We start from the raw sequence: 111452 nt of genomic DNA on the forward strand, positions 1-111452 counted from the left end.
CCTTCCCGGCGTCCAGGCTTCTTCTGAGGCTGTCGGAGCCCCACAGGTGGTCCATGAACAGGTCGGGACCCCACCACGCGAAATCGGGGTAGAGGGTGCGGGCGACATGCAGCATGGACAGCCCGGTGAACACCGGCCTGAAGGCGGACCCGTCCGTCACGTGCAGCTGCACCCCCCTGACCGGCACAGCGGCGTGCTTGTGGAAGGTGGGCGTGAACCACGTCTCCCTGAAGCGCACCCCGGGCAGGCCCAGCTCGTTGAGCGCGGGCGCGAACCGCTGGTCCACGTACGGCGCGCCGATCAGCTCGAACGGCCGGGTGGTGCCGCGGCCCTCGGAGAAGTTCGTCCCCTCGAACAGCCCGGTGCCCGGGTAGACCAGGGCGGTGTCGACGGTCGGCATGTTGACCGACGGCATGACCCAGGGCAGCCCGGTGTCCGCGTACGTCATGTGCCGCTGCCACCCGCGCATCTCGATCACCTCGGCGCCCAGCCCGAAGGCCAGCGCCAGCTCGCCCACGGTCCTGCCGTGCCGGACGGGCAGCGGGAAGCGGCCGACGAAGCTGGCGAAGGCGGGATCCAGCAGCGGGCCCTCGGCCACCTCACCTCCCAGCGGGTTGGGCCGGTCGAGCACGACGAAGCGGACGCCGAGCCGGGAGGCCGAGGCCATCAGGTCGTACATGGTCCACACGTAGGTGTAGAAGCGGGCGCCCACGTCGGCGATGTCGAACACCAGGGTGTCCACGCCGGAGGCGGCCACCACCTCGTCCAGGGCCGCGCCCTCGACCTTGTGGGTGTCGTAGACGGGCAGCCCGGTCGCGGGGTCGGCGCCGTCCGGCTCGCTGCCGGCGGCCTGGGCGGTGCCCCGCATCCCGTGCTCGGGCCCGAACAGCGCCGTCAGCGGCGCGCCGGCCGCCATCAGGGCCCGCGTGGTGGGCGTCAGGTCGGGCAGCACGCCCGTGGGGTTGGTGATCAGTCCAAGGCGGCGGCCACCGGCCAGTCCGGGATCCGCGGCCAGCCGTTCGGCTCCGGTTCTCACATATGACACTCGGGTATTGTCTGAAAGATATTTACAAAAGTGAAGCAGAGGGTGGAAATTAGCGTCATGATTGATCCGCTACGCGAGCCGTCCACCGAGCAGAGCGACCCGCGCTACAGCCAGATCGACCGGCTGCCGACCGACCAGATCGCCCGCTTGATGAACCAGGCCGACGCCGCGGTGCCCGCCGCGGTCGCCGTGGTCATCCCGGCCATCTCCGCGGCCATCGACGCGATCGTCGCGCGCATGGCCTCGGGCGGGCGCCTGCTCTACGTCGGCGCCGGCACGTCGGGACGGCTCGCGGTGCTCGACGCCTCGGAGTGCCCGCCCACGTTCGGCACCGACCCGTCGCTGGTGCAGGGCATCATCGCGGGCGGGCTGGACGCGCTGACCCGCTCGGTCGAGGGCGCGGAGGACGACTCCGAGGCGGGCGCGGCGGCCATCGCCGACGTGGCGGTCGGCCCGCTCGACAGCGTGGTGGGCATTTCGGCCAGCGGACGCGCCCCTTTCGTGCTGGGCGCGCTCGCCGAGGCGGCCCGGCGTGACGCGCTGACCGTTGGCCTGTCGTGCAACGAGGAGGCGCCGCTGTCGGCCGCCGCCGAGCACGGCATCGAGGTCGTGGTGGGACCCGAGGTGGTGACCGGCTCGACCAGGCTGAAAGCGGGCACCGCGCAGAAGCTGGTGCTCAACATGATCTCGACCGTCTCCATGATCAAACTTGGCCGGACCTATGGCAACAAGATGATCGAGATGTCGGCCATGAACTCCAAGCTGGCCGAGAGGGCCGTGCGCATGGTCGCCGACATCACCGGCACCGGCGCCGAGACGGCCCGCAAGGCGCTGGACGAGGCGGACGGGCAGGCGAAGGTGGCGGTGGTGATGATCGAGCACGGGGTGGCCGCGGACGCGGCACGTGCCCTGCTCGAGTCGCACGGCGAACGGCTCGGCGAAACCCTGGAGCAGGTGCAGGGTGGCTGACCGGCCTCACCAAGCTTCCCCGGCTGACCGGCCTCACCAGGCTTCCCCGGCTGACCGGCCTGACCCGGCTGACCGGGCTGATCGGCTCGGGGTGATCCTGGCGGATGCTGTGCCGCGGGTGGCCTCGGCCGCCGTCGCGCTGATCGCCGTGGACGGCGCCGTGGTGGCCGCGCAGGCCACTGGCGAGCTGGTCCGCTACACGGACACCGACTTCGCCCTGGCTGCCGAACGGCCTCCAGTCAGCCGCGACTCCGCCTTCGACCTGGCCTCCATCAGCAAGCTCTTCACCACCGCGGCCATCCTGTCCCTCGTCGAGGACGGCGTCCTGGCGCTGGACACGCCGATCGCCGAGTGGCTGCCCGGCCGCGACCCGCGCATCACGCTGCGCCGCCTGCTCACCCACACGGCGGGGCTGCAACCCACCCGCCGCATCGACCTGGAGCTGCCCAACGCCGACCCGGCCACCCGGATGGCCGCCATCGTCGACACGCCCGTCACGGGGCCGGTGGGCGGGCCGTACCTCTACACCGACGTCGGCATGGTCACCGCGGGACGCGTCGCCGAGGTCGCCGCGGGCCTGCCGCTGGAGGAACTGGTGCGCGCGCGGGTCACCGCGCCGCTCGGCCTGTCCACCACCCGCTACCGTCCAGGGCCGGACAACGTGGCCGCGACCGAGTGGAAGCCCGAGCGCGGCGGCATCGTGCGCGGCGAGGTCCACGACGAGACCGCCTACGGGCTCGGCGGGGTGGCCGGGCACGCCGGCCTGTTCTCCACCGCGGACGACGTGCTGCGCTTCGGCGAGACGCTGCGGCTGGGCGGCGGGCCGATCCTGCGTCCTGGCACGGTCGCCGAGATGCTCCGCGACCAGGGCGCCGAGGGCGCGGCCTTCCGGCACGGGCTGGGCGTGCGCATCGGCGACCCGGCCATCGTGGGGCCGCTGGACGGCGCGTTCGGCCACTCCGGCTTCACCGGCACGTCCCTGGTCGTCACCACCCGCGCCACGGTCGTCCTCCTCACCAACGCCGTCCACCCGATCCGCGGCCGCGACGGGATCCGCCCGCTGCGCCACGCCATCGCCGCAGAGGCCGCCCGCCTCTCTTGACGTACGGCGCGCCGCCGCCACCGGCCGCCCGCCACACTCCGCTGAGGGCCCGCGACCGGCGCTTCCGGCGAGTCGGGGATCGTTGCCCGCCGCCATGGCATCCGGGACCCGGCTGCCACGGTCTTCATCCTCGCCGTACAGGGCGCCGACTTTCGCCGTCCCGGTGCTCGCCGACCCGGCGCCTGACTGGGAACGCGGGAGTGAGCGTTCGCGGCGGTGGGCCCGGGGAAGCGCCGAGCCGGGCGGTTTTGACGTGGCCCAGGGCGCCGCGGGTGAGGGGGCGATCGCCCGGGTCCGCGCCGGTCTGGAGGAGCTCGGCTGCCACACTGTGCTGGGTCCGTTCGGTGAGGGACCCGGACGGGACGCTTCGCTCGCAGAGGGCGGGGCGGGAGCAGGCGGCAGTGGAGGAGCAGGCATGACGTACTCGAAGGACATCGGCGAGGTCTCGGCCGCCTTTCACCCCGTGTCGAAGGTCCGCTCGTTGACCAGCAAGGCGGGCACCGTCATGCGTTTCGTGGCGCCCGGCTCGGCCACCGAGGGCCGATACGGCCTGTTCGAGTGGAACATGCCCGCCCAGGCAGGCGGCGCGAGCCCGCACTTCCACAAGACCTTCTCCGAGGCGTTCTACGTGGTCTCCGGCACCGTCGGCTTGTATGACGGCGACTCCTGGGTGGACGCCACCCCCGGCGACTTCCTGTACGTCCCGGAGGGCGGCGTGCACGGCTTCCGTAACGACAAGGACGAGCCCGCCAAGATGCTCATCCTCTTCTCACCTGGGGCGCCCAGGGAGAAGTACTTCGAGGAGCTGGTCGAGGTGTCGCTGTCGGGGCGGACCCTGTCGGAGGAGGAGTGGCGCGAGCTGTGGGCCCGCCACGATCAGTTCCCCGCCTGAAGGTTGCGGTTGAAGCGGAACAGATTGGCCGGGTCGTGGGCGGCCTTCAGCTCGAGCAGGCGGCCGAGGGTCTCCGGCGCGTAACCGGAACGCAGGTCGGCCACGCCCTGCCCGTAGACGAAGGTCATGGCCTGCCCCAGCATCCACGGCGCGAGCGCCTGCCGGATCTCGGCCTGCCTGGCGACGTCGAGCGTGATCACCCGCACCGCGTACCCGGCGTCCCGGTGGTCGACGGCGATCTCCGCCTTGCCGCGCTCACGCAGCGCCCCGCCCAGGTGGCGAATGTCCAGCACGCACGGCTCGGCCAGCGGCAGCAGCGCCTCGAGCGCCTCGGGGGTCAGCTCGCCCAGCAGCGCGTTGGTCGCCGCGTAAGGGTGCGGGAAGTCGGGGTCGCTGTGGATGGTGTGGCTCTCGGCGTACGGCATGGCCCGCAGGTCGTCCCTGACCCGCTCCCCCACCGCGCGCAGCGGCGCCACCAGGCGCTCCCCCTCCTCGGCCGGACCGGCGTAGGCGATGCGGACGGAGGCCACGTAGCGTCCCCGCAGCGGCTCGGGCACCTGCGGGATGTCGGGGAAGCGCATGACCGTCACCGACGAGGTCAGCTCGTCCGGCACTCCGGCGGCGGTCCACGCCCGCCACGCCTCCACCGCCCGCCGCACGAGCGGCTCACCGAAGACGAGCTGCCCGCCGTACACCTGCGGGATCGGGAACAGCTCCACCTCAAGCGCGGTCACCACGCCGAAGTTGCCGCCCGTGCCCAGCACGGCGCCGAACAGCTCGTCACCCGGCTCCTGCCGCCGCAGCCGGCCGTCGGCGGTGACGATCTCGATCGCGAGCACGTGCTCGGCCGCGTAGCCGAACCGCCGCGCCAGCAACCCGAACCCGCCGCCCAGGGTGTAACCCACCACGCCCACAGATGGCGACGACCCGTTCAGTGGCGCGAGCCCGTGCGCGGCGGCCGCCTCGATCAGCGCGCCCGCCCGCACGCCCGCGGCCACCCTGGCCATCCCGGCCTCCGGGTCGACCGTCACCTCGGTCATCCCGCGGGTGCTGATCAGCAGGCCGCCGTCGGCCGCCGCCGACAGGCCGTGCCCGGTGGCCTGCACCGCCACCGGCAATCCCGCGGCGGCGGCGTACTCGACCGCCAGCCGTACGTCCTCGGCGGAAGCGGCGCCCACCACCAGGTCGGGCCTGTGCGCGTAGGCGGCTTGGAAGCCGGAGACCTCCTCGTCGTAGCCGGCGTCGCCGGGACGGAAGATCGGACCCTCGAAAACTGGCATCTCAGTCATGGACCCCAGCATGCCCAGCGGCCATCCATAAGTCCAAGACCTAGTTCGTCCGCCAGCTAGAAGCAAGCCTTATGGGGCGAGGGCTTCCAGGGCCTCCTCCGCGCGGCGCATGGCCTCCTTGGCGTCCATCGTGACGATCTCGGGGTCGAAGTTGAGGTCGTGGAAGACGTCGGTCACGCCCTGCCCGGCCAGCGTCTCGACGTCCGCCCTGATCTCCTCGTAGGAGCCGGTCAGCGGGGGCCTGTCCGGGTCGCCGGCCGGCCGCACGCGGGTGACGCCGCGGCAGACGAAGCGGAAGCCCGAGGGATCCCGCCCAGCCTCCCGGGCCGCCTCCTTTACAATGTAGATTCTTGAGGCGATGCCTGTCAGGTCCTCGCGGCTGGCACTCACCCAGCCGTCGCCGATCCTTCCCGCCCGCCGCAGCGCGCGCTCATCCATGCCGCCCAGCAGGATCGGCGGCGGCGAGTCCGGCCTGGGGTCCTGGTGGGAAGGCGGGATCTGGTAGAAGTCGCCCTGGTGCTCGACCACGTCCTGGGTCAAGCACGCGCGCAGCACCTCGACGAACTCCTCAGCGCGGCGCCCCCTGCGTTCGAAGCCCACGCCCGCCGCCTCGAACTCCTCCGGCAGCCAGCCGAGCCCCACCCCGGCCGTCAGCCTGCCGCCGGAGACGATCTGCAGCGAGGCCAGCTGCTTGGCCAGCACGACCGGCTGGACGAAGGCGTTGACCACGGCCACGCCGAGCCGGATCGTGCCGGTGATCCCGGCCACGTACGACAGCGTCACCAGCGGATCGTGGACGCTGCGGTAGGTCGGGCCCATCGGATGACCGACCGGATAGAGCACCCTCTGGAACGCCCAGAGCTCGGAATAGCCGAGTTCCTCGGCCCGCACCGCGATGCGGCGCATGTTGTCCGGCGTGGCCCACGGCCCTGACTGTGGTACGGCGAAGCCCACTCTCATGGCCCCTAGTCTGTACCAGTGACTCTCGAGGACGAGCTGGCGGGCCTTGCCGCCGCGCACGGCGGTTCTGGGCCCCCCGCCCTCCACCCCACCAGGACCGACGTGGTGGTCGTGCGCAGGGGCGAGGTCGTGGTCAAGGCCCACTCGGTCCGCGACGACCCCGCCGCGCTGGGCGTCCGGCTGCGGGGCGCCGCCTCGGCGGCACTGCACGGCCTGATGCTGGCGCCGCTGTGCCGGGAGGTCCTCACCGTCCAGGGCCGCGCCGTCACCGTGTGGCCGGCCGGCACGCCCGTCTCGCACGACGACCCCGGCTCGGCTCCCTGGGAGGAGGGCGCGCGCCTGCTCGCCAGGCTGCACGCCGTACCGCTGACTCTGCTGCCGGACCTGCCCGTGGCGGGAGGTCCCGCGCGGGCGGCGCGCGCGGTGCGGCGCATGACCGGCGACGGCCCCGTCGAGCGGCTGGTACGGCGGGCCTTCGACGAGCTGCCCGAGGCCGTGTCCGTCGCGGGGGCGGTGCCGGGGCTGCTGACCCACGGTGACTGGCACCTGGGCCAGCTCGTGCGCCGCGACAGGTGGCTGCTGATCGACGTCGACGACCTGGGCGTCGGCGACCCCGCCTGGGACCTGGCCAGGCCGGCCGCCTGGTACGCGGCGGGGCTGCTCGAGCCGGCGGTGTGGGAACGCTTCCTGGGCGCCTACCTGGCCTCCGGCGGGCCGGCGCTGGGCGCGGGCGATCCGTGGGCGCGGCTGGACGTCCCCGCCAGGGCGCTGACCGTCCAGCTGGCCGCGGTGGCCGTGGGCAACGCCGGGCGCGAGGGGCGGGAACTGGACGAGGTGGAGCGTTCGTTGGTCGAGGCGTGCGACAGAATCGTCAGAGCCTGACGATGAACCTTTAGACGGCGAGGAGAACGAGCAGATGCAGTGCCCCAAGTGCCGCGGCAAGATGCGCACCTACGAGCGCAACGGCGTCCACATCGAGCAGTGCGACAACTGCCGGGGGATCTTCCTCGACTACGGCGAGCTCGAGACGCTGACGCAGATGGAGACGCAGTGGCACGGCGGTCCCCCGCCCGCGCCGCACGGCCCGTCCTGGGGCGCGCCGCACGGCGGTCACCACGGTGGCCACTACGGCCGTCACCACCAGCGCAGCTGGATCGGGATGCTGTTCTCCAGCTGACGTCCCGCCCGAGGGCCCGCAGAGCGGGCCCTCGGCTCATTTCGGGAAGGAGTCGGGGTCGACGTCGTCGGTCTTGGCGTTGCCCCCGGTGATGGCGTGCAGCGTGACCGTCCAGTCGTGCCAGCGGATCTGCGTGGCCGTGTAGGTGGTCTTGAACTTCACCGACTCCTGGAAACGCTCGAAGCTGCACTGCCGGGTGAAGGAGCGCGTCTTGCCGTCCCAGTCCACGCCGTGCGTGAAGAAGATCTTGTACGAGCCGTCGCGCACGCCCCTGACCTTGAACTTGGACTTTCTGCGCACATAGACGGTGAAGACCTTGCTGCCGCCGCGCATCAGCGTGACGACCGAGTCCCTGCTGGCGCCGTTGTCGATCTCCAGGTAGCTGCGGCCGGTCAGGCTGCCACTCTTGATGAACGCGCCGTTCCCGAGCCGCCTGTTCTGCTTGGCGCCCGACTTCACCGTCACCACGTCGGCCGGGTAGTCCCCCGCGCCCTGCAGCGCCTGCCCGGCCGTGTCGAGTGACTTCAGCGGGGTGCCGAGGTCGGTGAGCACCGCCGAGGAGGTGCACAGGTCGCGCCCGCTCACCTTGCCCGCGGTGGAGCCCAGCCGGGCGGCCAGGTCGCGCAGGCTCGTCACGTAGCTGTCGTGCTGGGGGCGGACCTCGGCCGGCGGCGTCACGGCGGACAGTGCGTCGGCGGCCTCGTTCAGCGCCGTCTCGGCACGTTCCACGTTCTGGTTGAGCGCCTTGGGCGTGCGCGCGCCGGCCATCGCGTTGATCGCGTCGAGCACGGTCTTGCGCCTGCTGTCGAGCTCGCCGCGGTACGCCTCGGCGGTCAGCGGGCTGGCGCTCGGGCTGGCCGCGGGCTCCCCGCCGGGAGCGGAGGCTTCGGCGCTGGCGCCCGCGCCGGCGATGCCGCTGGCCGTTGGCTGGCCGCCGACCGGGCCGAGCTGCGGCGAGGTGCATCCGGCGAGCGTGAGCGTCGCCAGGGCGAGGGTGCAGGAGATCAACCGGGGGGCAGCCACCTGCCACACTATCGCCCGGTTGATCCCCACACGTCAATCATGATTCGGACAGTCCCGCCTCCGTGTTCTGTTCCAGCCAGCGGGTGATCCCCAGCGTCTCCAGGAACGGCAGGTCGTGGCTGACCACGATCAGCGCACCTCGGTAGGCCGACAGCGCCTGTGACAGCTGGCGGACGCTGGCCAGGTCCAGGTTGTTGGTCGGCTCGTCGAGCAGGAGCAGCTGCGGCGGCGGCTCGGCCGACAGCAGCGCGGCCAGCGTGGCGCGGAACCGCTCCCCGCCCGACAGCGTCGCCACCGGCCGCAGCGCGCGGTCGCCGCGGAACAGGAACTGCGCCAGGCGCCCGCGGAGCTCGGTGACCGTGGCGCCCGGCGCGTGCACGCGCACGTTGTCGACCACGCTCAGCGAGTCGTCCAGCAGGTCCAGCCGCTGCGGCAGGTACCGCACGGGCACGTGGGCGCCGTGCTCCAGGATCCGCCGCAGCAGCGTGGTCTTGCCCGAGCCGTTGCGCCCGAGCAGCGCGATCCGCTCGGGCCCCTGGATGACCAGCCGCTCCAGCGGATGCGCCCCTGCCTCCCCGGCGGGTTCGGCGTCGCCGGCCGTACCGGAGTCAAGCGGCAGGTCCAGGACCATCCGGCCGGCCGGGACGGCGGTGCCGGGCAGGGCGATGCGGATCTCCGCGTCGTCGCGCACGGCCTGTTCGGCCTCGGTCAGCCTGTCACGCGCCTCCTCCAGCTTCTCGATGTGCATGTTGCGGTATTTGCCCGCCGCGACCTGGGCCTGCCGTTTCCGCTCCTGCATGATGATCTTCGGCTCGCGCTTGCTGGCGTACATCTTCTGGCCGTAGCGCTGCCGCCTGTCCAGCTTCGTCCTGGCCTCGACCAGTTCGCGATGCTGCCGTTTGACGTCGGCCTCGGCCACGCGGAGCATGCGCTCGGCCGCCTCCTGCTCGGCGGCCAGCTGCTCCTCGTAGGCCTCGAGGTTGCCGCCGTACATGCGGACCGTGCCCTCGCGCAGGTCGGCGACCTGGTCGACGAGCTCGAGCAGCGCCCGGTCGTGGCTGACGATCACCATCACCCCCGGCCAGGCCTGCACCGCGGCGTACAGGCCGCGGCGCGCGTCCAGGTCGAGGTTGTTGGTGGGCTCGTCGAGCAGCAGCACGTCGGGCCTGGCCAGCAGCTTGGCGACGAGCGCGACCAGCACCGCCTCCCCGCCCGAGAGCGTGGCGACAGTCCTGTCGAGGCCGACGTGGTCGAGCCCGAGCCGGTCCAGCTCGGCTCGCGCCCGCTCCTCGACGTCCCAGTCGTCGCCGATGACCGTGAAGCGCTCCTCGGCGACGTCGCCGGTCTCGACGGCGTGCAGCGCCCGCCGCTTGTCGCTGATGCCCAGCAGGTCGGAGACCGTGCGGGCGGCCAGCGGCAGGTTCTGCGGCAGGTAGCCGACCTCGCCCGCGACGCTCACGGACCCGGACTGGGGCCTGAGCTCGCCGGCGATGATCCGCAGCAGCGTGGACTTGCCCGACCCGTTCATCCCGATCAGCCCGGTACGGCCGGCGGGGAAGGCGGCGTCGAGGTCCTTGAGCACAGGGGTGCCGTCGGCCCAGCCGAACGAGACCCCGTCCATGACGATAGAAAAAGACATAAGGCGGTCTCCCATCACAAAAGTCGAAATTTCGTGACTTGGCGGGAAACACCGCGAGATGACGCTATGGCGCACGCGAAAGGAGGCATGTACCGAGGTCCGAGTGCGCACGTGTCAAAGACGGCGCGGTGCCCGCGACCTCAGTTCCTCACGTCAACTGCCCCCAGGGCTCGGCGATACGTCGCCCAAAACCGTACTCGACCTAAGATTATTCCGCAACCCCGCGCGCCCGATGCGCCGCCACGTTGACCCTGTTGGCGCAGGCCAGCGAGCAGAACCGGCGCCTGCCGTTGCGCGAGGTGTCCACGTACACGGTCTCGCACCCCGGCCGGTCGCAGCGGCCCAGGCGCCTGCCGTCGGAGAAGGAGATGGCCATCGCCAGCCCGCCCGCGCTGGTGTCCTTGGCCCTGGCCACGATGTCGGCGTCGACGGAGAAGAAGTGCAGGTGCGGTTCCTTGCCGTCGTGGGCGCTGACGTAGGGCTTGGAGGCGGTGACGTCGAGCAGGTCGTTGATCAGCTGGATCTGCTTGTCCTGGTCGAGCTCGCCGAAGACGGGATCCAGCCGGCGCGCCCAGACGCGCAGTTCCTCGGCCTGGGCGGGGGTGACGGCGGGACGGAGCATGGCGTTGGCCGCCAGCACGGGCTCCAGCGCTGCCGGGCTGAAGTCGGTCAGGTTGACCAGCGCCGCCGCGAGGGCCGCCCCGTTGCCGCCGTAAGCATTGAAATGCATAAGGCCATTACATCAGGCTTGAGTCATGCACCCCAGACTTCCGCACGAGACCACCCTCGTCTCCTCCCATCCCACCTCCGACGGCCTGGTGTCCTATCTGCGCTGCGCGTGCGGTGCGTGGGAGGTGCGCACGTCCAGGATGGTCGTGAGCACCTCCCCGCGCCCTAGCTCAGCTTCGCGATGATCTCGTTGGCGGCCCGCTCGCCTTCCACGGCTCCGCCGTTCATGTAGCCCTGGAAGTCGTAGGAGGTGTGCTCGCCCGCGATGTGCACGTTGCCCTGGGCGACGCCCTCGTATCCGGCGTAGCGGTGCAGGTAGCCGACGGGCCAGTAGGAGTAGGCGCCCAGCGAGTAGGGGTTCTTGTGCCAGGCCGACAGCTGGGCGCGGCCGTTCCACTTGGCCTTGGTGCCGGGGAAGACCTTGTCCACGCCGGTGAGCACGTCGCCGGCCAGGGTGCGGACGTAGGGGTCGGTGTTGGTGGAGAACGGCCCTGCCGGGTTGAGCGCCTTGGCCAGGCTGCCGCCGCCGTACTGGAGGAGGATGCCGGTCGAGCCCGGCTGGCACTTGGTGGTGTCCCACACCTGCTGCCATGACTGGTCGGTGAAGCTGTCGCCGGCCGACACGCCCGGCCACGGGCCGGTGCCCACCCACGGGCGGCTGTCGAACTGCATGTTGAGCTTGGTGCAATACCCCATCCGGGCGTCGCGCAGCAGGTTGGTCATCAGGGGGTCGAAGCCCGCCTTGGTCAGGTCGAGCCCCTGCAGGATCGGCAGCGGCACGGTCAGGATCGTGTGGTCGGCGGTGACGGTCCTGGTGGTCCCGCCGTTGTCGAAGGTCAGCGTCTGCGTCCCGTCCGCGTTCGCCCGTACGGCCAGCAGCTTCCAGCCCATCTGGATGCTCCCGGACGGCAGCGTGGCGGCGATGGCGTTGGGCACCTGGTCGTTGCCGCCGACGACGTGGTAGCGCTCGTTCGACAGGCCCCAGACGTTGAAGTGGCCGGGATTGGGCTGGTAGCCGAGCAGCAGGACCAGCGCGAGTGACGACTGGTCCACGCTGTCGGCGCCGTACTCGACGTTGTAGGCCACATCCAGGAACTTGCCCAGGTTCGAGGAGTGGCCGCCGGGCACCCGGGACTCGATCCAGTCGTAGAGGGACATGTCGTCCAGCGCGATCCCCTCGGGCGTGGCGCTGTTCCACTTGACCTCGCCCGCGGCGACCAGGTCGGAGTGCAGACGCTGGTACATCTCCTTGAAGTCGGCGTCGGCCTGGTCGCGCGGGTAGTACCGGTTGCCGAACCAGAGGACCTCCTCGGCGCCGCTCGGCCCGGAGTGCACGAAGTCCACGATGGGCAGGTTGAAGCGGCGGCACAGCTCCAGCATCTTCTTGTGGCCGGTGTCGATCAGCTCGCCGCCGATCTCGGAGGTCTGGCCGTTCAGCCAGAGGGAGCGCTGGCTGTACATGCGCCCGCCCACCCGCGACGGGTTGGCCTCGTAGACGGTCGGGTTGCCGCCCGCGTCGCGCAGCGTGAGCGCCGCGGTCAGCCCGGCGATCCCGCCGCCGACGATGGCGATCCTGGCGGGTTTGATCGGCTTGGTCGCCACGTCGGCGCGAGCCGCACGCGGCAAGGAGACGGCGGCGGTGGCGCCGAGACCGAGTAGCGCGGCGCGCTTGAACAGCTCGCGGCGGCCGAGGCCGGTGGGGTCGGCGCGCAGGCCGCGCAACTCGGCGACGGGCATGCCGAGGCGGGCGGCGTCGTGGTGTTCCCTGGCCAGGCGCTGGAGGGCGCGCAGCGAAGAGGTACGTGGCATGGGGGGTGCCCTTTCCTGCTCGATTTCCCAACAGCTTGAAGATCGGCGGGAGACTGGGAAAGTCGGCAGGGCGTAACCGATCGGCACCATCGACTGACACTGTGCGTTCGCCTATGGTCGGCAGATCACCCCCTTCAGGAGGTCAGGATGTCGAGCATTCCCGCCCTGCTGCGCGACCGGATCGCGGCCACCCCGGACGCGGAGGCGTATCGGTTCCCCGACGGCGAGCGGTGGAGGTCGCTGACCTGGCGGGAGGTGGGCGAGCGGGTGCGGCCGCTGGCGCTGGGGCTGTCCGCACTGGGCGCGGGTCCCGGCAGGCGGGTGTCGATCCTCTGCTCGACGCGGCTGGAGTGGGTCCTGGCCGACCTGGCGGTGCTGGCGACGGGCGCCGCCACGACCACGATCTACCCGTCGAACACCGCGGCCGAGTGCGCCTTCGTGATCAACGACTCGGGCAGCACGATCGTGGTGGCCGAGGACGACGACCAGGTGGCCAAGCTCCGCTCGGTGCGCGAGGAGCTGCCCGGCGTCACCCACGTCGTGGTGATCGACGGTACGGCGGGCGACGACGGCTGGGTGGTGCCGCTGTCCGGCATCACCGGCGAGGGCGACTACGATGCCATGATCGACAAGATCGGCCCGGAGGACCTGGCCACGCTCATCTACACCTCCGGCACGACCGGGCGGCCCAAGGGCGTGGAGCTGACCCACGACAACTGGCTGTACGCGGCGGGCGCGGTGCGCGAGCTGGACCTGATCTCCGGCTCCGACCTGCACTTCCTGTGGCTGCCGCTGTCGCACTCCTTCGGCAAGCTGCTCGAGGTCGTGATGATCGGCATCGGGGTGCCGACGGCGATCGACGGGCGGCTGGACCGGATCGCCGCCAACCTGGGCGAGCTGCGGCCCACGTTCATGGCGGCCGCGCCGCGCATCTTCGAGAAGATCCACAACACGGTGGTGGCGACCGTGCGCGGCGACGGCGGCGCCAAGCTGCGCATCTTCACCTGGGCGCGGGCCACGGGCCTGCGCGTCAGCCGGGCCCGGCAGCTCGGCGCGCGGATCCCGCTGACGACCCGGCTGGAGTACGCGCTGGCCGACCGGCTCGTCTTCGCCAAGCTCCGGGCCCGCTTCGGCGGGCGGCTGCGCTTCTTCATCTCCGGCGCGGCGCCGCTCTCGCGCGACGTGGGCGAGTTCTTCGACGCGGCCGGGCTGACGATCCTCGAAGGGTACGGCCTGACCGAGTCCTCGGCGGGCAGCTGCCTCAACCGGCCCGGCTCGGTACGGCTGGGCACGGTCGGCCCTCCGCTGCCCGGCACCCAGGTCCGCATCGCCGACGACGGCGAGATCCTGCTGGGCGGCCGGGGCATCATGCGCGGCTACCACGGCCTGCCGCAGGAGACCGCGGAGGCGCTGGAGGACGGCTGGCTACGCACCGGCGACATCGGCGAGCTGGACTCCGAGGGCCGGGTGCGCATCACCGACAGGAAGAAGGAGCTCATCAAGACCTCGGGCGGCAAGTACGTGGCGCCCAGCTACCTGGAGGGCCGGATCAAGGCGGCCTGCCCGTACCTGTCGCACGTCTTCGTTCACGGCGACCTGCGCAACTACTGCACGGCGCTGGTGACCCTGGACATGGAGGTGGTCGGCCCATGGGCGCGGGCCGAGGGGCTGCCCGACGACGCCGAGGCGCTGCGCGAGCATCCGCGCATGCGCGAGGAGGTCAGCCAGGCCATCGACCAGGTCAACGCCGGCCAGGCCAGTTACGCCACGATCAAGAAGTTCGCCATCCTGGCCCACGACTTCACCGTCGAGTCAGGCGAACTCACCCCCAGCCTCAAGATCAAACGCAAGGCAGTGGAATCCCGCCACGCCGACGTCCTCGATACCTTCTACGCATGACGGTCTCCGAGATCCGGGTCAGGCCCAGGCACTGCGACGCGCAAGCCATGGTGCACGCCGCCCGTTACTACGAGTTCTTCGAGGACGCCTTCCTCGACTGGCTGGACGCCCGCGGCGGCTACCCGGCGCTTCGGGCCGGCGGCTCCGACCTGGTGGTCAAGGCGAGCGGGTGCGAGTACCACCGCCCCGCCCGCCTGGACGAGGTGCTGGCCGTCGAGACCGAGACGGCCAGGCTCGGCAGGACCTCCGTCACGATGCGCTTCACGATCCGGTGCGCAGGCGAGCTGGTGGCGGTCGGCAACGTCACGTACGTGTGCGTGCGCGACGGCGCGGCCGCCGAGCTGCCCGCGATGATCACAGGATCTTCTTCGCCCCCGGGATCGAGCGGACCAGGTAGGCCAGCCCCCAGCAGACCGGCAGCACGATGACGGCCAGGATCGCGAACTTCACCACCGCGATCATCTGCAGGTCGCGCATCGCGACCGCGACGCCCACCAGCACCAGCGGATGGATGATGTAGACGGTGTAGGCCTGCCCCGACAGGAACGCGCCGAAGCGCCCCTGGCGGTTGAACCGCTCGCGGAACAGCACCACCAGCCCGATGACGATGGCCGTGGCGAACGTCGACTCCCATGTTGCCTCGACCAGGTCGGCGAGCATCCCGCCGCTCACCGACTTCAGCGGCAGCAGGGCAGCGGTGACCACGCCTGTGACGGTGAACCCGATCCAGCCCGCCCGCCGCGGCAGCGTCGCGTACCAGCCACGCCTGACGGCCAGCACGCCCACCGCGAACATCGCGCAGTACTGCGGCAGATAGTCCGGCGTGGGCAGCCCGAGCACCGGGATCATGGTCCCGGTCGGCACCAGGAACCGCCACAGCCAGGTGGCCACCGACAACCCGAGCGCGAACAGCACGATCGTGCGCCCCCGCAGCACACTCGTCCGTTCCAGCTCGATCGGACGCGCGCGCCGGTAGAGCACGTAGAGCGCGGCGAAGACGATCAGCACCTCGACGAACCACATCGGCCCCGGATCCCACGAGCCGAGGTAGAACTGCCAGTACGGCAGGCCGGACGTCTTCGCGTAGATCGGCATCAACACCAAGGGCCGCAGGACCAGCAGATAGACCAGCAGCGGGATGCCCAGCCTGACCAGCCGGTCGCGCATGAAGGCCCGCCCGCCCTTGCGGTCGTATGAGCCGGGCGTGAAGAACCCGGAGATCATGAAGAAGAACCCCATGAAGAACGCCTGGTTGAAGGCGACCATCACATCGAGCAGCACGCCCGAGGGGTCCTTGGGCACCTCGTTGTAGTACCAGACGGGGATGTTGCCGTAGGTGACCGCGGCGTGGTGCAGTACGACCAGCACCGTTAACACGATCCGCAGGTTGTCGACCGCGTGGAGCCTGGTCGCGGCCGGAGCGCGGGTCTCGGTCTTCACTTCTTCACAGCCCTTTCGAACAGGTCGGCCAGCTCGTTGGCGTGCGCGTCCAGGTCGTGCTCGGGAAAAGCCGCCCAGTAGGCGAACATGCTGTCGATGGCCGAGGAGTGCGTGACGGCCATGACCCGGGTGTCGAACTCGCGGAACTCCCCGTTCTGCTGGCCGAGCCGGTAGATGCTCTCCATCGCCTCGTAGACCTCCTCGTTGGCCTTGACCCCGTAGCGCGGCTGACCGTCGGCGGTGCGCAGGTTGTAGAAGATCTCGCCGAGCGCCTTCAGCTGCGTGCGGTGGCCGCGCATGTGCTCGGCGACCGACAGGATGTGCCCCCTGAGCAGCCCGGTGGCCGACCCGACGCCCTCGACCTTGGCCAGCACGTACTCGGCGATGGCGTCGTAGGTCCGGATGACGACCTCCTCCATCAGCTCGTCCTTGCCGGCGAAGTGGTAGGAGATGACGCCCTTGCTGATGCCCGCGTGCTTGGCGATCTGGGCCAGGGAGGCCCGCGCGAACCCGAGCTCGGCGATCACCTCGACGGCCGAGGCGATGATCTGCGCCCGCCTGGCCTCCTCGATGAACGAGCGATCCTTCTGGCCGCTCGACTTACTTTCTGACCGCATGGCCAAAATTTAGCACATACGGCTAGACGGCGTGCGCGGGGTGGGTTCGTCAGACCCTGATCCAGCCCGCTCTGCCGTGCCAGGTGCCACCCGAGGCCAGGTGCCCGGCGATGATCCGCTCCAGGCTGGTACGGCGGGGCAGCTCGGGATCGTGGGCCCGCTCGCCGTACACGAAGGCGAGCATGTCGCTGTCGTCGAAGCGGTGCAGCAGCCGGAAGCGGCGCTGGAAGGAGATGATGTTGGAGCCGGCCGGCAGGTGGTCGGCGAGCTGGTCGTCGAGCAGCCAGGAGTGGCAGGTGAAGACCTGCGGCTTCTCCTGCGGGAAGTGCCGCGGGAAGAAGCTCCTGGCCTGCTCGAAGGACTCGTCGCACGCCTGCGGCGTCATCGGCCCGAGGAAGTCGGGGATGTGCACGGCCAGCGACGGCTCGCCGGGCGCTCCCGGGCCGCCCTCCGCCCTGATCTGCAGGCCGGTGGTCTCGCCGAGCCTGGCCCTGGCGAACTGGAGCCTGCCCAGCTGGTAGAGGCTGCCTACGGCGTGCTGCTGGAACCACCACGGCGCGTGCAGCCCGCCCGTGCCGTGCCGCTTGCGGTGCACGGCCATGTTCCGCCCCAGGTCGGCGAGCGTCGCCGCGGACACCTGCGCGGAGATCCCGCGCTCGCGGTGGAAGGCCCTGGTGTACGGCGCGGCCGCGAGGAAGACGTGGACGTAGAAGTAGGGCCCCGCCTCCGGCAACGCGGGGAACCTGGGCGGCCTGTCGATGCCGCCCATGGCGTCGACCAGGGAGTGCACGCAGCGCTCGAGCAGCCACCAGTGCGGGGTGCCCGGCTGGGGGCGGCCGGCGATGGCGGGCCCGATGTCCTCGTGCGGGACGGCGAGCCGCAGCAGCTCGCCGGCCATGGCCGTGGGTTCGGGCAGCCGGACGTCGAGGCCGCCGAGGGATTCGAGGTGGTCGAGCCAGCGGGGGTGGGAGAGCCGGAGCGCCGAGAGGTCCACCCGATCAGCGTAACCAGCCCGCGAATGCCTCAAACCGGGTCACTCCAGGCGGGCGCGGTAGACGGCTCTGGCCTGATCGAGGAGGTTCAGGTGGTCGGCGAGCCGGTCGCGGGAGTCCAGGCGGCCGTGCCGTTCGATCAGGTCCTGCAGCAGGTCGAGCCACTCCAGGCACCAGCGCACGTCCTCCTGCCTGGCCACCCGCCTGCCGCCGACGTCCACGTGGACCGGGCTGGTCAAAGCGTAGCCGGTGGCGGTCTGGGTACGCGGGTGCGGCTCGCACAGCGCTTCGGCCAGCACGTACGTGGGTTCGGAGACCTCCAGCCCGACGGTCACCGACAGCGCCTCGCCCAGGCCCGTGGCCAGGCATTCGGCGCCCGCGGTGACGCCCTCGGCGGTCCTGACGCGCACGGCCCGCACCTCGGGCCCGATCGCCGAGGCGGTCACGGTCAGCCGCTGCCCGGGGCGGGCGTCGATGACCTGGCCGGGGCCGTGCCCGTCGACCGACAGCTCCAGCCACGGGCCGGTGGTGGCGAACGTGCGGCCCGCCCTGATCGCCTCGGCGTAGGACGCGGTGCTCAGCGGGCCGTCCACCTGGGCGTAGACGCGGGCCCAGCCGGGCGGGCTTGACTGCCTGTCGGCCCGGGTGAAGGAGATCATCGTGTCGGTGCCCGCGGTGACGGCCAGCCGGTTGCCCGCGCCGACCAGGCGGCGGTAGACGGCCGCGCAGGCGGCGATGTTCGCGTGGGTGAGCACGTCCATGCCGTCGACCAGGCCGAGCGCGGCGTCGGCGACCAGCTCGCGGGAGGCGCAGACGCGCGGGACGGGCCCGATGACCGCCGCGGGCGGGGCCTGCTCGCCGATCGCCAGGTGGAAGGGGTGGCTGTAGCCGACGACCGCGCCCAGCTCGCGCAGCTCCCGCAGCGCGTCCGCGTTGGGCGGCCAGTCGGCCTCGCCGTCGAACCCGGTGTGGAAGCGGCCGGGCACCCGGCTCGGGGCGAAGGCGGAGACGTGGCCGAGCAGGTCGTTGCGGTACTCGACGCCCATCCGCGCCAGGTGGGTGGCGTCGGACCAGGGCAGGTCGCGCCCCATCCAGTGTTCGAGCGCCGCCAGGTCGTAGACGCGGGCGCCGGACACGTTCCCGGCCAGCAGGTTGAGCACGTGCAGGTCCTCGCCGTGCTGGGCGGCCGCCGCCTCGGCGGGGGCGGCCACGGTGTCACCCGCCCAGTTCAGGTGGACGTGCAGGTCTCCGCCGTACCAGCCGCGGGCCGCCGCGTCGTAGATCCGCCGCGGGGTGAGCTCGACGGTGGCGGGCGGCCGGACGGTCGCGGTGGCCTGGCCGTACTCCATGCCTCTGGTGACCGTGACGGTCAGCGGCTCGTCGGGAACCTCCAGCTCCAGGTCGTCGCCGTGGAAGTACGGCCGGCCATGGAAGTCGTGGCGGTGCGGCACGCCTGCGGGGAACCAGCCCTGCCCGTCCTGGCCTGTCACGCTCCACCGGCAGGGGAGCCCGGCCCGCACCCTCAGCCTGACCGGGCGGGCCGTTCTCTGCAGGCTGCCCAGCCGCACCCGGGTGCCGTCGACGGTGACGCGGCTGCCCGGCTCGACCTCGACCAGCCAGGCGCCGTTCCCCCGCAGCTCCCTCGACGTGCCGTCGACCTCGACCTCGGCCGGGGTGTCGCGGCGCACGTCGATGAGCAGGGGGATGCGCTCGCCCGGCGGCCTGCCCTGGAGCACCGTGCGCGCCCTGCCCGCGAGCTCGACCCCGCTTCCTGTGATCCGCAGGGCGGCCGCGTGCGCGGGGAGCGCGCCGTCGAGCGTGTCACGCAGCACCTCGTCGTAGTCGGCCTCAGGTAAGAGCGTGCCGAGCTCGTCCAGCGCCCTGCCGGGGTGGCGCCGGGCCAGCGTGCGGAAGGCCACGGTCCAGAAGCGGTCGGACAGCTCCACCGGCAGCACCCGGCGCGGCCCGAACAGCTTGACGTAGAAGCTTTCCGGCTCGCCCCAGGTGATGCCGTGCCGGCCGAGCAGGTCCTGGTACTCCCGTAACGCCCCCGCAACCGCCTCGGGCAGCATCGGATCCTGTGTCATGAGCGCCATGCTTACATGGATCATGCCGGGGCCGCCGGGGCCGGATGGGCATCTTTCCCCTGTGGGAGAGGTATTCCGCCCCGTGGGCCATGACCCTCGTCAGCGGGACCGTTTGTAGGCCTCCAGGAGGCGGTCGGCGGCCAGGGCGGGGGTGACGGTGCCTTCCTGGACCTCGCGTTCCACGTCGGCGGTGATGGCCGCGACGGCGGGTGAGGCGTGCAGCTCCGACAGCAGGCGGTTGCGCACCAGGGTCCACGTCCACTGGACCTGCTGGCGGCGGCGCTTGGCGGCCAGGTCGAGGCCGTCCTGGTGGGCCAGGACGTGGCGCCACAGGTCGTCCAGTCCCGCGCCCGTCAGGCCGCTGCAGGTCAGGACCGGGGGCGGCACGCTGTCGGAGCGGAGCATGCGCAGCGCGCCCGCCAGCTCCCTGGCCGCCTTGCGGGCGGCGGGCTCGTGCTCCCCGTCGGCCTTGTTGACCGCGATGACGTCCGCCAGCTCCAGCACGCCCTTCTTGATGCCCTGCAGCTGGTCCCCCGTCCGGGCCAGGCTGAGCAGCAGGAACGTGTCGGCCATGTCGGCGACCGCGGTCTCGGACTGCCCGACACCGACGGTCTCCACCAGCACCACGTCGAACCCGGCCGCCTCGACCACGACCATGGCCTCCCTGGTGGCCTTGGTGACGCCGCCGAGCGTGCCCGAGGTGGGCGAGGGGCGGATGAAGGCGTGCGGGTCGGTGGCCAGGCGCGCCATGCGGGTCTTGTCGCCCAGGATGCTGCCGCCGGTCCGCGTCGAGGAGGGGTCGACGGCCAGCACCGCCACCTGGTGCCCGTCGCCCGTCAGCATGGTGCCCAGGGCGTCGATGAACGTCGACTTGCCCACGCCCGGCACACCGGAGATGCCGACGCGCCTGGCGTTGCCCGACAGCGGGGTCAGCTCGACGAGCAGGCGCTGGGCCAGCGCGATGTGATCGGGCCTGGTCGACTCGACCAGGGTGATCGCGCGGGCGATCCACGTGCGGGATCCGGCCTTCACCCCGTGGACGTAGTCCTCAAGCGAGCGCGTCATCCGCCCTCCTCCAGCCCGCCCATTTCTCGCCTTTCTCCCGCTTGTCAGCCTAACTTCCGACAAATCCTTACTTTTGCCGCTAGGGTGCGGAAGGTCTGATCACGCCTGTCACAGGAGTCCCTCCCCTCATGCCCCACGTCGAACCCCTCCGCGAGGGCGATCCGGCAGCGGTGGGACCCTACCGGCTGATGGGCCGGCTGGGCGCGGGCGGCCAGGGGATCGTCTACCTAGCGCAGGGCCGCAACGGCGTGCCCGTCGCGGTCAAGGTGCTGCGCGACGGCCTGGCGGACGACCGCTTCGCCAAGGAGATCGCCGCCGCCCGGCGGGTGGAGCCGTTCTGCATCGCCCAGGTGCTCGACGCCTCGCTGGGTGGCCGGCCGTACATCGTGACCGAGTACGTGGAAGGGCCGTCGCTGCAGCAGGCCGGACGGCACCGCGGCACGGAGCTGCAGCGGCTGGCGGTGGCGACGGCGACCGCGCTGGCCGCGATCCACCAGGCGGGCGTGGTGCACCGCGACTTCAAGCCCGCCAACGTGCTGCTCGGTCCCGGCGGGCCGCGGGTGATCGACTTCGGGATCGCGCGGGCGGCGGACTCGGGGCTGACGGCGACCAGCAGCATCGTGGGCACGCCCGCGTACATGGCGCCCGAGCAGCTGGCGGGCGCGGCGGTGGGGCCTGCGGCGGACGTGTTCGCGTGGGCGTCGGTGATCGTGTTCGCGGCGAACGGGGCGCCGCCCTTCGGCGACGACTCGCTGCCGGCGGTGATCAACCGGATCCTGCACAACGAGCCGCACCTGGGTGACCTGCCGCAGCCGCTGCGCTCGACCGTGCTGGCGTGCCTGGCCAAGGACCCGGCGCGGCGGCCGCCGATGCAGGAGGTGCTGCTGCAGCTGCTGGGCGGGCAGCCGCCGCCCAGGCAGGGGCAGTCCACGGGTCCGGCCACGCTGCCGGGCCGGGCGCGCCGGGGCACCAGGACTGCGGTCATCGCCGGGTTCTCCGGGGTGTCGGCGCTCGCGCTGGCGGGTGCGATCGTCTGGCTGACGCCCACGGTCGCCACGCCGCACTCGGGCAACCCGCCGGTCGCGGGCACCTCTTCGGGCGTCGCCATCTCGCAGCACTCCTCGGTCACCACGCCGACGCGGCACCGCCGGCCCAGGCGGACCAGGACGCCGGCTCCGGACACGTCCACGGGGGCCACCGCCACGCCCACCTCCAGACCGACCAGGACCCCGACGGCCACCACCAAGCCCAGCTCGTCCAGTGGCGGGTCGCTGCGGATCCTGTGGGTGCACGTCCAGGGCGCCCGCAAGGCCAACACGCAGGACTGCGAGATCGGCGAGTCGCTCACGTCCGGCCTTGTCGAGGGCACCAAGCTGCACACGCTGTTCCGTTACTCGTGGATCATCGACGGCAGCGTGAAGGACAGCTCGGAGGCCTACATCGCCGACTCCTACACCCAGAACCTCACCGGCCCCAACATCAAGACCAACGGCCCGCACCGGGTGACCCTGCGCCTGACCTCGCCGGTGTCGATCACCAAGACGGTGTCGGTCACGGTCTGCCCCGTCGGCACCGAGTGATGGCACCGCTTCAGCCGGAGGATCCGCCCGCCGTCGGCCCCTACCGGCTGCTCGGCCGGCTCGGCGCGGGCGGCCAGGGCGTGGTCTACCTGGGTGAGGCCCCTGACGGGCGGCGGGTCGCGGTCAAGGTGCTGCGTGACGGGCTGGCCGGGGACGGCCGCTTCGCCAAGGAGATCGACGCGGCCAGGCGGGTGGAGCCGTTCTGCATCGCGCAGCTGCTCGACGCCTCGCTGGGCGGCATGCCGTACATCGTGACGGAATACGTCGAAGGGCCATCGCTGCAGGAGGCGGGACGGCACGGCGGGGCCGACCTGCAGCGGCTGGCGGTGGCGACGGCGACCGCGCTGGCGGCCATCCACCGGGCGGGCGTGGTGCACCGCGACTTCAAGCCCGGCAACGTGCTGCTGGGCAGGGACGGGCCGCGCGTCATCGACTTCGGCATCGCCCGCGCCGCCGACGCCTCGCTCACGGTGACGAGCAGCATCGTCGGCACGCCCGCCTACATGGCGCCCGAGCAGCTGGCGGGCACGGTACTGGGTCCCGAGGTGGACGTGTTCGCCTGGGCGTCGGTGATGGTCTTCGCCGCCACCGGGACGCCGCCGTTCGGCAACGACACGCTGCCCGCGGTGATCCGGCGCATCCTGCACGACGAGCCGCAGCTGGGCGACCTGCCGCAGCCGCTGCGCGCGATCGTGCTGGCGTGCCTGGCCAAGGATCCGGCCGCCCGCCCCGCCATTCAGGACGTGCTGTTCCAGCTCATCGGCGCGCAACCCCCGCCCAGGGGTACGGCGAGCAGCTCCCGGGCCCGTCGCCGCGGGAGGGCTGCACTGGTGAGCGTGGGCGCGGTCGGACTGTCGGCGGCCCTGGTGGCGGGAGCCGTGGCCTGGGGCGCGTCCCCCTCCGGCGACGGCCACCAGGCGACCGGCCAGTTCTCGGCATCTCCGGCCTCGGCCACGCCGGCCACCGGCCAGCCGGCCAGGTCGCCCGGCAGCAAGCCGCACAGTTCTCCGGGCAGCAAGCCCCACGGCTCCCCCGCCGGCAAGCCCAGCGCCACCGCGGGCGGCAGGCCCCGGAGCACCCCCACCTCCCACGGAGCCACCGCCAAGCCCACCCCCACGCAGGCGACGACCAAGCCGACGACGTCCAAGCCGACCGCCTCCCCCACCCGCGCGACCGGCACCTTCCGCGTGGTGTCACTCAGCCTGGACGGCGCGCAGGGCACCGGGAAGTCGTGCTGGACCTCCAGCGTCTACCCGGTGGCCGTGATCACCGGCCCGTCGGGCAGGCAGGTCGAGTACAGCTACCGGTGGATCATCGACGGCGAGGACTCAGGACGCAACCCCGGCTGGCTGAGCGGCGGCAGGGGCAAGGTCGAGCACGGCGTCGGCAGCTCCTTCGAGGAGGGCAGGCACACGGTCGTCTTCCGGCTGGTGTCACCGTCGGCCTCGTCGGCCCGCGTGAGCTTCACCGTGTGCCCGCCGTACACGCACTGACGCCCGCCGTACACGGACCGGTACTAGTGGCCGAGGCGGCCGCGCAGGTCGGTGAGGAGTTCCAGGGCGGCGTCGGCGATGACCGTGCCGGGCGGGAAGACCGCGGCGGCGCCCGCGGCGTGTAGCTCGTCGATGTCGCCGGGCGGGATGACGCCACCGACCACGATCATGACGTCGGACGCGTCCAGGTCCGCCAGTGCCTGCCTGAGGGCGGGCACCAGGGTGAGGTGTCCCGCCGCCAGCGAGGACACGCCGACCACGTGCACGTCGGCCTCGACGGCCTGGCGGGCGACCTCCTCGGGCGTCTGGAACAGCGGGCCGACGTCCACGTCGAACCCGAGGTCGGCGAAGGCGGTCGCGATGACCTTCTGGCCCCGGTCGTGGCCGTCCTGGCCCATCTTGGCGACCAGGATGCGCGGCCGCCGCCCCTCGGCGCGCTCGAACTCGGCGCACGCATGCCGCGCCCGATCGATGTTGGCGGACGGGCCTGCCTCGTCGCGGTACACGCCGGAAATCGTACGCACCTGCCCGGCGTGCCTGCCGAACACCTTCTCCAGCGCGTCGGAGATCTCGCCCACGGTGGCCTTGGCCCTGGCGGCGTCGATCGACAGCTTGAGCAGGTTGTGCTCCAGCCCTGGCGCCGGGTTGTCGGCGGCCTTGGTGAGCGCGTCGAGCGTCCTGGCGACCGCGTCGGGATCGCGTTCGGCGCGCAGCCTGCGCAGCTTGTCGGCCTGCTGGGCGCGGACGGCGGAATTGTCCACCTTCAGCAGCTCGGTGGCCATGTCCGCCTCGGCGCGGTACTTGTTCACGCCGATCACGGGCTGCCGGCCCGAGTCGATCCGAGCCTGGGCGCGCGCGGCCGCCTCCTCGATGCGCAGCTTGGGCAGCCCGGCGTCGATCGCGGCGGCCATCCCGCCGGCGGCCTCGACCTCCTGGATGTGCGCCCAGGCCCGTTCGGCCAGCTCGTGGGTGAGCCGTTCGACGTAGTACGAGCCGCCCCACGGGTCGACCGGCGCGGTCGTGCCCGACTCCTGCTGCAGCAGCAGCTGGGTGTTGCGGGCGATGCGCGCCGAGAAGTCGGTGGGCAGCGCGAGCGCCTCGTCCAGCGCGTTGGTGTGCAGCGACTGGGTGTGGCCCTGGGTGGCGGCCATGGCCTCGACGCAGGTGCGGGCCACATTGTTGAAGACGTCCTGCGCGGTCAGCGACCAGCCGGAGGTCTGCGAGTGCGTCCGCAGCGACAGCGATTTCGGGTTCTTCGCGCCGAAGCCGGAGACGAGCTTGGCCCACAGCAGCCGGGCGGCGCGGAGCTTGGCCACCTCCATGAAGAAGTTCATGCCGATGCACCAGAAGAACGACAGGCGCGGTGCGAACCGGTCGACGTCCATGCCCGCGGCGACGCCCGCCCGCAGGTACTCCACGCCGTCGGCCAGCGTGTAGGCCAGCTCCAGGTCGCAGGTGGCCCCGGCCTCCTGGATGTGGTAGCCGGAAATGCTGATGGAGTTGAATTTCGGCATCTTCTCGCTCGTGTACGCGAAGATGTCCGAGATGATGCGCATGGAGGGCGCGGGGGGATAGATGTAGGTGTTGCGGACCATGAACTCCTTGAGGATGTCGTTCTGGATCGTCCCCTGGAGCTGCTCCGGCTTCACCCCCTGCTCCTCGGCCGCCACGATGTACAGCGCGAGCACCGGCAGCACGGCGCCGTTCATCGTCATCGACACCGACATCCGGTCGAGCGGGATCCCGTCGAACAGCTGCCGCATGTCGTAGATCGAGTCGATCGCCACGCCCGCCATGCCCACGTCGCCGGCCACGCGCGGGTGGTCGGAGTCGTAGCCCCGGTGGGTGGCCAGGTCGAAGGCCACCGACAGGCCCTTCTGGCCGGCCGCCAGGTTGCGCCGGTAGAAGGCGTTGGAGTCCTCGGCGGTGGAGAAGCCGGCGTACTGCCTGATCGTCCACGGCTGGGTCACGTACATGCTCGGGTACGGCCCGCGCAGGAACGGCGCGATCCCCGGGTAGGTGTCCAGGAAGTCCAGCCCGTCCAGGTCCGTGTCCGTGTACAGCGGCTTGACCGTGATCCCCTCGGGCGTCTCCCAGACCTCGCCCTCAGGTACGGCGTGCTCGCCCGCGGGCCCGTCGAGCGGGACCTCGGTGAAGTCCGGGATCATCGGGCCACCTCCAGGTCGTCGAGGGTCGTGCGGAGGACGCCGAGCGCGTCGCACCCGGTGAACAGGTGGCCGTCGACGCCCCGGTAATCACCCTTCCCCGCCAGCCACACCCTTCTCGCCCCGGCCCGCCTGAGCGCGGCGGCCACGGCCTCGGCGTGCTCGCCGTACAGTCTGTCGCTCGAGCACAGGCAGGCGACGGTGGAGCCGCTGACGGCGAACGCGGTGGCGATCTGCTCGGGGTCGGTGGAGACGCCGGCCGTCTCGGTGGCCAGCCCGCCGGCGGCGAAGAGGTTGGCGGCGAAGCTCGCCCTGGCCGTGTGCTCGGCCAGCGGCCCGATCGTCGCCAGGAACACCTTGGGCCGCTCGGGCCGCGCGTCCGCCAGGTCTCTGAGCCGCTCGTACGGCTCGGCGTAGCGATACCCGCCCGGCAGGGACGGCACGGGCTCCTCGGCGGCGTCGGGGAACTCGCTCACGCCGGTGATGGGGAAGCGGCGGTGGGCGATGTCGTCGTCGCGGCGGGCCCGGGTGGCGGCGATGCGCTCGGCGGCCAGCGCGGCGGGGTCGGCGGCGGCCTCGAGCTCCTGGAACCAGGCCCAGGCCCGTTCGGCCAGGTCGGCGGTGCGCCGTTCGACGTACCATGAACCGCCCGCGGGGTCGGCGACCCGGCCCACGCCCGCCTCCTCCAGCAGCAGCAGCTGTGCGTTGCGGGCGATCCGCCGGGAGAACGCCTCGGGCCGGCGCAGGCAGGCGTCAAAGGGCTGCGTGGTGACCGTGTCGGCCCCGCCGACCCCGGCGGCGAAGGCGGCGACCGTGGTGCGCAGCATGTTCACCCACGGGTCGCGGGCGGTCATCATGGCCGAGCTGGTGACCGCGTGCTGCGCCTGGGCGGCGGCGCCCGGGGCTCCGCAGGCGGCGGCGATCCTGGCCCACATGCGGCGGGCGGCCCGCAGCTTGGCGATCGTGGCGAACTGGTCGTCGGTGGCCGCGTAGCGGAACTCCAGCTGCCCGAGCGCCTGCTCGATGCTGAGCCCGGCGGCGGTGAGCGCCCGCAGCTGGGCGACGCCCGCGGCCATGGAGCACCCCAGCTCCTGCGCGTCGCCGGCACCCGCGTCATGGTGGGGCAGCGCGTCCACGGTGATCGCCCTGAGCCCTGGATGCTCCGCGGCGCAGATCAGCGCCAGCTCGATGGCGACCTCGTCCGCGGCCGGGTCTCCGGAAACCACGGCGCCCAGGTTGCCCCGCAGGCTCAGGTCCCGGGATGCGGCGAGGCCGAACAGCGCGTTGGCCGCCTGGCCGGTCAGCGGGCCCGCGTCGAGGACGACGGGAGCGAGGTCCAGATAGACGTCCTTCAGCACCTGGCGAAGCGCGGAAACCGGGATCGCGTCGGGGCCCACCACCAGCCACAGCGAGGTGACCCCGTTCTCCAGGTCGGCGAGCACGGCCTCGGTGTCGGCCACCGTGTGCCGTTGCCTGACGTCCCAGCCCGTGCCCGCACGCACCACGCGCGGGGCGGAGGGCAGGTCGGAACGGTCGTAGAGGGGCGCGACGACCAGGTCGTCGTAGGTGGTGCGGGACAGGTCCGCCTCGGGGACCCCGACCAGCGCCCGCCACTCCTCGCGGCTCGTGGGGGGAAACTCCGCAGCCAGTTCCATGTCTGGGATAGTAAGCGGAGTCCGAACAGAAGAATGATTCGGGGGTTACGGGAGCGGGGCATCCCAGGCCAGCCGCCACGTCTGCGGACCGACGACGCCGTCGTCGGGGATGCCCTGGTTGCGCTGGAAGCGCCGGCACACGTCACGGGAGTCGGGCCCGTAGGCGCCGTCGGCCGCGATGTTCCACCCACGCTTGTGCATCTGCCGCTGCCAGGTCTTGACGTCCTCACCGGTCATGACCGGCGGGTACGTCAGCAGCCGCCCGGGGAAGGGCGGTGCGGCGGGCGGGGGATGCGGGGTGCCGCCTCCAGGGCGGGGCGCGCCCTTCTTGACCCACGCGTACAGCGGGTCGCCGGGACAGTCGGTCTGGAAGCCGTCGCGGTGCCCCTTGATCTCACGGCCGGCGTTGCCCCTGTCGCGGCAGTACTGGACCGCGTCGAGGATCCCGCTGAGCACGCCGTCGGGCGGCTGGATGAGCCCGGCGTTTCCGACGAGCCCGAGCACCGCGTAGTGGCCCGCGTTCAGCCCCGCACCATTCGCCGCGGGCAAATGGTGCAAACCCCGACCTTCAAAGACTTTTTCGTGCGGACAGGCGATAAACGAATAACCAATGTCTATCCATCCATTGCCGTCCATGTGGAAGTTCTGAATCGATTGGACGAGCTCGACGCAGCCCTTGTGATCGTGCACGATCCCGGGATCGACCTTGCCACCGGTGTAATGAACTTTCACGCCCTTGGTGGAATCGAGCTGGGTGTAGTCGCCGTGCGGGTCGCGGGCGTGCCAGTCGCGCCTTAACACGAGGTCGATGGCCACGATGATCTCCGAGGATCGGTGAATTGTGACGACCGAGCGTAACGCGCGCCACCAGGACCAGTCCGTGGAATGCCCACAATCGGTCTACGGCCGGATGACCCTCGATTCCGTGACGATCGCGGTAATCAGGTCGTGCGGTGTCACATCGAACGCCGGGTTCAATGCCTGGGTGCCCTCGGGGGCCAGCCGTACACCCCGGATCGCGACGATCTCCTCGGATCCGCGGTCCTCGATCTCGATGTGCTCGCCCGTCGGCGTGGCCGCGTCGATCGTGCTCTCGGGGGCCACGACGTAGAAGGGCACGCCGGCCCGCTCGGCGCCGAGCGCCAGCGCATACGAGCCGATCTTGTTGGCGGTGTCGCCGTTGGCGGCGATCCTGTCGGCGCCGATGAGCACCGCGTCCACGCCGCCCCTGGCCAGCAGGTACGGCCCGGCCGAGTCGGCGACCAGCCGGTGCGGAGCGCCCATCCGGCCCAGCTCCCAGGTGGTGAGCCTGGCGCCCTGCAGCAATGGGCGGGTCTCCAGCGCGAACACCTCGGCCAGGCGGCCCTGCTCGTGCAGGGTCTGGACGACGCCGAGCGCGGTGCCGCGTTCGACGGCGGCCAGGCCGCCGGTGTTGCAGACCGTCATGATGCGCAGCCGGTCGCCCTCGAGCAGGCCGGCGCCGCGCTCGCCCATCGCCCTGCAGGCGGCGATGTCCTCGTCGCGGATGCCCAGCGCGGTCGCCAGCGGGTCATGGGAGGAGGAGGCCTGGTCCACGCCCCAGGCGAGGTTGACCGCGGTGGGCCTGGCGGCGCGCAGCCGGGCGATCGCCTCCTGGTCGCCGCGGGCCAGGGCGACGCCGAGCGCGCCCGCCACGCCCAGGGCGGGCGCGCCGCGCACGGCCAGCCGCCTGATGGCCGCCACCAGCTCGTCGACGGTCTCGATGTGGAGCATGACGCACTCGTCGGGCAGGCGCGTCTGGTCGACGAGCTCGATGGCGCCGTCCACCCAGTCGATGGTCCTCACGCGACCATTCTCCGCCACGGCAACGCTCCGGTCTCCGATCCAGCGGCGGGATGCTTCACCCCCGGGGCGCTTTCCCGCGCCGGGGTCGGCGCGACGGTGTACGGGGGTCGTACGGCGCCCTGTACGGCGGGCCATGGGGACCGTGGTTCCCAGAGATCCGGACCCCCATGGTGGCGGCGCCAAGAACCGCGGTGCCCGCCTACCGAATCGCCGTGACGGCGGGCAAGGATCCCCGACTCGCCGCAAGCGCCGGTCGCAGGCCCTCAGCCGGAGTACGGCGGGCGGCCGGTGGCGGTGGCTCGCCGTACAGCCGACAAGGAAGTCACCCCTCGGACAGGACGATGACGGAGTCGCGGGCGGTGAGGGTGATCTTGGTGGATTTGGGTGGGTTGAGCACGATCCCGTAGCGGGGCGGCGTGTTCATGCCCGCCGCGTTCCGGTACCCGATCGCCGTCTCCCCGCGCCGGCGGGCCGACTCGACGACCGTCGCGAAGGTGACCGGCGTGCCGGGCGTGACGTAGTCCGACGCCGGCCGGGGGTAGATCTCCGAGCCGCTGGAGTCGAAGAGGTAGCCGAAGACGTCGGCCAGGTGCCGGTTCTCCGCCAGCTGGGCCAGCAGCAGCCCGATGACCGTGTCGCTGATCACGATGTCGTCCGCCTCGGTGACCTCGGCGAGCGTGCGGTTGTTCTCGTCGTGCATCTCGCTGACGATCGAGTAGTGCTCGCCGAGCGTGCTCTGCATGTCGCGCAGCTGCAGCAGCGTCATGAGCGTGCGCGTGTCGGCGTGGCCCGGCTTGAACCGGTCGTCCGACAGCACGATGACGTGCTGGCACAGGCCGAGCCCGAGCGACTCCAGCTCGTAGCGGTCGGTGGTGTCGCACTCCTTGACGTTCACCGTGAGGTTGCGCAGTCCGCCCAGGTTCATCCCGGCCTTGGGGTGGTCCGCGGCGACCTCGAGCACCGAGCCAGGCGCCACATACCCGTCGAGGTAGCGGATGATCTGCCCGGCGCGGCCGTTCCAGTTGAGCAGCAGCGTGCGCTCGGGCTGGAGTTTGGTACGTTCCGTGGCGGCCATCGCCGGCTCGTCCAGCGACGGCTTCCCCGTCGCCAGGCGGATCGCGGAGTCGTCCTGGGCGATCACGACGACCTGGTCCTCCGCCTCGATCACCGTGTCGGCAGGCGGGTTGAGCGCGACGCCCGACGGGCGGCGCAGGCCGAGCACGGTGGCGGTCTGGTAGGCGTGCAGCGCCTCGCCGTAGGTGCGCCCGGCCAGCTCGGCGCCGGGGCGCAGGTAGATCTCGCCGCCGTCGAAGTTGAGCAGGTCCATGCAGACCACCGACATGCCCGACTGGCGCGAGGACTGCACGATCAGCCGGGAGGCGGTGTCGTCGGAGTCGACCAGGTGCACCTCCTTGCCGCCCGCCAGCCGGGCGGCGGCCAGGTTGCGGCTGGAGGCCAGCGCGGCCACCACCGGCGGGTGCGGGCCCGTCCGCTTGTTCAGCGCCAGCAGGATCTTGATGACGTGCGCGTCCGGGTCCTCGCCCTCCGGCGACAGCACGACCACCGAGCGGGCCGAGGCCAGGTTCATCAGGCCCAGGTCGCGCGGCTCCGTCGGCCGTCCCGTCCGGCACACCAGCCGGGTCGTGCCCAGGTCGCCCGCGCGCTCGCGCAGTTCCTCCTCCATGGCCAGCTTGTCGCGCTCGGCCAGGATCGCGATGACCGAGCCCTTCTGGCTGGCGTGCGCCTTGACCAGCTCGGCGACGATCGTGAAGACCTGGTCCGACCAGCCGAGCACCACCGTGTGGCCCGACTCGACGATGCGCGAGCGGCCCCTGCGCAGCCGGTCCACGCGCAGTTTCAGCCCGTTGGACAGCAGGCCGACGAGCATGCTCACGATGAAGATGCCGCCGAGCGACCCGGCGAACATGATCGCCATGTACCCCAGCGAGCCCTTGTCGCTGGCCACCTTGGCCGGGCTCAACGCGTGCATGAGCGCGATCCACAGCACCTTGCCCGGCCCGTCCACCCCGTCCGGCTCGCCGGGGGCCAGCCAGAGCGTCAACCCGGCGACCACCACGATGAGGGCGATCGACACCATCGCCAGCCAGCCGATCAGCGAGGCGGTCCCCCGGGACATGGTGTTGTCGAACCAGTACCGGACCCGCTCACGGAACGTCACCCTCGACACCCCGAAACCTCCACTTGAGCCCCATTTGCCCCAACGCATAAAGGTACCGGGCGATCTGCCCAGGTGCATGCGGACCTGTAACGTATCCGCCATGGTGACCCCCCTGACGCCGGACGATCCGGTCGAGCTGGGCTCCTACCGGCTGGCCGGCCGGCTCGGCGAGGGTGGCCAGGGGGTCGTCTACCTGGGCTTCGACGCCACCGGCGAGCGGGTCGCGGTCAAACTCCTCAGCACCGGCGACCCGCAGACGCGCGCGCGCCTGGCCCGCGAGCTGTCCGCGCTGGAGAGCATCGCCTCGTTCTGTACGGCCCGCGTCCTGGACGCCGCCACGCAGAGTTCCCGCCCGTACGTGGTGAGCGAGTTCGTCGACGGCCCCTCGCTGTCCGAGCGGGTCCGCGAGCGGGGCCAGCTGCGCGGCGGCGAACTGGAACGGCTCGCCGTCGGCACGGCCACCGCGCTGGCGGCCATCCACGCGGCCGGGGTGGTGCACCGCGACTTCAAGCCCGCCAACGTCCTGCTGGGCCCGGACGGGCCGCGGGTCGTGGACTTCGGTATCGCCCGCGCGGAGGACGCCGCGACGCACACGTCGGGTCTCATCGGCACGCCCACGTACCTGTCGCCGGAGCAGATCGGCGGCTCGCCCGCCACGGCCACCTCGGACGTGTTCGCCTGGGGCGCCACCATCGTCTACGCGGCCACCGGCGCCAGCCCGTTCGGCGCGGACACGGTCCCCGCGGTCCTCCACCGGGTCCTGCATTTCGACCCCGACCTGTCGGCGCTCCCGCCTCGCCTGCGCCCCATCATCGCCACGGCCCTGTCCAAGGACCCCACCCGCCGCCCCACGGCCCGCGACCTCATGGTCACCCTGGTCAACCCCACCACCCCGCCGCACCCAGGGAACGCCCCACCGCCGGGCCTCACGCCACCCCAGCCATTCGAGGGCACGGAGCCCCGGGCGATCGCCACCACCGGCGTACCCCGCCGACGCGCTCCCCGCGCCCTCCTCTTCGGCACCGTGGCCGCCGTCTTAGCCCTGGCAGCCGGCGGCGCCACCCTCTGGTGGGCCAACCGCTCCCCCGCCACCACCACGACCACCACCATGTCCCCCGCCCCGTCGACGCCCCCGGACACCGAACCCGCTCAGTCCCAGCAACCCTCCACCCAGGCCCCGCAATCCAACGCCAAGATCCCCTCGGCCTTCGTGGGCACCTGGAAGGGCACAGCCAGCGGCAAGATCCTCGACCGCGAGTTCAAGAACGACCCGGTAACCCTCACGCTGCACGCCGGAAAGCCCACCGGCACCTGGGAGTCGCCGGGCGAGGACCCCGGATGCAGCAAGGGCACGCTGACTCTCACGGCCGCGACCGCGGCCAAGCTGACCTTCACGCTCGGCGGCCTCGGAGGCTCCTGTTCGGTCATCGACGAAGCGGGCGCGATCGGCGGAATCGTGGTCACCGTGGAGAAGAAGGCACCCGACAAGCTCGCCTACAAACTCACGTTCTCCATGCTCGGCGACAGCAAAGGCGACCTCAGCCGAGTCGGCCCACAATCGGTTCAGCAATGAATACGAGGTCGGGGCCATCGACGCGCAAACTTGGGATCGACGTCCGCGGCTGAATCAGCCAGGCGAACATCGACCCCAAGTCCCTGACGAAGCACACGGAAATAACGCTTCATGCAGCTAGATGCCACATGCTTGCGTGGCATGCTTGGTTGCCACATGCAGATCTCGCAGAATCGTATAGCAGGTACTTTTGTCTCCGTCTTGGCGTGCCCTGCAGGCGGCCTTCGATCCCGACCCGATCGTGTACCCATGGTGCTGAAGGATCAGCAGGCAGTACTCGTAAGCAGATGCCGCCGACGCGGGAGCGGGCGTGGCCGAGGTGTACAGGATCGGGCTGGCCAATGTCGCCGCCAGCACTCCTGCGAGCTTCACCCGGAACCTCAACGGGCCTCCTAAGATCGCGGACAAACGTCGGCCTTGACGATAATCGTGGAGCTTGGGGCCGACAAGGCCTGCTGTGACGCAATTTGATTCATGAGGACATCGGAGCAGATGGCGGCAATGAAGCTGAGGCATCAGTCAGCGAGGGCGCCGACTCGTCGACCGCCATTCGCAATTGCAAAAGAAGCCACTATGAGGAAGAGAAACAGCAGCGCCCTCAAACGCACTCTGTTTGCGAGCCCGGCAAGGCCTGCCCAGTAGAACTGCAGCTTGCCGACGGCGGCCCGCGCGGCGATGCCCTCGATGCTCAGCTTGGCGTATCCCACTTCCTGGACCAGGTCGAACGCTGCGGTGATGATGGCGCGCCTGGAGGTCCGGCGGGCCGCGCTGGCGGAGATCTTGCGCTGCGTCGTCATGCGCCCAACCCAGCAGGAAGGCGATACGAGACGAGACGGTTCGTCTTAGCGCGTCAGGCACGCATCGCATACGTTCATCGTCACGAACCGAGACGGTCCGTCTCGCGTGAAGGTCTGGGCGGGCTGGGAGCAGGTCAGCCGGGCCGCCGAGCGGGCCGTACCGGCCCCGGGATGTACCGCCTGACGAGTTCCGATTCACGTCACTTATCCAAGGAGACAGGCCATAGGACGCCTCGCATCCCCTCGCCGGCTCCGCCGTACCGCGTCGCGGGCGGTGCCCGCGGACCCGTCATCGATCCACATCGACCGGCTTGGCCGAGAACAGGGGAAGAGCCTTATGCGTACCTCACAACTCACTCTGCACGACATCACCAAGACCTACGGTGATCAGATCGTCCTCGACCGGGCTTCGTTGACGATCAAGCCCGGCGAGAAGGTCGGCGTCATCGGCGACAACGGCTCGGGCAAGTCCACGCTCCTCAGGATCGTCGCCGGACAGGAGAGCCTCGACGGTGGCGAGATGACAGTGCGCGCGCCCGGCGGCATCGGTTACCTGGCCCAGACGCTGGACCTGCTGTACGACGCCACCGTTCAGGACGCCGTCGACCTGGCCCTGACGGACCTGCGTGAGCTCGAAGCACGGATGCGCGAGGCCGAGGCACGGTTGGACACCTCCCACGCGGCCAAGACCTACGCCGCCCTGATCGAGCAGTACGAGGCGCGAGGCGGCTACGAAGCCGACACCCGCGTAGGTATCGCGCTTCACGGCCTCGGGCTTCCGTACCTGGAGCCGTCCCGGCGGCTCGGCACACTGTCCGGCGGGGAGCGCGCCCGCCTGGCGCTGGCCGCCACGCTGGCGTCGCAGCCGGAACTGCTGCTCCTGGACGAGCCGACGAACGACCTGGACGACCAGGCGGTCGGTTGGCTGGAAGCGCACCTGCGCGCGCACCGCGGAACAGTGGTCGCGGTCACCCACGACCGAGTGTTCCTGGAGCGGCTGACCACCACGATCGTCGAGGTCGAGGCCGGCCGGGTGTCCCAGTACGGCGACGGCTACGACGGCTACCTCGCCGCCAAGCTCGCCCAGCGACGACGACGGATGAAGGAGTACGACGACTGGCGCGACGAACTCGCTCGCAACAAGCGCGTCGCCGCGTCCAACGTGGCGAGGCTGGACGCCATCCCGCGCAAGGCGCCGCTGAGCGTGTTCGGTCACGGCGGGTTCCGCGCACGCGGGCGCGGGCACGGTGCGATGGTCCGCATCCGCAACGCCAAGGAGCGGGTCGAGCGGCTGACCGCCGCCCCCGTGACGCCACCGCCCGACCCGCTGGTGCTCACCGCGCGGGTCACCACCGGATCGGCCGCCCGGGGCGGCGAGCCGGCCGCCCAGCTCACCGGCGTGCATGTCGGGAACAGGCTGAACGTGCCCTTCCTGCTGATCCAGCCCACCGAGCGGCTGCTGGTGACCGGCCCCAACGGAGCCGGCAAGAGCACCCTCATGCGGGTCCTCGCCGGGGAACTGCGACCGGACGGCGGCGCCGTGCGCGTTCCCGGCCGCGTCGGACACCTGCGCCAGGAGGGGACGCATTGGGCGCCCGAGCTCACCGTCGTCCAGGCGTTCGGCCAGGGAAGGCCCGGCGACGCGGACGAGCACGCCGAGACGTTGCTCTCCCTCGGCCTGTTCAGCCCCGCCGACCTGCGCCGGCGCGTGGGTGAACTGTCCTACGGACAGCGGCGCAGGATCGAACTGGCTCGGCTGGTGAGCGAACCGGTCGATCTGCTGCTGCTGGACGAGCCCACCAACCACCTTTCCCCCGCGCTCGTCGAGGAACTGGAGGAGGCACTGATCGGATATCAGGGCGCGCTGGTGATCGTCACGCATGACCGACGGATGCGGTCGAGGTTCGCCGGCTCACACCTCGTGCTGCGCGAAGGCCGGATCGGCACCGGGGCCGCTCAGCCGAGCGTGGGCGCTGCTGGAGCCGCCTAGCGCCGGAGATCGAGGATCTGCTCGGCGAGCTCGCGAGCCAGCGCCGCGGGGCGCTGGTCGGCTTGGGTGGCACCGGCCGCCAGCGTCCCTGTGACGAGCAGAAGGTACTGGGCGGCAGCGTGCCCGGGCTGCGGATGTTCGAGCTTGACGAGTTCGTGCTCGAAGAGCCGATGCAGACGCAGGTGGTAGTCGCGGATGATGGCGTGCGCGGGGTGGTCGGGGTCGGTCAGTGTGAGATCGGCGGCCAGGTAGCGGCAGCCGCGGAAGTCGGGCTCGGCGATGATGCGGGAGAGGTTGTCGAAGATGGCCAGCAGGCGGTCGCGTGGGTCCTCGCCCGCGGCCTGCATGATCTCCATGTAGCGGGCTTCGTCCTCGGCGGTGCTTCGCCGCAGCGCCTCCGCGATCAGCCCTTCTTTCCCGCCGAAGTGGTCGTACAGCGAGCGGCGGGCCACGTTCGCGGCTTTCAGGAGAGTGTCTACGCCGACGCCCACGCCGTGGCTGTAAGTCAGCTCTTGGGCGGCGTCAAGCAGGCGTTCCCGTGGGCCGGGCGTGGCGCGTGTGCTCATGGTCTCAGCCTGCCACCACTTGACGACGAGATCAACCGGTCTATATAAATCTTTTAGACCGTACGTTCTATCTCTTAAGGATTGCCAAGTGACGCTTCGCACGACGGCCGATGTCATCGACCGCTTCAACCGCGCCTTCGTCGAGCGCGACCCTGATCTGCTCACGGATCTGGTCGCCGAGGACTGCGTGATGGAATCCGTCCAGCCGGCGCCCACCGGGGAACGCGTCGAGGGCCGCCAGGCCTGCCTGGACTGGTGGCGCGCGCTCGTCGAGGACCGCAGCAGTCAGTTCCAGCCGCAGGAGGTCGTGCTCGCGGGAGAGCGGGCGACGATCCGCTGGCATTACCGCTTCGGCCCGGGCCCCGCGGACTGGGTCAGCGGCGTGAACCTCATGCACGTGCGCGACGGCCAGATCATCGAGGCCCTCGGCTACAGCAAGACCGCCGGCGAAGTCCCGCTGGCCACCGACGCCGACTGAGCACCGCGAACCGCGTCAATGGGCTCCGCCCGGTCATTGACCGGGTGTTCTCCTTCGATGACGCACCTGACGCCTACCGTTACTACGCCTCGGGCAAGGCGTTGGGGAAGGTCGTCATCGAGCACTGATCCGGCTACCCGGACCTTGCGCCCGAACCAGGCGCAAGGTCCGGCCTCACGCCGGCTTGCGCACTCGGGCGACAGCCAGGGAGGTGAGAACGGCGAGGATCGCCCCGAACCACAGGACCCCCGCGATGGCCACGTTGTCGGCGACGATGCCTCCGAACAGGGCGCCGAGCGCGATGGCCAGGTTGAACACCGAGGTGTTCAACGCGGTGGCGGCCTCGGCCGACTGCCCCGCCGCCCGGAGGATCCAGGTCTGCACGCTCACCGGCACGCCGCCGAAGGCCAGCCCCCACATGATGAGCAGGCTCACCCCGCCGACCGTGTTGCCGCCAACGAGCGGGAAGAGCGCAAGGACCGCGGCGAGCAGGACGCTGATGGTGATGACGGTCGCGCGGAGGTTGCGCGCCGCCACGCTTCCGACGATGAAGTTGCCGACGATCCCGGCGACGCCGAAGGCCAGCAAGAGCGGCCCGATCAGGCCGCTGTCGATTCCCGCGATGGCCTGCAGGATCGGGCTGACGAAGGTGAAGGCGGCGAAATGGCCGCTGACCAGGAGGAACGTGGAGATGATGCCGACCCTGACGGCGGGGTTGCGTAGCTGCTCGGCGAGCGTGCGCAGCCGTACGGGCTGAGTGGCTGGGATGGTCGGCAAGAGGAGGAACAGGGCGATGACCACCAGCAGGCCGAGCCCGCCGACGGCCGCGAACGCGACGCGCCAGTCGGTCAGCCCGCCGATCAGCGTTCCCGCCGGAACGCCGAGCACGTTGGCGGCCGTGGCCCCGCCGAAGGTGAGCGCCGTGGCCTGGGGGACGTACTTTTCCGGCACCAGGCGTACGGCGATGCCGGCCGCGAGCGCCCAGAAGCCGCCGATGCTGATCCCCACGAGGAACCGCGCCGCCAGCAGCACGGGGAACGTCGGGGCCAGCGCGGACATCAGATTGGCCAGCACCGTCAAGACGATCAGGCCGAGCAGGACGATCCGCCGGTCCAGGCGGCCGATCGCCACCGGGAGGATGGGGGCGGTGGCCGAGGCGACCAGGCCAGGCACGGTAACCATGAGGCCCGCCGTACCCTCCGACACCTCCAGCGACCCGCCGACGGAGGTGAGCAGGCCGACGGGGAGCTGCTCGACGGTGACGACGGAGAAGGTGCCGACGGCCACCGCCACGACGCCGAGCCATCTCTTGAGCGGCACGCGATCGGGGACGGGTGGGGCAGGCAGTGCGGAATCCAGGGTGGTCATGAGGGTGCTCCTCTCCGTCGCGGTGCGCGACGGGATTGTGGGGTACGGCGGGCGGTGGTTAGCGCGTGGCGCGGATGGTCTGGCCCGTCACCCAGGCGGCCTCGTCGCTGATCAGCCAGGCGACCAGGGGCGTGGTGTCTCTCGGCAGGTTTCGCAGGCTGTCGGCCCGGTCGTCGATCGGTCCAGTGGCCACCACGTTGACGGTGACGCCCCGGCCGCCAAGTTGTATCGCGGCGGCCAGAACCAGGTGTTCGACGGCGGCCTTGGAGCCTGAGTACAGGCCGTACTCTCCGGTCATGAACGAGGCGGGGGCGGCGGACAGCACCACATAGCGCCCACCGTCTGCGAGGTGGCGGGCGGCGGCGCGCAGAGTGTTGAAGGCGCTGCGGGTGTTGTGGTCGATGAGGTGGTCGAAATCATCGTCGGCCAGGTCGGCCAGCGGCTTGCCGATGACCGCTCCGGGAGTGTGCACGACGACGTCCAGCCTGCCGTGCCGTGCCACCACGCCTTGGAACAGCGTGTTCACATCCGCCGAGACAGTGGCGTCCGACCGGCTCGCCTCGGCCGTCACCTCGTACTTCTCCAGGGCGGCCAGCGTCCGCTGGGCGGCCTCGTCATCGTTGGCATAGCTGATCACCGTGGTGGCTCCGCGCGAGGCGAGGTTCTCGGCGAACCTCGCCCCCTGGCCACGGCTGCCGCCGACGACCAACGCGACTTTGCCGTTTAGATCACGCGACATGGGGATCCTCTCAACGGGGTTCAGCGGGCGCTCCACATCCTGCATCGACCGGCCCTAGCTGCGGAAACAGAGAATTTTGTGGCCTGTCACAGTCATCGCTTGTGTCGAGCGCGGCGGCCGGACCCAGTAGCGTGAGCCTGGTGATTGACGTGGATATCCGGCATTTGGAGTCGTTTATTGCGGTTGCGCAGGAGCTGAACATCACGCGCGCCGCCGCCCGGCTCCACCTGACGCAACAGGCCGTCTCGACGCACATCCAGCAATTGGAACGCTCCCTGCAGGTGACGCTTCTTGTCCGTACGTCCAGGGGCGTGCTGCTGACTCCTGCGGGCGACGAGCTCGCGGCCGGCGGCAAAGCGGTCGTCTCGGAGCTGTCGGAGCTGGCCGAGCGGGTACGGCACACCGCCCGGCAACAGGCCGGCACCCTGCGCCTGGCCTGCTGCCCGTACTCCACGTCGCTGTTCTCCATCGAAGTCGCCGACGCGATGGAGACGGCGGTTCCCGGGCTGTCAGTCGAGCTGACCAGCGTGCGCACCCAGCAGGAGGAACTGGAACTGCTCAACGCCGGCACTGCCGACGCGGCGTTCATGTGGCTGCCGGTCAGCGAGGTCGGACTGCACCACGCTGTGATCCGCACCGACCCGCGAGCCGTGGCCCTGCCCGCGAACCACCGGCTGGCCGGGCGCGCCGCGGTCTCGCTCGCGGACCTGGCCGACGAATCCGTCATCCGCCCCGACGTCTTCATCTCCCCCGAAGCCGAGCGGCACTGGATCATCGACCCTCGTCCCGACGGTACCCCTGCTCCGCGCGGCCCCTCGGTCGCCCAGATCGAGGACTGCCTGCTCATGGTCGCCCGCGGCCGCGGGATCTGGCTGGCACCCGAACCGCTGAGCCGGTGGGCGCCGGCCGTCAACATCTGCTGGCTCCCCGTCACTGACGCCGAACCCTGCGAGCTGGCCGTCGTGTGGGCCCCGCGAGCTCCGGAATCCCTGGTGGCCCGCTTGATCGCGGAGGTGCGAAAGATCATCACCTGACCGTCCGACCCCGACACACGACGGAGCCCTGGTTCTCCAGCAGGCCGCTCCCGGTGTTGTGGTGCCGCTGGCGATGGCCATCCTGCTCAATGAATTAACGGTATACCATTGTGATTCGGGCAAATGGTTCGACAGGTGCCCGCGTTGACCAGGATCATTGACGGCATGTCTGTGATCAGGGAGGTGCCCTTCCCCAGCCCGGACTCGCCCGATCTGCCGATGAACATCTGGATCGACGACGCCGACACCACGCTCGACGTCATCGACGCGCTCGCGCTGTCGCCGTTCGCCACCGGCGTGCAGCCGTGGGCCAGGCAGGCCAACCTCGAGCGTGTCCGTCCCGATGCCCCGCTGCGTCCCGCGCACGGCCGCGTCATGCGCACCGCGCAGGTGGAGGAGGGCTCGGAGTCCCGGCTCATCTGCGGTGACGGCTGGACCCTGCGCGTGCTGCGGCACCGCAACCGCACCGCCCTGGTCGCGGTCACGGCGGTCAGCGAGGAACTGGCCCGCTCGGTGCTCAAGGAGTGCGTGGACGGCGCCGAGGAGCCGGAGCCGGAGGCCGACCACGTCGAGATGGGCTTCTGGTGGCGCGGCTCGCACGGCGGCAGCCGTTCGGAGAAGCCGATCACCGCCCAGCCGTGGGAGGAGATCAGCGGCAACTACTCGGGCAGGGTGCGCACCCAGATCGACCGCCTCATGAAGGTGACGCCTGCCGACGTCAGCGGCCGCCTCATCCTCCTGCACGGCGCCCCCGGCACGGGCAAGACGACGCTCCTGCGCTCGCTCGCCCAGCAGTGGGGCTCCTGGTGCCAGGTCGACTGCGTCCTGGACCCCGAGCGCCTGTTCGACGAGCCCGGCTACCTCATGGAAGTGGCGGTCGGCTACGACTGCGACGAGGACGAGGAGCAGCGCTGGCGCCTGCTGGTGCTGGAGGACTGCGACGAGCTCATCCGCGCCGGCGCCAAGGCCGCCGCGGGCCAGGGCCTGTCGCGCCTGCTCAACCTCACCGACGGCCTGCTCGGACAGGGCCGCGACGTGCTCGTCGCGATCACCACCAACGAGGATCTGGCGCGCCTGCACCCCGCTGTCGTACGGCCGGGCCGCTGCCTGGCCCAGCTGGAGATCGGCCCGCTCACGCGGGACGAGGCGGTCGCCTGGCTCGGCACGCCCGAGGGCGTCGGCCCTTCGGGCGCCACGCTCGCCGAGCTGTACGCGACCCGAGCCGGACGCACCGTCTCACCGACGATCTCCACGGAGTCGACGGGCCTCTACCTCTAGCGGCACATGAGGACGCCCGGGCCGGCCGGCCCGGGCGTCGTCATGATCAGGCCAGGTCGAACCGGTCCAGGTTCATCACCTTGTCCCACGCCGCGACGAAGTCCTTCACGAACTTCTCCTTCGCGTCGTCGCTCGCGTAGACCTCCGCGACCGCGCGCAGCTCGGAGTTCGAGCCGAAGACGAGGTCGGCCCGGCTGCCGGTCCACTTGACCTCGCCCGTGGCGGCGTCGCGAGCCTCGAAGGTGTTCGCGTCCTCGGACGTCGACTTCCACGTCGTGCCCAGGTCGAGCAGGTTGACGAAGAAGTCGTTGGTCAGAGTCCCGGGGCTCGTGGTGAGCACGCCGAGCGCCGACTGCTGGTGGTTGGCGCCCAGGACGCGGAGGCCACCGACCAGGGCCGTCATCTCGGGCGCGCTCAGGGTCAGCAGGTTCGCCCGGTCGAGCAGCAGGTACTCGGCCGGAAGCCGGTTGCCCTTACCGACGTAGTTGCGGAACCCGTCGGCGACCGGCTCGAGCGCGGCGAACGACTCCACGTCGGTCTGGTCCTGCGCCGCGTCGACCCGGCCCGGCCTGAAGGGCACCTGGACGTCGAAGCCGGCGTCCTTGGCGGCCTTCTCGACGGCGGCAGCGCCGGCGAGCACGATCAGGTCGGCCAGCGAGACCTGCTTGCCACCGGTCTGGGCGGCGTTGAAGGCCTGCTGGATCCCCTCCAGGGTGCGCAGCACCGTGGCCAGCTGGTCGGGGTCGTTGACCTCCCACCCGCTCTGCGGCTGGAGGCGGATGCGCGCGCCGTTGGCGCCGCCGCGCTTGTCGCTGCCGCGGAAGGACGAGGCCGAGGCCCACGCGGTGGACACGAGCTGGGACACCGACAGGCCCGAGGCCAGGATCTGGTCCTTGAGGGCGGCGATGTCGCCGGCGTCGACGAGCTCGTGCGTCACCTCGGGGAGCGGGTCCTGCCACAGCAGCGTCTCGGCCGGGACCTCCGGGCCGAGGTAGCGCACCTTCGGGCCCATGTCGCGGTGGGTCAGCTTGTACCACGCCTTGGAGAACGCCTCCGCGAGCTCCTCGGGGTGGTCGAGCCAGCGCCGCGTGATCTGCTCGTAGACCGGGTCGAATCGGAGCGAGAGGTCGGTCGTCAGCATCGTCGGGGCGTGGCTCTTCGACTTGTCGTGGGCGTCGGGGACGGTCCCCGCCCCGGCGCTCTCCTTCGGCCGCCACTGGTGCGCCCCGGCGGGGCTCTTGAACAGCTCCCACTCGTACCCGTACAGGATCTCGAGGAAGCTGTTGTCCCACGTGATCGGAGTGTTGGTCCAGATGCCCTCGAGACCGCTGGTGATCGCGTCGCCACCCTTGCCGGTGCCGAACGTGCTCTGCCAGCCGAGGCCCTGCAGCTCGAGCGGGGCGGCCTCGGGGTCCGGGCCGACGTTCTCGGCCGGGCCGGCGCCGTGGGTCTTGCCGAAGGTGTGACCACCGGCGATCAGGGCGGCGGTCTCCTCGTCGTTCATCGCCATCCGGCGGAACGTCTCACGGATGTCGCGGGCCGCGGCGATCGGGTCCGGGTTGCCGTTCGGGCCCTCCGGGTTGACGTAGATGAGGCCCATCTGGACCGCGGCGAGCGGGTTCTCCAGCTCACGGTCGCCGGTGTAACGCTCGTCGTCGAGCCAGGTGGTCTCCGGGCCCCAGTAGACGTCCTCGTCGGGCTCCCAGACGTCCTCGCGGCCGCCGGCGAAGCCGAAGGTCTTGAAGCCCATCGACTCCAGGGCGACGTTGCCGGACAGGATCATGAGGTCGGCCCACGACAGGCTCTTGCCGTACTTCTTCTTGACGGGCCACAGCAGGCGGCGGGCCTTGTCCAGGCTCGCGTTGTCCGGCCAGCTGTTGAGCGGGGCGAAGCGCTGCTGCCCGGCCCCGGCGCCGCCGCGGCCGTCGCTGATCCGGTAGGTGCCTGCGCTGTGCCACGCCATCCGGATGATGAGCGGGCCGTAGTGGCCGAAGTCGGCCGGCCACCAGTCCTGCGAGGTCGTCAGCACCTCCAGGATGTCCCGCTTCACGGCCGGGAGGTCGAGGGTGTTGAACGCCTCGGCGTAGTCGAACTCCTCGCCGAAGGGGTTGGCCACGGCGGGGTTCTTGGCGAGGATCCTCAGGTTCAGCCGGTCCGGCCACCACTGGCGGTTTCCGCCGCCCTGGGTCGGGTGGGGGGCGCGCTCGTGCGCGACCGGGCAGCCGCCTGCGCCCTCGGTCTTCGCGTCTGTGACGATCGCGTCATGGTTCTCGGACATGGGAATCCTTCCGGACTAGATCACGGTGCTCAGGAAGTGCTGGCGGTGGAACAGTCGGGGCACAGGCCCCAGTAGACGACCTCGGCCTCGTCGATCATGAAGCCGTGGCTCTCGGACGCGGTCAGGCAGGGCACCTCGCCCACCGCGCAGTCGACGTCGGCGACCACCCCGCACGACCGGCACACGACGTGGTGGTGGTTGTCGCCGATGCGCCCCTCGAACCTGGCCGGGCTGCCGGCCGGTTCGATACGGCGTACGAGTCCCGCCGCGGTGAGGGCGTAGAGGGCCTCGTACACGGCTTGAAGCGAGATGTGGCCCACACGGTCGCGCACACCGGAGTGGATCGTCTCGACGTCGAGGTGGTCGCCGTCTCTGACGGTCTCGAGCAGTGCGACGCGGGCGGCCGTCACCCGCAGGCCGGCACCACGCAGTTCCTCGGCGGTGGTCGGGGTCTGGGATGCGGTCATGGCGCAAACCTATCTGCATAAACGCGAACAGTTCAAGACAACGAATGGTCCAAGTCTAGTAACGTCTCAGGCGATTTTCCCCCTGGTCGGGGGTTACGTAAACCGTCCGATGTGAGGGGGCGGGGGCGGCACCAGAATGGGTCCGGTGCTGACCGTCGATCTGGCGCGCGTGGCGTTCGCGCGTTTCGCCGTCCCCGGACAGGCGTGGACCGGAGATGAACGCCGGATCGGCTTCGCCGCCACGCAGCTGGTCGCGTCGTGGACCGCGCACACCCCGCCCGGCACCTGGGTGGAGGTGGAGGTGCAGGCCAGGAGCGCCTCCGGGGCGCTGACCAAGTGGTACGTGATGGGGCGCTGGTCGAGCGACGACGCGTTGCGCACGTCCGTGCCCGGGCAGGGCGACGACGACGGGGACGTGGCCGTCGACACGTTCGTGGCGCGCCGGCCCGTGGTGGCCTACCGGGTGCGCGTCACGGCGTACGGCCAGGGCGCGCGGGTCGGCGAGCTGGCCGTGATGGCCTCCGCCGTCCCGCAACGGCCCGCCGTTCCGAGTCCAGCCGGTATGGCGTGCGGGGTCGAGCTCGCCGTACCGGCCAGGTCGCAGCACGCGCACGACGGCAGCCACACCGAGTGGGATGGCGGCGGCGCGAACTGGTGCAGCCCCGCCTCCGTGGCGATGGTGCTGGAGTACTGGGACCGCTCCCCCGGCCCGGCCGAGCTGGCGTGGATCCCGGCCGGCGACCCGCATCCCGGGCTGGTGCACGCCGCGCGCGGCACCTACGATCCCAGTTACCAGGGCACGGGCAACTGGCCGTTCAACGCGGCCTACGCGGGACAGTTCGGCCTGACCGGGTTCGTGACGAGGCTGCGGTCGGCCGCCGAGATGGAGCGGCTGGTCGCCGCGGGCGTCCCGGTGATCGCGTCGCTGTCGTTCAAGGAGCACGAGCTGCCCGGCGCCGGATACTCCACCGGCGGCCACATCCTGGTCGTCACCGGGTTCACCGCGGCGGGTGACGTCATCGTCAACGACCCGGCCGCGCCGGTGGACGCCGAGGTGCGCAGGGTGTATCCGCGGGCGGCCTTCGAGCACGTGTGGCTGCGGGCCTCCGGCAGCGGCGGCGTCGTCTACGTGCTGCACCCACCCGGGCACCCGCTACCCCCGTCCGACGGCAACTGGTGAGAGGTTCATGAGTATTCGTCCGATCGATGTGGCCAGAACCGACGGCGGCCCCCAGTGGGTGGAGGCGGTGGCCACACCCTCGGGAGTGGAGGTGTGGTGGGATGAGCCGCGCCCGCACGAGGGTGGCCGCCGCTGCGTGGTCCGCCGCCCGCCGGGCGGCGACCGTGCCGACGTCCTGCCCGAGGGCTGGAACGCGCGCAACAGGCTGATCGAGTACGGCGGGCGTTCCTGGCGCCCGCTCCCCGGCGGCGGCCTGGTCTTCACCAACTGGCAGGACCAGCGCGTCTACCGCGTGGACCCGCGGCAGGAGCCCGTGGCGATCACGCCGGAGGGGAACGCCAGGTACGGCGACCTGTACCTGCCGCCGGGCCGCGACGAGGTGTGGGCGGTCAGGGAGATCGACGACGTCAGGGACCTGGTGGCGATCCCGCTCCACGACGGCCGGGTACGGGTGATCGCCAAAGCCCAGCACTTCCTGATGAACCCGCGCATGTCCCCCGAAGGCCGGCACGTCTCCTGGATCGGCTGGGACCACCCCAACATGCCGTGGGACGGCACCGAGCTCTGCGTGGCCCCGCTGGACGGCGACGGCACGGCCGGGCCGTACCAGGTGATCGCGGGCGGCCCGCGGGAGTCGGTCGTGCAGGCCGAGTGGCGCGACGAGGACACCCTGTACGCCATCACCGACCCGCAGGGCTGGTGGAACCTGCACCGCCTCGCCCGCGACGGCTCCGAGGCGCGCAACCTCGCCCCGATGGACGCCGAGTTCGGCGGAGCCCCGTGGAAACCGGGCAACACCTGGTTCGCCGTCACGCGAGAGGGCCTGGTCGCCACGTACGGCCCGCCCGACGATCGCCGCCTCGGCCTGATTGATCCGGACACGGGCGCGGTCCTGGACCTGGGCGGCGCCGCCACCTACTGGGGACCCACGGTTTCCGCGGCGGACGGCACGGCGGTGGGCGTCGCGGCCACGCCGTACTCCCCCATGCAGGTGACGGCGGTCGGCCTGGCCACCGGCGAGCACGCGCGGATGTCGGCGCCCAAGCCCGTCCCCGACCGCGCGCTGCTGCCCGAGCCGCACCCGATCGTGGTCGAGGGCGTGCACGCCCACGTCTACAGCCCGGAGCACACCCCCGCCCCCTACGTGATCTTCGTGCACGGCGGGCCGACCGGGAACCACCCGGTCATGCTGGACCTGGAGATCGCCTACTTCACCAGCCGCGGCCTGGGCGTGGCCGTGGTCAACTACGGCGGCTCGACCGGGTACGGCAGGGCCTACCGTGAACGGCTGCGCCACCAGTGGGGCGTGGTGGACGTGCACGACTGCGCCAGGGTGGCGCGCGGCCTGGTCGAGCGCGGCCTGGCCGAGGCCGCCAGGATCGCCGTCAGGGGCGGCAGCGCGGGCGGCTGGACCACGGTGGCGGCGCTGGTGCACAGCGACGTGTTCGCCGGCGGCGTGGCCCACTACGCGATCACCGACCCGGAGAGCTGGGCCGCCGAGACCCACGACTTCGAGTCGCGCTACCTGGACGGCCTGGTCGGGCCGCTGCCGGAGACCCGCTCCCGCTACGCCGAGCGCTCGCCGCTGCTGCACGCCGGCCGGGCGTCGGGGCCGTGCCTGATGCTGCACGGCCTGGAGGACGCGATCGTGGACGTCGGGCAGGCCGAGAGATTCGTCGCGGAACTGGACAGGCATGGCAAAGAGTGGGCGTTGCTCACGTTTCCCGGCGAGCAGCACGGCTGGCGCAGGGAGGAGACTATCGTCGCCGTGCTGGAGGCCGAGCTGGCCTTCTACGGACTGATCTTCGGGTTCGACACACCCGAGGTGCCACCGCTCAAGCTCGAGGGGAAGCCGTGAAGAGCGTTGCCGAGATCTGCTCGGATCTGATCAGGTTCGACACCACCAACCCGGGTTCCGGCGAGCGCCCGGCCGCCGAGTACGTGGCCACGCTGCTGGCCGACGCGGGGCTCGAGCCGGAGGTCTTTGAGTCGGCGCCTAGGCGGACCACGGTCGTGGCCAGGATGGAGGGCGAGTCGAAGGACGCGCTGCTGATCCACGGCCACCTGGACGTCGTGCCCGCCGACCCGGCCGAGTGGGAGCTGCACCCGTTCTCCGGCGAGATCGTCGACGACTGCGTCTACGGCCGGGGCGCGGTCGACATGAAGGGCTCGTGCGCGATGACGCTGGCCACCGTGCTCGCCCTGCGGGCGGGCGGGGTGCGCCCGAAGCGGGACCTGGTGCTGGCGTTCCTGGCCGATGAGGAGGCGACCGGCGACTACGGCTCGCGGCACGCGGTCACCGAGCACCGCGAGCTGTTCGATGGCGTCACCCAGGCCATCTCCGAGTCCGGCGGCTTCTCGGTGCAGTCGGGACAGACCCGGGTCTACCCGGTGGCGGTGGGCGAGCGCGGCACCGCCTGGATGAAGCTGACCGCGCACGGCGTGGCGGGCCACGGCTCCCGTCCCGCCGTCGACAACCCGGTCGCGACGCTGGTGCACGCCCTGTCCAGGATCGCGAGCCACCAGTGGCCGGTACGGCTGACGCCGTCGGTGGCCGCGCTGCTCGACAGCCTGTCGGAGATCACCGGGCAGCCCATCGACCTGGACCGGCTCGACGCGGAAGCGCAGCGGCTCGGCCCGCTGGGCAGCCTGTTCCGCGGGCAGATCCGCAACTCGGCCAACCCGACGATGCTGGAGGCCGGCTACAAGGTGAACGTGGTGCCCTCCACCGCCGAGGCCCACGTCGACGGCCGGTACCTGCCGGGGCTGCAGGAGGAGTTCCTGGCCACGATCGACGAGCTGCTCGGCCCCAAGATCACGCGGGAGTTCGTCAACCTGGAGGACGCGCCGGCCGCGCCGTACCCCTCGCCGTTCTTCGACGAGCTGGCCGCCTCGCTGGTCGCGGAGGACCCGCTGGCCAGGCCGGTGCCGTACGTGATGAGCGGCGGCACGGACGCCAAGTCGTTCGCCAGGATCGGGATCGAGGGGTACGGCTTCGCGCCGCTGATGCTCCGGCCGGACCTGGACTACTTCGGCATGTTCCACGGCAAGGACGAGCGGGTGCCGGTGGAGGGCCTGGAGTTCGGCACCCGGGTGCTCACCCGCCTGCTGACCTGAGCCCGCGCAGCGCCCTGGCCTGCTCAGGACGGAAGTCCATCTCGCGGGCCAGCGCCAGGGCGGCGCGGTGCCGCTCGGCCGCGCCGCCGGGGTCTCCGGCGGCGCTCAGGGTCTCGGCCAGGCCGTTGAGCACGCTCACCTCGCCGGTCCTGTAGCCGATCTCGCGGTGCAGGCTCAGGGCCCGGCCGTGGTGGTCGAGCGCCTCGTCGTAGTGACCGCGGCGCCGGTGCACGGCGGCCAGCCCGTCGAGCGCGTCGCCGATGCCGCCCCGGTCGTCCAGCTCGCGGTACAGCTCCAGGGCCTGGGCGTTGCGGGCGGCTGCCTCGTCGAGCAGGTCGAGCCGTTCGGCGGCCAGGCCGAGGCTGACCAGCGTGCCGGCGGTGCCGATCCGGTCGCCCAGCTCGCGGTAGAGGTCGAGCGCGCGCACGAAGTCGGCGTGGGCGTCCTGGTGCTCGCGGTTGCCGCTCTGCTCGTCGCCGCGGCGCAGGCGGACGTGGCCGAGGCCCTGCAGCGCCCTGGCCTGGCCGTACCGCTCGCCGATCTCCGCGCTGAGCTCGAGGGCGCGCTCGAACTCCTCCGCCGAGCGGTCGTAGTCGGCGTGCCGCCACCGCACCCAGCCCAGGTCGATGAGCGTGCGCGCCTCGGCGGAGCGGTCGCCGCGGGTCCGCGCGGCCTGCAGCGCCTGGCCGTACAGGGCCAGGGCGTCGGCGTGGGCGCGGTCGTAGAGGTGGCGGTGGAGCACGGTCACGTCGTGGCCGGTGTCGCCGGGCAGCTCGTGGTCGGTGGCGTGCACGGCCACCGCGATGAGGTTGGCCCGCTCGGCCTCCAGCCAGCTCGCCCGCCGGGCGGTGACGCCGCTCAGGTAGTGGCCGAACAGCCGGGCCAGCGCCTGCTCGCGCTCTGCCTCGTCCTCCTCGGCGAAGGCGGTCTCGCGGGCGTGCTCGCGCAGCAGGTCGTGGAAGGTGTAGCGGCCGGGCTCGTGCTGCAGCAGGACGTGCGTGTCGAGCAGGCTTTCCAGCAGGTCCTCCGCCTCGTCTGCCGTGAGGCCGGCCAGCGCGGCGGCGGCCTCGGCGTCGACGTCGGGCCCCGGGTGCAGGCCGAGCAGCCGGAACATGCGCCGCTGCGCGGGCTCCAGGTGCTCGTACGACAGCGCGAACGCGGCCGCGACTCCCTTGTCGGAGGTGGACAGCTCCGACAGCCGGCGCCGGTGGTCGCGCAGCCGGTCGGCCAGGTAGGCGACGCTCCAGCGAGGCCGGTGCTGCAGCCTGGCGGCGGCGATGCGCACGGCCAGCGGCAGGAACCCGCACAGCCGCAGCACCTCGAGCACGGCCTCCGGCTCGGCCGCGGCGCGCTCGCCCACGATGTCGCCGAACAGGGCGCGGGCGTCGCCGTCGGGCAGGACGTCGACCGACACGGCGTGCGCGCCGTCCAGGCCGGTCAGCCGCCTGCGGCTGGTGACCAGGACGAGCGCGGCGCAGGCGCCGGGCAGCAGCGGCCGGACGTGGTCGGCGTCGGCGGCGTTGTCCAGCACTAGCAGGACGCGGCGGCCGGCCAGCTCGGCACGCCACAGCGCGGCGCGTTCCTCGGCCGTGGCGGGCAGCCGGTCGGCGGGCACGCCCAGCTGCCGCAGCAGGGTCTCCAGCGCGCCGCCCGGGTCGAGCGGCGCCTGTCCCGCGGTGTGGGCGCGCAGGTCGACGAAGAGCTGGGCGTCGGGGTACCGGGCGGCGAGCCGGTGCGCGGCGTGGACGGCGAGCGTGGTCTTGCCGCTGCCCGCCATCCCGTCGACGGTCCAGAGGGTCACGCCGTCGCCGGTCGGCTCGATCCTGCCGAGCTCGCCGGCGCGTCCGGTGAAGTCCGGGGTGTCGTAGGGCAGGTGGTTCGCCCTCTTCGGCGCGGCCGCGGCGGCGGGAGGCGCGTCCATGGTGGGGTCGTCGCGCAGGATGCCGTCCTCCAGCGCGATGAACGCGCGGCCGGGGTCGAGCCCCTGCTCCTCGGCGAGCGCCGCCCTGAAGGTCCTGGCGACCGCCAGCGCGTCGGTCTGGCGGCCCGAGCGGTGCAGGGCGAGCATGAGCTGGCCGTTCAGCTTCTCGCGCAGCGGGTGGGCGGCGACCTGGGCGAACAGCTCGTCGACGAGCTCGGCGTGGCGGCCCAGGTCGAGCTCGAGGTCGATCAGGCGCTCCACGGCGGCCAGGCGCCGCTCCTCCAGGCGGGCCCTGGCCGACTCGACGTAGTCGGCGTTCACGTCGGCCAGGGCCTGGCCGCGCCAGAGCTCCAGCGCGGCGCGGATCCGCCGGGCGGCCTCCTGCTTGTCGTCGAGCTTCTGCGCGGCGGCCACCTCGGCGGTGAACTCGGACAGGTCGAGCCGCTCGGCCGCGATGACGTATCCGGCGCTGCGGGTCTGCAGCAGCTCGGCCGCGCCCGCCTGGCGCAGCACCCGGCGGATCACCGCGATCGTGGCCTGGATCTGGGCGCGGGCGGTGTCGGGCGGGGTCGGGCCCCACATGGCGTCGGCGAGCTGGTCGGCGCTGATCACCGTGGGCGCGTTCAGCAGCAGGTAGGCCAGCACCGCCCGGTGCCGGGGCGCCACAGTGGGTAGTGGCCGCCCATCCGCCGTGATCTCGACGGGACCCAGGACGGCGAACCGGACGCCCAACGCTTCCTCCCTGCTCGTCGACGCATGGCGATCGCATGGCGAATGTATCAATGCGCCGGCGCACGATCGTCGCATGGAAGCACGTATGAAGAATCCGGCGTTGGTTCTACCTGACGCGATGCAGGCGATGAACGGCCTGTTCAAGGCCATCTGCAAGGGCGGTGTGGCATGGGGCTGACCGTGCACGGAACCGTCGCGCCCGGGTACGAGGCGGTGCTGGAGGAGTTCGCCGCGGTGGAGCCGGGCGCGCAGCTGGCCGCCTACGTGGGCGGCCGCCAGGTGGTCGACCTGTGGGCGGGTGACGGCGTCGGCGGCGACTCGCTGACCGGGCTGTACTCCTCCACCAAGGCGGCGGCCTACGTGGTGGTGGCGCTGCTGGTGCAGGAGGGCGCGCTCAGTCTGGACCGCGCGGTGTCCGGCTACTGGCCGGAGTTCGCCGCCGCGGGCAAGTCCGCGATCACGCTGCGCGAGCTGATCAGCCACCGGTCGGGGCTGGTCAACGCGGACGGCGGGTTCACCGTCGCGGAGCTGGCCGACGAGGAGCTGGTCGCCAAGCGGATGGCCGAGCAGCGGCCGCTGTGGCGGCCCGGCTCGGCCTACGGCTACGGCGGCTTCGTCATCGGCGCCATGGTGGGCGAGGTGGTGCGCCGGGTCACCGGCCACTCGATCCAGCAGCTGTTCGAGGAGCGCGTACGGTCACCGTACGAACTGGACCTCTACCTGGGGCTGCCCGAGGAGCTGGAGCCGCGCTTCCTCGAGGTGCTGCCGTGGATCGCCACGCCCGAGCAGGAGGCCACCTTCCAGGCGTACTACCCGGGGCCCGACAGCGTGGCGGGCATGGGCTACAACCTGAACGCGATGCCGCCGTTCAACCCGCTGGAGTTCGCCAACCACCGCGTGGTGCGCGCCGGCGGGCCGGCCTCGGCGGGCGGGGTGGGCAGCGCCCGCGGGCTGGCGGGCATGTACCAGGCGATCCTGGACGGGCTGCTGGATCCGTACACCGTCGCCGAGTTCGCCACGATCCACTCCACCGGCGGTGACCTGGTGGGCGGGCCCGCGGTGAGCTACGCGCTCGGGTTCCAGGCCAAGGGGCTGGAGTACCGGTGTCTGAGCGCGTACGCGTTCGGGCACAACGGCTCGGCCGGGTCGGACGGGTTCGCCGATCCGCGCCGCGGCATCGCCTACGGCTACACCAGGCGGCGGGCGGCCTTCGGCTACTCGGCGCCGGAGAACCAGCGGCTGGCGGCCGCGATCGCCGAGGCGGCCGCCCGCGCCTAGCCGGTCAGGACTCGCGCAGCACGCGGTCGAGGACGGCGGCGAAGCCCTCCGGCTCGCCGCCGAAGCCGCCGTGGTCGCCGGGGAAGACGGCCGGCTCGCTGCCCAGCCTCTCGGCCAGCGCGACACCGGTGTTGTAGGCGAGCTGCCCGGCCGAGGTGGTGCCGATGCCGATGACCACCCGCGGCGTGCCGGAGCGCAGCTTGTCCACCTCCGGCTCGTAGAAGGCCAGCGGCATGCCGTGGCTGAAGAAGTAGTCCATGTTGCCCATCATGCGGTTCATGCCCTCCTGAACCTCGGGGGGCAGCTCGCCCTGCGGCGGCTCGTAGTCCTCCATGCCGATGAGCTTGTTGAAGATGGCCGCGGCCGCCATCCAGCCGGTGGTCCTGCTGGTCTCCTGGACCTCGCGCATGCCCTCGACCACCTCGTCGGCGTCGGGCAGCATGCGCAGGCAGGGCGGCTCGTGAGCTACCAGGGTGCGCACGTGCTCGGGATACAGGGCGGTCAGCGCCAGCCCGATCTGGGCGCCGCCGCTGCTGCCGAGCACGTGCACGGGCCCGCCGCCGACGGCCTCGATGACCCGGCGGGCGTCGTCCGCGTGCCGCGGCACGTCCTGGTCCTCGGGCGGACCGTCCAGCGTGCTGCGCGAGTTGCCCCGCGGGTCGTAGACGACGGTCGTGTAGCGGTCTTTCAGGTGGGGCACCAGCATGTCGAAGGCGCCGGTGTCGGACGGGCCGCCGGGGATGATCAGCAGCACCGGGCCCTCGCCCTGCACCTCGTAGTAGATCTGCGCGCCGGGGACCTTGATGGTGTCGCTCTTCTTCGTCATTGTCTTAGCCCTTTTCCGGGATGGGATCTCGTGTCGTCGTCCCCGATCCTGCTACCGACAAACTTTTTTGTCAAGCCTTGGTACGGCCGGCCTCCCACCCGCTCCAGCGGGCCACGGCGATCGCGACGAAGGGGCCGGGCGGCGGCCGGTCGCGGTACTGGGAGTACTTGCGGGCGAGCGCCTCGACGCCGTCCGGCAGCGTGGCGAGCACCTCGGCGAGGCCGTCGGCGCGGACCCACCACAGGCGGGTCCAGTCCTCGTCGTAGTGGTCGGCCAGCAGCGCCACGCGCGGGTTCTCGCGGATGTTGCGCAGGCGGCGCAGCGCCCTGGTGGTCTTGGGCTTGTCGTCGACCGCCGACACGACCAGATCGCCGACCATCGCGAACGTCACCGGCACCAGGTGCGGCTGCCCGTCCGCGCCGGTGGTGGCCAGGTGCGCCACGCGCGCCCGGGTGAACAGGTCTCTGGCCCGCTCAGGGTCCATCGCCGGGCCGCAGGCTCTCGACGCCCCGGGTGACGACCAGCCCCAGCGCCGCCGCCAGGCCGGTGACCAGGAGGGTGATCCAGCCGGGCACGCCGCGGTAGGCCAGCAGCGTGCCCGCCATGGCCAGGATCAGCACGCCGAGCAGGGTGCCCGCGATGCCGCCGAGCCTGCCGTACAGGCTGACGCCGCCCAGCAGGACGGCGGCCAGCGCCGCCGCGGTCGTGGCCCAGTCGGCGGTGGGGACGGAGATCTGCAGGCGCATCAACTGGGCGAGCCCGCCGAGCCCGGCCAGCAGGCTGGAGCCCGTCAGGCCGACCAGCGCGCCGACGCCCGGGCGCAGGCCGGCCCAGCGACCCTGGTCGCCGTCGCGGCGGGAGGCCGACAGGGCGGCGCGAACGGGCGGCACCAGCCAGAGCAGCCCCCCGCCGACCGACACGACCGCGAACACGGCGAACCACGCGAAGGACGGCACCGACGGCGGGAAGGTCCAGGTGCGCGGCCCCTCCTGGGTGAGCCCGAGCATCAGCCCCTGGCACATGACCGCGGTGACGATGGAGGCCGCCCAGGCGGGCACCGACACGACCGCGACGAAGACGCCCAGGATCAGGCCGAGCACCAGCACCATCAGCATGGCGATGGTCAGCGCGACGGGCTGCGGCCAGCCATATCCGCCTCCCAGGTAGGCGGCCACGGCGCCGCTGAGGGCGGCGATCGGGCCGACGGCCAGGTTCGGCGTCGCGGTGCGCAGCGACAGCGCCAGCCCGGTGGCGATCAGCCCGGCGGGCGCGGCCTGCTCGAACACGGTCGAGAACCTGGCCCCGGTGGCCACCACGGTGACGGCGAGCGCGACGGCGGCCAGCGCCAGCACGCCTTCCCAGATGAGATGAACGCCCAAACGCACGCGATCAGCCTAGTCGGGTACGTCGAAGACTTCCCGGACTTCCACCACGGCTTCCTGACCCGGCTTGACGGCCAGCTCGACCGGGCACCGCCTGGCCCACTCCACGGCCTCGGCCAGGGAGGCGGCCCTGATCAGGTAGTAGCCGGCAATGAGCTCCTTGGACTCGGCGAACGGCCCGTCGACCACCCGCTTGGCGCCGCCCGTCGCGATGACGCGGGCGGCGCTGGCGGTGGGCTGCAGGCCCTCGGCGGCGATGAGCGCCCCCGCCTCGTCCAGCTCCTTGCCGAAGCGGTGCATCGCCGCCACGAGCTCCGAGTCGCGGGCCGCCACCTCGTCCGGGTGCGGATCGCCCTTGAGGATCAGCATGTAGCGCATGCCACAGGAACCTAGCTGAACTTGGTCCTCGGGCGCTCCTGCAGCACCTCGTCGACGTAGATGTCGACCTTCTCGTTGTAGAAGGAGACGAGCCCGGCGATCTTCTCGCTCTCCGGCAGGGGCGTCCGGTAGGACCAGGCCAGGTCGGCGTGGCCGTTGACCGACCAGTACCCGGCCGTCCCCTTGTACGGGCAGTGCGTCGCGGTGTCGGTGGGCTCGAGCAGGTCGAACCGGATGTCGGTCTTCGGCAGGTAGTAGCGGGCGGGCAGCCCGGTCTCGAACAGGATCCTGGGCCTGACGGAGTCGGCGACGGTCACGCCGTCCACCTCTACGCGCACCCGCCGGGAGCTGGGCAGGATGTCGACCCTGGTGTAGGGGTCGCGCGGGTGGAAGAAGACCTCCTCGTCCTCCTCGAACCAGGCGTCCATGCTGTCCCACTCGAAGCGGACGTGCCCGCGGATCTCCTCCAGCGGCGACTCGGGGTAGGCCAGCGCCGCCTCGGCGGCCTGCTTGCCGCCCGCGGTGACCGTGTAGAGGACGGCCTCGCCGCGGCTGGGCGAGCGCTTGCCGGTGCCGGTCTCCTTCAGCGCGCCCTGGTCGACGTCTTCCAGGGGGATGTAGAAGGCGGGGTAGTAGGGGACCTCCCAGACCAGCAGGGCCCGCGTGGTGTCGGCGACCACACGGCCGCCCAGGTAGGTTCTGACGCGCTTGGCCGTGCGCTCGACGCGCACCCGGCCGCGGTTCCCAGCATCCATGATGGCCGCAACCAGGAGGCGCGCCCGGCTATTCCAGCCCAAAGGCGGCCAAAGTGCCCCAGGTCGCCACCACTCCCGCGAGCGCGCCGGCCAGCACCTGCGGCCACGTGTGGTGGGCCAGCCGTACCCTGGCCCAGCAGATCAGCCCCACCACCAGCGCCCCCGCCACGGCGACGGGTACGGCGGGCAGCACGTGCGCGAGGACCACCACGGTGCCGGAGGAGACGGCGGCGTGGAAGGAGATCTTCCAGCGCAGCGTGATCGGCACGGTCAGGGCCAGCGCCACCAGCATCGCGGTCACGGTGGCCACCAGCAGCCGGGGCGCGCCCAGCGTCACCAGCAGCACGAGCGCGGCCAGCACGGCGGCGACCGCGGACAGCAGCGGCCCGGTGCGCCGGGCGCGTTCCACGATGTGGTGGGAGTCCAGGCGTCCAGAACGGACGCCGGCGGCGATCACCGCGGCGGGCACCCCGCCGCACAGCAGCGAGGCCACCAGCCCCCACACGGCGCCCCGCCAGCCCTGGGCCAGCAGGCCCACCACCGGCGGCATCGCGATCACCAGCACCTGTGGCGCCAGCAGGTCGGTGAGCCTGCGCGCCAGGGCATCCCCTGTCATGGAGGGAATGGTATAAAAACCGGGTGGCGGAGATCCCCTTGCTGCAGGCGTTCGCCGAGGTCGGCTATCAGGTCGCGGGCGGCGGGGGGCGCGGGGCGATGGCGGCGCTGGGCCGGGTGGTGCCGGTGGACGCCTACGAGTTCGTCGCCTACGACCCGGCGACCGGCCGGCACCAGAGCGTGTTATCCGACGGCCACCGGCGCATCGACGGCGACGCGGCGCAGGAGTACGCGGGCCTGGCCGCCTATCGGCGGGCGATGGCCACCCGGTCGCCGGTGCTGATGCCGCAGCCGGGCACCGAGCGGTACTTCCGCCGCCACCTGGAGCCCTACGGCTGGCGGTGCGGGCTGACCGCGCCGCTGTTCCTGGCCGAGGGCGGCCGCTACACCGGGCTGCTGCACCTGGCCTCGCGCGGCTGCTTCCCCGACGGCGCGGCGGCCCTGGTCGCGGCGGCCGCGCCGATGCTGGCCCACGTCACGGACCTGACCAGGTGCGTGATCGACCCTGTCGGCGTGCCGCCGGGCTTCCGCGCGGTGGCCTTCGACCGGCTGGGCACCACGCGCGACCTGCCGGGCGTGCCGAGCTCGCCTGATCTGGCGGGCGAGCCGGCGATGGCGGCCTACGCGCGGGGGTTCATCGACTCGCGGGAGCTGAGCAGGCGCGGGCTGTGGCTCGATCGGCGCGGGCGCTGGCACGAGGTGCACCTGACCAGGGCGGGAGTCGGGTTCCACGGGTCGCTGCAGGGCACCGTGGTGGCCGAGCGGGTGTGCGGCCTGCCGTACGAGCTGACCGGGCGCGAGGTCGACGTGCTGACGCGCGTGGCGGCCGGCGACTCCAATCCGCAGATCGCGGCGGCGCTGGTGCTGAGCGTCAGGACCGTGACCACGCACCTGGAGCACATCTTCGCCAAGCTCGGCTGCGACAGCCGCACCCGCCTGACCACCAAGGCACTGGCCGAGGGCCTGTGCCGGCTGGACGTCTAGACCGCGTCTAGACCAGGGCGGGCACGGCGACGGGCACCAGCTCGAACCAGACCGTGGTGGTGCCGTTCTCGCGGGTGTAGCCCCAGCGGTGGCTCAGCGCCTCAAGCAGCGGCAGCCCCCGGCCGCTCGTCGCCTGCAAGCCGGTCGTACGGCAGGCGCACGGCGGCCCGTCCGATCCCCCGTCCTCCACGCAGACCCGCACCAGCGTCCCCGAAGCGTGCACGCTCACCGTGAACGAGCCGCCGTCGCCCGACTGGGAGTGCAGGATCGCGTTGGTGGCCAGCTCACTCGTCAGCAGCACGCAGTCGTCGAAGAGCGGATGATCCCGGCCGAGCACGGCGGCCACCGCTCCCCTGGCCTTCGACACCTGCGCGGGGACCCCAGGGAGCTGAACGACGAGATCGTTGCGGGACTCCGGCACGATGACCTCCCCCGATAGGCGAACGTTATGAGACGCGCCACACCGGCGCCGCGGACTATCGCGAAAAGGTAGGAATGGCCTTTCCCATGGTCACGTGCGCGACCTCTGCCGGGGGTCGAGTACGCTGCGATCGACGCGTCGACTAGGAGGGGTGCCTGCCGGATGAGCAGCCTGGAGGCCGTCTGGGTGCGGCCGTACGACCGGCCGGGGGCGGCGATCGTGACCGGGGTGTTCGACATCCTGCACGTGGGTCACGTCCGCTTTCTCAACGCGGTCGCCGAGCGCGGCCTGCCCTTGATCGTCGGCGTCGAGGACGACTCGCGGGTGCGGGCGTGGAAGGGGCCGAGCAGGCCGGTCAACGCCGCCGCGGAGCGGGCCGAGGTGCTGGCGGCGCTGCGCGCCGTACAGGGCGTGTTCATCGTGACCGGGCCGCCGGAGGCGCACGGGCCCGAGGACTACATCGACCTGTTCGTGCCGATGGGTCCCGGCGCGCTGGCGCACACCGCGGGGGATCCGCACGCGGGAGGCCGGTGCGCGGCCGCCGCGCTGCTGGGCGCCGAGTGCTGGGAACTGGAGGCGATTCCCGGCCGGTCCACCACGCGGATCGTGAATTCGATACGCTATTGACCATGCAGCGCGCTTGCGTCACGACGACGCCGGACACCGTCCCGGCGCGCTGAATCCTGTTGCCCCGGGCGAACGCCCGGGGTTCTGGTCGTTCGCCCTTTCCCGTAAAGGATGATCATGAACGACCACCGCAAGCTCGGCCGTGAGCTCGACCTGTTCGACACCGACCCGCTGATCGGCTCCGGCCTGCCGTACCTGTTCCCCGACGGCGCGGCGATCCGCAAGGCCATCGAGGACTACGTCTTCGAGCTGGAGCGGCGCCACGGATACCGGCACGTCAGCTCGCCCGTGCTGGCCAAACGCGAGCTGTACGAGCGATCCGGCCACTGGGCGCACTACAGCGAGGACATGTTCCCGCCGATGGAGGTGGGCGGCGAGCAGTTCGTGCTGCGGCCCAGCCTGTGCCCGCACCATGCGCTGATCTTCGCCGCGCGGCAGCGCAGCCACCGCGACCTGCCGTTGCGCCTGGCCGAGCTGGGCGGGCAGTACCGCGCCGAGCTGTCGGGCGTGCTCGGCGGGCTGGTCAGGGTCAGGTCCATGCAGCTCAACGACGGCCACGTCTTCTGCCCACTGGACCAGGCGGCCGAGGAGATCGCCGCGGCGCTCGACCTCATCCAGGCCGCGCACGCCCAGCTCGGCATCCGAGCCTCGCGCTACCGCCTGTCGCTGGGCGGCGACGGCGCCAAGTACGTCGACGACCCCGCGCTGTGGGACCGCGCGGAGGCGGTCCTGCGCGACGTGCTGGCCCAGCGCGGCCAGCCCTACGACGAGGAGAAGGGTGAGGGCGCCTTCTACGGCCCGAAGATCGACATCCAGCTCGTCGACCCGTCGGGCCGCGAGTCGTCCATCGCCACCGTGCAGGTGGACTTCTTCCAGCCCGACCGTTTCGACCTGAGCTACGTCGGCCCCGACCAGCGCGATCACCGTCCTGTGATGGTGCATCGCAGCGTCATCGGCAGCGTCGAGCGGATGCTGTCGCACCTCGTCGAGGTGCACGGCGGCGCGTTCCCCGCCTGGCTGGCGCCGGTGCAGGCGGTGGTGCTTCCGGTCTCGGACGCCGAGCTGCCCGCGGCCCGCGCTCTGGTACGGCGGGCCGTCGAGGCAGGGTTGCGGGCCGAGCTGGCCGGGCCGGACCGTGGCAGCCTCGGCGCCAGGATCCGCGCGCACCGGCTGGTGCCCTACCAGCTGGTGGTGGGCGCGCGGGAGGCGGCGGGAGGGTCGGCGGCGGTGCGGCTGCGCGACGGATCGCAGGCCGGCGAGCTGCCGGTGGGCGAGCTGGTCGACTTCCTGCGCGTCAGAGCCAGTCCTTCTTTTTGAACACCGCGTACAGCCCGACGGAGGTGACGGCGACGACGATCGTGGACATCCAGAAGCCCCACGGCTGCCCGGTGCCCGGATACGGCACGTTCTGGCCGTAGAAGCCGGTGATGGCGGTCGGCACGGCGATGATCGCGGCCCAGCTGGTGAGCCGCTTCATGATCTCGTTGAGCCGGAAGCCCTGCTGTGACAGGCGGGTCTCGCGCATGTTGGCCAGCAGATCGCGCAGCGAGTCGACCCATTCGCTGACGCGCAGCACGTGGTCGTAGACGTCCTGGTAGTAGGGGATCATCTCCTCGCTGGAGATCAGGTCCTGGTCGCGGCGGAGCAGGGTGCCCACGACCTCGCGCATCGGCATCGTCATCTTGCGCAAGCGGACCATGTTCTTACGCAACGTGAACATGGTCCGCTGCATCTCCCTGGCGTTGACGGGCACCTCGTCGAACAGCGTCTCCTCCAACTCCTCGGCGTGCGTGTCGAGGTCCTGGACGTAGTCGAACTGGCCGTCCACGACGTAGTCGAGCAGACCGTGCAGCAGGAACGCGACGCCGTGCTTGGCCAGGTGGGGCCCGGCGTCCCAGCGTTTGATCACCTCGCCGATGTCGAAACGGTCGTTCTCCCGCACGGTCACCAGGGCGTTGGCGGTGACGAACGCGTTGACCTCGATCGGGTCGAGGCGATCCTCCTCGACGTGCACCCCATAGACGGTGATGAACAGGTGCTTGTCATAGATGTCGAGCTTGGGGCGCTGGTGGTCGGACAGGACGTCCTCGACCGCGAGCTCGTGCAGGCCGAGCTCCTCGCTGATCACGTTGAGGTCAGCGGCGGTGGGGGCACACAGGTCGAACCAGATGACACAGGCCGGGTCGGAGACGTAGTCGGACACATCCTCGATGGGGAAGCCCTGCTTTTCGAGGACGCCGTTCCTGTAGAGGCGGGTATGCACCTACAGGAGTCTGGCAAAGCGCCGGGCGTTGCGCACCGCCGCTCCCCCGAGGTCGTTGTTGAAGTACACGTACGCCTCGCGCCATCCCGCCTCGCGCACCCGCTCCGCCCACGATTTCAGCGCGGCCTCGCCGTACTCCGGGAAGGGGGTGGCGTGGCCCTCGTGCAGGCGCACGTAGCCCCAGCCGGCGGTGCGCCAGAGCGGGCTCAGCGGGCGGCCGCCGCGGTCGGCCCAGCACAGGGCGGCGGCGCGCTCGCGCAGCACGCGCTCGACGTCGTCCGTCCACCAGGACGGATGGCGGGGCTCGACCGCCAGGCGCACCTCGTCGGGGAAGCAGGCCAGGCAGCGGGCCAGCTTGTCCGGGTCGGCCTTCAGCGTGGGCGGGAGCTGGAGCAGGATCGGGCCGAGCTTGTCCTTCAGCCCGGCGGCGGCCTCCATCAGGCGCCTGACCGGCTCCTGCGGGTCGGCCAGGCGCTTGATGTGGGTGAGGTAGCGGCTGGCCTTGACCGCCATCACGAAGCCGTCGGGGGTGCGGTCGCGCCAGCCGGCGAAGTTCTCCTGGGTGGGCAGGCGGTAGAAGGCGTTGTTGCTCTCGACCGTGGGGAACTCCTCGGCGTAGGTCTCCAGCCACAGCCGCTGCGGCACCCCTTCGGGATACAGGACGCCGCGCCAGTCCTTGTACTGCCATCCCGACGTGCCGACGAGCGTCCCCATGTCCCGGGACCTACCCGTGGCGTCCCGGCCGAATCAGCCGTTCACGCCTTCGTGGACCCGGCGGTCAGGCCGGTGACCAGATGCCGCTGGACGAGCAGGAACACCGCCGAGGCCGGCAGCGCGATGAGCACCGAGGCGGCGGTCATCAGCCCCCACTCGGTCTTGAACTGGGCCACGAACGTCTGCAGTCCGACGGCCAGCGTGTACTTCTCGTCGCCCGTCATGAAGGCGGTGGCGTAGGCCACCTCGCCCCAGGCGGTGACGAAGGAGTAGAACGCGGTCACCGCCAGGCCCGGCTTCGACAGCGGGATGATGAGCCTGGCGAACGCGCCGAACGGGGTGAGCCCGTCGACCATCCCCGCCTGGTCGATCTCGTAGGGCACGGTGTCGAAGTAGCCCTTCATCATCCACGCGCAGAACGGCACCGCCACGGTCAGGTAGCACACGGTCAGCCCGGCGAACTGGTTGATCAGCCCGAGCGTGGCCAGCAGGTTGTACAGCGGCACGATGAGGATCGCCACCGGGAACATCTGCGTCACCAGCAGCATCCACAGGAACGGCCGCTGGCCGGGGAAGCGGAACCTGCTCGCCGCGTAGCCCGCCGAGGCCGCCAGGATCACCCCGATCACCATCGTCAGCAGCGAGACGAGCAGCGAGTTGGCCGCCCAGCGCAGGAACGGGCTGCGCGTCAGCAGGTCTGTGTAGTTGGACAGCGTCGGATCGTGGAAGAGCTCGATCTCGGTGGAGGTCCACGCCCCGCGCGGCTTCAGCGACGTCAGCACGAGCCACAGCAGCGGGAACACCGAGATCAGGCTCGCCGCGATCAGCGTGGCGTGCAGCGCGATCGACCGTACCCGGCTCCTCACCAGACTTCTCCCTGTTTCCGCAGCGACCGGCTGTAGACGACGGCCATCAGCACCAGGATCAGCAGGATCAGCACGCCCCAGGTCGCCGAGCCCGAGTAGTCGCGCAGTCCCTCGAAGGCCTGCCGGTAGGCGTAGGTCACCAGGATCTCGGTCGAGTCGCCCGGCCCGCCCCTGGTGACCAGGAAGATCACGGCGAACATGTTGAACGTCCAGATCGTGCCCAGCAGGATCACGGTGTTGCTGACGCTGCGCAGCCCGGGCAGCGTGATGTTGACGAAGCGCTGCCAGGCGTTCGCGCCGTCCACCTCGGCGGCCTCGTGCAGCTCCTTCGGGATCGACTGCAGGCCGCCGAGCAGGGCCAGCATCATGAACGGCACGCCCAGCCAGACGTTGACCCCGATCACCGCGATCTTGGCGGCGAGGGGCTCGTCCAGCCAGCCGATCCTGGGCAGGCCGAGCCCGTCGAGCATGGCGTTGAAGACGCCGTAGCGGCTGTTGTACAGGTAGCGCCAAGCGAAGGCGGATACGAACGGCGGCACCGCCCACGGCAGGATCAGCAGCACCCGGTACAGCCCGCGCAGGCGCATCGGCCGGTTCAGCAGCATCGCCAGGCCCAGCCCGATGCCGTAGTGCAACCCCACGCAGGCCACGGTCCAGATGATCGTCCAGCCGAGGCGGCCGCCGAACAGCCCGCCGGTGAGCGTGGTGACGTAGTTGTCCAGGCCGACGAACTGGAAGCGGTCCGGGATCACGTTGGCGCCGATCGTCCTGCCCACGTTGGACTCGCGGGCGTCGGTGAAGGACAGGTAGACGCCCCGCACCAGCGGGTAACCGACGAGGACCCCCGTCACGATCACGACGGGGGCCACCATCGCCCAGGCGTACCAGTGTCTCTTCACTAGCTCCAGCCCTGGAGGAGCTTGCGGTACTCGTCGGCGACCCCCTTCAGGGCGGCGTCCGTGGCCGCCTGCCCCGACATGATCTTGGCGTAGGCCTGGTCGAGCGGCGTGAACAGCTGGCCGCCCTCCGGGATCCAGGGCCGCTCGTGCGCCGCCTCCACCACGGGCTTGAACTGGCCGACCATCGGGTTGGCGGTCACCTGCGGGTCGTTGTAGGCCGACGCGCGGGCGGGCAGCAGGCCCAGCTTCCCGGCGATCTTCGCCTCGTTCTCGGCGGAGGCCATGAAGCGGACGAACTCATAGGAGGCGTCCAGGGACTTCGAGCCCGCGTAGACGGCGTACCCGTGCCCGCCCACCGGGGCGCCGAACTTGCCGGAGCCGCCGGTCGGGACCGTGGCCACGCCCAGGTTCTCCTTGTCCTTGAACGCCTTGCCGGTCAGGTCGTCGGCCACCGACCACGGACCGTTGAAGATCATCGCGACCTTGCCGTCCTTGAAGGCGGTCTGGACGTTGGCGTAGCTGTCCTGAATGGTGGGCTTGGCCGCGGCGCCCGACTTGACCAGGTCCTGCACACGGGCCACGGCCGCCTGCGCCTGCGGGGAGTCCACGGTCACCTTCTTGCCGGCCACGTCGAGCAGGTCGCCGCCCTCGCCGTAGATGAACGGCAGCAGGAAGTAGCCCTGGACGTTGACGCCGAAGCCGTCCGTGCCCGCCTTCTGCTTGGCGTCGAGCGCGACCTGCTTGAGCTCGTCCATCGTCTTGGGCGGCTGGTCGTGGCCCGCCTTCTTGAGCAGGTCCTTGTTGTACAGCAGCGCCAGCGAGTCGGTCACCTGCGGCACCGCGTAGGTCTTGCCGTCGAACTTGACGCTGGCCGCCGGGACCGGCAGGAAGTCCTCGGGCTTGTCCAGCGCGCGCGTGCCGTCGAGCGCCTGCAGGTAGCCCAGCGAGGCGAACTCCGGCGTCCAGGCCACCTCGGACCTGATCACGTCGGGCGCGCCCGAGTTCGCCTGGGCGGCGGTCTTGAACTTGTTCTGCGCCTCACCGAAGGGGACGTTGACGTAGTTGACCTTGATCTTCGGGTACTGGGTCTGGAAGGCCGCGATGAGGTCCTGGAAAGCCGGTGCCTCGTTCGTGGCGTCCGAGGTGTCCCACCAGGTCACCTCGCCGGAGATGTCCGTCGGGTTCTTGGCGGCCGCCGACGGGCTCGCCGCCTGGTCGCCCGCGCCACCGCCGCAGGCCGAGATCGCCAGCGTGAGGGCCGCGACGATCGCCGCAGCCGGTAAGACTCGCCGCATGTCTTACTCCTAGATCGGGGGATCGGACGGACAGTACGTCGAAGCGCGGCCCCTTTGAAAGAGTCTTGCAAGAATTTCTGAAATTTCGTTACAAAGACTGATCTAGGGCGTTCTCCAGCCACGCGGCCGCGGCCAGCACCCGGGTCTCGTCGAGGCCCACGACCTGAAGGCCCGCGGGCAGCGGCCCCTCGACCGGCATCGGCAGGCTGACGGCGGGCAGCCCGGTCAGGCTGGCGAACCTGGTGTTGCGCAGCAGTTTCTGCCGTACGTCCGGCTCGTCCAGCCGCGGGGCGAGGATCGGCACGGTCGGCATCACCACGGCGTCGACTCCTCTCAGCGCCTCCTCCGCCGCCGCGATGATCTCCTTCCTGCGGCGCAGCGCCCGCACGTACCGCCACCCCGGCACTCGGGCCGCCGCCTCGAGCATGTCGCGCGTACCGGCCTGATACTGATCCGCTTTTTCCAGAAATATCCCTTCATGTACGGCTGCCGCTTCGGGGCCTTGCAGATCCGCCAGCGCCTGCTCCGCGTCGGGCAGCCACACCTTGTCGGTCAGGGACTCCGTCGCCCTCGCGAACGCCTCCGCCACCTCGGGCGCGCACTCCCCCAGGTGCGCCGGTACGGCGAGCCGCGGCGTGATCCGCTCGCGCCCGCCCACCAGCCGCCCGAGCACCCGCACGGCGTAGGCCGCGTCCTCGACGTCGCCGGCCAGCACGCCGACGTGGTCGAGGCTCGGCGCCAGCGGGAACACCCCCTGGGTGGGCAGGGTGCCGTAGGCGGGCTTGACGCCCACCACGCCGCACAGCGCCGCCGGGATCCGCACCGACCCTGCCGTGTCGGTGCCCAGGGCCAGCGGCACGATCCCGGCCGCCACGGCCGCCGCGGAACCGGAGCTGGACCCGCCGGCCATCCTGGTGCGGTCGCGCGGGTTCCTGCACACGCCGCGCCGGTTCGTCACGCCGGTGCAGCCGTAGGCGAACTCATGGGTGTAGGTCAGCCCGATCACCACCGCGCCTGCCGCCCTGAGCCGCGCCACGATCTCGGCGTCCTTCTGTCCCGTACGGCCGGCGAAGACCTCGGAGCCGCAGGTGAACGGCATCCCCTCGACCTCGATGAGCTCCTTGACCAGCACCGGGACGCCCGCCAGCGGCCCGGTCCGCACCCGCTCGGCCGTCCTGAGCGCTCCTTCGGGATCCAGGTGCACCACCGCCCCGAGCTCGGCGGCCTCCTCGGCTCTGGCCAGAGCCCTCTCGGCCAGCTCCACGGGATCGATGTCGCCGGCCCGCACCCCGCGGGCGATTTCTTGGAGTCGCATGAGCGTAGGGGAACACAAATCCCTTAGCAGCGCACATATCTCTTAAGAGGATTGCTCACCGATCGCGGCAAGCCGGACACTGCGCCCGCGCGGTGCTACCCCTCACGCAGGCCAACCCCCCAACCTGCGGGCGCCGCGACGGAGGTGTCGGTTATGCACACCGGCAAACTCGCCACGGCTCTGATGCTGACCCTCGCGGCAGCCGTACCCCAGGATCTTCAGAGCCTCGACGGCAGCGGCAACAACCAGGCCAATGCCACCTGGGGAAAGTCGGGAACCCCCTACTCGCGGATCGCGGCGGCGCGCTACGCCGACGGCAGCGGCGCGCCGGTCTCCGGGCCCAACGCCCGGCTGATCAGCAACCGGATCTTCAACGACACCAACCAGAACATCTTCTCCGAGCGGCGGGTGAGCCAGTGGGGCTTCACCTGGGGTCAGTTCCTCGACCACACCTTCGGGTTACGGGACGCCGGCGGCGAGACCGCCGACATTCCCTTCGACGCCCGCGATCCGCTGGAAAGCTTCACCAGCACGCTCGGCTACATCCCCTTCGCCCGCTCCAAGGGCGTCGGCGTTCCCCGGCAGCAGATCAACACCGTCAGCTCCTACATCGACGCGTTCGCCGTCTACGGCGGCACGCAGAACCGGCTGTCGTGGCTGCGCGACGGCGCCGGGCTGCTGATGCCGGGTGGCTACCTGCCGCGCAGGGACAGCCGCGGTGATCCGGCCTCGGCGCCCGTGATGGACGTGGACGGGCGGCTGCGGACGCAGCCGAACAGGGCGGCGGTCGCCGGTGACGTGCGGGCCAACGAGAGCCTGGCGTTGACCGCGACCCACACGCTGTTCGCCCGCGAGCACAACAGGATCGTCTCGTTGTTGCCTGGCGGCCTCACGCAGGAGGAGAAGTTCCAGATCGCGCGGCGGGTGGTCATCGCCGAGCAGCAGTACATCACCTACAACGAGTTCCTGCCCTCGCTCGGCGTCCGGCTGCCTCCCTACCTCGGCTACCGGCCGAACGTGAACGCGAGCCTGGGCAACGAGTTCGCCACGGTCGGCTACCGGGCGCACAGCATGATCCACGGCGAGGTCGAGGTGAAGACCGAGGCCGCCCGCTACAGCGCGGCCCAGCTGGACGCCTTCCGCGCGCAGGGCATCGAGGTGGAGTCGGACGGCGGCGGGGTGGAGCTGAAGGTCCCGCTGAACGTCGGGTTCTTCAACCCCGACCTGGTCCCCGCCATCCAGCTCGGGCCCCTGCTGAAGGGGATCGGCGCCGAGTCTGAGTACAAGAACGACGAGCAGATCGACAACCAGCTGCGCAGCGTGCTCTTCCAGATCCCGGTCTCCGGCAACCCCGACTGCCTGGACGGGCCGACGCTACCGCAGTGCTTCAAGGGCGTGCTGGACCTCGGCGCCGTCGACATCGAGCGCGGCCGTGACCACGGCATGCCCGGCTACAACCAGCTGCGCGCGGCGCTCGGCCTGGCCACCAGGAGCAGCTTCGCCGCCGTCACCGGCGAGGGCACCGAGACCTTCCCACCCGATCCGCTGCTGACCCCCGGCGACGAGATCAACGACCCGAACAGCCTCGACTTCGTGCGGCTCTTCGACATCAACGGCAGGGAGATCGCGCCCACCGATCCCACGGCCAACGAGGTCGCCACCCGCGGCGTCCGGCGCACCCCGCTGGCCGCCCGGCTCAAGGCGATCTACGGCACGGTCGACAAGCTGGACGCCTTCACCGGGATGCTGTCCGAGCCGCACCGGTTCGGCACCGAGTTCGGCGAGCTGCAGCTGGCCCTGTGGAAGAAGCAGTTCCAGGACCTGCGCGACGGCGACCGCTTCTTCTACGGCAACGACCCCGGGCTGGGCGCCATCCTGCGGCAGTACGGCATCGACTACCGGCGTACGCTCGCCCAGGTCATCGCCGCCAACACCGACATCCCGCTGTCGCAGCTGAACCCCAACGTGTTCTTCGCGCCCGGCACCGCCGCGCCCTCCTGCAAGGTCACGTACTCGGTCGGCAGCCAGTTGGGCGGCCTCTTCGCGGGCTCGGTGGTCATCACCAACACCGGCTCCACGCCGATCGACGGCTGGACGCTCGAGTGGACCTACGCCAACGGCCAGCGGATCCTGCAGCTCTTGGACGGCATCGTCACGCAGGGCGGGGCGAACGTGCCGGTGACCAACGAGTACTCCAACCGGGTCATCCCCGCGGGGCGCAGCGCCTCGTTCGCCTTCCTGGCGAGCTCGAACAACGCCGTCAACGCCGAGCCGACCGCCTTCACACTGAACAACCAGCCCTGCGCTCTGACCTCGTAACGCCTTAATGGACAAAAATGTAATAGTTAGGATAATCGGGCCATGACCGGCATCCGCGTGGCGGTGCGATCTTTCGATCGGCTGTATCGGGAGGCACTCGCCACGCTGCTGGCCGGCCAGGAGGACCTGGTCGTGATCGGCGCCACCGGCGACCTGGCCGAGTTCTCGCGGCTGTGCCGGCTGTGCCCGCCGGACGTCGCGCTCATCGACTTATCCTGCGCCTCCTCCGGCTCGGCCGAACTCACCGAGGTGCTGCTGCTTGAGGGTGTGGGAATCGTCCTCACCTACGAGCGGCTGTCGGAGGAGGCCGTCGCGACGATCACCCGGGCGGGTCTGACCAGGCTCGTGCCCCACTCGCGGGGCCTGGCCGCGGTGATCGTGGCGGTGCGCGAAGGGCGCGGCGAGCCGGGGCCCCGGCGCCCGCGCCCGCCCGGGCTGACCGAGCGGGACCTGGAGGTCGTCGCGCTGATGAGCGCCGGGTACTGCGTGACGGAGATGGCCTCGGCGCTCGGCATCTCGCCCGCCACGGTCCAGAACCACAAGCGGCGTATCTTCACCAAGATGAGCGTCGGGAGCCAGGCGCACGCGGTCGCGCTGGCCGCCCGATGCGGCCTCCTTTGGTCGCAGCGCCGTACGGTCGCCGACCGGTCGGGGCTCACGCCTCGGGAGATCGACATCCTGCGCTCGATCGCACGCGGCCACTCGGTCAGGCAGACGGCGGCGGCGCTCGGCATCAAGAGCAAGACCGTGGAGGCGACCCAGCGGCCGCTGTTCCGCAAACTCTCGGTCCACAACCGCGCCGAAGCCCTGGCCGTCGCCTACGACCTCGGCCTGGTCCACGACAGCTGACCATCCCCGCACCCCACCCGGCCCTCGTCCGGCCGTACCCGCTTGATAGGTGAAGGAGAGGTGTGAAGGTTGAAGGCGATGAGAAACGTCTCCGCGGCGACGTCGTCGGCCAGGCGCCCAAGGATCGACAGGTGACCGCGATGCCACGGGCGCTGCCCGACGCAAGCCAGGGACGCGGTGATCATCGAACAGTCCCGGCGGGAGCCCCCCCTCGTCGGCATCCTCATCGGAGACGCCGGCGTCCACCGCCGCCCAGGCGGCAAGGCCACGTGGGGCCCACCCGCCCACGCCGCACTGCGACGCCTCATCGCAACGGCCCATCGCTTCCCCACGCGCTCGAATACCTTCGCGCCGGACTCCACCATGCTCGGCATGCTGTGGTCTACGTGCCCGACGTGCCTTAACGACCGTCATGCGACTGACCAACCAGTTCCCTTGACAGCCCAGACCCGTGGTCGACGAGGCGGGCTTCGAGGTCGGCGATGCGTCGCACTTGGACGCCGCCGGGCGAGAACCTCAGCGTGGGCGAAGCAACGCCGTGCTGCAGCAGCCCTCGTCCGCGGTGGATGAGCGGTTTCGGTAGCGTCGGGGCATGCGGCTTCATGTGGGGTGCGCGATGTGGACGCACGCGGCGTGGCCGGTGGCGGCGGAGCCGGCGGCCTCGCGGCTGCGCGCCTACGCGGGCTGGTGCGACGCGGTCGAGGGCAACACGACCTTCTACGCCACGCCGTCCAGGAGCACCGTCGAGTCCTGGGCCGGCCAGACCGACCCCGGTTTCCGCTTCGTCGTCAAGCTGCCCAAGGTCATCACCCACGAGCGCCGCCTGAACGGCATCGACGAGGACGTACGGGCCTTCCTCCACGCGATCGAGCCCCTGGGCCCCCGAGCGCACGCCCTCTGGATTCAGTTGCCCGCCGCCTTCGCCCCCGGAGACGTGGCCGCCCTGGCGACCTTCCTGCGCCGCCTCCCCCGCACCTACCGCTACGCCGTGGAAGTCCGCCACCGCGCCTTCTTCGAGGAGGACCGCTCGATCTCCCTCCTGGAACGAGCACTGGGGACCGTAGAAGCGGAATGGGTCCCCTTCGACACCACGGTCCTCTTCGAGTCCCGCCCCACCAGCGACGCCGAACGCGACGCCTGGACCAAGAAGCCCCGGGTCCCCCGCCGCACCCGCGCCCTCACGGCCCACCCCATCATCCGCTACCTGGGCCGGGACGACCGCGAGACGACCATCGACGGCTGGCAGCCCTGGATCACCACCATCGCCCAATGGCTCCGTGAGGGCCGCTCCCCCACCGTCTTCATCCACACCCCCGACAACGCGCAAGCCCTGGACCTGGCCCGCCTCTTCCACACCCACGTCCGCACCGCCGTTCCCACCCTCACCCCCCTCCCCGACCCCCCACCCACCGAACCCCTCACCCTCTTCTGACCCCAGCCCTCTCGTCGCGAGATCGCCCCTCGTCTAGAGTTCCCGACGTGATCATCAAGCCTCCCTTCGTGGCCGCCGGGCTCTTAGCCGGGACGCTCCTCACGCCTCCTCCCGCTATGGCCGCGGCTTCCGCCGCGCCTCCATCACCAGACCAGCTCAAGGCGGCGCTGCTCACTTCGGAGGACCTGAGCTCCGATTTCACCCGCACCCCGCCGTCGAGGTGGAGTCCGTTCGCCCCCTCGAACGCCCACACGAAGTCCTGCACCACAGCCGTCAAGAACATCGCCCCGCTCTACCGGACCAAGATCGCGACCAGGTTCGAGCGCGAAGAGGGCTGGGAGTGGGTCAACGAGTACATCGTGAGCGGCACTCACGGCAAGATCTCCACCCTGGAACGCGCGGCCAAGGCCCTGGCCCGCGACTGCCCCGGCGTCAGGTTCGTCACGAAGGGCACCAAGGACACGATCCGCAAGCTTTCGGTCGGAACGCTCGGCGACGCCGTCTACGCGATCAAGTACCGCAGCGGGTTCCCGGACAGCAATCTGGACAAGGACTCGATGGTCGCGATCGACATCGTGATCATCAGGGTACGGAACACCATGATCACGCTCGACCACACAGGCAATGTCAACGCCTTCGACCCCGCAACCACCCGAACCGCCGCCGAAGCGGCAACCCAGCGCCTCCAGCGCACCATCGAGCAGGATGCGGGATAAACCCGAGACGAGCCTGCCCACTCAGGCGGCTGGGCGAGCGTCAGGTGGTCTTGGCGGCGGGGATCGGGAAGCCTATCGGCCGGGAGTCACCCGGACGTGCGAAAGGGGGCCATCCTGTGGATGACACCCTGCTCGACCAGCGTGAAACTGGTCGGGACGACAGGATTTGAACCTGCGAGCCCTTGACCCCCAGTTGCGAAGATATTTCCCCGGCAATCGGGACGAACTCACCGCGCATTTCATTCAGTTACGCGACCTTCGCTCACCAATCGCCGTTGGTGCGGCACTGCATCATTAGCCAGCTGTGAGAGTCACGCAGATCGCCAGCGGCCCTCTACACTTCGCCCGTCCGGCGACTGCTGCTGCCGTGAGGGCGGCGCCAAGGGCGCCCAGTCGGCCTGCGGGCCGGGGACAGTCCAGCCACACGCCCTCTCTTGAGGATGCCGGTCAGGTGGAGTCGGCCAGCCGATCGGCCTCCTCCCGCAGTTGCCGGGCTTCGGTCACGTACTGGTCGGCGTGCAGCTCTTCGAAGATGCCGACCGCCTCCCGCAGCGGGTCGCGCGCCTCTGCCGCCCGCCCTCGTCCGAGCAGCGCCTTCGCCTGGCCCAGCAACGCCTCGCCCTCGCCGAAGCGGTCGCCGCTGTGGCGCGCGATCTCGCGGGCTTTGACGTGGCAGGCTTCTGCCTCCACGTACTGACCCAGGTCACGATGGAACCCTCCGGTGTGGATGTAAGCCAGGGCGAGCCGGTAACCGTCACCGCGGGCCTCGCGGATCGCCAGCACCTGCTGCATGAGCTCCAGCGCCTCCGAGTTGCGGCCCAATTGCGACAGGCAGGACGCCATGGCACTGAGAGCGGACGCCTCGCGATCGGTGTTGACTCCGCGCCGGGCCAGGTCCAGCGCGGCAGTGGCGTGTTCCAGGCCCAGTGCCGGGCGGCCGGTGCGTCCGTAGAAGATGACGAGATTGTTGAGGACCGCGGCTTCGCCGTCCCGATCCTGTAGCAGACGGCGCGTGATGAGGGCAGCGGTGAACAGTTCCTCGGCCTGCGCCACCCGACCCAGCTCCGTGGCGGTGGCTCCCAGCCGGTTCTGGATCCACGCCTGAGCCGCGAGATTGCCCGTGCGCTGCACATGGGACAGGGCGTCGGTAAGGAGCGTCTCGCATTCCAGCCAGCGCCCGCTCACCGCCCGAAGCACCGATGCGGCGGCTGGAATCCGCCACGGGGCTTCCAAACCGTCGCCGGCGTCCTTCGCTGCCGCGGCGAGAAGGTTGGCGTGCTCTGCCTCCAGCCAGGCGACCGCCTGGACACGGTCGGAGAAGTCGACCAACAGGGGCTGCGCGACGCAGTGAGTCATCGGCGGCAACCCCAGGGACGGTAACAGCGTGGTGGCCGCGTCCTCGACCGTCCGGGTGTACCAGGCCAGCAGCCCCTCCATGGCCGCGGCGCGTTCGGCCACGCTGAGCCGGTCAGCGGCTGTCTCCACCGCGTAGGCGCGCAGCAGGTTGTGGAGTTCGAAGCGTCCCGGAGCCCGTTGCAGCAGAAGGTACTCATCGCACAGACCCTCAAGCGTCTTTCGTGCCGCCCCGGGTGTGGTCCCTGCCAGGGCGGCCGCGGCGTGCTCTGTCACGTCGGCGCCGGGCTGGATCGCGAGCAGGAGGAACATCCGCCTCGCGCGCCTGGTCAGCGCGGTGAAGGACAGGTCGAACACCGGGCGCAGGGAACGCCTGCCGACCGTGACCGCGTCCAGGCCGCCCTGGTGCAGGTGGTCCAGCAGATCACCGGTGGTCCAGGCTCCACGGGCCTTCAGTCGCGCCGCGGCTATCGTCAGCGCCAGGGGGAGATTGCCGCACGCATGGGCGACCTCCGTGGCTGCGGCGGGGTTGGCGTCGACCCGTTCCGATCCGGCGACGGCGGCCAGCAGACGTACCGCCTCGGTGTCGTTCAGAACCTCGAGTTGGTGGACCGTGGCGCCGTCCAGTCCTGCCATGGTGCGCCGCGAGGTGACGAGCACCAGGCAGGTCGGGCTCGCCGGTAACAAGGGACGGACCTGGTGTTCGTCGGCGGCGTTGTCCAGGACGATCACGGCATGCCGGCCCTGCAGCCGGTCGCGGAACATCGCCACGCGGTCCGGCAGGGTGGGCGGGATGTGAGCGGCGGGCACGTCGAGGGCACGCAGGAAGGAGTCCAGCACCACCGACGGGTCGGCGGCCGCCGAGTCCTCGTCGAAGCCGTGCAGGTTCACATACAGCTGCACGTCGACGCAGTGCCCGCGCTGGACCAGCTGGTGAGCGACATGCACGGCGAGCTGCGTCTTGCCCACTCCGGCCATGCCCTCGATCGCGGCGATCGACACCGACCGGCCGGCAGGGCGCGATGTCGCGGCACCGATCGCCAGCAGTTGCGTGATCTCCCGTTGACGTCCGACGAATGCGGGCAGATCCGACGGGAGTTGGCGGAGCATCCCTGGAAGGGCGCCGAGCTTGGCCTCGCGGTGCACCCTCAGACACTCACCGTGCCACTGGCCGACGCACTCCTCGTCCACCCCCAATGCCCGGACGATCGCGACAACGAGGTCGATGTCCAGCCGCCGCCGTCGCGGCCGGAACACCTCGGCGACCGTTGAGTGCGAGACTGGCCGGGGAGGCCGCAGCAACGGCGTGACTCGCTTGGCCAGCGCCCGGAACGACGGACCACCGGCCCACATCCGCAGTTCGTCGAGAAGGCGGATGAACTCGGCGAGGTCCGCCGCACGCGCCGGATCAGGACGTCCGACCACGGCATCGCCCATTCCCCGTTGCCCCTTGGCCTTTCCCCGCCCGCCCTGGCGGCCGTACGCCGGGTTCAGCGGCCACAGTCTACGTCCCGTGTACGGATATGTACGGGAAAGTCGACCATCCACCGGGCCACGCACACCCTGGAACTGCGGGGACCGGGAACTCGAACCGGGTGAGCGTCCATTGTGCGGGCCTGCCTGGGCTAAGGGACGTCGTCCCGGCCTCTCCGCCCCGCTCCCGTTCAGTACCGGCCTGCCTGGTCGAAAACCTCGACTGAAGGAGGAACCGAACATGTCAGCGCGCCGGAAGACCTCACGTCTCCTCGTGGCCGCAGGCGTGGCGATCGCCTCGTCCGTGATAGGCCTCACCACAGCGCAGACAGCCAGCGCCTCGGACTGCACCCAGGCCAGCCCGGTGACCGACAGGCAGTACTTCCGCTACCAAGGGCAGGAGGTCGGCTTCGTCCAGCTGATGTGGTTCTCCGGGACGAAACAGGTGTGCACCTGGCTCCACATCAACTCCGGCTTCAGAGCCAACCACACGGGGTGGAACATCACTCTGAGCAACCAGGGCCAAACCTCTTCCGGCTCGTTCATCGTATTCGGCCCCGTCACCAGGGCCACGAACTCGAGCGCCATTGACTTCGTCACAGATCCGGTCAGCATATACGCAACCTCCTCCGAAAATTGGAGCGGGGTTTTCACCTGGGCCTATAATTCATGCAACTACGTGATCGGAACCACCGAGAACCACAACTTCAGCAATGGCTACACCCAGCCGAATTCCGGTGACTCGACGCCCTGCTGAAGTCCCACGGAAATGACGTTTCCATGCCGGTGCCCCCTGACGCCACCGCGGATACGGCTGCAACAAATCCCGGCGAAACACCATTCGCCACGTGAACACACCCTGCACAACGGGGATCGGTCCCCGAGACCGCGCCGCCCGACGGCGCTCTCACCTCTCAGTCCAACGACAACCCTTGAGGGGAAACACCCATGCCTTCCATACGCAACCGCACCAAACTCCGCGCCTTAGTCTGCCTGGCCGCGACCGGACTCAGCGGGGTCGCCCTGCTGGGTTTCGGGGTGACGCCGGCCTCGGCCGCCACCGGCGCCGACATCGTGAACATCGCCAACGCGAATCTCGGCAAGGGATACTGCAGCACGAACAGTGCGGGTGGCACCGGCTTCGACAGTAGCTGCACCGCCAACAATGGGGCCGGCGAGTTTTGGTGCGGCGATTTCGTCTCCTGGGTGTGGCAGCAGGCCGGCGTACCCGTCCCCGCCACCAGCCCGGCGTCAGTCCCCAGCTGGATCAGCACGTCCGCTTACCATCCCCTCAGTAGCGGATACGTCCCCCAGCCCGGCGACGCCGTCATCTTCGGCGACGACCACTACCCCACCCAGGGCTCCCACATAGCCATCGTCACCGACTACAGCAACGGGCTCCTCTCCGACATCGGCGGCGACGAGGGCGGCGGCGGAAACCTCTGGTGGTCGACCAGCACCGTCAAGGTCGATGAGGGCAGTGGCGGCGCCTGGAACCCCAACAACAAGCTCTTCCCGGGGCAGAGCTACGAGATGTGGGTGCTCGGCTATGTCAGCTCCGGAGCCGGCCAGAGCAGTTCCCCCGCCCTCCGAGGCGGTTCGAGCCTGACTCCGCTGGCCAACGGCGGCTTCGAGGTGGCCTGGCAGGGGCGCGACGCCAACCACAGCCTCTGGGTCGGCACCGGCAGCGGCACATCACTGACCTCCTACGGCGATCCGCGACTGCTCGGCGTCGCCGCCGGTACCAAGCCCTCGGTCGCCACGCTGTCGGACGGCACCTGGGTCGCCGCCTGGCAGGGCCGCGACAGCAACAACAGCCTCTGGATCGCGACCGGCAGCGGCGCCAACATCACCTCCGTGAACGACCCCTACCTCCTGGGCGTCGCCGCAGGCACGAGCCCCTCCATCGTCGCCCTGCCGAACAACCAGTGGGAGGTGGCCTGGCAGGGCCGCGACGCCAACAACAGCCTCTGGCTCGCCACCGGCAGCGGCACCACCATCACCGCCAAGAACGACCCCTACTACCTCGGCGTAGCCGCAGGCACGAGCCCCTCCATCGCCACACTCGCCAACGGCAACTTCGAAGTGGCCTGGCAGGGCCGCGACGCCAACAACAGCCTCTGGCTCGCCACCGGCAGCGGCACCACCATCACCGCCAAGAACGACCCCTGGTACCTCGGCGTAGCCGCAGGCGCAAGCCCATCGCTCGTGACCCTGGCCAACGGCAACTTCGAAGTGGAGTGGAAGGGCCGCGACGCCAACGGCAGCCTCTGGCTCGCCACCGGCTCCGGCATCACCATCACGGCCAAGAACGACCCCTACCTCCTCGGGGTCGCCTGATCGGCTCCGCCCCGTGCCGTGCACGAGGTGACCATCACGAACGTGGCACTGGCCGTCATATGGAGGCCGGTGCCACGTTCGTATTGAGCGACCGTGGCACGGCAGCCTCGGTTTTCGCTGTGCGTCTCGGGGTGGCCTCAACGATCCTGGCGGTACGGCAGCGCGGTCGACCTTCCGGCCTCCGGATGGCTGGAAGGGCCTGCACATCCCCCGCTGCCGTACCTCCCGTCGTGGGCATCTGACGGCTGCCACTTTCCCGCCCTCGATAGCTGCCTGGATGTGTGTCCCGACCGACGTCTTCCGACGCCGCTGCCCTGCGGCGTTCCACGGCCCCCACCCGTGCCGCACAGGCGAGTTGACGCCGAAGGGCACGAATACTGCGGTATCAGGGGCGGGGGCACGAACCTCAGTCCGTGGATGATCGATCTGCGAGTGGAGCGGCCGGCGCCCATGCGAAGCAACCCTAATACTGCAATCACAGTTATGGGCGGGACAGTTGTGAGTTCAGCTGGTGGCTGTGGTTGTGTTCTGCCGTGTCTGTGGATCTCGGGGTGGGACAGATCGAGGCCTGGCAGGGGATGCTGTCCGGGCTGCATGCACGGTTCACCGCACGTTTTCCCAGGTCGGAGCCGCGTGCGCGAGCGCTGACCTACATGGCGGGGCTGGTGGCGCCGCTGGAGCGGAAGAACGGGTGGACGCTGGCGGAGCGAGCGGGTGAGGGGCATCCGATCGGGATGCAGCGGTTGCTGGGCGAGGCGGACTGGGACGCGGATGGTGTCCGCGACGACGTTCGGGACTTCGTCGTCGAGACGATCGGCGACCGGGACGGGATCCTGATTGGCGACGACACCGGTTTCCTGAAGAAGGGCTCCCGCTCGGCGGGTGTTCAGCGGCAGTACACCGGGACTGCGGGCGGGACCGAGAACTCCCAGATCGGCACGTTCCTGGCCTACGCCTCCTCGAAGGGGCGGGCGCTGATCGACCGGGAGCTGTACCTGCCGGCATCGTGGACGGACGGCCGCAAGCGGTGCCGGGCGGTCGGCATCCCTGATGAGGTGCCGTTCGCGACGAAGAACGAGCACTTCCGGTGGATGCTGCAGCGCGCGATCGACGCTGGAGTGCCGTTCGCGTGGGTGACCGCGGACGAGACATACGGGCAGGTCAAGCACCTGCGTGTTTGGCTGGAGCAACGTGGCGTCGCCTACGTGCTGGCCACCAGGGTCAACGACACCGTGATCACGCAGGGGTGGCGCGAGATCCGGGTGGACGAGTTGGTCGCCCAACTGCCCGGGCAGGCCTGGAAGCGACTGTCCGGCGGCAAGGGCTCGCACGGAGAGCGGATCTACGACTGGGCCCGCATACTCCGGCCACACTGGCTCACCCCACAGCACCATCTGCACTGGTCATGGTGGAGACGCCTCAGTCACACCCGAGCCCGCCGCAGCCACTACAAACGCAGAGGCCACACCCCATAACTGTGATTGCAGTACTAGCGGGCGAGAAACGATCCGAGTAGCGCGGTGAGTTCGGTGGGCGCGTCCAGTGCGATGAGGTGAGCAGCGGTGGCGAACTCGACCAGGGTGGCATCGGGGATCTCAGAGGCGTAGCGCCGGCCGATGTCCTGGAAGTCGGCGATGTCGAGCTTGCCGATTCCGACCAGTGTGGGGACGGAGATGACGGCGATGTCGCCCGTCGCGGCGCCCTGGGAATACTCCGCGACGATGCCCTGGTTCACCAGCGACGTTCGCATCGGGCCGCGGAGTTGGTCGGCCAGTCCAGCGGCGACGTCCTCCCACCTTCGAGCCGGCCCGCGCAGCCACATGTCCAGGTTCATGCGGACGGCGGCGTCCAGGTCGCCCGAGGCCAGGGCCGCCGTTTCCGCCTCGTCGTACGCGACCATTTCCGCGGACCAGTGGTATCCCGGCCATGGCGGGGCGAGCAGCGCAAGAGAGTGCATCCGGCCCGGGTGGGTGAGACTGAAGTCCACGGCCACTCGGCCGCCCCAGGACGCGCCCACGAGCCGGACACGTTCGTAGCAGAGGTGGTCCAGCAGACGGCGTAGATCGTCAGTCTCGCTGAACGGGCCGGTCGGTGGTGCGGATTGGCCGAAGCCGCGCAAGTCATACCGAATGACGGTGTGCCGTTCTGTCAGGTAGGGCACGACCGCGTCCCACATTCGGTGGTCGGCGACGCCTGCGTGCACGAGTACGACGGGCGGTCCGTCGCCGGCGACGACGTAGGAAAGATGTCCAAGATCATCAGCGAGTGTGAGCATCCGCCGATACTCGCAGGATGACACTGCACGTGCCCACCCAATAAAGGGAAGGCCTGCCCTCGCCCTACACCCAAGCGTGCTCGCCGACCTGACGAGTCAGCCGGCGAGGCGGCGGGTGGTGAGTGCGGCGCCGACCAGGAGAATGCCGTGGGAGGCGCGCAGGTCGGCGCCGAGCAGGGCACTCGCCCTGGCCAGCCGGTTGTCGACGGTGTTGGGGTGCACGTTCAGCGCCCGCGCGGTGGCGCGGCGATCGAAGTCGGCGGCGAAGTAGGCCTCCAACGTCTCCAGCAACGACGGGTCGAGCACGTCCAGGAGCCCGGCCAGCTCCGCGCCGCTCGCGCCCGGCGCGCTCAGGTGATAGTCGAGCAGGACGTCGCTCAGCTCGTAGAGGCCCTCGGGCCGGCCGGCCGCCCGGGCGACCTCGGCGATCCTGGTGGCCTGCCCGGCTGCGGCCGCGACGTCTTCGCGCCGCTCGGCGACACTCAGGCCGATGTGGACGGAGACATCGGCCTCGGCGAGATGGCGGGGCAGCCGGTCGTTGGTAGGGGGCAGCCGCAGGGGCAGCAGGGCGTGGCCGCCCTCCGGGCCGAACCAGGTCATGACCGGTTCTCCGGCGTGGCGGTCGAGCTCCGCCTGGGCGGTGTGCAGGCGGCGCCGTACCTCCACGGGAGAGACCCCGTCCGGGCCGATCGCCAGGTGCAGCACGCAATATCCGGGTTCGAGGGGCACCCCGTGCCTGGCCGCCACGTCGTCGGCGGCCTGACCGCTCAGTCGTGATTGTGACATCTCACAATCCGCGGGGGCCGGCGGTGGGATCAGAGGTGATTGTGTGCACCTGATCTGGCCAGCCACAGTGGGCTCACCCGCGGATCTCGACGAAGGAGCCGTCTGATGGACATCGTGAAATACGCCGACCAGGTATGGTCCGGGGCGGTCACCGACAGCATCGTGCAGGTCGGATTGCCCGGGAGCGGCGTCATCGAGGTGGCGGACGGCGTGGGCTTCCGCAGCGGGTTCGGCCACACGATCGTCGTCAGGGGCGAGGGCGAGGCGGCCCTGTTCGACACGGGCAACCACTTCGACACCGTAAGACTTCACCAGGATGTGCGGAAGTGGACGGCCGATCCGGTGACGACCGTGGTCTACTCCCACGGGCACATCGACCACGTCTCCGGTGTGGGCCCGTTCGACGCCGAGGCCGACGCGGCCGGACGCCCCCGGCCGGTGGTGGCCGCTCACGAGGCCGTGGCCGCGCGGTTCGACCGCTATCTGATGACTCGCGGCTACAACGCGGTGATCAACCGCAGGCAGTTCCAGCTGGATGAGCTCTCGAGCAGGCGCTGATCGAGACGGCCGAATGGCTGGAGAGCCTGATCGAGCAGACGCTCGCCATGCTCAACGAGGGGCCAGGCTCGATGCCGTCGTCCAGGAGGTCAAGCCGCCGGCCCACCTGGACGGCCGGCCGTACCTGCGACCGCACTACGACGAGCCCGAGTTCGTCGTGCGCAACATCTGGCGGCTGTACGGCGGCTGGTACGACGGCAACCCGGCCAATCTCAAGCCTGCCCCGGACGCCGTGCTGGCCGGCGCGGTGGCCGAACTGGCCGGTGGCGCGGGGAAGGTGGGCGAGGCGGCATTGCGCGCGCTCGAGGCGGGAGACCGGCGGCTCGCCGGGCACCTGGCCGAGATGGCCGTTCAGGCCGCCCCCGATGACGCTGGCCTGCACCGGATACGGGCCGAGGTGTTCGCGGCGCGTGCGCGGTCCGAGGCCTCCTTGATGGCCAAGGGCGTGTTCACCTGGGCCGCCAACGAATCACGCAAGCGTTCGGAGTGACCGCTCAGGCCGGATACGCGTAAATCAAACGCCCCGCTCGGCCGCGATGGCGAGTTCTCGGAGGAGGCCGGACCTGGATGGGAATCCGATGAACCACCCCGACATGCTGCGCAAGGCAGGGCTCCACGCGGCGGAGACGGCGGCACCGGCGCTGGGTTTCACCGTGTCGTACGCGACGACCGGCAATCTGCTGCTCTCGCTGTGCATCGCCCTCTTCCTGGCGGCGCTGGTCGCCCTCTACCGGCTCAGGCAGGCCCGCAGTATCTGGCCGGCACTCGGCGGCTTATCCCTCGCCGCCCTCGCGGGAGCCTTGGCCACGCTGTCCGGGGAAGCGGCCGACTACTTCCTGCCGCTGATCGTCGCCCGCACCGTGATCGCCGTGGCGACGCCGATCCTGATGCTGCTCAGGCTCCCCCCGGCCGGGCTGGTGGCCGGGCTGATCACCGGCCGGGGCCTCGCCTGGCGACGGTGCCCGGTCCGCCTGCGGGCTTTCACGATCGTCAACTCCATCTGGTTCGCCTTGGAAGCATCGCTGCTCGCGAACCAGTTGCGGCTGTACCACGAGGGCCGGGCGGCGGCCATGGGCGTGTTCAAACTCCTGGTCGAGTTGCCCGCCCACCTTCTGGCGGCGGTCGTGCTCTGGCTGATCTACCGGCGCCTCACGAATCGCCCCTGCCATGGCGAGTTCTGCCCCTATCACCTCGCTCTCGAGGGGAGGGCGGAATAGACGACCACGCCGGGGACGGCACAGCCTGCTCGCTCGAGCACGGTGGCTTCCCGGATTGGCTTCCCTATCGTCCACAGTCGCTCAGCCAGAGAGCCCGGCGGGGTCGGAGCCGCTTCCGCTGTCGCATTAACGACATGGCAGATAAACGGCAGGTCTGAGTGCTGGCGAGCAGGGACCGCCATCGCCCACTCTCGTGATCACTAGTTGTTGATACGAGAGGTTCACCCCCCATGCACTGGTCCGCACATGTGGCGGCGGTGGGAGTATCCGCCGCCGCCCTGCTGAGTTCCCCGTTATCGGCGGCGGCGCAGCCTGCCGCTTCCAATGTCCACCGCGTCACCTTGATCACCGGTGACGTGGTGACCGTCAGGGAGGCGGAGCAGGGCAGGCGCGCGGTAGAGGTGAAGCCGGGGCCCGGCCGTGACCGGATGGGCTTCCACACCACCGAGGAGGACGGCGAGCTGCGGGTCGTGCCGGCCGACATGGTGCCCTACCTGGCGGCCAAGCGGCTGGACCCGAGCCTGTTCTCCGTCACCGACCTGATCGAGCAGGGCTACGACGACGCGACGACGGACAAGCTGCCGCTGCTGTTCGTCTACGACGGCATGGCCACCAGGACCGCCACTCCGCTGGAGAGCATCAACGGGCGCGCCGTCTCGGCGGACAAGCGCACGATCGGCCAGCTGTGGAAGTCTCTGGACGAGGATCGGGCGAGCCTGGCCCAGGGCGTGTCGAAGATCTGGCTCGACGCCAAGGTCAAGGCCTCGCTCGATCACAGCGTGCCGCAGGTGGGCGCGCCTGAGGCGTGGCAGGCCGGGTTCGACGGCAAGGGCGTCAAGGTCGCCGTCCTCGACACCGGAGTCGACGCGACCCACCAGGATCTCGTGGGCCGGGTGAAGGAGACCAAGGTGTTCACCGGCGACCCGGACGTGAACGACGCCCACGGGCACGGCACCCACGTGGCCGCCACCATCGCGGGCGGGGACGGTAAGAAGGGCGTCGCCCCGGGCGCGGAGCTGATCATCGGCAAGGTGCTCGGCGACGACGGGTCCGGCACCCTGTCCGGCGTCATCGAGGGCATGGAATGGGCCGCCGCCGAGGGCGCGTCGGTGATCAACATGAGCCTCGGCGGTGACGTCACCGACGGCACCGACCCGCTCAGCGTCGCCGTCGACAATCTCACCGAGCGGACCGGTGCGCTCTTCGTGGTCGCGGCGGGCAACATCGGCACGCCCTACTCCGTGGGCAGCCCGGGAGCGGCGACCTCCGCGCTGACCGTCGGCGCCGTGGACCGCAACGACGCCCTCGCGGACTTCTCCAGCAGGGGTCCGCGCCTGGACGACGCGCCCAAGCCGGACCTCACGGCGCCGGGCGTGGGCATCGTCGCGGCCAGGGCGAAGGGCACCAGCATGGGCCAGCCCGTCGACGAGTACTACACGGCCGCGTCGGGCACTTCCATGGCCACCCCGCACGTGGCGGGGGCCGCCGCGATCCTCAAGCAGCGGCATCCGGAGTGGAAGGCGGGGCAGATCAAGGACGCCCTGGTGGACTCGGCCAAGATGATCGCCGGCCAGCAGGTCGACGACGCCGGCGCGGGCAGGCTCGACGTGGCGCGGGCAGTGCGGCAGGGCGTGACGGCGACAGGGGTGGTCAACCTCGGCAAGCACCAGAAGGGTGAAGGGACAGGCACAGCCGAGGGCACGATCACTTACACCAACGGTACGGCGGCGCCGGTCACGCTGGCGCTCTCCAGCACCCTAGAGAGCGCCGTGCTCAGCGCGCAGAGCGTCACCGTCGCGGCCGGTGGCACCGCTGACGTCCAGGTCCGCGTGGACCTGGCCAAGCTGCCCTTCGGCAGGTACGGCGGGTATGTCACCGCGACCGCGGGATCCGAGAGCGTACACACCACCCTGGCACTCACCTGGAAGGGGCCCCAGCACAGCGTCCACTTCACCGCCGTGGACGCGGCCGGCAAGCCCACCGGCACCGACACCCTGTCGATGTTCGGCGCCTCGCAGCAGGACGATGTCTTCACCTGGGTGCCCGAGCAGGGCCTGACCGTCGAGGTCTCCGAGGGCACGTACATGACACAGGCGATCAACCTCGCGAGCGGGTGGGGCCGCATGCACCCGCGCGACGGGCTCGTCGTCATTCCTGAGCTCAAGGTCGACCGCGACCTGGAGGTGGTCCTCGACTACCGCAAGACCAGCCCCGTCACCGTCAAGGTGAGCAAGCCGGTGGAGCAGGTGGGCATCTTCACCTACTTCACCCACCGCACCTTCGGCTCGCGCAAGATCTCCCAAGGCGTCATGGACTTCGACGTCGTCGAGGGGCTCAACGTCTCGCCGACCCAGCCGGTCAGCGAGGGCACGTTCGAGTTCGCCTCCCGCTGGCAGCTGGTCGCGCCGAAGATCTCCGCGCGAGTGGCGGGCTCCGCGTACCCGATGGGCTTTCTGGGCGGCTCGCCCGGCGTGGAGGGCCGTCACCTGTGGCGGCTCGCCGAGGGGGCGGGCGGTGCTCGGGGCAAGGTCGCCGTGATGAGTGACCCGTCAGTGGCATGGGAAGACGCCGCTGAGGCGGCGGTGAAGGCTGGGGCCGTCGCCGCGATCATCGTGATGAGTCCCGACGACGCGCTCGGGCGTGGATGGAACCCGGTCAACGTGTCGCTGCCCATCCCGGTCATGCTGATCGCCAACGATCACGGGCAACGGCTGCTCGAACAGGTCAGGAAGGGGAACACTCTGCTGGACATCAGCGGGACGATGGCGTCGCCGTACCTCTATGACGTCATGCAGGTCTCCAGCGGGCACGTCCCGGACAAGATCGTGCACGAGGTGAGCAACCGCAACACCGCACGCGTGGACACGAAATATCAGGACACGGGCGGTTTCGAGTGGGCCAAGGAGCAGCGGTTCGGCTGGCGGCCCTGGCAGGCCTACTCTCTGGGCAACCAGATGGAGACGCAGCGGATCGTGAAGACGCCGTTGCGACGGGCCGAGTACATCAGCGCGGACGGCACCTTCTGGCAGCACATCGTCAACCATCGGTTCATCTGGGACGACATGAACCGGTTGCAGGACGGGCTGACCGAACCGCCCCGCACCTACCAGCCCGGTCAGCAGGTCAGCGAGAGCTGGCACGCGCCCGTCGTACGGCCCGCCATCCCCGACTGGCTGGCTCCCTCCACCCGCGTGGGCGACACCCTGGAGATCCGCGTCCCCGAGTTCGTCGACGCCTCCGGCCACGTCTCCCGCGCAGGGGTCGACAACGACAGCACCTCGGCCAGGTTCCTGAGGGACGGCAAGCTCGTCGAGGAACGCGACGCCGCCTGGGGCGCCTTCCCCGCCGTGCCGCAGGAGGCCGAATACCGCCTCGAACTGTCCACCAAGCGGACCTCCGAGGAATGGACGCGGGCGATCGCGACAGAGACGGCCTGGACGTTCAGGTCGAAGCAGGGCCAGCAGGTGCTGCCGCTGCTGCAGGTCGACTACGAGGTGCGGCCCGGCCTGCTCGGCTTGGCCGTACGGCACCAGCAGGGCGTGAGCGGGTTGACCGCCAAGGACCTGCGGCTGGAGCTGTCCTATGACGACGGCGCGACCTGGCACAGGCAGCCGGTTCTCCCGCTCGGCCACGGCCGCTACAACGCGGTCGTCCTCCGCCCGCATCCGTCACTTCGCGTCACCGCCACCGACTCCGGCGGCAACCAGGTCAGGCAGACGGTGATCAGGGCGTACTGACCGTCACAGCCAGTTCTCGCGGGCGGCGTGCCAGGCCAGCTGCATTCTGGTCTGGGCGCCCGCCTGCTCCATCAGGTGGGTGATCCGGCGCTGGACGGTCCTGTGCGACACCTTCAGTTGCGTGGCGATCGACTTGTCAGGCACACCCGCCACCAGCAGCGACAGCAGGTAGAGGTGGTCGGAGTCGAGCGGGCTGCCTGGCGTGGTGAGACTGACGGGGGTGGCCCGCTCCCAGAGGCTCTCGAACAGAGCCTTGAGCGCGTCCAGCAGGCTGCTGGGCCTGATCAGCGCCGCGGTGAGCTGGGTCAGCCCACCGGTGTGCTGGATCAGCGGGAGCACGCCCAGCTCGCCGTCTGCGATGATCATCCGCACGGGCAGGGTGGGCAGGGCACGCGCCTGCTCGCCCAGTTTGATCCCGTCGGCGAGGTTGATCAGCATGCCAGGCTCCTCGAGCAGGGCGCGTTCGTACAGGACGCGGTAGCCCACCCCACGTCGCAGCGCGGCCAGCTCCTCCGTGTTCTCCTGCGAGGTCATCGCCACGTGCCCAGCCCGGCAGAGGCTGACGACCTCGTGGCGGGCGTTGTCCTGCAGCAGGCGCAACTGCTCGCGCAGCGCCGTCCTGCTGGTGATCACCTCGATCAGCTGGGTGGCCTCGCGGCGCCGCGAATGGGCCAGGTATTCCCCTGTGAGCTGCTCCACGGCCTGCCTGGCCCGGTCCACCTCCTCCTGCCGCCTGTGCAGCAGGGCCGCGAGCGCGACGTCGGGCGCGACGGCGGCGAACCTGTCGGGCTCTCCCGGTACGGCTCGTGCCAGGCCTTTGGCGAGCAGGGAACCGAGCGCCCGCCGCGCCGCCGCGCTCTCGACGCCGAGCTCTTCTGCCAGTTCGGCGGGCTCGACCCCAGCGGTTCTGACCAGAAGCCGGTAGGCGGCCTCCTCCTCGACGCTCAGCCCTGCCGCGCTCAGCACAGCAGTCGGGAGATTCCGTCGAGGATCTCCTGCATGGTCAGCGTCAGCCAGGCGTCGCCTTGCCGCCAGGCGGACACGGTGGCCTCGACTTCGAACAGTGCGCCTGTCGAAAACCTCATCCATGCATGTTAAGCCGGATGTGCTCGCACCTCGCCACCGCGAGCTTGGCCTCGCACGGCGGTAACCCACCGTCCTCAGGGAGCTTCACGTGGCCAGAGCGGCCGGACTCCTCGCGTGAGACCGTCTACCGCAAGCAGATCCTCGACGGAGCTGCTGCGATGGACAAGATCTTCAAGTGATGGTCACCGAGTTCGTCACTCAGCAATGCGGAAGGGTGTCACCCTGATGAGTGACACCCTGCTCGACCAGCGAGAAACTGGTCGGGACGACAGGATTTGAACCTGCGACCCCTTGACCCCCAGTCAAGTGCGCTACCAAGCTGCGCTACGTCCCGGTTGTGTCCGGCGCCCCCTGCGGGGCGGGACGTCATAACCTTAGCGCACATCAGAACCACCCGCGTACAACGGCGGAGCGAGCGGAGGTGGCGGTGGGGCGCAGGGCGACCATCGATCGGGAGGAGCTGGCCCGGCTGGTGGCCAGGGGCATGAGCGTGCAGGAGCTGGCCGCGCACTTCGGCGTGAGCGAGTCGGGTGTGCTGCAGGCCAAGCGTGCCGCGGGGCTGGCCAAGCCGATGCTGGACCACAGCGCCGCCGTGCCGTGGAAGCTGACGCGGGCGCACTCCCAGTCGGGCCCAGCGACGAACCTGCGCAACCTGTCGGCCGCGGCGCAGGGGAAGCCGCCGGCGGCCGAGCGGTTGAACACCGCGTTGCGGTGGGCGCGGCGGCTGGTCGAGGCGGGGCTGGACGTCGGCTACGACCCGGCCGCGGGGTTCGTGGAGGTTCCGGCCGCACCGTCGGGCTCTCACGTCGCAGCCGTGCTGGCCGCCGCCGAACGGGGGCTCGAGAAGAGTTAGCTCCGGCGTTCTGCGGGCAGTCGCAGGGTTCAAAGGACCCGACCGGAGGCGAACAGATATGACCACCCTGATCTGGGTGGCCGTCGTCGTGATCGTGCTGGTCGCTGTGGCCGCAGTGGCGTACCTCGTCATTCAGCGGCGACGGCGCGAGCATCTGCGTTCACGTTTCGGCCCCGAATACGACCGGCTCATCGCCGAGCACGACAACAGGCGGGAGGCCGAGGAGGAGCTCCTCGCCCGCGAGCAACGCCACTCCGAGCTGGACATCCGTCCGCTGGCCCAGGAGTCACGCGACAACTACGCGCACCGCTGGAGCGACGTGCAGGAGCGCTTCGTCGATGCGCCGGGCTTCGCGGTGACCGAGGCGGACCAGCTGGTCACGGCCGTCATGGCCGAGCGCGGATATCCGACGGAGAACTACGAGCAGCAGCTGTCCGACCTGTCGGTCGGGCACGCGGAGACGCTCGACCACTACAGGCAGGCTCACGAGATCAGCGGGCACGCCGCCAGGAAGGAGGCCTCCACCGAGGATCTCCGTATGGCGATGGTGCACTACAGAGCGCTGTTCGAGGAGCTGCTCCAAGGAACCAGCCGAGGACGGTGACGACATATGCGACGGGAAGAGTACGGGATCCCGCCCCAGCGGGCGGACGACTACGACGAGCCAGCCGACGTCCTGGAGCCGGACCAGGTCAGACCGCGCATGGATCCGGACCAGCAGCCCGAGACCGGTATGAACTCCGGCCCTGAGGCCAGACCGCGTATGGACCCGGATCCGGAAACGCTCGGCAGGCCGCAGGAAGTGGACATGCCCGGCACGCCGCAGGCCGGATCGGACCCGGACAGGGCAGGCGCGGCCCCGGAGCACGCGGCGCCGCCCACGGGGCAGCAGCTGCTCGACCAGGACCCTGAGGTGCTGCAGCAGCGCTGGCGCGACCTGCAGTCGACGTTCGTCGACAATCCGGGCGAAGCCGTCCAGCAGGCCGACGGCCTCGTCGAAGAGGTCGTGGAGTCCCTGACCACCACGCTGCACGCCCGCACCAGCAGCCTGCGCGAGAGCTGGCGGGACGGCGACACCGAGCAGATGCGCCAGGCCCTGCAGGACTACCGCGGCGTCCTGGAGCGCCTCCTGACGCTGTCAGGGACGAGGTGACGCGCCATGCTCGCAGTGGTCGCGGCGATCATCTTCGGGTTGGGCTTCCTGCTTGACCTGGTCAACGTCCGGATCCCCGGCGGCATCAGCGGCATGACGCTCGTGCTGCTCGGCCTGACGCTGCTCGCGCTTCATCAGGCGGGAATCGGTACGGCGAGCTTCCGCGGTTCCGGCTGGCGGGGCAGAGCAAGGCGCTAGCGGTACGTCAATGAGCCCGGACCCGAGCAGGGTCCGGGCTCATGACGTCTTGGCGGGGAAGCGCAACACCACCGTGCTGCCCCCGGCATCGGCCTGGACCGTCAGGTCCGCGCACAGCTGCCGGGCCACCCACAGCCCCATCCCGCCGACGGCGCCGGGCACCGGGCCCGGCTTCCATGTCCCGTCGTCGTGGATCTCGATGACCAGGTCCGTCCCTTCCAGCCAGGTGCGCATCCGCCCGCTCTGGGCCCCGTGGGTGACCGCGTTCGTGGCCACCTCGTTGACGGCGATGACCAGATCGCCCACGGCTTCCTCGCCCAGCCCGAGCCGCCACGCGTACTTCTGGGTCAGGTGGCGCACGTGCGGCAGGTCGGGCAGCCGGAAGGTGATGGGCATGCCGAACGGCGGGCCGGCGGGGCCCGCCGTCGAGGCGTGGCGCCCAGTCACCCGACCAGTTCGCTGCGCAGCTGGTCGAGCACCTTGCGCAGGATCCGGGAGACGTGCATCTGTGAGATGCCGAACTCGGCAGCGATCTCGGCCTGCGTCAGGTTCCCGAAGAACCGCAACAGCAGGATGCGCTTCTCGCGTTGCGGGAGCGCGTCGATGAGCGGCTTGACCGACTCGCTGTCGACCATGGTGGTCAGCGTGTCATCGTCCTCCGGAATGACGTCGCCCAGTGAGGTCGCGTCGTCGGCGGTGCCGAGCGGCGCGTCCAGCGAGAGCGTGCTGTAGGCGGCGGAGGCGTCGAGCGTGAGCAGGACGTCCTCCTCGCTGATGTTCATCCGCGCGGCCAGTTCCGCCACGGTCGGCGAGCGGCCCAGGTCCTGGCTGAGGTCGCCGACGAGCCGGTTGAGCTCCGAGCGGCGCTCCTGGAAGAGCCTGGGGACCCTGATGGCCCATGTGCGGTCGCGGAAGTGGCGCTTGACCTCGCCGGTCATGGTGACCACGGCGTAGCCGCGGAAGGCGTGACCGAGGGAGGCGTCGAAGCCGTTGACGGCCTTCATCAGACCCACGTAGGCGGCCTGGAGCAGGTCCTCCATGGGCTCGCCGCGGTAGCGGTAACGCCGGGCGATCTCGACGGCGAGCGGCCTGTGCATCTCGACGATGCGCTCGCGCAGCCGCTCTTTCTGGCTTTCCGACGTGTGCTCGGCGTTCATCTCCGCGAGCAGGTCTTCGGCGGTCATCTCCTCGACTAGGACAGTCATCGCTGCTCCTTTATGGATGGGCAGGTGACCTCCGCCGGAAACGACAAAAGCCCAGGCAGAGGCACACCTTGCTCAGGTTCAGAGCCGGAAGCCCTCTGCTGGACTTCGGTGTCAGTATCCCCCATTCCCCGCGATGTATTCCACCCGGGTCCGGTGACAGTAGGGTTGCCACGTGACAATGCCGCTCACCCTGACTTCGTCGGCCACGGACGGGATGACCGTGGTGCGCGTGGACGGCGTGCTGGACGCCACGACCCGCGAGCAGTTCGCCGACTTCCTCGCGTCGGTGGGTCCTGATCTCATCCTCGACCTGTCGGGTGTGACGTTCATGGACTCCAGGGCGCTCGGCCTGATCGTGCACACCTGGCAGACCAGCCTGACCGACCGCAAGCGCTTCGCCCTGATCGGGGTGGACTACGCCAGGTCGAAGGTGATGTGGATCACCGGGCTCGCCGACCGGCTGCCGCTGTACGACACGCTCGACGACGCGCTGGAGGCGCTGGGCTAGCCGCGCGACTTGCGCTGGTGCTCCTCGACCAGGAGCCTGGCCAGGTCGGCCACCTTGACCTGGTGGTGCTGGGAGATCCTGCGCAGCTCTTCGAAGGCGGCCTCGGCGGTGCATCCGCTGGTCTGCATGATGATGCCCTTGGCCTGGTCGATGAGTGACCGCCCGGCCAGCGCCTCGTGCATCTGCGCCGCGTCGGTGCGCACCGCGTCGTAGTCCCACAGGTTGGCCATGGCCACGCCCACCTGCTGGGTGAGCATGTCGGCCAGGGCGTGGGAGTACGGGGGCGCGAACGCGGCGGGCCGTACGGAGTAGAGCCCCACCACCACCATGGCCTGGGCCAGCGGGACGGGCACGATCAGGACGGAGCGGACGCCGTAGCCGGTGCCCAGGCCCGCGTAGCGCGGCCAGCGCGCGTCGCGCAGCAGATCGGCCACGATGACGCGGCGGGTGTGGGTGCGCGCCTCGATCGACGGGCCGGCGCCGAGCTCGCGCTCGCCCTCCACGAGCATGATGAGCTCGCTGTGCGAGCCGGAGACCAGGACCCGCTCGTCGCGCCAGTGCTCGGCCGAGCCGCCTGAGCAGCCGGGCACGCCCCAGGCCAGCGCGGTGGTGAGCTCGCGCAGCAGGGTCTCGGTCGAGGTGTCCTCACCGAGCCGCCCCAGCGCGGCCAGATCGCGGGCCAGCGAGGCGGTGATCAACGTCGTCGATTCCATGGCAACCGGCCCCTTCCCCATCTGGATGGGATTATCCGCTATGGCGTAGCGTCGAAGAATGGATCTCGAGCAGGCGCTGGATGCGCTGACTGCGCGCGTGGCCTCGTTGCGCGAAGCCAGGTCGGCCTATCCCGCCGAACTCGAGCCGACGCTCGACGCGGCGCTCGCCGAGCTCGACACGGCGGCCGAGCTGCTGGCCGAGGCGCGCACGGAGCTGGCCAACGCCAAGCCGCGGGGCACGCGCGACGGGCCGCAGCGGGAGCTGAAGCTGCTGCGCCAGGTGTTCAGGGCGTTCCCCGTGCCGGTGGTGCTGCTCGACGGCGGCGGCATGGTCAGGCGGATCAACCCCGAGACCTCGCGCCTGCTCGGCAGCCCGGAGGGCTACCTGGTGGGCCGCTCGTTCCCGCTGCTGGTGGACGTGTCGCGGCGGGCGGCCTTCCGCTCCCACCTGACGTCGGTGTTGCAGACCGGGCAGCCGTCGGCGCTGGAGACGCGCCTGGCCCACCAGGGCAGGGCGCACACGGTCCAGCTGGCGCTGACCCGGCTGACGATGCCGGGCGAGCCGCGGCACATGATGGCCGTGGTGGTGCTGCCGATCGAGGTGCAGCCGCCCCAGCCCGGCCCGGAACGGATCGGGCTGGCCGAGGGCGAACTGCTGCTGACGGCGGCCAAGCGGCAGGACCTGCTGGCCAGGATGACCGCGCTGCTGCTCGACGACGAGGGGCTGCAGAAGCAGATGGCGCTGCCGCGGGCCACCAGGTTGCTGGCCGCGGACTGGGCCGACTGGGTCATCGCCGACGTGGTGCGCGACCGGCAGGCGCGCCGCGCGATCGTGGTGGCACCCAGGGACCAGCCGCTGGGCGAGCTGGCCAGGCAGGTGGAGGCGGCGGATCCGGGGGCGGCTCCGCTGGTGGCGGAGGTGCTCGAGCGCGGCTCCGGCGCGATGCACGAGATGGTCGAGGACGAGACTCTGCTCGGCTCGGGCACCGAAGGGCCGCTGCTGACCGCGATGGAGGCGGGCTCGCTGCTGTCGGTGCCGATCGGGACGGGCCAGGGCGTGCTGACGCTGGTACGCGCGCACGACAAGGAGCCGTACGCGATGGCCGACCTGGGCGTGATGCAGGAGGTGGGGGCGGCGCTCGGGCTGGCGTTGCGAGCCCAGGACAGCTTCCAGAGCCGCTCGCGGGCCGCGGACGCGCTGTCGGCCAGCGTGGTGCCGCGCGACCTGCCCGACGTGCCGGGCTTCGAGGCGGCCGCGATCTACCATCCGGGCTCGTCCGTGGGCGCCGAGTTCTACGACGTGTTCCCCGTGGCGGGCGGCTGGGGGTTCGCCGTAGGCGGGGCGGCAGGCAAGGGCGAGGCGGCGGCCTCGGTGAGCGCCATGGTCAGGGGCGGGCTGCGGGTGCTGAGTGTCTGGGAGCCCGATCCCGACCAGGCGATGCGCAAGGTGAACGAGGCGCTGTTCGCGCAGGACAGCGGCATGTTCGTGATGGCGCTCGCCGGCTTCGTACGGGGCCGCGAGGTCAGCCTGTCTTCGGCCGGGCACCACCCCGTCGCGCTGGTGTATCCGGAGGGCGGCGGCGTGCGCTTCGCCAAGGGCGGCGGCGTGCCGCTGGGCCTGGGTGCCGAGGCGGCCACCGAGGTAGAGGAGATCACGCTGGCGCGCGGCCAGACGCTGGTGCTTTACTCCGAGGGCCTGATCTCCTCACGCAACAGCGCGGGCGAGCCGTACGGCGATGACCGGCTGGCCGACGTGCTCGGCCGCTTCGCGGGGCAGCCGCCGGCGACCGTGATCAAGGCGGTGGAGGCGGACCGGCAGGCCTTCTCCGGCGGCGAGGTGTGGGACGAGATCGTCATCCTGGCGTTGCGGGCCCTCTGACCTGGGAAGGTTTGCGAGCGGGCACAGAGTGGTAAAGTCTCTGGGTAGCTTCTCGTGCCTAAGACGCAGGCACACCTTGAAACGGCTTCCACGCTGAGGTGTGCCATGAATATCGCCATAGTCGCCCCCGTCTCCGGCAGTCAGCGTCACCACGTCCTCTCCGTGGCCCGCGAACTCGGCCGCGAGCACAAGGTCATCGTCTACAACGGCGGCTCCGAGCACAGGCCCAAGACGCGGGTCGCGCACGGCGTCACCGTTGACCAGCTCGACATGGGCGACCTGCGCGAGGTCGGCGATTACCTGCGCGGCCGCTGGAGCACGGAGCGCCCGGACGTCATCCACGCCCACTCGTGGAGCGCCGGGCTCGTCTCTCTCGCCGGCGCCGACGGGCTGAACGTGCCCATCACGCAGACCTTCCACCAGTTCGACGCCCGCCATCTCAAGGTGGAGCGGGCGCTCGGCCGGCGCGCCGACGCGGTCGTGGCCGGCTCGGGCGACGAGGAGGCCGCGCTGATCAGGATGGGCGTGCCCCGCGCGAACATCGCGGTCGTGCCCTGCGGCGTCGACACCGACAGGTTCCAGCGACAGGGCGCCGCGGCCCCGCGCGGCACCCAGCACCGGCTGCTGCATGTGGGCCCGCTGTCGGAGGAGCGCGGCGCGCACACCGCCGTCCGCGCGCTGCCCGCGTTGCCCGGCGTCGAGCTGGTGCTGGCCGGCGGCCCGGAGCCCGGCGAGCTGGAGCAGGACCCGGGTGTCCGCAGCCTGCGCTCGCTGGCCGAGCAGCTGGGCGTGGCCGACCGGGTCACGTTCCTCGGCCAGGTACGGCCGGCTGCGGTCCCCAAGCTCATGCGCAGCGCCGACGTGCTGATCACGGTGCCCAGGGAGTCGGCGTCCGGCGTCGTGGCGATGGAGGGCATGGCCTGCGGGATCCCGGTTATCGCCTCGGCCGTGGGCGCGCACCTCGACTCCGTCGTCGACGGCGTGACCGGCCTGCTCGTCCCGCCCGACCGGCCCGCCAGGGTGGCGCGGCTGACCCGCAGGCTGCTGTCGGACCAGACGCTGCGCACGGCGCTGGGCTACGCCGGCGCCGACCGCGCCCGCTCGCGCTACTCGTGGGAGCGGGTCTGCCAGGAGCTGCTGCGGGTCTACGAGTCCGCCCGCGCCTGATACGTCATACCGTACAAATCGGGATAAAGCGTGGCGTGGATAGGGTTGTCCGCATGCTGATTCACCCCTGGGATGCGGGCACCGAGGAGCAGTCGCTGGCCTACGTCCGGACCAACCAGTTCGGGCAGCTGATCGCCGCGGGCCGGGGGCGCGACGTGCCGGTCGTGGTGCCGACGCAGTTCCTGCTGGCCGACGACCGCACGATCGTGCTGCATCTGGCCCGCCCGAACCCGGTCTGGGCGGCCATCGAGGAGAACCCCAAGGTGGTGCTGTCAGTGGCCGGCCCGTGGTCCTACATCCCCGGAGCGTGGCGCGCGGAGCCCGGCACCGATCCGGCGCTGGGCGTGCCCACCACGTACTACTCGGCGGTCCAGCTGCTGTGCCATGCCGAGATCGTCACCGAGGCCGAGGACAAGCTGGACGTGCTGCGCGGCCAGCTCGCGCACCTGGATCCGGGCCAGGGCGACCCGTCGCGGATGCCGAGGCTGCTGCCGGGCATCCGCGGCCTGCGCCTCACGGTCGAGGAGATCCGCGGCAAGTTCAAGTACGACGGCCACAAGGACGCCGCGCACCGTGCCCGGGTCGCCGAGCGACTGGCCGAGCGGCGCGGGCCGGGCGACGCCGCGGCGCTGCCCTATCTGGGCTGACCGATGCGAAAATTCTATATCTCTGTGACGAGAGTGAAATCTTTGCTTCTATAGGCGGCATGTCCAGACGCAGTTCGATCCTGGCGGCGGCCGCGCTGGTGACGGTGGCAGGCCTCCCGCAGACGGCGCACGCGCAGAGTTGGGGATCCCCGGTCCTGGTGGAGAACTTCGACGGCACCTCGGTCGACCCGGGCAGGTGGATGGTCTACCACTCGCCCTCCGCGCAGACGAACCCCCGCACCGGCCGGGCCTCGACCGTGTCGAACGGGGTGCTGCGCCTCAAGGGCGGCATGTACGGCGGGCGGGACCTGTCCGGTGGCATCGCCGGCAAGCTGGCGCAGGAGTACGGCCGGTGGGAGGTCAGGTTCCGGTCCGAGGCGGGCGCCGGGTACACGCCGGTGGCGCTGCTGTGGCCCACCGCGCAGAGCGAGGGCTCCGACTACGCCGAGATCGACTTCGCCGAGATCGTCGATCCGCGCCGGCAGGGCGGCGGCATCTTCGTGCACAGCGGCCGATCCCGCTCCCAGCACCAGCTGCGCACCGACTTCACCCGCTGGCACACGGTGGCGGTCGACTGGCTGCCGGGGCGGCTCACGTTCTGGCTGGACGGCGCGAAGGTGTGGGACTACCGCGGGCCGAACGTGCCGCAGGGCCGCAGGATGGGGCTGGCGCTGCAGAACGACGTGGTGTGCGAGCCCCGGTGCCGCGACTCCGCCACACCGGCCACGGTCTCCATGTACGTCGACTGGGTGAAGATCTACAGGGCCAGGTGAGCCGCCTTCAGCGCCAGGTGGACGACCAGCCGGTCGTCGCCGTCGGCCAGGTCACGGTGCAGCAGCCGCTCGGCCTTGCCCAGCCGGTAGTACAGGGTCTGGCGGTGGACGCCCAGCTCGGCGGCCGCCTTCTGGGCGTGGCCGCCGAGGTCGAGGTAGATCTCGACGGTGCGGGCCAGCTCGGCGTCCAGCGCGGCGGACTCTCCTGCCAGCTCGCGCAGGTCGGCCTGGCCGAGCCTGGCCAGCAGCCGGTGCACGCCCAGGTCCTCCCAGCGGGCGATCGGCGTGAAGCGCGGGAAGTGCTCGGCGATCCGCAGCGCCTGGCGGGCCTCCCGCCAGCTCTGCCACGCCTCCGACGGGTCGGGGCGGGGGCCGCCCAGCCCGGCGGCCGTGCCGTACGCCGCCTGCAGGGTCTGCGCGACCTCGCCCGCCAGATGCGCGGGAGCGAGCACCGCGACCGGAGAGCCGGCCCGGGTCAGCACGCCGCGCGGCAGCGTCCACAGCTCGGCCACGCGCTCGGATGACTCGCGTACGGCTATCGCGGCGACGGGCCCGCGCAGCTCGATCGAGGCGGAAGCCCGCTCCTCGGGGTCGGAGGACAGCAGCGCGAGCAGGTCGCGGCCGAGATCCTGGCGGCTGCGCGCCTCCTGGGCGAGCTGGGCGGCCGCCCTGGCGACCAGCGGCGCGGCCTTCTGCAGCACGGCGTCGGCGAGCTCGCCGGAGTCGAGCAGCCACAGGTAGCCGTAGGTCACCTCGCGGTGCCGCAGCGGCCAGCACACGCGGGCCCTGACCTCGGGCGAGGCGGGGATCCTGACGGGGCCGTCGGCGGTGGCGATGCCGAAGCCCTCGAAGTAGTCGCGCACCTGCCGCGAGGCGCGCCTGCGCAGGATGGACTCCTGGCGGACCGTGTCGATGTCGCCGTGCTGCGCGCCGTAGGCCAGCAGCCGGAACGAGCGGTCCTCCAGCGTCGCCGAAGCCCCGAGGACGCGGGCTATCTCGTCGACGGTTTCCTGTAGATCGGCCGTGTTGTACATGTGTATGACAGCCTGCCACAACCCGCGTTACTTACGTCGATGGCTGCCCTGTGAACAGCGGATTTACGCTGGATTCATGCTCGGTCAACTGCTACTCGCGGCGTCCAGGAGCGGGCTGGTACGCCGCTCCGTGTCAGGATTCCCGCTCACACGCAAGGTGGTGGACCGGTTCGTCGCCGGGGAGGGCGCCGCCGAGGCGCGCAACGCCATCGAGCGGCTCGTCGACACCGGGCTGACGGTCACCATCGACCACCTGGGCGAGGAGGTCCGCGACGCTCATGCCGCCGCGGGCACCGCCAAGGCCTACCTCGAACTGCTCGAGGCGCTGCGGCCCCTTGAGCTCGGCGCGCGCGGCGAGGTGTCGGTGAAGCTGTCCGCCGTGGGGCAGGCGCTCGATGACGGGATGGCGCTGGAGCACGCCCGGCAGATCTGCGAAGCGGCCTCCGCGAACGGCTCGACCGTCACGCTCGACATGGAGGACCACACCACAGTCGACTCGACCCTGGAGATCCTGCGCAAGCTGCGGGAGGACTTCCCCACGACGGGCGTGGCCATCCAGGCCTACCTGTTCAGGAGCGAGCAGGACTGCCGTGACCTGGCCGTCGAGGGTTCCCGCGTCCGCCTGGTCAAGGGCGCCTACCGGGAGCCCGCCTCGGTCGCCCACCAGGGCAAGTCCGAGGTGGACAAGGCGTACGTGCGATGCCTGCGGATCCTCATGGCGGGGAAGGGATACCCCATGGTGGCGACGCACGACGACCGGCTGATCTCCATCACCGAACTGCTCGCCGACCGCTTCGGCCGCACCGTCGGCGACTACGAATACCAGATGCTCTACGGGATCAGAACCGACCGGCAGGAGGCCCTGGCAGGCGCCGGGCACACGGTCCGTGTCTACGTTCCCTACGGCGACGACTGGTACGGCTACTTCATGCGCCGCCTCGCCGAGCGCCCGGCCAACGTCGCCTTCTTCCTTCGCGCCCTTGGGGGTAAGTAAATGGATGCCATCAGCAACGTGCCCGTACCCGCCAACGAGCGGATCTACGGCTACGCGCCGGGCAGCTCCGAGCGCACCGCCCTGGAGAACAGGGTCAAGGAGCTGGCCGGAACCACGATCGACCTGACGATGACCATCGCGGGCGAGCAGCGCATGGGCGGCGGCGCGACGATCGACGTCGTGCAGCCGCACAACAAGGCCTCCGTCCTGGGCCGTACCAACGACGCTACGGCTCAGGACGTGAAGGACGCCATCTCCTCCGCGCTGGAGGCGGCCCCCGCCTGGCGGGCGCTGTCCTTCGATGAGCGGGCGGCGATCTTCCTCAAGGCGGCCGACCTGCTGGCCGGACCGTGGCGTGCCACGCTGAACGCCGCGACCATGCTCGGGCAGTCCAAGTCGGTGCAGCAGGCGGAGATCGACTCGGCCTGCGAGCTGATCGACTTCCTGCGCTTCAACGTGGCCTACGCCCGCCAGCTGTACGCCGACCAGCCCATCTCCTCACCCGGGGTGTGGAACCGGATGGAGTACCGGCCGCTGGAGGGCTTCGTCCTGGCGATCACGCCGTTCAACTTCACCGCGATCGCCGGCAACCTGCCGACGTCCGCGGCGCTGATGGGCAACGTGGTGGTCTGGAAGCCTTCGCCCACGCAGCAGTTCGCGGCGCACTTCACGATGCGGCTGCTGGAGGAGGCCGGGCTCCCGCCGGGCGTCATCAACCTGGTCACCGGCAACGGCCAGGCCGTGTCGGAGGTCGCCCTGACCCACCCGGCGCTGGCCGGGATCCACTTCACCGGCTCCACCCCGACCTTCCAGCACCTGTGGTCGACCATCGGGGCCAACATCACCGGCTACCACGGCTACCCGCGCCTGGTCGGTGAGACCGGCGGCAAGGACTTCGTGCTCGCCCACCCGTCGGCCGACCCGGGGGTGCTGGCGACCGCGCTGGTCCGCGGCGCCTTCGAGTACCAGGGCCAGAAGTGCTCGGCCGCCTCGCGGGCCTACGTGCCGCGCTCGGTGTGGTCCCGCATGCGGGACGACTTCGTCGCGGCGTCGGAGTCGCTGACCGTCGGTGACGTCGGCGCCGACCTGTCGACGTTCATGGGCGCGGTCATCGACGACCGGGCCTTCGCCAAGCACAAGGCCGCCATCGACCGGGCGCGCTCGGTCGACAGCATCAACATCCTCACCGGATCCTACGACGACTCCATCGGCTACTTCGTGAAGCCGACCATCCTGGAGTGCGCCGACCCGACCGACGAGATCTTCGTCAAGGAGTACTTCGGCCCGATCCTCGGCGTCCACGTCTACGACGACGCCGACTTCGACCGGGTGCTCGACCAGATGGAGGGCATCGCGCCCTACGCGCTGACCGGTTCGGTCATCGCGCAGGACCGCTACGCCATCGCCTCGGCCTCCGAGCGGCTGCGCTTCGCGGCCGGCAACTTCTACGTCAACGACAAGCCCACCGGCGCGGTCGTCGGCCAGCAGCCCTTCGGCGGCGCCCGTGCCTCCGGCACCAACGACAAGGCGGGCTCGATCTTCAACCTGATCCGCTGGGTCAACGCCCGCACCATCAAGGAGACCTTCGTGCCGCCGACGGACCACCGTTACCCGCACATGGGCTGAACGCTTCTCCTGTACGGCCGGCGCCTTCGGGACCTTCCTGCACCCCGAACGCACCGCCCACCCGACGCCCCCGGGCTCCCTGCCGAGCCCGGGGGCGTCAGCCTTCCAGCACGTCACCGCCCGCGTGGAGACACTGTCAGCTGGGCTGCCACAGCTCGATCCGATTGCCCTCAGGATCGGTGACCCAGCCGAACCGACCGACGCCCTCCATGTCCTGAGTCTCCTTGGCCACGTCCGCTCCGCTGGCACGCAACTGCGCGAGCATCGCATCCAGGTCGCGGACACGGAAATTGAGCATCGTCTGCTGGGCGCGGGAGCCGAAGTACTCGGTCTCGGACTCGAAAGTCGCGAACACTGTCGCCCCGGCTTCCTGACGCCACAGGCCGTGCTCATCGGCGTTCAGGCCCAGGCAATCGCGATACCACGCACCCAGGGCCACCGGGTCGGCGGCCCGCATGAAGTATCCGCCAATTCCAAGGACACGTTCCATGTCGCCATCTTGCCAGGACCGCAATCGCCCGCGTCGCTGACCGACAGGAGAATCCTCCTTTCTCGTGATAGGTCCGCGCGGCCGGTAGGCGTACTGTCACGGGGCAGCTTCGAGGAGGGCTCATGTCCAACCATGAAATGGAACGTTCCAGCCATCGCCACGGTCACCAGGCCGCGCCGTCCAGGCCGGGAGCCAAGCCCGCGCAGCAAGTCACCATCGACTACAACAACTCCATCCACCCGCCCAAACCTGGCGAGGACCCCGAACTCGCCAACGCCTCCGCGAACCGCGTCCTGGCCTTACCCAATGACTTCACCGTCTTCAAGGGCCCGATGCCGATCTGGACGCTGGCCACGTACAACGAGTTCCTGACCGCGGACGAGAGCAAGACCGCGCCCGACGAGGTGAACCCGAGCCTGTGGCGCAACGCCTCGCTCAACATGAACGTCGGCGTGTACGAGGTCGTCAAGGACGCCGTCTACCAGGTGCGCGGCGTGGACCTGTCCAACATCACGTTCCTGGAGAAGGCCGGCAGCCACGAGGTCATCGCCGTCGACCCCCTGGTCAGCCAGGAGTGCGCGGCCGAGGCGCTCAAGCTGTACCGCCAGGCCAGGGCCGCCAAGGGGGTCAAGGACCTCAAGATCGCCGCGGTGATCTACACCCACTCCCACGTCGACCACTACGGCGGCGTGCGCGGCCTGTTCGAGAACGGCACCCCCGGTCCGACGGTGAAGTTCTACGCGCCTGACGGCTTCCTCGACCACGTGGTCAGCGAGAACGTGTACGCGGGCGTCGCGATGGCGCGCAGGGCCACGTTCATGTACGGCCCCGAGGTGCCGAAGGCGCCGAACGGCCAGGTGGACTCCGGGCTCGGCAAGACCACCTCGGTGGGCACGGTCGGCTTCATCAACGCGCCGGAGACGATCACCGCGACGGACACGAAGATGTACATCGCAGGGATCGAGGTGATCTTCCAGCTCACGCCGGACACCGAGGCACCCTCGGAGATGAACTTCTACCTGCCGGAGATCGACGCCCTGTGCCTGGCGGAGAACGCCACCCCGACCCTGCACAACATCTACAGCCTGCGCGGCGCCCAGGTACGCGACGCCAAGGCATGGTCGGAGTACCTCAACCAGACCATCGAGACCTGGGGCTCCACCGCCACGACCCTGTTCGCCAGCCACTTCTGGCCGCGGTGGGGCAACAGCACGATCGTAGAATTCCTCACCAATCAGGCGGACATGTACCGCTTCATCCACGACCAGACGCTCCACTGGGCGAACCAGGGCGACACGATCATCGAGGTGGCCGAGCGACTCGACGGCAAGCTGCCGCCGACGCTCGCGAACGAGTGGTACAACCACGGCTACTACGGCACGATGAACCACAACGTCAAGGCCGTCTACCAGCGGTACCTGGGCTGGTTCGACGGCAACCCGGCCAACCTGCACCCGCTCACGCCGCAGAAGGTCGGCCCGCGGTACGTCGAGGCGATCGGCGGCGCCGGGCGGCTGCTGGAGATCGCCAACGAGACGTACAAGAACGCGCAGAGCCTGGAGGACTACCGCTGGCTCGTCGAACTGCTCAACCACCTGGTCTTCGCCGACCCCAGCGACCCCGTCACCCGCAAGGCCGCCCACGACCTGCAGGCGGACGTTCTGGAGCAGCTCGGCTACATGGCCGAGAGCGGGCCGTGGCGCAACTTCTACCTGGCCGCCGCCGACGAGCTCAGGATCCCGGCCCCGAAGCCGCAGTTCAGCAGCGCGGTCCACGCTGACGTGGTGGCCGCGATGCCGGTCAAGTCGATCTGGGACTACATCGGCATCAGGCTCATCGCCGACAACGTCACCGGGAAGAGCGCGTCGATGTCCTTCACGATCAGCCACGGGCTGCCGAACGACGACCCGTTCTGCGTGGTGCGGCTGCGGAACTCGGTGGTCGTGTACAGCACGAAGCCGGCGTCGGACCCGCAGGCGACGTACACGATCACCCGCAAGGGGCTGAACGCGCTGGCCCTGAGCGCGCAGACGGTGGCGCAGCTGATCACGGACCATGAGCTGAAGGTGGACTCGGGCACGACGCAGCCCCTGGACACCATCAACGACAACCTCGTCAAGTTCATCGGCAACTGGCCCATCGCCGGACCCTGATCCTCAGGAGAGCGCCCCCGGGCAAACCCTGGGTGCGCTCTCCCGCTTCGCCAGCGGATCACGGCCTTGTCCAGGTGTGCTCGCTGCGCTCGCTGGCCCTGGCGTTCAGACCGCGGTGAGGCTTTCTTTCCGCTAGGATCCGTAAGAACTATGGCAAACCCACGGACCGCCGACCCCATGCTGATGCGCCGCCTCAACGAGGTGGCCACGATCCGCGTCCTGCTCGGCCAGGGCAAGCTGACCATGAGCCGCATCCTGGAGCTGACCGGGCTGTCCCGCTCCACGGGCGAGGCCGTGCTCGAGACGCTCATCGCGGACGGCTGGGTCCGGGAGGTGCCGCCCGAGCAGCGGCCAGGCGTCCTGGGCAGGCCGGCCCGCACATTCAGGTTCCTGTCCGAGGCGCGCCAGGTGATGGCCGTCGACATCGGCGCCCACCAGGTCTCGGCCACGGTCGCCGACCTGGACGGCACCGTCCGCGAGACCCGCCGGCGGCGCACCACCCGCTCGGCCTCGCGCGCCGAGCGGCTTGAGGCGGTCAGGATGGTGATCGGCACTCCCCCGCCCGGCCTGCTCGCGGTGGCCGTCAGCACCCCCGGCCTGATCGGCGACGACGGCGCCGTCTGGCTGTGCCGCGTGCTGCCGGAATGGACGGGCCTGTCGCCGGCCGCCGAGCTGGGCGAGCTGTTCGACTGCCCGATCGCGGTGGAGAACGACGTCAACCTCTCCGCGCTGGCCGAGCGCTGGACCGGCGCCGCGGCCGGCGTGGACGACCTGGTCTGGGCGAGCCTCGGCCGCGGCACCGCGGCGGCGGTCGTGCTGCGCGGGCGGCTGCACCGCGGTGCCACCGGGGCGGCGGGCGAGCTGGGATGGGTGCCCGAGCTGGGCTGGGCGCAGGTGCGCGACCATCCGCTCAGCTTCGCCGGGGTGACCGAGACGCCCCATGGCGACCTGGCCGCCCGGCTCATCGACGAGGCCAGGGCCGGCGACGCGGAGGCGCTGGCGGAGTTCGACCGCTTCGCCTCGCTTGCGGCTCCCGGGCTGAGCGCGATCGTGCTCGCCTACGACCCGCGCGCCCTCGTCCTCGGCGGCGCTCCCGCGGCGGCGCCCGACCTGTTCATCCCCGCGCTCTCGCGGCACCTGGCGCCGCGCTGCCTCAGCCTGCCGGACCTGCACGCCTCGGCGCTCGGCGAGGAGGCCGCGATCACCGGGGCCCTGCGCCTGGCCCTCGACCGCGCCCAGGCCCGCCTCTACTCCACCGAGGAACGCCTCCTGCCCCGCTAGCCGTACCCCCTTTCTCCTCGGTACGGCGAGCGTCCCCCAGGTTCCGTGGCAGCGCTTCGTGTGATCGGCCTGTTTGGCGGAGCCGGTTTGGCTACCATGTCCCAATCTTTGGCGGCTTGGCATGTGAGCAGGGGTGGTGGGGAGAGCCGTGAGCGAAGAGCGTGCGCCCGAACCGAGCGTTCTGGCGGTGCACGCGCACCCCGACGACGAGGCGCTCTGGACCGGCGGTCTGCTGGCCACGCACACGCGTGCCTCGGTGGTCACCTGCACGTGGGCGGCGGGCACCCAGCGCGTGGGCGAGCTGGAGCGCTCCCTGGAGATCCTGGGCGCGGGCGAGCCCCGGCTGCTCGGGTACGCCGACACCACGCCCGAGTCGGCCCCCGGCCGGCCGCGCTTCCGCGACGTGCCGTTCGACATGCTCGTGGAGCGGGTCGTCGAGCACATCCGCGACGTCAAGCCGGACATCGTGGCCACCTACGACGCCTACGGCGGCTACGGCCACCAGGACCACATCCTGGCCCACCGCGTCACGCTCGCCGCGGTGGAGGCCGCCGGGCACGACCAGCTCTACCAGTCCGCGGGTCCGGCCTGGCACCCGTCGGCCCTCTACCTGGCGACGCTGCCCCGCACGTTCGTCGAGGAGATCTGGCAGGCCGTCATGGGCATGCCGCCGGACGGGCAGACGCTGCCCGGCGTGCCCGACGCCAGGATCGGGGTAACGCTGGACATCCGCCCGGTGGGCGAGCGCAAGTGGGCGGCCATCCAGGCGCACCGGTCGGAGATCGAGCGAGGCGGCAGCATGACGCTCCTCACCTCCCTGCCGGAACACCTCAGGAACCGGCTGCTCACCAACGAGTGGTATCTCCGCCGGGACTAGCAGAACAATATTCGGTACGCTGATCGCGTGACGGATGATGTCTTCGATGACCTGGCCGCCGAGTACCGGCAGCTGGACGCCGTACTGGAGAAGCTGACCGGCGAGCAGTGGGGCGCGCCCTCCGCCGCGGAGGGCTGGAGCGTAGCCGACGTCGTGCTCCACCTCGCCCAGAGCGAGGAGGTGATCGCCGCCCCCACCGGCGCCGCCGCAGGCGCCCCCGCGGGCGCCCCCACCGGCGCGCCCTTCCTGCCCGCCGACTCGCCGACCGGCATGGACGAGCTGGCCGAGCAGATGGTGGCGGCCGAGCGGGGCATGCCCCCGGCGGACCTGCTGGCACGCTGGCGCGAGGTCGCCATGGCCACCCCGGAAACGCTGCGCGAGCACCCACCGGGCACGCGGCTGCCGTGGGTGCGGACGTCGCTGTCTCCGCGCACCCTGGCGACCACCCGGCTGGCCGAGCACTGGGCGCACGCCCTGGACATCACCGTCCCGCTCGGCATCGCCTATCCCGACACGGACCGGCTGCGGCACATCGCCTGGCTGGCCCACCGCACGCTGCCGTACGCGTTCACCCTCGCCGGGCTGCCCGGCGTGCCGGTCTTCTGCGACCTCACCGCGCCCGGCGGCGGCCGCTGGACCTACGGCGACCCCGCCTCGGAGACCCGGATCAGCGGCCCCGCCGCGGACTTCTGCCGCGTCGGCGCGCGGCGGCTCGCACCGCGGGACAGCTCGCTCACCGCCGAGGGGCCCGGCGCCGCCGACGCCCTGCGGGTGGTGCGGAACTACGCCGCCTGACTTTTGACATCCCAGGATGGCAAAAGTCACGGCAGCGGGAGCGACGTGATCGCACTGATCATGTCGGCCGCCCTGGTCACCGCCTCCTCCGGGGGGCGCCGGCGCGACAGCACGTCCTCGCACATCGCCTGCAGGCGGGCGGAGACCAGGGCGTAGACGGGGCTCGGCGGGCGCAGGACCGAGTGCTCGAGGCGTTCGCCGGTCTCGGCGTGGAAGGGGGACACTTCCGCGATCCTGTGCAATGCGGAGAGCCTGGGCGGGAGCTGCCCTGTCTCGAGGCAGTGCCGTACCAGCTGGTCGGGGGCCAGAGCGGCCTGGAGCATGCGCATCGCCAGGTGCGGGTGGCGGGCCTGGCGCGGGATGGCGTAGGCCATGCCGCCGCACAGGACCGCGGCGCGGCCGTGCGGGCCACGCGGCATGGGCGCGAAGCCGAACTCCTCGCCGATGTGGTCGATCGGCTCACCTGCCCATCCGGCCAGGTCGCTGGCGCCGACGCACAGGTCGGCCTCCCCGCGCGCCAGCAGCTCGACGGCGCGGTCGGAGCCGAAGCCGGTCACCTCGGGCAGGATGACGCCGTCGTCGAGGAGCGTGCGCAGGAAGCGCATGGTGCCGACGGTCGCGGGGCTGTCCAGCACGACGCCGTCCTGCGACAGCACGGCGGCGCCGTTGGAGGCCAGGAAGGCCGCCAGCGCGTAGGTGGTGGTCTCGGCGGCGCGCAGCCCGCCGGGCATGACCAGCACGTGGCGGCCGGGCGGCCGGTCGAATGCCAGGCGCCTGCCCAGGGCGTGCAGCTCCTCCCAGGTGCGCGGCGGCGCCGGGACCCGGTCGCGGCGGTACCAGAGCCCGGCCACGTCGGAGGGCGCCTGGACGGCCATGACGGCGTCACCGAAGCGGTGGGCCTTGGCGAAGGACGGCAGGAAGTCGGCGTCGTGCTCGTGCGCGACCCAGTCGGGATCCAGCTCGTTCAGCGGCCACAGGAACCCGGCGAACTCGGCGACCCACACCGAGTCGAGCACGACCAGGTCGGGCCCCTCCCCCGCGGCGATCGACGACAGGAAGACCTCGTGCAGCTCGCTCCGCGGCGGGCTGACCACCTCGAGGGACAGGCTTTCGCCCGCCGCCTCGCGCATCACCGCCGCCCACGGCTCGTCGGCGCCCAGCACCCGCAGCGTGGGCCTGGCCTGCTGGAACCCCGGGTTGACGAAGGTGCCGCGGCGCCGGTGGCGGACGATGACGCCCTCCTCGGCCAGCTCGGCCAGGGCCCGCGTCACGGGGGTGCGGCTCAGGCCGTACCGCTCGCACAGCTCGTGCTCGGTGGGCAGGCGCCCGTCGAGCCCGTAGACCCCAGCGGCGATCTCTTCCCGCAGCCGAGCCTTCAGCTGCCGGTAGAGCGGAGTGGGCTCCATCGGGCTCCTTTCGATTTGCCTCTTGATCCTAGAGGCATTTTGTCATTATTGTCACGGCACCTCCAGAGAGGAGCCCCCATGCGACTCAGCCGAGCGCTCACCGCCGCGCTTGTCCTCTCCCTCGCCGCCTGCAGCAGCGGCGGCAAGACCGGCGGAACAGGCCCCAGCAGCAGCACAGGAAACGCCGGAACGGCGCAGAAGCCCATGGTGATCGACGTCGGATTCAGCGGCACCACGATCACCCGTAACTTCAGTCCGTTCAACATCCAGGCCACCCAGGGCATGAACGGGTACATCTACGAAAACCTGTGGACGTTCAACATCCTCAAGGGTGGCGAGTTCGTCCCCTGGCTGGCAACCAAGTACGACTGGTCCGGGGACGGCAAGAAGATCACCATTCACCTGGACCCGCGGGCGAACTGGAGCGACGGAACCAAGCTGACCAGCAAGGACGTCGTCTTCACGATGCAGTACGCCAAGGATCACAAGAGCCAGACCAACGCGGGCTTCGAGTGGACGTCGGTCAGCGCCCCCGACGACCAGACCGTGGAGATCACCTTCGACGCGCCCGCGTTCACCAGGATCGACCAGATCGGCGCGATCCGGCCGGTGCAGGAGAAGGTGTTCAAGGACAAGAACCCGGACGAGTTCACCAACCCCGATCCGGTCGGCACGGGCCCGTACAAGCTCACCCAGTTCACGCCCCAGCAGCTGACCTTCACGGCCCGCGACGACTACTGGAAGCAGCCGGTACCGGTCAAGACGCTGAAGATGCCGATCATCGGCGGCACCGGCGCGTTGCCCCGCCTGCTGTCCGGCGAGATCGCCTGGAGCGGCGGCTCGATACCAAATGTGATGAAAAGCTACGTGGAGAAGGACGCGCAGAACAACCACGCCTGGTACCCCACCTACGGCGCGCTGGTCCTGCACCTCAACGTGGAGAAGAAGCCGTTCGACAACGTGCACGTGCGCAAGGCCATCTCGCTGGCGCTCAACCGCCAGGAGATCGCCGACGCCGGCAACCCGGGCCTGTTCCACCCGATCAACCTGACCGGCCTGGACCAGGACACGCAGAAGGACTGGATCGCCCCCGAGTACGCCGGCCAGGTCCAGAAGGCCGCCGACCCGGAAGCGGCCAAGCAGGAGCTGGCCAAGGCGGGACTCAAGCCGCAGGACGTCTCCTTCGATCTGCTGGAGAACGCCGAGTGGCAGGACGCCATACAGCGCGACAAGATCATCGCCCAGCAGCTCGGCGACTTCGGCATGAAGGTCACCGTACGGCCGCTGCCCGGCGCGCAGCTGACCACGATGAAGCAGAAGGGCGACTTCACGGCGATCACCGGCGGCACCGTCTACAGCGGGCAGACGCCGTACACGTTCTACCGCTCGATCCTGGCCAGCGAGAAGATCGGCACCGAGTACAACTGGAGCCGGATCAAGAACGCCGAGGTCGACGACCTGATCAAGAAGATGGCCTCGACCGGTGACCAGGCGCAGATCAAGCAGTACGTGTACCAGATCGAGAAGTTCATGATCGATCAACTGCCACTGATCCCGATCGCCAACATCGGCGCCTCGACCGAGTACAGCACCAAGGAGTGGACGGGCTGGCCGGACGCGGGCAACCCGTACACGATCTCCGCGCCGTGGTCGGGCCCGCCCGACAACGTCTACACGCTGCTGTCGCTCAAGCCCGCCACCCAGTAGCGCATGTCACGCTTCCTCGTCCGCCGGGTCGCCTTCTACCTCGTCACCGCGTGGATCGCGATCACCTTGAACTTCCTGCTCCCCCGGCTGATGCCGGGCGACCCGGCGGAGGCCCTGATCTCGCAGATGTCGCGCACGATGCCGCTCACGCCCGAGCAGGCCGCCGCGATCCGCCAGATGTTCGGCGGCACGCAGCGCCCGCTCTGGGACCAGTACCTGGACTACCTGGGCAGGCTGACCCGCCTCGACTTCGGCGTGTCCACCTCGTTCTACCCGCAGCCGGTCTCCGAGGTGGTGGGCGGCGCGATCTGGTGGACGGTGATCCTCATCGGCACCACGACCGTGCTGGCCTTCCTCGTCGGCACCGGGCTCGGCATCGTCGTGGGCGGCAGGCCGGGCTCGCGGCTGGACTCGATCCTGACGCCGGTCTCGACGTTCCTGGGGTCGCTGCCGTACTTCTGGGTGGCGCTGCTTGCCGTCCTGGTGTTCAGCATGCGGCTGAAGTGGTTCCCGATCAGCGGCGGCTGGGACGCCGACATCCCTGTCGGGTTCACGCCGGAGTTCATCGGCAGCGCCGTGCAGTTCGCGGTACTGCCCGCGTGCACGATCCTGCTCGCGTCGTTCAGCGGCTGGCTGTTCGGCATGCGGAACATGATGATCACGACCGCGTCCGAGGACTACGTGCTGCTCGGCGCCGCCAAGGGTCTCAAGCCGCGCCGCGTGCTGTTCTCCTACCAGGCGCGCAACGCGATCCTGCCGAGCGTGGCCGGGTTCGCCACCTCGATCGGCGCGGTGGTGGGCGGGTCGCTGCTCACCGAGGTGGTCTTCGTCTATCCGGGCGTCGGCACGCTGATGTTCAAGGCCGTCGGCAGCCTGGACTACCCGCTGATGCAGGCGCTGTTCCTGGTGATCTCGCTGTCGGTGCTGGCCGCCAACTTCATCGCCGACTCGGTGTACGGCCTGCTGGATCCCCGCGCCAGGGAGGTGCGATGAGACGCAACCCCAAGGTCGTCGCGGGCGTGGTGATCATCGCCGTCTTCGTGCTGATGGCCGTGGCCGGGCCGTTCGTCGTGGAGGCGTTCGGCCTGTCGGCGACGCGGCTGGACACCGCCAACCCGCTGCTGGCGCCGTCGGCGCGGCATCCACTCGGCACCACGATGATGGGCGAGGACGTGCTGGCCCAGCTCGTGGTGGGCACCCGCACCTCGCTGCTGGTCGGCCTGGTCGCCGGCACGATCGCGGTCACGCTGGCGGTGCTGGTCGGCGTCACGGGCGCGTACCTGGGCGGCAAGGCGGACGCGGTGCTGACCACGCTCACCAACGTGTTCCTGGTCATGCCGGGGCTGCCGCTGCTGATCATCGTGGCCAGCTACGTGCGCGGGCGCGGCGGCTGGCTGCTCGTGGCGCTCATCATCGGGCTGACGGCCTGGCCGTGGGGCGCCCGCCAGAAGCGTGCCCAGACGCTGTCGCTGCGCAACCGCGACTTCGTGATGGCGGCCGAGCTGAGCGGCGAGAGCAAGTGGCGGATCATCGCCTTCGAGCTGATCCCCAACCTGCTGCCGCTGATCTCGACCGGCTACCTGGGGGCCGTGATCGCCTCGATCTTCGCCGACGCCGGCCTGTCGTTCATCGGCCTGGGCAACATCAACATCACCAGCTGGGGCTCGATGCTGTACTGGAGCAACAATCAGCAGGCGCTGGTCCAGGGCGCGTGGTGGTGGTTCGTGCCGCCCGGCGCCTGCATCGCGCTGCTCGGCACCGCCGCCGGGTTGATCAACTTCGGCATCGACGAGCTCACCAATCCGCGGCTGAGGGTGGCGAAATGATCCTTGACGTCTCCGGACTGCGCGTGGAGTACCCCGGCGGGCTCGCCGCCGTCGACGGCGTGTCGTTCTCGCTGGAGCGCGGCGAGATCCTCGGCGTGGCCGGCGAGAGCGGCTGCGGCAAGTCCACGCTCATCACCGCGCTGCTGCGCCTGACCAGGCCGCCCGCCGCGATCACCGCGGGCTCGATCCGCTACCGGGACATGGACCTGCTGGGGCTGTCCCCGGAGGAGCTGAGGAAGCTGCGCTGGGAGAGCCTGGCCATCGTGCTGCAGAGCGCGATGAACGCACTCAACCCCGTGCACCGGCTCGCCGCCCAGTTCGTCGACGTGATCCGCGAGCACCGCGGCGGCGGCCGCAAACAGGCGCTGGAGCGGGCCGCGCAGCTGCTCGGGCTGGTCGGCATCCCCGCGGACCGGCTGCGGGCCTATCCGCACGAGATGTCCGGCGGGATGCGGCAGCGCGCCACGATCGCGCTGGCGCTGGCCTGCGAGCCCGACCTGGTGGTCATGGACGAGCCGACGACCGCGGTCGACGTGGTCATGCAGCGGCAGATCCTGCGCCAGATCCTGCGGCTGCGTGCCGAGCTCGGCTTCGCCGTCGTGTTCGTCACGCACGACCTCGGCCTGCTCATCGAGCTGGCCGACAGGATCGCGATCATGTACGGCGGGCGGTTCGTCGAGGTGGCGCCGGCCAAGGAGATCTACCACTCGCCCCGCCACCCCTACACGCGCGGGCTGCGTGACTCGTTCCCGCCGCTGCACGGGCCGCGGCGCGAGCTGCACGGCATCGCCGGCTCTCCCCCGGACCTGCGGCGGCCGCCGCCCGGGTGCGCGTTCGCGCCGCGCTGCCCGGTCGTGTTCGAGGACTGTTCGTCGCACGCGCCGGTCCTGACCGATCTCGGCGGCAGGCAGGTGGCCTGCTTCCTGCACCATGGAGTGTCCGCATGACCGAACCAGTGCTCGAGGCGGTCGGCGTCAGCATGCGCTTCCCGGCCGGCCGTGGCCGCGCCGTACACGCCGTGGAGGAGGCGAGCCTCGCGCTCCACGCGGGACGCACGGTGGCGCTGGTCGGCGAGAGCGGCAGCGGCAAGACCACGCTGGCCAGGATCCTGGCCCGCTACCACCCGCCCACCTCGGGCGAGGTGATCCTGCGCGGCGGCAACGGGCACTCCTACAAGCGGCAGGTGCAGCTGGTCTTCCAGGACCCGTTCGCCTCGCTGAACCCGGTCCACCGGATCGGATACATCCTGGGACGGGTGCTCCGCATCCACGGCCACGCCCGCGGCAGGGCCGAGCAGCGCAGGCAGGCGGCCGAGCTGCTCGACCGGGTGAACCTGCCCGAGGAGGTGCTGGACAAGTTCCCGCACGAGCTGTCGGGCGGGCAGCGGCAGCGGGTGGTGATCGCCAGGGCGCTGGCCGTACGGCCGCGCGTCCTGCTCGGCGACGAGCCGGTGTCGATGCTGGACGTGTCGATCCGGCTGGACATCCTCAACCTGCTCGCCCGGCTGCGGGACGAGGACGGGCTGGCGATGCTGTACATCACGCACGACATCGCAGGCGCGCGGTATTTCGCCGACGAGATCCGGGTGATGTACGCGGGTCAGATGATCGAGGGCGGGCCCGCCGAGGCGGTGACCGCCGATCCGCGGCATCCCTACACGCGGCTACTGCTGGCCTCGGCGCCTGACCCTGACCGCACCGTCGCCGCCCCCGAGGACGAGTCGGGCGAACCGCCCAGCCTGATCGATCCGCCGGGCGGGTGCCGCTTCCATCCGCGGTGCCCGGTGGCGATGGAGGTGTGCTCGCGGCGCTTCCCGCCGCGCAGCGGGGGCGAGCACTGGACGCACTGCTGGCTGTACGCGCAGGAGGACGCATGAGGGAACTGGTCGCACGCTGCCTGATGGCCGGGGTTCCCGGCACGTCGCTTCCGGCGGGGTTGCTGGACTTCTGCGGTGGTCTCATCCTGTTCACCCGGAACGTCGCGAGCGCCCATCAGGTGCGCGAGCTGACCGCGGCCGCACGGGCCGCCCGGCCTGACGTGCTGATCGCGATCGACGCCGAGGGCGGCCCCGGGGGGCATCTCCGCGCCCTGCGTTCCGCGGCGGACAGCCCGGAGGGCTTGCCCGGGCGGATGGGGAACCGGGCGCTCGGTCGCGCGGACGACGTCGCGCTCACGCGGCGGGCGGGGGCCGAGATCGGGGCGGAGCTGGCCGGGCTCGGCATCAACGTGGACTTCGCGCCCTGCGCCGACCTGGACTCGC

Annotated in this window: 102 protein-coding genes and 1 tRNA gene (2 of these 103 only partly in view); 54 read left to right on the forward strand and 49 right to left on the reverse strand. The window is 70.7% G+C overall.

Going from position 1 to position 111452, the window contains the following annotated elements:
• On the reverse strand, nt 1-1045 hold the 5' portion of the coding sequence (locus tag ACIBHX_RS19140) for an exo-beta-N-acetylmuramidase NamZ domain-containing protein (protein ID WP_397068447.1). Its footprint begins 56 nt before the window's first position; only the first 1045 of its 1101 coding nucleotides appear in the window; it begins with the start codon at nt 1043-1045; its stop codon lies beyond the left edge, outside the window.
• A gap of 57 nt (nt 1046-1102) precedes the next feature.
• Here ACIBHX_RS19140 and murQ point away from each other — a divergent pair, with 57 nt between their 5' ends.
• The 3 genes from murQ (at nt 1103) to ACIBHX_RS19155 (ending at nt 4008) form a co-directional block, all read left to right on the forward strand.
• Nucleotides 1103-2014 (forward strand): N-acetylmuramic acid 6-phosphate etherase, encoded by a 912-nt coding sequence (gene murQ, locus ACIBHX_RS19145; RefSeq protein WP_397068448.1) that lies wholly within the window; start codon nt 1103-1105, stop codon nt 2012-2014.
• Nucleotides 2015-2105: 91 nt separating this feature from the next.
• Nucleotides 2106-3116 (forward strand): serine hydrolase domain-containing protein, encoded by a 1011-nt coding sequence (locus ACIBHX_RS19150; protein ID WP_397068449.1) that lies wholly within the window; start codon nt 2106-2108, stop codon nt 3114-3116.
• A gap of 415 nt (nt 3117-3531) precedes the next feature.
• Nucleotides 3532-4008, forward strand: coding sequence for a cupin domain-containing protein (locus ACIBHX_RS19155; protein WP_397068450.1), 477 nt, complete (start codon nt 3532-3534; stop codon nt 4006-4008).
• Here the strand turns inward: ACIBHX_RS19155 and ACIBHX_RS19160 are convergent.
• Both ACIBHX_RS19160 and ACIBHX_RS19165 read right to left on the reverse strand, forming a co-directional pair.
• Nucleotides 3993-5297, reverse strand: coding sequence for an FAD-binding oxidoreductase (locus tag ACIBHX_RS19160; protein ID WP_397068451.1), 1305 nt, complete (start codon nt 5295-5297; stop codon nt 3993-3995). The genes ACIBHX_RS19155 and ACIBHX_RS19160 overlap by 16 nt on opposite strands.
• A 69-nt stretch (nt 5298-5366) precedes the next feature.
• Nucleotides 5367-6257, reverse strand: coding sequence for a TIGR03619 family F420-dependent LLM class oxidoreductase (locus ACIBHX_RS19165; protein WP_397068452.1), 891 nt, complete (start codon nt 6255-6257; stop codon nt 5367-5369).
• 18 nt (nt 6258-6275) lie between these two features.
• On the opposite strand from ACIBHX_RS19165, the gene ACIBHX_RS19170 reads away from it, so the two are divergent.
• Both ACIBHX_RS19170 and ACIBHX_RS19175 read left to right on the forward strand, forming a co-directional pair.
• Nucleotides 6276-7139 carry a phosphotransferase gene (locus ACIBHX_RS19170; protein WP_397068453.1) on the forward strand — a complete coding sequence of 288 codons (864 nt, stop codon included), beginning with the start codon at nt 6276-6278 and terminating at the stop codon, nt 7137-7139.
• Between the two features lie 34 nt (nt 7140-7173).
• On the forward strand, nt 7174-7434 hold the full coding sequence (locus tag ACIBHX_RS19175; RefSeq protein WP_397068454.1) for a zf-TFIIB domain-containing protein: 261 nt from the start codon (nt 7174-7176) through the stop codon (nt 7432-7434).
• 36 nt (nt 7435-7470) lie between these two features.
• Here ACIBHX_RS19175 and ACIBHX_RS19180 read toward each other — a convergent pair whose 3' ends face one another.
• From ACIBHX_RS19180 to ACIBHX_RS19195, 4 genes are all read right to left on the reverse strand, one after another.
• Complete coding sequence (locus ACIBHX_RS19180) at nt 7471-8457, reverse strand: hypothetical protein (RefSeq protein WP_397068455.1); 987 nt, start codon at nt 8455-8457, stop codon at nt 7471-7473.
• 37 nt (nt 8458-8494) lie between these two features.
• Nucleotides 8495-10096, reverse strand: a complete 1602-nt coding sequence (locus ACIBHX_RS19185; RefSeq protein WP_397068456.1) for an ABC-F family ATP-binding cassette domain-containing protein — start codon at nt 10094-10096, stop codon at nt 8495-8497.
• Nucleotides 10097-10304: 208 nt separating this feature from the next.
• Nucleotides 10305-10826, reverse strand: a complete 522-nt coding sequence (locus tag ACIBHX_RS19190) for a CGNR zinc finger domain-containing protein (protein WP_397068458.1) — start codon at nt 10824-10826, stop codon at nt 10305-10307.
• A 164-nt stretch (nt 10827-10990) separates the two neighbouring features.
• On the reverse strand, nt 10991-12634 hold the full coding sequence (locus ACIBHX_RS19195; protein ID WP_397068459.1) for an FAD-dependent oxidoreductase: 1644 nt from the start codon (nt 12632-12634) through the stop codon (nt 10991-10993).
• A 147-nt stretch (nt 12635-12781) separates the two neighbouring features.
• Here ACIBHX_RS19195 and ACIBHX_RS19200 point away from each other — a divergent pair, with 147 nt between their 5' ends.
• Together ACIBHX_RS19200 and ACIBHX_RS19205 are read left to right on the forward strand one after the other, a co-directional pair.
• Nucleotides 12782-14533, forward strand: a complete 1752-nt coding sequence (locus ACIBHX_RS19200) for an AMP-dependent synthetase/ligase (RefSeq protein WP_397068460.1) — start codon at nt 12782-12784, stop codon at nt 14531-14533.
• Nucleotides 14530-14961, forward strand: coding sequence for an acyl-CoA thioesterase (locus ACIBHX_RS19205; RefSeq protein ID WP_397068461.1), 432 nt, complete (start codon nt 14530-14532; stop codon nt 14959-14961). The genes ACIBHX_RS19200 and ACIBHX_RS19205 overlap by 4 nt, the downstream gene beginning before the upstream one ends.
• Here ACIBHX_RS19205 and ACIBHX_RS19210 read toward each other — a convergent pair.
• The 5 genes from ACIBHX_RS19210 to meaB form a co-directional block, all read right to left on the reverse strand.
• Nucleotides 14888-15973: an acyltransferase family protein gene (locus ACIBHX_RS19210; RefSeq protein ID WP_397068462.1), complete on the reverse strand. Its 1086-nt coding sequence runs from the start codon at nt 15971-15973 to the stop codon at nt 14888-14890. The genes ACIBHX_RS19205 and ACIBHX_RS19210 overlap by 74 nt on opposite strands.
• Nucleotides 15970-16590, reverse strand: a complete 621-nt coding sequence (locus ACIBHX_RS19215) for a TetR/AcrR family transcriptional regulator (RefSeq protein ID WP_397068463.1) — start codon at nt 16588-16590, stop codon at nt 15970-15972. Before ACIBHX_RS19215 ends, ACIBHX_RS19210 begins: the two co-directional genes overlap by 4 nt.
• A 49-nt stretch (nt 16591-16639) precedes the next feature.
• Entirely contained in the window at nt 16640-17584 is a 945-nt protein-coding gene (locus tag ACIBHX_RS19220) for an acyltransferase domain-containing protein (protein ID WP_397068464.1), read from the reverse strand.
• 39 nt (nt 17585-17623) lie between these two features.
• On the reverse strand, nt 17624-19669 hold the full coding sequence (locus tag ACIBHX_RS19225) for a CehA/McbA family metallohydrolase (protein WP_397068465.1): 2046 nt from the start codon (nt 19667-19669) through the stop codon (nt 17624-17626).
• Nucleotides 19670-19768: 99 nt separating this feature from the next.
• Complete coding sequence (meaB, locus tag ACIBHX_RS19230) at nt 19769-20734, reverse strand: methylmalonyl Co-A mutase-associated GTPase MeaB (RefSeq protein ID WP_397068466.1); 966 nt, start codon at nt 20732-20734, stop codon at nt 19769-19771.
• A gap of 128 nt (nt 20735-20862) precedes the next feature.
• On the opposite strand from meaB, the gene ACIBHX_RS19235 reads away from it, so the two are divergent.
• Both ACIBHX_RS19235 and ACIBHX_RS19240 read left to right on the forward strand, forming a co-directional pair.
• Nucleotides 20863-22314 (forward strand): serine/threonine-protein kinase, encoded by a 1452-nt coding sequence (locus ACIBHX_RS19235; RefSeq protein ID WP_397068467.1) that lies wholly within the window; start codon nt 20863-20865, stop codon nt 22312-22314.
• The gene (locus tag ACIBHX_RS19240) at nt 22314-23807 is read left to right on the forward strand and encodes a protein kinase (RefSeq protein ID WP_397068468.1); all 1494 of its coding nucleotides are present in this window, start codon (nt 22314-22316) and stop codon (nt 23805-23807) included. The genes ACIBHX_RS19235 and ACIBHX_RS19240 overlap by 1 nt, the downstream gene beginning before the upstream one ends.
• Nucleotides 23808-23830: 23 nt before the next feature.
• On the opposite strand, the gene scpA is transcribed toward ACIBHX_RS19240, so the two are convergent.
• From scpA to ACIBHX_RS19265, 5 genes are all read right to left on the reverse strand, one after another.
• Nucleotides 23831-25975 carry a methylmalonyl-CoA mutase gene (gene scpA / locus ACIBHX_RS19245; RefSeq protein WP_397068469.1) on the reverse strand — a complete coding sequence of 715 codons (2145 nt, stop codon included), beginning with the start codon at nt 25973-25975 and terminating at the stop codon, nt 23831-23833.
• Entirely contained in the window at nt 25972-27627 is a 1656-nt protein-coding gene (locus ACIBHX_RS19250) for a methylmalonyl-CoA mutase family protein (RefSeq protein WP_397068470.1), read from the reverse strand. The genes scpA and ACIBHX_RS19250 overlap by 4 nt, the downstream gene beginning before the upstream one ends.
• A gap of 45 nt (nt 27628-27672) precedes the next feature.
• Nucleotides 27673-28443 carry an N-acetylmuramoyl-L-alanine amidase gene (locus ACIBHX_RS19255; RefSeq protein ID WP_397068471.1) on the reverse strand — a complete coding sequence of 257 codons (771 nt, stop codon included), beginning with the start codon at nt 28441-28443 and terminating at the stop codon, nt 27673-27675.
• A gap of 84 nt (nt 28444-28527) precedes the next feature.
• Complete coding sequence (gene mtnA / locus ACIBHX_RS19260) at nt 28528-29451, reverse strand: S-methyl-5-thioribose-1-phosphate isomerase (protein WP_397068472.1); 924 nt, start codon at nt 29449-29451, stop codon at nt 28528-28530.
• 322 nt (nt 29452-29773) lie between these two features.
• Nucleotides 29774-31630, reverse strand: a complete 1857-nt coding sequence (locus tag ACIBHX_RS19265; RefSeq protein ID WP_397068473.1) for a TrkA C-terminal domain-containing protein — start codon at nt 31628-31630, stop codon at nt 29774-29776.
• A gap of 100 nt (nt 31631-31730) precedes the next feature.
• Between ACIBHX_RS19265 and ACIBHX_RS19270 the strand changes: the two genes are divergently transcribed.
• Complete coding sequence (locus ACIBHX_RS19270) at nt 31731-33203, forward strand: serine/threonine-protein kinase (RefSeq protein ID WP_397068474.1); 1473 nt, start codon at nt 31731-31733, stop codon at nt 33201-33203.
• 515 nt (nt 33204-33718) lie between these two features.
• Here the strand turns inward: ACIBHX_RS19270 and ACIBHX_RS19275 are convergent.
• Nucleotides 33719-34000: a TetR family transcriptional regulator gene (locus tag ACIBHX_RS19275; protein WP_397068475.1), complete on the reverse strand. Its 282-nt coding sequence runs from the start codon at nt 33998-34000 to the stop codon at nt 33719-33721.
• 337 nt (nt 34001-34337) lie between these two features.
• Here ACIBHX_RS19275 and ACIBHX_RS19280 point away from each other — a divergent pair, with 337 nt between their 5' ends.
• Complete coding sequence (locus ACIBHX_RS19280; protein ID WP_397068476.1) at nt 34338-35990, forward strand: TlrC/CarA/OleB/SrmB family ABC-F type ribosomal protection protein; 1653 nt, start codon at nt 34338-34340, stop codon at nt 35988-35990.
• Here ACIBHX_RS19280 and ACIBHX_RS19285 read toward each other — a convergent pair.
• Nucleotides 35987-36556, reverse strand: coding sequence for a TetR/AcrR family transcriptional regulator (locus tag ACIBHX_RS19285; RefSeq protein WP_397068477.1), 570 nt, complete (start codon nt 36554-36556; stop codon nt 35987-35989). The two genes, ACIBHX_RS19280 and ACIBHX_RS19285, sit on opposite strands and share 4 nt — an antisense overlap.
• 88 nt (nt 36557-36644) lie before the next feature.
• Between ACIBHX_RS19285 and ACIBHX_RS19290 the strand changes: the two genes are divergently transcribed.
• Both ACIBHX_RS19290 and ACIBHX_RS19295 read left to right on the forward strand, forming a co-directional pair.
• Entirely contained in the window at nt 36645-37034 is a 390-nt protein-coding gene (locus ACIBHX_RS19290) for a nuclear transport factor 2 family protein (protein ID WP_397068478.1), read from the forward strand.
• Nucleotides 37035-37078: 44 nt separating this feature from the next.
• Nucleotides 37079-37162 carry a hypothetical protein gene (locus ACIBHX_RS19295; RefSeq protein ID WP_397068772.1) on the forward strand — a complete coding sequence of 28 codons (84 nt, stop codon included), beginning with the start codon at nt 37079-37081 and terminating at the stop codon, nt 37160-37162.
• Nucleotides 37163-37208: 46 nt separating this feature from the next.
• On the opposite strand, the gene ACIBHX_RS19300 is transcribed toward ACIBHX_RS19295, so the two are convergent.
• Entirely contained in the window at nt 37209-38402 is a 1194-nt protein-coding gene (locus tag ACIBHX_RS19300; protein ID WP_397068479.1) for an MFS transporter, read from the reverse strand.
• A gap of 58 nt (nt 38403-38460) precedes the next feature.
• The gene (locus ACIBHX_RS19305; RefSeq protein ID WP_397068480.1) at nt 38461-39141 is read right to left on the reverse strand and encodes an SDR family oxidoreductase; all 681 of its coding nucleotides are present in this window, start codon (nt 39139-39141) and stop codon (nt 38461-38463) included.
• A 140-nt stretch (nt 39142-39281) separates the two neighbouring features.
• Here ACIBHX_RS19305 and ACIBHX_RS19310 point away from each other — a divergent pair, with 140 nt between their 5' ends.
• Together ACIBHX_RS19310 and ACIBHX_RS19315 are read left to right on the forward strand one after the other, a co-directional pair.
• A complete protein-coding gene (locus ACIBHX_RS19310; protein ID WP_397068481.1) occupies nt 39282-40175 on the forward strand; it encodes a LysR family transcriptional regulator in 894 nt (297 codons plus the stop codon).
• A 165-nt stretch (nt 40176-40340) separates the two neighbouring features.
• Complete coding sequence (locus ACIBHX_RS19315) at nt 40341-41453, forward strand: DUF5925 domain-containing protein (RefSeq protein ID WP_397068482.1); 1113 nt, start codon at nt 40341-40343, stop codon at nt 41451-41453.
• Nucleotides 41454-41499: 46 nt separating this feature from the next.
• On the opposite strand, the gene katG is transcribed toward ACIBHX_RS19315, so the two are convergent.
• Nucleotides 41500-43731: a catalase/peroxidase HPI gene (gene katG, locus ACIBHX_RS19320; protein ID WP_397068483.1), complete on the reverse strand. Its 2232-nt coding sequence runs from the start codon at nt 43729-43731 to the stop codon at nt 41500-41502.
• A 29-nt stretch (nt 43732-43760) separates the two neighbouring features.
• A complete protein-coding gene (locus tag ACIBHX_RS19325; protein ID WP_397068484.1) occupies nt 43761-44198 on the reverse strand; it encodes a Fur family transcriptional regulator in 438 nt (145 codons plus the stop codon).
• A 136-nt stretch (nt 44199-44334) separates the two neighbouring features.
• Between ACIBHX_RS19325 and ACIBHX_RS19330 the strand changes: the two genes are divergently transcribed.
• From ACIBHX_RS19330 to ACIBHX_RS19340, 3 genes are read left to right on the forward strand one after another with little or no spacing between them, the layout of a single operon-like run.
• Nucleotides 44335-45378: a C39 family peptidase gene (locus tag ACIBHX_RS19330; RefSeq protein ID WP_397068485.1), complete on the forward strand. Its 1044-nt coding sequence runs from the start codon at nt 44335-44337 to the stop codon at nt 45376-45378.
• 7 nt (nt 45379-45385) lie between these two features.
• Nucleotides 45386-47236, forward strand: coding sequence for a S9 family peptidase (locus tag ACIBHX_RS19335; RefSeq protein WP_397068486.1), 1851 nt, complete (start codon nt 45386-45388; stop codon nt 47234-47236).
• The gene (locus ACIBHX_RS19340) at nt 47233-48495 is read left to right on the forward strand and encodes a M20/M25/M40 family metallo-hydrolase (protein ID WP_397068487.1); all 1263 of its coding nucleotides are present in this window, start codon (nt 47233-47235) and stop codon (nt 48493-48495) included. The genes ACIBHX_RS19335 and ACIBHX_RS19340 overlap by 4 nt, the downstream gene beginning before the upstream one ends.
• Here the strand turns inward: ACIBHX_RS19340 and ACIBHX_RS19345 are convergent.
• Nucleotides 48476-51148: a BTAD domain-containing putative transcriptional regulator gene (locus ACIBHX_RS19345; protein WP_397068488.1), complete on the reverse strand. Its 2673-nt coding sequence runs from the start codon at nt 51146-51148 to the stop codon at nt 48476-48478. The genes ACIBHX_RS19340 and ACIBHX_RS19345 overlap by 20 nt on opposite strands.
• A 168-nt stretch (nt 51149-51316) precedes the next feature.
• Between ACIBHX_RS19345 and ACIBHX_RS19350 the strand changes: the two genes are divergently transcribed.
• Nucleotides 51317-52426 (forward strand): serine hydrolase domain-containing protein, encoded by a 1110-nt coding sequence (locus tag ACIBHX_RS19350; RefSeq protein ID WP_397068489.1) that lies wholly within the window; start codon nt 51317-51319, stop codon nt 52424-52426.
• A gap of 4 nt (nt 52427-52430) precedes the next feature.
• On the opposite strand, the gene ACIBHX_RS19355 is transcribed toward ACIBHX_RS19350, so the two are convergent.
• From ACIBHX_RS19355 to ACIBHX_RS19380, 6 genes are all read right to left on the reverse strand, one after another.
• Nucleotides 52431-53252, reverse strand: coding sequence for an alpha/beta fold hydrolase (locus ACIBHX_RS19355; RefSeq protein ID WP_397068490.1), 822 nt, complete (start codon nt 53250-53252; stop codon nt 52431-52433).
• A gap of 70 nt (nt 53253-53322) precedes the next feature.
• Entirely contained in the window at nt 53323-53736 is a 414-nt protein-coding gene (locus tag ACIBHX_RS19360; RefSeq protein ID WP_397068491.1) for a TIGR03668 family PPOX class F420-dependent oxidoreductase, read from the reverse strand.
• Nucleotides 53726-54637 (reverse strand): hypothetical protein, encoded by a 912-nt coding sequence (locus tag ACIBHX_RS19365; RefSeq protein WP_397068492.1) that lies wholly within the window; start codon nt 54635-54637, stop codon nt 53726-53728. Before ACIBHX_RS19365 ends, ACIBHX_RS19360 begins: the two co-directional genes overlap by 11 nt.
• Before the next feature lie 9 nt (nt 54638-54646).
• Nucleotides 54647-55012, reverse strand: a complete 366-nt coding sequence (locus ACIBHX_RS19370) for a YciI family protein (protein WP_397068493.1) — start codon at nt 55010-55012, stop codon at nt 54647-54649.
• 11 nt (nt 55013-55023) lie between these two features.
• Nucleotides 55024-55767 (reverse strand): DUF427 domain-containing protein, encoded by a 744-nt coding sequence (locus ACIBHX_RS19375; RefSeq protein WP_397068494.1) that lies wholly within the window; start codon nt 55765-55767, stop codon nt 55024-55026.
• Between the two features lie 28 nt (nt 55768-55795).
• Nucleotides 55796-56383 carry a hypothetical protein gene (locus ACIBHX_RS19380; RefSeq protein WP_397068495.1) on the reverse strand — a complete coding sequence of 196 codons (588 nt, stop codon included), beginning with the start codon at nt 56381-56383 and terminating at the stop codon, nt 55796-55798.
• A gap of 23 nt (nt 56384-56406) precedes the next feature.
• On the opposite strand from ACIBHX_RS19380, the gene ACIBHX_RS19385 reads away from it, so the two are divergent.
• On the forward strand, nt 56407-57366 hold the full coding sequence (locus ACIBHX_RS19385; protein ID WP_397068496.1) for a response regulator transcription factor: 960 nt from the start codon (nt 56407-56409) through the stop codon (nt 57364-57366).
• A 7-nt stretch (nt 57367-57373) separates the two neighbouring features.
• Here ACIBHX_RS19385 and ACIBHX_RS19390 read toward each other — a convergent pair whose 3' ends face one another.
• Complete coding sequence (locus tag ACIBHX_RS19390) at nt 57374-57787, reverse strand: ATP-binding protein (protein ID WP_397068497.1); 414 nt, start codon at nt 57785-57787, stop codon at nt 57374-57376.
• A 162-nt stretch (nt 57788-57949) separates the two neighbouring features.
• Here ACIBHX_RS19390 and ACIBHX_RS19395 point away from each other — a divergent pair, with 162 nt between their 5' ends.
• Together ACIBHX_RS19395 and thrS are read left to right on the forward strand one after the other, a co-directional pair.
• Nucleotides 57950-58414 (forward strand): adenylyltransferase/cytidyltransferase family protein, encoded by a 465-nt coding sequence (locus tag ACIBHX_RS19395; protein WP_397068498.1) that lies wholly within the window; start codon nt 57950-57952, stop codon nt 58412-58414.
• Between the two features lie 117 nt (nt 58415-58531).
• A complete protein-coding gene (gene thrS / locus ACIBHX_RS19400; protein WP_397068499.1) occupies nt 58532-59731 on the forward strand; it encodes a threonine--tRNA ligase in 1200 nt (399 codons plus the stop codon).
• On the opposite strand, the gene ACIBHX_RS19405 is transcribed toward thrS, so the two are convergent.
• From ACIBHX_RS19405 to ACIBHX_RS19430, 6 genes are all read right to left on the reverse strand, one after another.
• Complete coding sequence (locus ACIBHX_RS19405; RefSeq protein ID WP_397068500.1) at nt 59709-60677, reverse strand: magnesium transporter CorA family protein; 969 nt, start codon at nt 60675-60677, stop codon at nt 59709-59711. The genes thrS and ACIBHX_RS19405 overlap by 23 nt on opposite strands.
• Nucleotides 60678-61391 (reverse strand): DUF72 domain-containing protein, encoded by a 714-nt coding sequence (locus tag ACIBHX_RS19410; protein WP_397068501.1) that lies wholly within the window; start codon nt 61389-61391, stop codon nt 60678-60680.
• A 41-nt stretch (nt 61392-61432) separates the two neighbouring features.
• Entirely contained in the window at nt 61433-62257 is an 825-nt protein-coding gene (locus ACIBHX_RS19415) for a sugar ABC transporter permease (protein WP_397068502.1), read from the reverse strand.
• Nucleotides 62254-63156 (reverse strand): carbohydrate ABC transporter permease, encoded by a 903-nt coding sequence (locus ACIBHX_RS19420; protein WP_397068503.1) that lies wholly within the window; start codon nt 63154-63156, stop codon nt 62254-62256. The genes ACIBHX_RS19415 and ACIBHX_RS19420 overlap by 4 nt, the downstream gene beginning before the upstream one ends.
• Nucleotides 63156-64451, reverse strand: a complete 1296-nt coding sequence (locus ACIBHX_RS19425; RefSeq protein WP_397068504.1) for an extracellular solute-binding protein — start codon at nt 64449-64451, stop codon at nt 63156-63158. The genes ACIBHX_RS19420 and ACIBHX_RS19425 overlap by 1 nt, the downstream gene beginning before the upstream one ends.
• A gap of 88 nt (nt 64452-64539) precedes the next feature.
• Entirely contained in the window at nt 64540-65766 is a 1227-nt protein-coding gene (locus tag ACIBHX_RS19430) for an amidase (RefSeq protein ID WP_397068505.1), read from the reverse strand.
• 153 nt (nt 65767-65919) lie between these two features.
• Here ACIBHX_RS19430 and ACIBHX_RS19435 point away from each other — a divergent pair, with 153 nt between their 5' ends.
• The 4 genes from ACIBHX_RS19435 (at nt 65920) to ACIBHX_RS19450 (ending at nt 71082) form a co-directional block, all read left to right on the forward strand.
• Nucleotides 65920-68085, forward strand: coding sequence for a peroxidase family protein (locus ACIBHX_RS19435; RefSeq protein ID WP_397068506.1), 2166 nt, complete (start codon nt 65920-65922; stop codon nt 68083-68085).
• Nucleotides 68086-68127: 42 nt separating this feature from the next.
• Nucleotides 68128-68934, forward strand: coding sequence for a LuxR family transcriptional regulator (locus tag ACIBHX_RS19440; protein ID WP_397068507.1), 807 nt, complete (start codon nt 68128-68130; stop codon nt 68932-68934).
• A gap of 592 nt (nt 68935-69526) precedes the next feature.
• Nucleotides 69527-70366, forward strand: a complete 840-nt coding sequence (locus tag ACIBHX_RS19445) for a DUF72 domain-containing protein (RefSeq protein WP_397068508.1) — start codon at nt 69527-69529, stop codon at nt 70364-70366.
• A 47-nt stretch (nt 70367-70413) separates the two neighbouring features.
• A complete protein-coding gene (locus ACIBHX_RS19450; protein ID WP_397068509.1) occupies nt 70414-71082 on the forward strand; it encodes a hypothetical protein in 669 nt (222 codons plus the stop codon).
• A gap of 447 nt (nt 71083-71529) precedes the next feature.
• Here ACIBHX_RS19450 and ACIBHX_RS19455 read toward each other — a convergent pair whose 3' ends face one another.
• Nucleotides 71530-73872 carry an ATP-binding protein gene (locus tag ACIBHX_RS19455; protein WP_397068510.1) on the reverse strand — a complete coding sequence of 781 codons (2343 nt, stop codon included), beginning with the start codon at nt 73870-73872 and terminating at the stop codon, nt 71530-71532.
• A 277-nt stretch (nt 73873-74149) separates the two neighbouring features.
• Between ACIBHX_RS19455 and ACIBHX_RS19460 the strand changes: the two genes are divergently transcribed.
• From ACIBHX_RS19460 to ACIBHX_RS19470, 3 genes are all read left to right on the forward strand, one after another.
• Nucleotides 74150-74665, forward strand: a complete 516-nt coding sequence (locus tag ACIBHX_RS19460; protein ID WP_397068511.1) for a hypothetical protein — start codon at nt 74150-74152, stop codon at nt 74663-74665.
• Nucleotides 74666-74856: 191 nt separating this feature from the next.
• Nucleotides 74857-76248, forward strand: coding sequence for a CHAP domain-containing protein (locus ACIBHX_RS19465; protein ID WP_397068512.1), 1392 nt, complete (start codon nt 74857-74859; stop codon nt 76246-76248).
• Nucleotides 76249-76826: 578 nt separating this feature from the next.
• Nucleotides 76827-77723, forward strand: a complete 897-nt coding sequence (locus ACIBHX_RS19470) for an IS701 family transposase (protein WP_397068773.1) — start codon at nt 76827-76829, stop codon at nt 77721-77723.
• A gap of 14 nt (nt 77724-77737) precedes the next feature.
• On the opposite strand, the gene ACIBHX_RS19475 is transcribed toward ACIBHX_RS19470, so the two are convergent.
• Entirely contained in the window at nt 77738-78523 is a 786-nt protein-coding gene (locus ACIBHX_RS19475) for an alpha/beta fold hydrolase (protein WP_397068513.1), read from the reverse strand.
• 96 nt (nt 78524-78619) lie between these two features.
• Nucleotides 78620-79309, reverse strand: a complete 690-nt coding sequence (locus ACIBHX_RS19480) for a PucR family transcriptional regulator (protein ID WP_397068514.1) — start codon at nt 79307-79309, stop codon at nt 78620-78622.
• Between the two features lie 105 nt (nt 79310-79414).
• Between ACIBHX_RS19480 and ACIBHX_RS19485 the strand changes: the two genes are divergently transcribed.
• From ACIBHX_RS19485 to ACIBHX_RS19500, 4 genes are all read left to right on the forward strand, one after another.
• A complete protein-coding gene (locus ACIBHX_RS19485) occupies nt 79415-79867 on the forward strand; it encodes an MBL fold metallo-hydrolase (protein WP_397068515.1) in 453 nt (150 codons plus the stop codon).
• A gap of 13 nt (nt 79868-79880) precedes the next feature.
• Nucleotides 79881-80357, forward strand: coding sequence for an alkyl sulfatase dimerization domain-containing protein (locus ACIBHX_RS19490; protein ID WP_397068516.1), 477 nt, complete (start codon nt 79881-79883; stop codon nt 80355-80357).
• A gap of 88 nt (nt 80358-80445) precedes the next feature.
• Nucleotides 80446-81084 (forward strand): DUF3159 domain-containing protein, encoded by a 639-nt coding sequence (locus ACIBHX_RS19495; RefSeq protein ID WP_397068517.1) that lies wholly within the window; start codon nt 80446-80448, stop codon nt 81082-81084.
• A 230-nt stretch (nt 81085-81314) separates the two neighbouring features.
• The gene (locus tag ACIBHX_RS19500; RefSeq protein WP_397068518.1) at nt 81315-84821 is read left to right on the forward strand and encodes a S8 family peptidase; all 3507 of its coding nucleotides are present in this window, start codon (nt 81315-81317) and stop codon (nt 84819-84821) included.
• Between the two features lie 3 nt (nt 84822-84824).
• Here ACIBHX_RS19500 and ACIBHX_RS19505 read toward each other — a convergent pair whose 3' ends face one another.
• From ACIBHX_RS19505 to ACIBHX_RS19515, 3 genes are all read right to left on the reverse strand, one after another.
• Nucleotides 84825-85787: a helix-turn-helix domain-containing protein gene (locus ACIBHX_RS19505; protein ID WP_397068519.1), complete on the reverse strand. Its 963-nt coding sequence runs from the start codon at nt 85785-85787 to the stop codon at nt 84825-84827.
• Nucleotides 85781-85906 carry a hypothetical protein gene (locus tag ACIBHX_RS19510; RefSeq protein WP_397068520.1) on the reverse strand — a complete coding sequence of 42 codons (126 nt, stop codon included), beginning with the start codon at nt 85904-85906 and terminating at the stop codon, nt 85781-85783. Before ACIBHX_RS19510 ends, ACIBHX_RS19505 begins: the two co-directional genes overlap by 7 nt.
• Nucleotides 85907-86164: 258 nt before the next feature.
• Nucleotides 86165-86241, reverse strand: a tRNA-Pro gene (locus tag ACIBHX_RS19515).
• Between the two features lie 93 nt (nt 86242-86334).
• Here ACIBHX_RS19515 and ACIBHX_RS19520 point away from each other — a divergent pair.
• From ACIBHX_RS19520 to ACIBHX_RS19535, 4 genes are read left to right on the forward strand one after another with little or no spacing between them, the layout of a single operon-like run.
• Nucleotides 86335-86760, forward strand: a complete 426-nt coding sequence (locus ACIBHX_RS19520) for a helix-turn-helix domain-containing protein (protein WP_397068521.1) — start codon at nt 86335-86337, stop codon at nt 86758-86760.
• A gap of 58 nt (nt 86761-86818) precedes the next feature.
• Complete coding sequence (locus tag ACIBHX_RS19525) at nt 86819-87364, forward strand: hypothetical protein (protein WP_397068522.1); 546 nt, start codon at nt 86819-86821, stop codon at nt 87362-87364.
• Nucleotides 87365-87370: 6 nt separating this feature from the next.
• Complete coding sequence (locus tag ACIBHX_RS19530; protein ID WP_397068523.1) at nt 87371-87913, forward strand: hypothetical protein; 543 nt, start codon at nt 87371-87373, stop codon at nt 87911-87913.
• 6 nt (nt 87914-87919) lie between these two features.
• Complete coding sequence (locus ACIBHX_RS19535) at nt 87920-88111, forward strand: hypothetical protein (RefSeq protein ID WP_397068525.1); 192 nt, start codon at nt 87920-87922, stop codon at nt 88109-88111.
• A 39-nt stretch (nt 88112-88150) separates the two neighbouring features.
• On the opposite strand, the gene ACIBHX_RS19540 is transcribed toward ACIBHX_RS19535, so the two are convergent.
• Both ACIBHX_RS19540 and ACIBHX_RS19545 read right to left on the reverse strand, forming a co-directional pair.
• Nucleotides 88151-88558 carry an ATP-binding protein gene (locus ACIBHX_RS19540; protein ID WP_397068526.1) on the reverse strand — a complete coding sequence of 136 codons (408 nt, stop codon included), beginning with the start codon at nt 88556-88558 and terminating at the stop codon, nt 88151-88153.
• The gene (locus ACIBHX_RS19545) at nt 88555-89316 is read right to left on the reverse strand and encodes a SigB/SigF/SigG family RNA polymerase sigma factor (RefSeq protein WP_397068527.1); all 762 of its coding nucleotides are present in this window, start codon (nt 89314-89316) and stop codon (nt 88555-88557) included. The genes ACIBHX_RS19540 and ACIBHX_RS19545 overlap by 4 nt, the downstream gene beginning before the upstream one ends.
• Nucleotides 89317-89494: 178 nt before the next feature.
• Between ACIBHX_RS19545 and ACIBHX_RS19550 the strand changes: the two genes are divergently transcribed.
• Nucleotides 89495-89824, forward strand: coding sequence for an STAS domain-containing protein (locus ACIBHX_RS19550; RefSeq protein WP_397068774.1), 330 nt, complete (start codon nt 89495-89497; stop codon nt 89822-89824).
• On the opposite strand, the gene ACIBHX_RS19555 is transcribed toward ACIBHX_RS19550, so the two are convergent.
• Nucleotides 89821-90537 carry an ANTAR domain-containing protein gene (locus ACIBHX_RS19555; protein WP_397068528.1) on the reverse strand — a complete coding sequence of 239 codons (717 nt, stop codon included), beginning with the start codon at nt 90535-90537 and terminating at the stop codon, nt 89821-89823. The genes ACIBHX_RS19550 and ACIBHX_RS19555 overlap by 4 nt on opposite strands.
• Before the next feature lie 58 nt (nt 90538-90595).
• Here ACIBHX_RS19555 and ACIBHX_RS19560 point away from each other — a divergent pair, with 58 nt between their 5' ends.
• From ACIBHX_RS19560 to ACIBHX_RS19575, 4 genes are all read left to right on the forward strand, one after another.
• Complete coding sequence (locus ACIBHX_RS19560) at nt 90596-92416, forward strand: SpoIIE family protein phosphatase (protein WP_397068529.1); 1821 nt, start codon at nt 90596-90598, stop codon at nt 92414-92416.
• 105 nt (nt 92417-92521) lie between these two features.
• Entirely contained in the window at nt 92522-93583 is a 1062-nt protein-coding gene (locus ACIBHX_RS19565) for a glycosyltransferase (RefSeq protein WP_397068530.1), read from the forward strand.
• A gap of 53 nt (nt 93584-93636) precedes the next feature.
• Nucleotides 93637-94230 carry an FMN-binding negative transcriptional regulator gene (locus ACIBHX_RS19570; RefSeq protein ID WP_397068531.1) on the forward strand — a complete coding sequence of 198 codons (594 nt, stop codon included), beginning with the start codon at nt 93637-93639 and terminating at the stop codon, nt 94228-94230.
• A 59-nt stretch (nt 94231-94289) separates the two neighbouring features.
• Nucleotides 94290-95003: a glycoside hydrolase family 16 protein gene (locus tag ACIBHX_RS19575; RefSeq protein ID WP_397068532.1), complete on the forward strand. Its 714-nt coding sequence runs from the start codon at nt 94290-94292 to the stop codon at nt 95001-95003.
• On the opposite strand, the gene ACIBHX_RS19580 is transcribed toward ACIBHX_RS19575, so the two are convergent.
• Nucleotides 94988-96037 carry a PucR family transcriptional regulator gene (locus ACIBHX_RS19580; protein ID WP_397068533.1) on the reverse strand — a complete coding sequence of 350 codons (1050 nt, stop codon included), beginning with the start codon at nt 96035-96037 and terminating at the stop codon, nt 94988-94990. The two genes, ACIBHX_RS19575 and ACIBHX_RS19580, sit on opposite strands and share 16 nt — an antisense overlap.
• Before the next feature lie 76 nt (nt 96038-96113).
• On the opposite strand from ACIBHX_RS19580, the gene ACIBHX_RS19585 reads away from it, so the two are divergent.
• Complete coding sequence (locus ACIBHX_RS19585; protein ID WP_397068534.1) at nt 96114-97031, forward strand: proline dehydrogenase family protein; 918 nt, start codon at nt 96114-96116, stop codon at nt 97029-97031.
• On the forward strand, nt 97032-98657 hold the full coding sequence (gene pruA, locus ACIBHX_RS19590) for an L-glutamate gamma-semialdehyde dehydrogenase (protein WP_397068535.1): 1626 nt from the start codon (nt 97032-97034) through the stop codon (nt 98655-98657).
• Nucleotides 98658-98793: 136 nt separating this feature from the next.
• Here the strand turns inward: pruA and ACIBHX_RS19595 are convergent, their stop codons facing one another.
• Nucleotides 98794-99147, reverse strand: coding sequence for a VOC family protein (locus tag ACIBHX_RS19595; RefSeq protein WP_397068536.1), 354 nt, complete (start codon nt 99145-99147; stop codon nt 98794-98796).
• A gap of 122 nt (nt 99148-99269) precedes the next feature.
• Here ACIBHX_RS19595 and ACIBHX_RS19600 point away from each other — a divergent pair, with 122 nt between their 5' ends.
• From ACIBHX_RS19600 to ACIBHX_RS19615, 4 genes are all read left to right on the forward strand, one after another.
• Nucleotides 99270-101300: an alkyl/aryl-sulfatase gene (locus ACIBHX_RS19600; RefSeq protein ID WP_397068537.1), complete on the forward strand. Its 2031-nt coding sequence runs from the start codon at nt 99270-99272 to the stop codon at nt 101298-101300.
• A gap of 150 nt (nt 101301-101450) precedes the next feature.
• Nucleotides 101451-102581 carry an ROK family transcriptional regulator gene (locus tag ACIBHX_RS19605; RefSeq protein ID WP_397068538.1) on the forward strand — a complete coding sequence of 377 codons (1131 nt, stop codon included), beginning with the start codon at nt 101451-101453 and terminating at the stop codon, nt 102579-102581.
• Between the two features lie 148 nt (nt 102582-102729).
• Nucleotides 102730-103458 (forward strand): PIG-L family deacetylase, encoded by a 729-nt coding sequence (locus ACIBHX_RS19610; RefSeq protein ID WP_397068539.1) that lies wholly within the window; start codon nt 102730-102732, stop codon nt 103456-103458.
• Between the two features lie 27 nt (nt 103459-103485).
• Nucleotides 103486-104253: a maleylpyruvate isomerase family mycothiol-dependent enzyme gene (locus tag ACIBHX_RS19615; protein WP_397068540.1), complete on the forward strand. Its 768-nt coding sequence runs from the start codon at nt 103486-103488 to the stop codon at nt 104251-104253.
• A gap of 26 nt (nt 104254-104279) precedes the next feature.
• On the opposite strand, the gene ACIBHX_RS19620 is transcribed toward ACIBHX_RS19615, so the two are convergent.
• Entirely contained in the window at nt 104280-105659 is a 1380-nt protein-coding gene (locus ACIBHX_RS19620; protein WP_397068541.1) for an extracellular solute-binding protein, read from the reverse strand.
• A 78-nt stretch (nt 105660-105737) separates the two neighbouring features.
• On the opposite strand from ACIBHX_RS19620, the gene ACIBHX_RS19625 reads away from it, so the two are divergent.
• The 6 genes in view from ACIBHX_RS19625 to ACIBHX_RS19650 are tightly spaced (at most 3 nt apart) and all read left to right on the forward strand, a layout consistent with a single transcriptional unit that may run on beyond the window.
• Entirely contained in the window at nt 105738-107366 is a 1629-nt protein-coding gene (locus ACIBHX_RS19625) for an ABC transporter substrate-binding protein (RefSeq protein WP_397068542.1), read from the forward strand.
• 3 nt (nt 107367-107369) lie between these two features.
• On the forward strand, nt 107370-108359 hold the full coding sequence (locus ACIBHX_RS19630) for an ABC transporter permease (RefSeq protein WP_397068543.1): 990 nt from the start codon (nt 107370-107372) through the stop codon (nt 108357-108359).
• Entirely contained in the window at nt 108356-109192 is an 837-nt protein-coding gene (locus tag ACIBHX_RS19635) for an ABC transporter permease (RefSeq protein WP_397068544.1), read from the forward strand. The genes ACIBHX_RS19630 and ACIBHX_RS19635 overlap by 4 nt, the downstream gene beginning before the upstream one ends.
• Nucleotides 109189-110139, forward strand: coding sequence for an ABC transporter ATP-binding protein (locus ACIBHX_RS19640; RefSeq protein WP_397068545.1), 951 nt, complete (start codon nt 109189-109191; stop codon nt 110137-110139). The genes ACIBHX_RS19635 and ACIBHX_RS19640 overlap by 4 nt, the downstream gene beginning before the upstream one ends.
• The gene (locus ACIBHX_RS19645; RefSeq protein WP_397068546.1) at nt 110136-111068 is read left to right on the forward strand and encodes an ABC transporter ATP-binding protein; all 933 of its coding nucleotides are present in this window, start codon (nt 110136-110138) and stop codon (nt 111066-111068) included. The genes ACIBHX_RS19640 and ACIBHX_RS19645 overlap by 4 nt, the downstream gene beginning before the upstream one ends.
• Nucleotides 111065-111452: the 5' portion of a glycoside hydrolase family 3 N-terminal domain-containing protein gene (locus ACIBHX_RS19650; protein ID WP_397068547.1), read on the forward strand. Its footprint extends 578 nt past the window's final position; 388 of the gene's 966 nt are visible here — the first part of the coding sequence; the start codon lies at nt 111065-111067; the stop codon falls past the right edge of the window. The genes ACIBHX_RS19645 and ACIBHX_RS19650 overlap by 4 nt, the downstream gene beginning before the upstream one ends.

This window comes from Nonomuraea sp. NPDC050536 (assembly GCF_044457685.1).
Taxonomy (GTDB): Bacteria; Actinomycetota; Actinomycetes; order Streptosporangiales; family Streptosporangiaceae; genus Nonomuraea.

Bases quoted from the DNA above. Each gene is read 5' to 3' on its own strand.
- murQ (WP_397068448.1), top strand. From the start codon at position 1,103: ATGATTGATCCGCTACGCGAGCCGTCCACCGAGCAGAGCGACCCGCGC.
- ACIBHX_RS19155 (WP_397068450.1), top strand. From the start codon at position 3,532: ATGACGTACTCGAAGGACATCGGCGAGGTCTCGGCCGCCTTTCACCCC.
- ACIBHX_RS19160 (WP_397068451.1), bottom strand. From the start codon at position 5,297: ATGACTGAGATGCCAGTTTTCGAGGGTCCGATCTTCCGTCCCGGCGAC.
- ACIBHX_RS19165 (WP_397068452.1), bottom strand. From the start codon at position 6,257: ATGAGAGTGGGCTTCGCCGTACCACAGTCAGGGCCGTGGGCCACGCCG.
- ACIBHX_RS19175 (WP_397068454.1), top strand. From the start codon at position 7,174: ATGCAGTGCCCCAAGTGCCGCGGCAAGATGCGCACCTACGAGCGCAAC.
- ACIBHX_RS19185 (WP_397068456.1), bottom strand. From the start codon at position 10,096: ATGTCTTTTTCTATCGTCATGGACGGGGTCTCGTTCGGCTGGGCCGAC.
- ACIBHX_RS19190 (WP_397068458.1), bottom strand. From the start codon at position 10,826: ATGCATTTCAATGCTTACGGCGGCAACGGGGCGGCCCTCGCGGCGGCG.
- ACIBHX_RS19195 (WP_397068459.1), bottom strand. From the start codon at position 12,634: ATGCCACGTACCTCTTCGCTGCGCGCCCTCCAGCGCCTGGCCAGGGAA.
- ACIBHX_RS19200 (WP_397068460.1), top strand. From the start codon at position 12,782: ATGTCGAGCATTCCCGCCCTGCTGCGCGACCGGATCGCGGCCACCCCG.
- ACIBHX_RS19205 (WP_397068461.1), top strand. From the start codon at position 14,530: ATGACGGTCTCCGAGATCCGGGTCAGGCCCAGGCACTGCGACGCGCAA.
- ACIBHX_RS19215 (WP_397068463.1), bottom strand. From the start codon at position 16,590: ATGCGGTCAGAAAGTAAGTCGAGCGGCCAGAAGGATCGCTCGTTCATC.
- ACIBHX_RS19225 (WP_397068465.1), bottom strand. From the start codon at position 19,669: ATGACACAGGATCCGATGCTGCCCGAGGCGGTTGCGGGGGCGTTACGG.
- meaB (WP_397068466.1), bottom strand. From the start codon at position 20,734: ATGACGCGCTCGCTTGAGGACTACGTCCACGGGGTGAAGGCCGGATCC.
- ACIBHX_RS19235 (WP_397068467.1), top strand. From the start codon at position 20,863: ATGCCCCACGTCGAACCCCTCCGCGAGGGCGATCCGGCAGCGGTGGGA.
- ACIBHX_RS19240 (WP_397068468.1), top strand. From the start codon at position 22,314: ATGGCACCGCTTCAGCCGGAGGATCCGCCCGCCGTCGGCCCCTACCGG.
- scpA (WP_397068469.1), bottom strand. From the start codon at position 25,975: ATGATCCCGGACTTCACCGAGGTCCCGCTCGACGGGCCCGCGGGCGAG.
- ACIBHX_RS19250 (WP_397068470.1), bottom strand. From the start codon at position 27,627: ATGGAACTGGCTGCGGAGTTTCCCCCCACGAGCCGCGAGGAGTGGCGG.
- ACIBHX_RS19270 (WP_397068474.1), top strand. From the start codon at position 31,731: ATGGTGACCCCCCTGACGCCGGACGATCCGGTCGAGCTGGGCTCCTAC.
- ACIBHX_RS19275 (WP_397068475.1), bottom strand. From the start codon at position 34,000: ATGACGACGCAGCGCAAGATCTCCGCCAGCGCGGCCCGCCGGACCTCC.
- ACIBHX_RS19280 (WP_397068476.1), top strand. From the start codon at position 34,338: ATGCGTACCTCACAACTCACTCTGCACGACATCACCAAGACCTACGGT.
- ACIBHX_RS19285 (WP_397068477.1), bottom strand. From the start codon at position 36,556: ATGAGCACACGCGCCACGCCCGGCCCACGGGAACGCCTGCTTGACGCC.
- ACIBHX_RS19300 (WP_397068479.1), bottom strand. From the start codon at position 38,402: ATGACCACCCTGGATTCCGCACTGCCTGCCCCACCCGTCCCCGATCGC.
- ACIBHX_RS19305 (WP_397068480.1), bottom strand. From the start codon at position 39,141: ATGTCGCGTGATCTAAACGGCAAAGTCGCGTTGGTCGTCGGCGGCAGC.
- ACIBHX_RS19315 (WP_397068482.1), top strand. From the start codon at position 40,341: ATGTCTGTGATCAGGGAGGTGCCCTTCCCCAGCCCGGACTCGCCCGAT.
- katG (WP_397068483.1), bottom strand. From the start codon at position 43,731: ATGTCCGAGAACCATGACGCGATCGTCACAGACGCGAAGACCGAGGGC.
- ACIBHX_RS19325 (WP_397068484.1), bottom strand. From the start codon at position 44,198: ATGACCGCATCCCAGACCCCGACCACCGCCGAGGAACTGCGTGGTGCC.
- ACIBHX_RS19330 (WP_397068485.1), top strand. From the start codon at position 44,335: ATGGGTCCGGTGCTGACCGTCGATCTGGCGCGCGTGGCGTTCGCGCGT.
- ACIBHX_RS19335 (WP_397068486.1), top strand. From the start codon at position 45,386: ATGAGTATTCGTCCGATCGATGTGGCCAGAACCGACGGCGGCCCCCAG.
- ACIBHX_RS19350 (WP_397068489.1), top strand. From the start codon at position 51,317: ATGGGGCTGACCGTGCACGGAACCGTCGCGCCCGGGTACGAGGCGGTG.
- ACIBHX_RS19355 (WP_397068490.1), bottom strand. From the start codon at position 53,252: ATGACGAAGAAGAGCGACACCATCAAGGTCCCCGGCGCGCAGATCTAC.
- ACIBHX_RS19360 (WP_397068491.1), bottom strand. From the start codon at position 53,736: ATGGACCCTGAGCGGGCCAGAGACCTGTTCACCCGGGCGCGCGTGGCG.
- ACIBHX_RS19370 (WP_397068493.1), bottom strand. From the start codon at position 55,012: ATGCGCTACATGCTGATCCTCAAGGGCGATCCGCACCCGGACGAGGTG.
- ACIBHX_RS19375 (WP_397068494.1), bottom strand. From the start codon at position 55,767: ATGGATGCTGGGAACCGCGGCCGGGTGCGCGTCGAGCGCACGGCCAAG.
- ACIBHX_RS19380 (WP_397068495.1), bottom strand. From the start codon at position 56,383: ATGACAGGGGATGCCCTGGCGCGCAGGCTCACCGACCTGCTGGCGCCA.
- ACIBHX_RS19395 (WP_397068498.1), top strand. From the start codon at position 57,950: ATGAGCAGCCTGGAGGCCGTCTGGGTGCGGCCGTACGACCGGCCGGGG.
- thrS (WP_397068499.1), top strand. From the start codon at position 58,532: ATGAACGACCACCGCAAGCTCGGCCGTGAGCTCGACCTGTTCGACACC.
- ACIBHX_RS19410 (WP_397068501.1), bottom strand. From the start codon at position 61,391: ATGGGGACGCTCGTCGGCACGTCGGGATGGCAGTACAAGGACTGGCGC.
- ACIBHX_RS19425 (WP_397068504.1), bottom strand. From the start codon at position 64,451: ATGCGGCGAGTCTTACCGGCTGCGGCGATCGTCGCGGCCCTCACGCTG.
- ACIBHX_RS19430 (WP_397068505.1), bottom strand. From the start codon at position 65,766: ATGCGACTCCAAGAAATCGCCCGCGGGGTGCGGGCCGGCGACATCGAT.
- ACIBHX_RS19435 (WP_397068506.1), top strand. From the start codon at position 65,920: ATGCACACCGGCAAACTCGCCACGGCTCTGATGCTGACCCTCGCGGCA.
- ACIBHX_RS19440 (WP_397068507.1), top strand. From the start codon at position 68,128: ATGACCGGCATCCGCGTGGCGGTGCGATCTTTCGATCGGCTGTATCGG.
- ACIBHX_RS19445 (WP_397068508.1), top strand. From the start codon at position 69,527: ATGCGGCTTCATGTGGGGTGCGCGATGTGGACGCACGCGGCGTGGCCG.
- ACIBHX_RS19455 (WP_397068510.1), bottom strand. From the start codon at position 73,872: ATGGGCGATGCCGTGGTCGGACGTCCTGATCCGGCGCGTGCGGCGGAC.
- ACIBHX_RS19460 (WP_397068511.1), top strand. From the start codon at position 74,150: ATGTCAGCGCGCCGGAAGACCTCACGTCTCCTCGTGGCCGCAGGCGTG.
- ACIBHX_RS19465 (WP_397068512.1), top strand. From the start codon at position 74,857: ATGCCTTCCATACGCAACCGCACCAAACTCCGCGCCTTAGTCTGCCTG.
- ACIBHX_RS19470 (WP_397068773.1), top strand. From the start codon at position 76,827: ATGCTGTCCGGGCTGCATGCACGGTTCACCGCACGTTTTCCCAGGTCG.
- ACIBHX_RS19475 (WP_397068513.1), bottom strand. From the start codon at position 78,523: ATGCTCACACTCGCTGATGATCTTGGACATCTTTCCTACGTCGTCGCC.
- ACIBHX_RS19480 (WP_397068514.1), bottom strand. From the start codon at position 79,309: ATGTCACAATCACGACTGAGCGGTCAGGCCGCCGACGACGTGGCGGCC.
- ACIBHX_RS19485 (WP_397068515.1), top strand. From the start codon at position 79,415: ATGGACATCGTGAAATACGCCGACCAGGTATGGTCCGGGGCGGTCACC.
- ACIBHX_RS19490 (WP_397068516.1), top strand. From the start codon at position 79,881: ATGGCTGGAGAGCCTGATCGAGCAGACGCTCGCCATGCTCAACGAGGG.
- ACIBHX_RS19495 (WP_397068517.1), top strand. From the start codon at position 80,446: ATGAACCACCCCGACATGCTGCGCAAGGCAGGGCTCCACGCGGCGGAG.
- ACIBHX_RS19500 (WP_397068518.1), top strand. From the start codon at position 81,315: ATGCACTGGTCCGCACATGTGGCGGCGGTGGGAGTATCCGCCGCCGCC.
- ACIBHX_RS19510 (WP_397068520.1), bottom strand. From the start codon at position 85,906: ATGAGGTTTTCGACAGGCGCACTGTTCGAAGTCGAGGCCACCGTGTCC.
- ACIBHX_RS19525 (WP_397068522.1), top strand. From the start codon at position 86,819: ATGACCACCCTGATCTGGGTGGCCGTCGTCGTGATCGTGCTGGTCGCT.
- ACIBHX_RS19530 (WP_397068523.1), top strand. From the start codon at position 87,371: ATGCGACGGGAAGAGTACGGGATCCCGCCCCAGCGGGCGGACGACTAC.
- ACIBHX_RS19535 (WP_397068525.1), top strand. From the start codon at position 87,920: ATGCTCGCAGTGGTCGCGGCGATCATCTTCGGGTTGGGCTTCCTGCTT.
- ACIBHX_RS19545 (WP_397068527.1), bottom strand. From the start codon at position 89,316: ATGACTGTCCTAGTCGAGGAGATGACCGCCGAAGACCTGCTCGCGGAG.
- ACIBHX_RS19550 (WP_397068774.1), top strand. From the start codon at position 89,495: ATGCCGCTCACCCTGACTTCGTCGGCCACGGACGGGATGACCGTGGTG.
- ACIBHX_RS19555 (WP_397068528.1), bottom strand. From the start codon at position 90,537: ATGGAATCGACGACGTTGATCACCGCCTCGCTGGCCCGCGATCTGGCC.
- ACIBHX_RS19560 (WP_397068529.1), top strand. From the start codon at position 90,596: ATGGATCTCGAGCAGGCGCTGGATGCGCTGACTGCGCGCGTGGCCTCG.
- ACIBHX_RS19565 (WP_397068530.1), top strand. From the start codon at position 92,522: ATGAATATCGCCATAGTCGCCCCCGTCTCCGGCAGTCAGCGTCACCAC.
- ACIBHX_RS19570 (WP_397068531.1), top strand. From the start codon at position 93,637: ATGCTGATTCACCCCTGGGATGCGGGCACCGAGGAGCAGTCGCTGGCC.
- ACIBHX_RS19575 (WP_397068532.1), top strand. From the start codon at position 94,290: ATGTCCAGACGCAGTTCGATCCTGGCGGCGGCCGCGCTGGTGACGGTG.
- ACIBHX_RS19580 (WP_397068533.1), bottom strand. From the start codon at position 96,037: ATGTACAACACGGCCGATCTACAGGAAACCGTCGACGAGATAGCCCGC.
- ACIBHX_RS19585 (WP_397068534.1), top strand. From the start codon at position 96,114: ATGCTCGGTCAACTGCTACTCGCGGCGTCCAGGAGCGGGCTGGTACGC.
- pruA (WP_397068535.1), top strand. From the start codon at position 97,032: ATGGATGCCATCAGCAACGTGCCCGTACCCGCCAACGAGCGGATCTAC.
- ACIBHX_RS19595 (WP_397068536.1), bottom strand. From the start codon at position 99,147: ATGGAACGTGTCCTTGGAATTGGCGGATACTTCATGCGGGCCGCCGAC.
- ACIBHX_RS19600 (WP_397068537.1), top strand. From the start codon at position 99,270: ATGTCCAACCATGAAATGGAACGTTCCAGCCATCGCCACGGTCACCAG.
- ACIBHX_RS19605 (WP_397068538.1), top strand. From the start codon at position 101,451: ATGGCAAACCCACGGACCGCCGACCCCATGCTGATGCGCCGCCTCAAC.
- ACIBHX_RS19620 (WP_397068541.1), bottom strand. From the start codon at position 105,659: ATGGAGCCCACTCCGCTCTACCGGCAGCTGAAGGCTCGGCTGCGGGAA.
- ACIBHX_RS19625 (WP_397068542.1), top strand. From the start codon at position 105,738: ATGCGACTCAGCCGAGCGCTCACCGCCGCGCTTGTCCTCTCCCTCGCC.
- ACIBHX_RS19630 (WP_397068543.1), top strand. From the start codon at position 107,370: ATGTCACGCTTCCTCGTCCGCCGGGTCGCCTTCTACCTCGTCACCGCG.
- ACIBHX_RS19635 (WP_397068544.1), top strand. From the start codon at position 108,356: ATGAGACGCAACCCCAAGGTCGTCGCGGGCGTGGTGATCATCGCCGTC.
- ACIBHX_RS19640 (WP_397068545.1), top strand. From the start codon at position 109,189: ATGATCCTTGACGTCTCCGGACTGCGCGTGGAGTACCCCGGCGGGCTC.
- ACIBHX_RS19645 (WP_397068546.1), top strand. From the start codon at position 110,136: ATGACCGAACCAGTGCTCGAGGCGGTCGGCGTCAGCATGCGCTTCCCG.